Source organism: Flavobacteriaceae bacterium GSB9 (assembly GCA_022749295.1).
Taxonomy (GTDB): domain Bacteria; phylum Bacteroidota; class Bacteroidia; order Flavobacteriales; family Flavobacteriaceae; genus Flavisericum.
This window is the reverse complement of sequence record CP062007.1, coordinates 2422203-2537545: the sequence shown is the minus strand read 5'-3', so window position 1 is coordinate 2537545 and position 115343 is coordinate 2422203. Positions and strand designations below refer to the sequence as shown.

Below are 115343 nucleotides of genomic sequence, written 5' to 3'. Positions count from 1 at the left end.
ACGAAAAAATTTACCATATACCGAAACACAACGTAAGTGGCAGGAAATACGCCGAGGGCGTTATGTAGAATTCAATCTGGTGCACGATAAAGGCACACTCTTTGGATTAAAAACTAACGGCCGCATTGAAAGCATCTTAATGAGTTTACCGCCCCATGTGCAATGGGTTTATGACCACTACCCTGAAAGCGGTAGCGAGGAAGAAAAATTAATTAACGTTTTAAAAAACCCTATAGATTGGGTTAACAAATAAACATCTAAACATTTTTGATAATGTATCCATTAAGAAGAAACCGAAGATTACGCACAAACGAAGCTATTAGAAGCTTGGTTCGTGAAACCATTATATCGCCAAACGATTTTTTAGTACCGCTTTTTGTTGTTGAAGGTAAAGGCATAAAAGACGAAATTCCGTCTATGCCCAATTACTTTCGCTATAGCCTCGATTTATTGGAAGGCGAAGTAAAAGAACTTTGGAAATTAGGCCTAAAATCGGTATTGCTCTTTGTAAAAGTGCCCGATAGCTTAAAAGATAACAAAGGCACCGAAGCCCTTAACGCTAATGGTTTGATGCAACGTGCCATTAAAACGGTAAAAAATGCTTGTCCAGATATGCTGGTCATGACCGATGTTGCGCTCGACCCTTATTCTGCCTATGGCCACGACGGCATTATAGAAAACGGACAAATTTTAAATGACGAAACCGCCGACGTTTTAGCTGAAATGAGTGTTTCGCATGCTCAAGCGGGAGCCGATTTTGTAGCCCCAAGCGATATGATGGACGGCCGTATATTAACCATCCGTGAAGCTTTAGAAGACGAAGGTTTTATCAACACAGGCATAATGAGCTATTCAGCAAAGTATGCCTCGGCATTTTATGGGCCCTTCCGTGATGCGCTAGATTCTGCCCCCGTAGATACTGTAGACATTCCCAAAGACAAAAAAACATACCAAATGGATTATGCCAACCGTTTTGAAGCCATTAAAGAAACCGAAATGGACATTGATGAAGGTGCCGATATTGTTATGGTAAAACCTGGGCTGTGCTATTTGGATATTGTTCGTGAAATTAAAAACGAAGTAGAAGTGCCTTTAGCGGTATATCAGGTTTCAGGCGAATATGCCATGCTAAAAGCTGCCGCAGAAAAAGGCTGGCTAGAGCATGATGCCGTTATGATGGAACAAATTACCGCAATAAAACGTGCTGGAGCAGATATTATAGCAACCTACTTTGCTAAGGATGTTGTAAAATTGATTTCGTAAATTAGCACATCTAAAACCTATTTAATGAGCGCACTAATCTTTTGGGCAACCATCTCTATATTCTTTTCCTTTTTATGTTCTATACTTGAGGCTGTTTTGTTAAGCGTTACACCTACTTTTATAAAGGTTAAAAAACGTGAAAATAAAGACTATGCCGTAACGCTGGAACATCTAAAACAAGATGTAGATAAACCTTTAATCGCTATTTTAACCTTAAATACCATTGCCCACACCTTGGGTGCCATGATGGTAGGGATTGAAGCCGAAAAATTACCGTACAAAATAGAGTTTTTTGGTATTAATACGGTCGGTATTGTGTCGGCCATCATGACATTTTTAATATTAGTAGCTTCAGAAATTATACCTAAAACCATTGGTGCCACCTATTGGAAACAATTAGCAAATTTCGCAGCGAAGACATTAACAATAATGATTTTTCCATTGAAATGGACCGGTATTTTATGGCTGCTTCAGTTAACCACAAAACTTATTGGAGGCACAGGACACGGTAGTGTTTTAACACGTGAAAGCTTTATGATGATGACCGATATGGCTCACGAAGAAGGTGTGTTTCAAGAAAACGAAAGTAAGGTTATTAAAAACCTACTAACCTTTAAAGAAGTGTTTGCAAAAGATATCATGACCCCAAGAACTGTCATGAAAATAGAGGATGAAAACGCAACCGTTGAAGATTTTTTTAAAAAAAACCTCAACCTTCGTTTTTCCAGAATTCCCGTTTATGTGGATGATCCAGACAACATAAAAGGGCTTGTTTTAAAAGATGAGGTTTTTAGGGAAATGGCACTCGATAATGGCTCTAAAAAATTATCAGAACTCAAACGAAGTATTATAGTTGTTGGCCGTAGCATGCCTATCCCCAATCTATTTGAAAAACTCATTGAAAGCAGGAACCATATGGCTTTGGTTGTAGATGAATATGGCTCCGTAAGTGGATTGGTAACTATGGAAGATGTTATTGAAACGCTTCTTGGTCTAGAAATCATGGATGAGAGCGATAACGTTTCCGATTTACAGCTATTGGCACGAAAAAGTTGGGAAAGCCGCGCAAAAAAATTAGGTATTTTAGACGACAAAGACCTTTCTAACTAAACGTGGAATCCTGTACCGTTACATCGCCATTAGGGGCAATAAAAATAACAGGCGATGAAAATGGCATAACCGAGGTATCATTCCTAGATTCTGAAATGGAGTCTACTTTTATTCCAACAGTTCTAAAAAAATGTGTATTTCAGTTACAGCAATACTTTGATGGCAACCGAAAGGAATTCGATTTAAAGTTAAATCCTAAAGGCACCGAATTTCAAAAACGAGTTTGGAGCCAGTTACAGGCTATCCCTTATGGAAAAACAACATCGTACCTAGAATTTTCAAAACAATTAGGCGATGCCAAAGCAATACGAGCTGTGGCTAATGCTAACAGCAAAAACCCTATTGGTATCGTAATTCCATGTCACCGTGTTATTGGTAGTGATGGTCGCTTAACTGGATATGCTGGCGGACTTCACCGAAAAAAATGGCTTCTAGAGCACGAAAGTCAGTCGAAACAACAATCGCTCTTTTAAGGTTTAATGAGCATATCGTAATTTACGGCCGTAGTCATGACGTCGTTAATTATACTTTCACTAACTGATTTTTGTTGTGCCCCGTCTTCCTCCTCGGGAACACCCAGTTTTTCGAAAAACTTTCTGAAGCCTTTTGGACTGTGAATATTGACCCACTTACACACTGAATTGCTCTTATTACTAAATGTATGCAATGTGTTTTGTGGTAAATTAACACTCTCGCCAGCTTTAACAATTTTAACTGCTCCATTAACAACAAATTCCATTTCTCCTTCGGTAATCAAAAAGCTTTCCGTAAATTTTTCATGTAAATGCGGTGGTGGTCCTGGCACTCCTGCAGGGGTTTCTCCAAAGGCCAAATCATAATTTCCAGATGTGTCGTGAAGAGCAACTTTATGGCCCAAAACCCACTTGTTTTCAATTGTTTTCATGTTTATGAGATTTTAATCTCACTAATATAAAATTTAATTTTGTATCTTCAAATTTTTATAAGATAATTATCTCATGAGCAATATCTCCTTAAATACTGGCCGAACAAAACAAAAACAGAAAACTAGACGAAAAATACTCGATACCACTAAAGAACTACTTAAAAAAGGTGAAAAATTGAGTTTAGAAAAGGTGGCTAAAGCTTCATCTGTGTCAAGAGCAACGATTTATCGCTATTTTTCAAATATTGATATTTTATGCTCCGAAGCCGGTTTGGACATGTTTACCAGTTCAACCACAACTATTTTTCAAGACATTAAAGATTTACCCATCACTGAACGCATTTTATACATTCAAAACTATTTTAACGACCTAGCTATAGATAACGAACCTGCTTTCCGCAAATATTTAAGCATTTACTTAAACGAAGACGTATCAAACAAAAAAGAATCTTTACGAGGCTCACGACGAACCGCTGCACTAAAACTTGCTCTGGTGCCCTACAGAAACAAATTAGATGCCCAAACTTACAATAACCTTATTGCCACTGCTACCTCGTTAATGGGCATAGAATCTATTATTTGTGCAAAAGATGTTTGCAACTTAGACAACAGAACCTCAAAAGAAGCCCTATCGTGGGGCTTGAAAACCATACTGAAATCGGTTTTTTAAAAATGTCTCAAGCCAATTAATCGGTTCGGTTTTAATTGCTATATTTATTTGCACTAAACCATTTTATGATGAAAATTCTAAAGAAGACCCTTAAATGGGTTTTACTAACTGTTATATTTATCGTAATTCTACTTTATATTTTTGATTATGGGTACATTTTAAGAGGGGCTAAAATTGTTTATTTTACTGGGCACAATACCGCTTTTATTGACGACTACCCTTACTTTGTAAACGACACCATTGCAAATAGTGACCACATAGACCCTTGGCCTACCCATAAAAATTACAATACAGTAAATGAAACAAGGAAACTGATGCAAACCAACGATGATTTGGGCACTATTGCCTTTTTAATTATCAAAAACGATAGTATCTGGTTTGAAAATTATTACGATGGTTTTAACGATAACTCAAAAACCAATTCGTTTTCAATGGCCAAAAGTATTACCACATCGCTGCTCGGCAAAGCTATTATGGATGGCTATATAGAAAGTTTAGACCAACCTATAAGCGATTTTTATCCGCAGTACAACTATGCAAAAACCACGGTGGGTGACCTTGCCTCAATGGCGTCAGGATTAGATTGGGTCGAGCATTATACAAGTCCGTTTTCCGTTACCGCGCGTGCCAACTATGATGATGATTTGGCCGAAACCATTCTCAACCAAAAAGTAATTAAAACGCCAGGCGAAGAATTTGAATATTTAAGCGGAAACACCCAATTGCTCGGTATGATTATTCAAAAGGCAACCAGAGTTCCATTGGCAAAATACCTCTCCGATAGTTTCTGGAAACCCATGGGTGCCCGCCAAAATGCGCTTTGGCAATTGGACGATAGCGAACACCGTTTAGCCAAAGCTTTTTGCTGTATATCAAGCAATGCCCGCGATTTTGCCCGTTTTGGTAAATTGTATAAAGACGGCGGCAATTGGAAAGGCAAGCAATTGCTCGACTCTGCATTTGTTAAAAAATCAATTACGCCACGCTTTAAAAAAGACCCTATTTACGGTTACGGCTGGTGGCTTGGCGAATATGTTAATAAAAACTTTTTTATGATGCGTGGGCATCTTGGCCAATATGTTTTGGTACAACCAGAAGATAATATTATTATTGTGAGGCTGGGGCACCGTAAATCTCCCGATGCTGGCCATGGTGTTGGTAAATTTACAAATGACATTCAAATTTATATCGAAGAAGCCTATAAAATGTTAAAAAATGATAAGCAAGCTCAATCTTGAAGACATATTATTCCTAGATATTGAAACGGTTCCAGAAGTTCAAAATTTTTCAGATTTGGATGAAACGACGCAGGCGCTATGGGAACAAAAATCGCAATACCAAAGGAAGGACGATTTTACTGCCGAAGAATTTTACGAACGCGCCGGCATTTGGTCCGAATTTGGTAAAATAGTTTGTATCTCGGTAGGCTATTTCAATATTTTGAACGACTTGCGCACCTTTCGCGTTACCTCCTTTTATGGCGATGAAGTTAAAATTCTTAAAGACTTTAAAAATCTCCTCATATCACATTTCAGCCAAAGCAAACACTTGCTTTGTGCCCATAACGGCAAGGAATTTGACTTTCCATATATTGCGCGCCGCATGATTATTCACAATATTGAATTGCCATATAAACTGAATTTATTTGGCAAAAAACCTTGGGAGGTGCCTCATTTGGATACTTTGGAACTCTGGAAATTTGGCGATTACAAAACCTATACGTCACTAAAATTGCTTACCCATGTTTTGGGCATTCCCTCACCCAAAGACGATATTGATGGCAGCGAAGTATACCGTGTTTATTATGAGGACAAGGAAATAGACCGGATAATTACTTACTGCGAAAAAGACACTATTGCAGTTGCCCAAATATTTCTGCGCTTACGCGGAAATGAGCTGTTGCACAACAATGAAATTATTCATATTTAAATGACGGAAACCACAATTCTAAACATCAACAACCTATCTATTTCATTTGGCAACAATAAAGTCATTCACGACATTTCGTACCACCTAAATAAAAATGAAATTCTAGGCATTGTGGGCGAATCGGGTTCAGGAAAATCGGTGTCTTCATTGGCTATTCTTGGGTTGCTTCCAAAGAAAATAGCGACCATTTCCAATGGCGAAATCATTTACCAAAACCAAAATTTAGTTAGACTTTCAAACAAAGCGTTTCAAAATATAAGAGGCAACAAAATAGCTATGATTTTTCAAGAGCCTATGAGCTCTTTAAATCCATCAATGACTTGCGGAAAACAAGTTGAGGAAATTTTATTTCAGCATACCAATCTATCGAAAAGCGACGCCAAAACTGAAACGCTCCAACTTTTTGAAAGAGTTAAGCTACCCAACCCTAAACGCGTTTATAGCACTTACCCACATCAAATATCGGGCGGACAAAAACAACGGGTTATGATTGCCATGGCCATTGCCTGTAAACCCAACATTTTAATTGCGGACGAGCCCACTACCGCACTCGATGTAACAGTTCAAAAGGAGATTATTGCTCTGTTAAAAGCCCTGCAGAAAGCCACCAAAATGAGCATTATTTTTATCACTCACGATTTGGCACTAATTTCTGAAATTGCCAACCGGGTTTTGGTGATGTATAAAGGCGATATTGTTGAACAAGGCACAGTTTCTGAAATATTTAAAAACCCACAACACAACTACACCAAAGCATTGATTAATTCGCGACCATCATTAGATACGCGATTAAAAAGACTGCCTACCATTCAAGATTATTTAAAAGGTATTGTTTCCAACGACATTGTTACTAAAGAACAACGCCAAAAGAACCATAAAGCTATTTACAGCAAACCGCCGCTTTTGGAGGTTATAAACCTTGAAAAGGAATATATCTCAAAATCGGGCTTATTTTCAAAAGCTGTAGGTTTTAAAGCGGTAAACGATGTTAGCTTTAAGTTGTTTAAAGGAGAAACTTTAGGCTTAGTAGGCGAATCAGGCTGCGGAAAGTCAACCTTGGGCAATGCCATCCTTCAACTTGATAAAGCCACCGCTGGAAAAATTTTTTACAAAGGGAAAGACATTATAAATCTTTCAAAGACTGAAACACGAAAACTTCGTAAAGAAATTCAAATTGTTTTTCAAGATCCTTACTCATCATTAAATCCTCGAATACCCGTTGGCGAGGCCATTATGGAACCCATGAAAGTACACGGTCTTTATGGCTCTGATGCTGAGCGTAAAGAAAAAACCGTTGACATATTAAACCGCGTGGGCTTATCTGAAGCGTATTTTAACCGTTATCCTCATGAATTTTCCGGAGGACAACGTCAGCGCATTGGTATTGCCAGAACAATCGCTTTACAACCTAAACTAATTGTTTGCGACGAATCAGTTTCGGCGCTCGACATATCGGTTCAAGCACAAGTGTTGAATTTATTGAATGAGCTGAAAGAAGATTTCGGTTTTACCTATATTTTTATATCGCACGATTTGGCCGTAGTTAAGTATATGAGCGACCAACTATTGGTAATGAACCAAGGAAAAATTGAAGAATTGGACGATGCCGACGTAATTTACAGCACGCCCAAAAAAGAATATACCAAAAAGTTAATTCATGCTATTCCCAAAGGGTTATAGCATGAAAACCTTTTTGGTTAAATAAACTAAACTTTTAAAAAATTGCAAATTCTCTTTAAGAGTTTCTTTGAATTTGCTCTCATCATTAGTAGGTTGTTCAGGTAGATTTGTTGCAATATTCATAAGTTTAAATTTATGGTAGATTTGGTAAAATCTATTAATTTGACTTAGTATCTTTGGGGACTGCTAATATCAAACTTTTTTTTAAAAAATCAGTTCAAAAACATAAATAATCGATGAAATGCATTTTTATTTAACATTTCATCGGGTTTTTCCTAAATTTGAAAACCTTCATTTCGATTGAAAGCGATTTTGAAATGAACTAAAAATCCTTTTCATCTTTATAGATTACTTATCTTTATAACACTCTAAACTGAATAAGATGTCAGAAAAAAAACTTTGGGTAGGCTCAATAGCTTTTAAAGAAAATAGTCACTTATTTGATTACAAAAAATGGCTTATGGAACATCACCAACTCCATTTTGAGTCTTATGACGATTTATGGCAATGGTCTGTGAACCACATAGAGGCCTTTTGGGAAAGCATTTGGCAATATTTTAAAGTGATTTCACATAGCGATTACAACTCGGTATTAGAAATGACGACTATGCCCAATTTTAAATGGTTTGATGGCGCTAAACTAAACTATGCCGAACATGTTTTTAGACACAATTTAGCCCAAGAAACCGCTATTATTTTCAATAACGAACAAGACGAATATTCAGAACTATCCTGGCAAGACCTTAAACAAAAAGTAGCTGCCATGGCTGCTTATTTAAAATCAATTGGTGTTACTAAAGGCGATTGTGTTGTAGCTTTTTTACCAAACGTTCCGGAGGCTACCATTTCATTCCTGGCCGTTAATTCCATAGGAGCTATTTGGTCGAGCACCTCGCCAGATTTTGGCACCGAAAGCGTTATAGACCGCTTCGCACAAATAAAACCGAAAGTGTTCATTACAACAGACGGCTATTATTATAACGGCAAACCTTACGATAAAACAAACATCGCGAAAAGTATTGCCAAAGCCCTACCCACTTTGCAACAAGTCATCGTATTACCCTATTTAAAAAAGGATGATATATCGAATTTCCCAAAGGATTTTGTGAACATTAACCATGTATTCGAGACCAAAGCGCATTCTTTAGTTTTTGAGGCCGTAGATTTCAGTCACCCTATCTGGGTGTTATACTCATCTGGCACCACAGGTTTACCAAAAGCTATTGTACACTCTCATGGTGGCATATTGTTAGAGCACCTCAAATACATGGCTTTTCAAAACGATGTCCACGCTGGGGAACGCTATTTTTGGTACACTACAACGGGTTGGATGATGTGGAATTTTTTACAATCTGCCCTATTAATGGGTTCGGCCATTGTGCTATACGACGGCAGCCCTACCTACCCCAATTTTGATAAACTTTGGGCGTTTTCTGATGACACCGGAATTAACCATTTCGGGACGAGTGCACCATTTTTAGTAGCCAGCATGAAAAAGAAAATAGAACCCAAAAACAATTATAATCTTGGTACTATTCGCTCTATAAGCTCTACGGGTGCACCATTGCCTTTTGAAGCTTTTGACTACGTGTACAACAGCATAAAAGATGATGTTTGGTTATGCTCTATGGCTGGTGGTACTGATGTATGCACCGCTTTTGTTGGTGGTATGCCGTTTTATGCGGTCCATTCTGGCGAAATTCAATGCCGCGCTTTGGGCGTTTCGTTATATGCTTACGATGAAAATGGAAATTCAGTTGAAGACGATTTAGGCGAAATGGTTATCGACAAACCCATGCCCTCCATGCCCCTTTATTTCTGGAATGATGAAAACAAAAAACGTTACAAAGCCAGTTATTTTGAACATTATCCTGGCAAGTGGCGCCACGGCGATTTTATAAAAATCAATTCTAAAACTAAGGGTATTGTTATTTACGGACGCTCTGACGCCACTTTAAACCGACATGGTATACGTATTGGTACCAGTGAAATTTATAGAAGCATTAATAAAATCAAAACGATTGAAGATGCTTTAATTGTGAATTTGGAACTCGACGGCGGTAAACACTACATGCCCCTATTTATTAAAATGAAACCTGGGGTTGAATTGACCGATGCTATTAAAAACCAAATTAACACGCAATTAAAAACCGAATATTCGCCACGGCATGTACCCGACGAAATTATAGAGGTGCCAGACATCCCTTATACCATTAGCGGTAAAAAAATGGAAGCGCCCGTTAAAAAAATTTTAATGAAAAGGCCATTGGAAAAATCGATAAATGTTGACTCTATGAAAAACCCTGAGTCGGTAGAGTTTTTTGTGGCGTTTGCCGAACAGATTTGAGTATATCCCAAACTTTTTCTGCGAAAATTTAATTGTTTTTCAATACCGTCGCAACTTTATTTTGTTCAGTGTAATCATGCTCAATCAGTGTTAAATCATCAATAGCTTCGCTAACATGCAATTCGCTTTGTAAAAATAAATAGCTAGCATAATTTTTCTCAATGTTAAATTTAAAACTACCCCTTACAACCAAATCATAACTTGAGTTTTCAGACTGTTGCTTAGATGAAATTTTAAAATAAGCAATATCTTTTTTCACTTTAACTAATGTTGCTGTACAATTTGCACTATAAAAATCATCTCCCCGCATTGGAATACTATAATAAACAATGTGTTCAAAAGAAAAACTTTCTCCAATCCCAATTGTGTGTTTAGGAAAATCAAAACAGATTTCTCTATTCTCGATTTTTTTAATTGCTTCAGCCTGTTTATCACTTTGCTCATTATCGATTAAAAATTCATTAACAGTAAGTTTATTTTCAAAATCAACATAGCCTTTGGCTTGGATTGATTCGAAATTAAATGTTTCGTTTATCTTTTCTTTGTCTAGGTCTCCTTCAAACTTAAAATCATAAGCTAAAATCTCTATTGGAATGGTGTGATTTTTCTTTTGCTCTTTAGTTATTGTTAAGACTTTATATGTTTCTTTTTTATCACCTTTTCGTATCCTTTTTAAACCAATAGAATCAAAAACCCTCAGCATTTCTTTATCTGCCTCTTTTTTTGTTTTGAATTTTATCGATTTTTCGCATATAGAAAGATACTCAGAATTTGGCTGATGCCTAATTTCAAAAAAGAAATCTCTGTTTTGAGCAATGCTGAATACTGAAGAAAAAAATAGTAAACAAGACAGTAGTTTGTTCATTGGCAGTTATTGGAAACCAATCTATATTATAAATTAACAATTAACGCTCTTTACTACCCAAAATCCAAATCATCTGCGGTATCTTCTATGGTACTTGGGCCATCCTGATCATCCTCTTGAGTTGTTTCAGAACAATCCACCCGAATGGAAAGGTTTTCGGGCTCTGGAAATTCATCTTTTGAAACATTCAATTCTGGGTCGTCATAGCATTTTTTCATATACAAGCCCCAAATAGGCAAGGCCATAGTAGCACCTTGTCCGTAAGTTATGCTCGCAAAATGCGCTGCACGGTCTTCTGCACCAACCCAAACGCCTGTTACCAAATTAGGTACCATACCCATAAACCAGCCATCACTTTGATTTTGTGTGGTTCCTGTTTTTCCTGCTATGGGGTTTTCAAAGGCATATGGATAGCCGGTAATCACTTCCTTATAAACCGGAACGTTAACAGCCCATTTATGCCGTAAACGCGTACCAGACCCGCCTTGTGTAACACCTTCTAAAAGTTTAACCGTTACATACGCCGCTTCATCGCTCAAAACATCGCGGGTTTCAGGTTTAAACTGATATAGAATAGTTCCGTTTTTATCTTCAATATTGGTAACCATGACAGGCTTGGTGTAAACGCCTTGATTGGCAAATGCTGAATAGGCTCCAACCATTTCGTAAATACTGATATCGGGTGTTCCTAAGGCTATGGAAGGTACAGCCGGCACGGGAGAATCTACGCCTAATTTCTTAACCAAATCGGCTACCGTTTGCGGACCAACTTTATCCATTAACTGTGCTGTGATGGTATTAACCGAATTAGCCAAAGCACTTTTTAAAGTTCTAGTACCCCCATAATCGTTGGCGCCGCCAGAATTCTTGGGACACCATTCTTCTGGATTTCCATATTTGTTGGCCTCGATACAGAATGGTACGTCTGGAAATTCATCACAAGGCGAATAATGCAATTGGTCTATGGCCGATGCATATACAAACGGCTTAAAAGTGGAACCTACTTGGCGCCTACCTTGTTTAACCATATCGTACTGGAAATGCCTGTAATTAATACCGCCAACCCAAGCTTTTACATGTCCCGTTTGCGGATTCATGGACATCATACCCGTACGTAAGAACGATTTATAATAACGCATGGAATCGATGGGTTTCATAATAGTATCAATTTCTGAAGGCTGTCCTTCTTTCCATTGAAAAACCGTCATTTGAGTTGGTTTTTTGAATGATTCTATTATCTCTTTATTAGACTTTTTTAAATCGTATTTCATGTGTCTCCAACGTTCTGATTGCCTCATGGAACGGTTCATTAAATCATTGAGTTCTGTTTGATCTAACTCTAAAAATGGTGCTGTTGGATTTCTATCTGGCGTATTTTGATGAAAAAATTCAGTCTGCAACTTTGCCATGTGCTGCTGTACAGCATCTTCAGCGTATTGCTGCATCCGCGAATCGATGGTGGTGTAAATTTTTAATCCGTCGTTGTACAAATTCCATTTCGACCCATCGGGCTTTGGGTTGTTTGCAATCCATTCTTTCATAAAGCCATCCAAATACCCTCTAAAATAAGTTGCAATACCCTCGCGATGCGATTCTGGAGTATAATTTAGATCGAGTTCTGTTTGCTGAAGCGAATCTTTCACTTTTTCATTGATGTAGCCATATTTTTCCATTTGGCTCAACACCACATTACGCCTATTTTTTACGCCAACCGGATTTCTTCTGGGGTTGTATAAAGCTGAATTTTTAAACATGCCCACCAACATCGCCGATTCTTTAAGGTCTAGGTCTTTAGGTTCTTTTCCGAAGTAAATTCTTGATGCACTTCGAATGCCATCTGCATTATTTAAAAAATCATAAATATTGAAGTATTGCGCAATGATTTCTTCTTTAGTGTATTGGCGTTCCAAACGAATAGCTATAACCCATTCTTTTATTTTTTGAAGGATGCGTTCTAGAATATTCCTTGAGCCTTCACCATGGAACAACTGCTTGGCCAACTGTTGCGAAATGGTACTCGCTCCGCCGCCACTCCCAAGCTTGATAACAGCCCTTAAAGTACCCCGGGCATCAATACCTGAATGCTCGTGAAAACGTGCATCTTCGGTAGCAATTAAAGCGTTTACCAAATGCTCTGGCAAATCATTGTAGCTTACGGGTGTTCTATTGTCGTTGTAATAAAACTTACCTAGCGTTTGTCCATCTGAAGAGATAATTTCGGTCGCTAGATTGGTTCGAGGATTTTCGAGTTGTGTATGGTCTGGCATTTCGCCAAATACGCCCCAAGAGGCCAATAAAAATAATAATCCTACAGCAAATATACCTGCTAAAAAAAGCATCCAGAACAAACGAACATACTTTGAAAAATCTGGAGTTGCTTTTGTTTCTTTTTTTGCTTTCGCCATTTAATTTCTGAATATTAAATTACTTCCTCTTTTGCATCCACCAAAAACAAATCCTGGAGGATAGGAGTGATGATTTAGTTACGCGTTATATGTTCAATTCTAAAACCAACATCGGTAATACCTTCTAATTCCTTTACACCGTTTACCTTACCAGTTTCTCGCATAGCGTGTTGTATGTTAACGGTATATTCACCCAACTCATTAAAAACAACAGCCTCTTTATACCATAATTTATTCTCCTTAACATCGGTGTAACCCGTGCCCAAAAGTTTTCCGTCTGGTGCGGCCATTCGGTATTCTAAAGTGTCTTTTACGGTTTTACCGTGCGGAAATTCCATTTCTACAATTAAAAATAAATTGTTGTATTTATAAGCGTTGGTATTTCTTAAATTGACGAATAAATTATAAGGTTTAATGGAATCTGGCGGGTTAATTTTAAAGCTCACAATAGAGTCTTTGTTCCATTTATTTGGCACCGATTTATAAGTATCGAAAACCCGATTGGAATCGCAGCAAACAAACAAAGACGCTAATAGTACTAAAAATAAATAGGCTTTATTTTGAAGCATTTTTACTGTTTTGTGATGGTTTTCGTTTGTTGTTCTTTCTTCGTTTGTTTCTTTTCTGCCCTTGTTTTTTATTTTGGGGCTGGGTTTGCTTTTGACCATCGTTACTGCCCTGGGCATTTTTCTTATTTCTTTGATTACCCTTCCTTCTATTACTTCTACGTTTTTTATTCCGCTTTGGATTATCGAAACGTGTTAAACTATCTTGACCTACAACGTTTTCAAACTCGTTTTTAGTGTCTTCAACCACATCGGAAGCGTATTCTTCTAAACTGGCAATTTTTTTCTTTTGCCTGTTGAGTTCAATAATTTCATTGGCCTGGTCTATGGTTATTTTATGCCAGTTCATCCATTCGCCTTCGTAGGCGTACCACATGTGTCCTTTAAAAATATCGGTTTTTTGGCATACCGCTGTGCCTTTTTCTGTATAAAGTTTAGTATCAGTTTTTGGAAAATCTTTTAAAGCATCCAGATAAGTATCGAGCTCATAGTTTAAGCAGCATTTTAATTTACCGCACTGCCCCGCTAATTTTTGGGGATTAAGCGACAATTGCTGATAACGCGCCGCCGAGGTACTTACCGAACGGAAATCGGTTAGCCAAGTGGAGCAACATAACTCGCGTCCACAAGATCCAATACCGCCCAATCGGGCCGCTTCTTGACGGAAACCGACTTGCCTCATTTCTATTCTTGTGCGAAATTCTCGGGCAAAAACTTTAATAAGCTCTCTAAAATCTACGCGATCTTCTGCAGTGTAGTAAAAGGTTGCTTTGCTGGCATCGCCCTGAAATTCGATATCGGAAATTTTCATTTGCAACCTTAAATCGATAGCAAACTGGCGGGCTTTAACCTTCATGGACTCTTCCCTATCGCGTGCTTTTTGCCAAATATCAATATCTTTTTGGCTGGCTTTTCGGTATATTTTTAATCCTTCTTCAATGTTATTTGGTATGTTTTTGCGTTTCATTTGAACGCGCACCAATTCCCCTGTAAGAGTAACCATACCAATATCGTGCCCTGCTTTTGCTTGGGTAGCTACTATATCGCCAATACTTAAAGTGAGGTTTTCTGAATTGTGGTAATATTCTTTTCGGCCGTTTTTAAAACGCACCTCAACCCAATTATATGGTTTTTCACCACTGGGCAACGACATGTTTGCCAACCAGTCAAAAACGGTTAATTTATTACAACTATCTGTACCACAGGTACCATTGTTTTTGCAGCCCTTTGGGGAGCCGTCTTTGGTTGTGCAACTAGCGCAGGCCATATGTTTTATATATTGAATTCGCTAATAATTAGATTATTACGAATGATGGTTAACATTGTGTTTTAGATTTGTAAATATATGATTATTTGCAGTACTTAAAAAAGAAGCTGATAATAATCTGGATATCATTGACGCTTAGGGCTAGATTTAACAGTTTTAAGTTTGTTTAACCGAAATAATCTTAACCGGACAGGCTTTAGCAGCGTTATCGCAATCGTCAAAAATTAACGCGTCGTTAGATTTTAAAGTGAAAAAACCCTTTTTTTCCTTGGAATGCAGCAACACCGATTTCCCGTCCTTTTTAGACATTTGAAACTGGTTTGGAGCCAGTTCTACACAGTAATTACAACCAATGCACTTTTTTCGTTGCAATGTAATGATTACCATTAGGTTTCCACTTTATGTTCTACAATTTTATAAAGTTTATCGGATTGCCTAATCCTAAAGGGCAGCTTTAAGGTTACGGAATCACCTTTAACACCTTGGTTGTTTTTTTCGTCGTTCACCATCATAGCTTCCACCACGAGTTCTTTAGCTCCCGTTGTTGGCCCCGTAACTAAAACGGTATCGCCAACGTTAATATTATAGGCTTCAATTTTAAATTCGCCCACTTTTGCTTTCGGAAAAAAATGTACACCCTTACCTATATAGACTTTCTTTTGCGTGGCATGCGACCCCGAGCCTTTACTCCATTCGCCCAGTTTCTGACCTAAATAATACCCGCTCCAAAAGCCACGATTGTAAACGGTTTCCAAGGTTTGCATCCAAGTAATCACTTCGTCTTTGCTGTAAGTGCCATTTTCGAGACTGTTTATAGCTTCGCGGTAACATTTAATGACTTTAGCCACGTATTCTGGTGCTCGTCCACGACCTTCAATCTTCAAGACTTTAATTCCGGCATCGGCTACCTCATCTAAAAAATCGATGGTGCATAAATCTTTAGGAGACATAATGTACTCATTATCCAACTCCATTTCAAAACCCGTTTCTTGATCTATAACCGTATATTTTTTTCGACAGTTTTGTTTGCAAGCACCTCTGTTGGCCGACGAGTTTTGGGAATGCAAACTCAAATAACATTTTCCAGAAACCGCCATGCACAGCGCCCCATGCCCAAATATTTCAATTTCTACCAATTTACCCGAAGGCCCTTTAACCTGTTCCTTTTCTATTTGTTCGGTAATCTTTTTTACTTGGCGCAAACTCAACTCACGACTCAACACCATCGTATCGGCAAACATGGCATAAAACTTAACCGTTTCAATGTTTGTGATGTTAATTTGAGTAGAAATATGGACTTCCATGCCTGCTTCACGGGCCGCCATAATTACGGCTTGATCCATAGCAATAACTGCCGTTATATTGGCGTCTTTTGCTTTTTTAATCAAGGTTTTAACAATCGATAAATCGTGATCGTAAATAATAGTATTCAGTGTTAAATACGTTCTTACGTTTTTGGCTTGGCAGCGTTTAGCAATTTCGGACAAGTCTTCTAAAGTGAAATTGATAGAGGCCCTGGCTCGCATATTCAACTGTTCTACACCAAAATAAATGGAATCTGCACCATTGTCTAAAGCAGCCTGCAAAGATTCAAAATTACCAGCAGGCGCCATTAATTCTATCTTTTGCATGACTTAGGATTTGATTTTGTCGACTTTTAAGGTTTCAAAGATGTTTCTTAAATCCTTTTTGTAAGGCAAATGGTCTGCTCGGCCTTTTTTAAAGATATCGTTGCTATTGCCCTGGCCTTTTCTGAGGGCTTTTTGCTCTTCGAATGGTAAAGCGTGTATTTCTTTACAGTTGTTTGAACAGCAATTGTTCATTTCTTCCTTGCATTTATCGCACTGTATAAAAAGTAGGTGACACGCATCATTGGCACAATTGGTATGTACATCGAAAGGCGCACCACATTGGTGACATTGTGCAATAACATCATCACTAATCTTTTCGGCCCTACGCTCATCAAAAACAAAGTTCTTTCCTAGAAACTTGTTTTCAAGATTGCTTTCTTTTACCTGTCGTGTGTATTCAATAATACCGCCTTCTAACTGAAACACATTTTTAAAGCCCTTGTGTTTAAAATAGGCGCTCGCCTTTTCACAACGGATACCGCCGGTACAATACATGACCAGATTTTTGTCTTCTTTGTGTTCTTTTAAATCTTCTTCTATAATATCCAACGACTCGCGAAAGGTATCGACATCGGGCGTTACGGCATTTTTAAAATGCCCTATTTCACTTTCGTAGTGGTTGCGCATATCGACCAAAACCGTTTTTTCGTCATCAATAAGTTGGTTGAACTTTTCGGCACCAACGTGAATGCCCTTATTCGTCACATCAAAGGTGTCGTCGTTTAGACCATCGGCCACAATTTTGTTGCGCACCTTAACCTTCAATTTTAAAAACGACATGTTATCCTGCTCTACAGCAATATTTAATCGAATGTCCTTTAAAAAATCTATGGTATCTAAGTGTGCCTTAAATTCGTTAAACCTATCGGCAGGAAGCGATAACTGACCGTTAATACCTTCTGTGGCCACATAAATACGACCTAAAACGTCTAACTTATTCCAGACAACAAACAGCTGGTCTCTAAATTCTTGTGGATTTTTAATTTTTGCGTACTGATAGAAAGAAAGCGTTAATCGGTCTTTTCCAGCTTTTTCGATTAATTCTGCTCTCTCTTTAGCGCTTAACGTATTGTACAGTTGCATGCTATACTAATTTTAAGGTTAAAGCCGCATAATGCGGAACAAAGAAATATTTAGGGCGCAAAGGTACAATTTTAAGAAGAAGTATCTATTGTAATTAACAAAAAAGCACCTAAGCCTAGTGCTTAAGTGCCTTTAATTGAGTTTGAGTTAGTCTATCTTCAAAAACTCATTGGTAAATTTGATAGCAAAATTTTTCATCTTCAAGCATTAGATGCGATTCCCGAAAAAAGGTTGCGTAATAATATTCTCTTTTTTAAAAATTTATGTTGAAAACTATTATTGTGATATGCCAAAAGTTGTAGTACTTTAGCAAGCATAATTTCAGAAAAAATATTGACGATGAGCAGCGAAAAAGAAGCTAAATTAAAAGCATTAAAACTTACCCTAGATAAATTAGACAAAGCCTACGGAAAAGGCACCGTAATGAAAATGAGCGATGCCGCCGTACAAGATGTAGACGCTATCCCTTCGGGCTCGTTAGGCTTAGATATAGCCTTAGGCGTTGGTGGATATCCACGTGGCCGTGTTATTGAAATCTATGGTCCAGAATCTTCGGGTAAAACCACCTTAACATTGCATGCCATTGCAGAAGCTCAAAAAGCGGGAGGTATTGCCGCTTTCATTGATGCCGAGCATGCTTTCGATAGGTTTTATGCCGAAAAACTTGGTATCGATATAGAAAATCTAATTATTTCGCAACCCGATAACGGCGAGCAGGCTCTGGAAATTGCCGATAACCTTATTCGCTCAGGAGCTATTGATATTGTTGTAGTCGATTCTGTTGCCGCTTTAACACCAAAAAGTGAAATTGAAGGCGAAATGGGCGACTCAAAAATGGGGCTACACGCGCGACTCATGTCACAAGCCCTAAGAAAATTAACAGCCTCGATAAGCAAAACGCACTGCACCGTAATATTTATTAACCAATTACGTGAAAAAATAGGCGTTATGTTTGGTAACCCCGAGACAACAACTGGTGGTAATGCCTTAAAATTTTATGCTTCGGTACGTTTGGATATTCGTCGTTCAACACAAATTAAAGAAACCAGCGGCGATGTGGCAGGTAACAAAACCCGTGTAAAAGTGGTTAAGAATAAAGTGGCACCGCCTTTTAAAACAGCCGAGTTTGATATTATGTACGGTGAAGGTGTTAGCAAAGTGGGTGAAATTTTAGATCTTGCCGTAGATTACGACATTGTAAAGAAAAGCGGGTCTTGGTTTAGTTATGGCGAAACTAAATTGGGCCAAGGGCGCGATGCCGTAAAAGCTTTAATAAAAGACAATCCAGAACTTATGGACGAGCTGGAAGAAAAGGTTAGAAAAGCCGTTTCAGAAAAATAATATAAAAATCCCGCACTTGCGGGGTTTTTTATTTTTAAACCATTTTTTTTAAATAATCACAACAAAAAAGCATCATTTGTACGCAACCTTTTCATAAATTAGGTATCTACATGATATAAACATGTATTTAACCCTAAATTTATCCGCTATGAAAAAATTTGCTTTACTTTGTTTGGCACTGTTGCTTGTCTTTTCATGTAGTGTTGAAGACGACGGCACAAGTTATAGTTTTGAGGTTTTACCAGTTGAAATCGTAGACATTCCTGAAGAGTTTGTAATGGGCGAAACCTACCCCATTACAGTATCGTATTACAGACCATCTACCTGCCATGGTTTTAAGGAATTCTACTACCAAAAGGAAAACAATCAACGTACGGTAGCCCCTATAAACTATGTGTTTGACAGTAGCAACTGCGAAACCCTTGAAGACGCATTAACCGACGCCACTTTTAATTTTAAAGTAACCTGTAACGGTTCTTATATTTTTAAATTTTGGCAAGGCAAAAATGAAAATGATGAATCTCAATATTTAACTATTGAAGTTCCGGTTGTTGAGTAAAAAAACAAGTTTTAATTAATACATGTTTAATTTGAGTTTAGACCAACTCATAGAAAATTGTAAAATTGAAAGTACTCAAGCTCAAAGTGAATTATATAAGTTGTATTCCAACAAGTTGTTCGCGGTATGCCTGAAGTATTCGAGAAACTATGCCGAAGCTGAAGACAATTTGCAAGATGCCTTTTTAACAATTTTCGAAAAAATTGAACAGTACAAGCATAAAGGCTCTTTTGAAGGATGGATGAAGCGCATAACGGTAAATACCGTGTTGCAACGTTATAGAAACGAAAAGGTTTTTGACATCATTAACGAGGACAAAATTGAAGACACAGAAGTTGAAGTTGATGAAGACAGTGTCTCTATTGATTATTTATTAAAAATAATTCAAGAATTGCCAGACCGTTACCGGTTGGTTTTTAACCTTTACGTGTTAGATGGCTATTCACATAAAGATATAGCAAACATGCTGGAAATATCAGTAGGAACCTCAAAATCAAATTTGGCACGCGCCCGACAGATTTTGAAGCAAACTATAGAAGACAGCAAAACAATACATCGTTCACAATTATTGTAATGAGTGAAAAAAAACACATAGACCGATTATTTCAAGAAGGTTTCAAAGATTTTGAATCCCAGCCAAGCGATGCTGTTTGGAAAAACATCGAATCAAAGCTCAATCATAAAAAGAAAAAGCGACGTGTTATTCCATTGTGGTGGCGTTATGCCGGTGTAGCAGCACTACTTTTGCTCTTTTTAACGATTGGTGGATTGTATATAAACAACTCCAATAACGAAACTTCCAATCCACAGGTGGTCGACTCAGAAAGTACTAGAAAAACCAATCCTAACAACCCATCGAACACCTCAAACAACCAAAATATTGAAGCTGTAGCCGCTGAAAACACTGCAACTGATGACCATTTACATCAAAAGAAAAATAATAACGTAAATTTTACATCTTCTGAAGTGACTTCTATAGCTCAAACGCCGACTTCAGATTCAGATAAAACTAATAGCAATCATTCCCCAATCAATACTTATAAGGGAAGCAACACCACCAAGCCCTCTAATTCAGATGCGCACGTTGCATTGGCTAAACGTTCCAAAGAAAACAACAATAACGCAATTCATTACAACCAAAGTAATAGGCAAAACACTAAGGTTGCCGCAAATAACGAAACCGATAACACGAACAGCGCTGTATTAATCGACAAAGAAGAAACCCAAAAACTCATAAAGGCTTCAGGAAAACAACATACCGAATTGGTCAAAACCAAAGAGACATCAACTAGCGAAGAGGTTTCTGATAATCAAAACAGCAACCCTATAACTATCGAGGAAGCACTCGAAAACAACAAAGACCTCTTAAAAGAAGAAATAACCAACAAGCAAAACCGTTGGAGCATTGCACCCAATGCCGCTCCTGTTTATTTTAATACGCTCGGCGAAGGATCGTCGATAGACCCACAATTTAGCAGTAACTCTAAAACCGGTGAGGTTAATATGAGCTACGGTATTGCGGCCAGTTATGCCGTAAATAACAAAATCAAAATACGGTCGGGTATTAATAAGGTTAATTTAGGCTATAACACAAACGATATCATTTTGTACCAATCTGTTGGATTAAGCTCCAATAATAGTGCTTTGCAAAATATAAACTCTGGAAATACTTCAGGGTATTCGGTTGTAAGTTCAGAATCAATAGATGCTAAAGATTTACCTCAAACATTATTATCCTCAAACACCACCATAAATCAAGCCTTTGGTTACATTGAAGTGCCTTTGGAAATACAATATACACTATCGGACAAAAAATTTGGTGTTAACGTTATTGGCGGTTTTAGTTCGTTCTTTTTAGACAACAATGAAGTCTACTCAAAAGCAGAAAATGGACCACGCGTTTTTTTGGGCGAAGCCAATAACATTAATAAAATAAGCTATAGTGCTAACTTTGGGCTGGGTTTAAATTATGAAGTTTCTAAAACCTTCGATTTGAATTTAGAACCTATGTTTAAATACCAGTTTAACACATTTAACAATACGTCTGGTAATTTTACACCGTTCTTTATTGGTGTTTATACTGGTTTCGCGATAAAATTTTAGGTTAGGTTATATACCTTGTTGATTTCGTATTTTAGAAAGTAAAAACTGCTCTTTATCCTGAGCAGTTTTTTTTATTGCACCCCATTAAATTTTTGAAGCTGATTTAAAATAATGTTTCTTGACTTGTCATTCAAAAACTTAGTACGTTCGATAGATAGACCATCGGTTTTTAAAAATTCATGTATTTTAACACGCATTCTTCCTGGCCCACCGCTAAAAAACGTATAGGAAAAGCGTTTTTTATTGTCTGCAAATGTGATGGGCACTACCGGAATTTGATGGTTTATGGCCAACCTAAAAGCTCCGTCTTTAAATGTGTCGAGCATAATATGTTCTTCGGGTACACCACCTTCAGGAAAAATGCAAATGCTCAACCCAGACTTTAATCGGCGTTGAGCGCGCAAAAAAACAGCTTGCCTGCTTTTGGCAGAAGAACGGTCGACCATTATACAAGTACGCTTGTAAAAAAAACCGAACAACGGAATTTTAGCAAGCTCCTTTTTACCCACAAAAACAAATGGGTTTTTAACCGAAACGAGCATAAGCATGATATCGGCCATCGAGGTGTGGTTGGCAATAAACATATAGCTTTTGCCCATTTCAGGGGTTTGATTCCGTTCAATACGGTACATAAAACCCATACCTATTAAAATAAATTTTGCCCAAAATCGCGCTAGCCTAAAAAAGAACGAATACCAGGACTCACGAGAGATCGATATCAATAGCACAGGAAACAAAACAATAATGGGTAGGGCTACCAAAACGTAAAACCAAATACGGTAAAGCGTATAGAAAATGTTTTTAAAAATTTTCATCGAATCCAAAAATACATAATTGTATTGAGCATTTCTATTAAAAAAATTACCTTTGCCCGAACATCAAGTAAAAGATTAACTTTAATGGGATTTCCGCTTCTGCGGAAATGGAACTATGGCAAGAATACTAACAGGAATACAAAGTACAGGAACACCGCATTTGGGTAATATTTTAGGCGCCATAATGCCGGCTATTGAAATGGCAAACAGCCCCCAAAACGATTCGTATTTGTTTATCGCTAATCTGCATACATTAACACAAATTAAAGATGCCGAAACCTTGCGTGCCAACACCTATTCTACCGCAGCTACCTGGTTGGCATTTGGTTTGGATATTGAAAAAACAGTGTTTTATAGACAAAGCGATATTCCTCAAGTCACAGAATTGTCTTGGTACTTAAGCTGTTTTTTTCCCTACCAAAGGCTAACTTTGGCACACAGCTTTAAAGATAAAGCCGATAGATTGGAAGATGTCAATTCTGGACTTTTTACGTATCCCATGCTTATGGCGGCCGATATTTTACTTTATGATGCCGAAATTATCCCTGTGGGTAAAGATCAATTACAACACATTGAAATGACCCGAGATGTGGCCTCGCGCTTCCACACCAAAATGGGTGAAACTTTTGTAATGCCAGATGGAAAGATTCAGGAAAACACCAAGCTTATTCCGGGTACCGATGGACACAAAATGAGCAAAAGCCGTAATAACACCATTAATATTTTCTTGGCCGATAAAAAGCTAAGAAAACAAATCATGGGCATTCAAACCGATAGTACACCGCTTGAAGAACCCAAAGACTGGAAAACCTGTAATTGTTTTGCACTTTACAGTTTGTTGGCTAATGAAGCACAAATTGAAACCATGAAGGCCAATTACGAAAATGGCGGTTATGGTTATGGCCATGCCAAACAGGCTCTATTTGAATTGATTATTGAAAAGTTTGCTGCCGAACGTGAACGCTATAATCATTACATGAACAACCTTAATGAAATTGACAACGCTTTGGCTATAGGTGCAAAAAAAGCTAAATTAGTGGCTAACGACGTGTTGAAACGTGTCCGGGAAAAGGTTGGGTATTAAAAGGGCTAAAACCAAACACGTACATTCTTTGTCAAACTGAACATGTTTCTGGTTCTTATCACAACTAAAAAAATAAAAAGGATGTGATTCTGGAATCAATTCAGAATAAGGTGTATTGAAAGGTTGCTTCCTTTGCATAAACTTTAAACCACCTCAAACATTTTTCCAGGTAGTGGGCGCACAACACCTTTGAGTTCCATATTCAATAACACACTGGCCACTTTAAAAATAGGAATTTGGCAACTAATGGCAATTAAGTCCAATTGCTCTTTCTCATGCTCCTTTAAGAAATTATAGATTGCTTTTTCAGTATCGTCCAGCTCAACAAACAGTTGTTTTTGTACTACAGGTTTTTCTTTATCCTCCAGTTCCCAATTTAAAATATACGGAATATCGGCTGGCACGGTTAACATGTGCGCCTTTTGATGCTTAATCAAATTGTTACAGCCTACACTTTGGCTATCGTTGGTTCTACCTGGCACGGCAAAAACGTCTCTGTTGTAGGAATTGGCAATATCGGCAGTTACCAGACTGCCACCTTTTTCGGCAGATTCAATGACGATGGTCGCCTCGCTCAACCCTGCAATAACGCGGTTCCTTTTTAAAAAATTATTCCTGTCAAAAGTATCAGAACTCCAAAAATCGGTAAAAAAACCACCGTTTTTCTCAACATCAACCATGTACTTTTTATGTGCTTTAGGATAAACTTGATTCAGCCCATGGGCCAAACAAGCAATGGTTTGTAAATTGTTTTTTATCGCAGCCTTGTGGGCTGTAATGTCGGTTCCGTAGGCAAAACCCGAAACTATTACAGGGTTGTAAGGGGCCAATTGTTCAACCAAACGTTCACAAAATGCTACACCGCTTGTTGTAATTTTTCGCGTTCCCACAATACTGATGATGTGTTGCTTGTGAATATTAAAATCACCAACTTGAAACAATAATATAGGGCCATCTATGCAGTGTTTAAGGCTTTCTGGGTATTCGGCATCTTGAAAATAAGATACTTCAACATCATTCTGGTTTATAAACTCGATTTCCTTTTCAGCTTCCTTTAAGTGGTGAGCCTTAAACAAATCGCTTAAAGTCACGCTACCAATACCGTCAATTTTTAGAAGGTTTTGCTTTTTTTCCTTCAAAACGGCTTCGGCCGAACCGCAATGTCCAATCAATTTTTTGGCAGTAATATCGCCAATATTAGGCACATGTTGCAAGGCCAAGGTATAAAGCAAATCGGTTTCCGTCATTCTATATTATTGATTTATAACCTACAATAAAAGAATTTTTGTGCTGTTAATAAATACTTCAAGGTAAATTTTATCCAAAAGCTTATTTTTTTAACTTTGTTTACATGCAACTAGAGACCTACATAAGCGATTTACTATATAGATATGAATGTGTCACCATACCAGAATTTGGTTCGTTTTTAACGCAACGTGTTTCGGCTACAGTCGATGACGCTTCAAATACATTTTATGCTCCCAAAAAAGTATTGTCTTTTAATGAGCAAATTCAAAAAAACGATGGGCTTTTGGCCAACTATATAGCTGATGTAGAAAAAATACCTTTTGAGGTTGCCAAGAAAAAAATAGAAAAGCGAGTAAGGCTTTTAAAATCTTATTTAACACAAGGAGAAACCTTAACTTTTAAAAATATTGGAGACCTTGTTTTTAACAACGAAGGTAAAATTTTATTTGAGCCTAACTACGATTTAAACTACCTTACCGATGCATTTGGGCTATCGCAAATTGAATTACCTTTAATAGCGAGAGAAGAACACAAAGAAATTGTTGAAGACCTTGAAAAAGTTGTGCCAATTGCCATAACCCCTGAGAAACGTAAATCAAGGCCATTTTTAAAATATGCAGCTGTAGCTTTAATAGCTTTAACACTAGGTGGTGTTGTAGCTTCAAATTATTATGTAAACCAAATTGAAACCCATAATCAATTGGCTCAAGAAGAAGCTACCAAGCAACTGGAGGCCAAGATACAACAAGCTACATTTAATTTAAATCCTTTACCAGCCGTTACACTAAATGTTACCAAACAAACTGGCAATTACCATATTGTTGCCGGGGCATTTAGAGTTGAAGAAAACTGCTATAAAAAAATAGCCCAACTAAAAGCCAATGGTTTTAGCGCTCGAAAAATTAGGGTAAATAAGTACGGTTTGCATGAAGTAGCCTATGCTAGTTACGAAGACCGCTTGGAAGCCTTAAAAGCATTACGCGACATTAAGAACAATCACAATAAAGATGCATGGCTGCTTGTAAAGCAAGTAGACTAAAACCCTTTAAATTCTCAGGTCCATCCTAAAAATCGTTTTTATACCTTTGCACATCTTCTAAAACAATAAAAGATGCAAACAAAAACACCCAAAGAGTCGCTTACGATACTTACCGATATGGTATTGCCAGGAGAAACCAATCCGTTAAACAACTTATTTGGTGGCGAATTATTGGCTAGAATGGACCGTGCCGCAAGTATTGCTGCCCGCCGACACTCCAGACGCATTGTAGTTACCGCCTCGGTAAACCACGTTGCCTTTACCAGAGCCGTTCCGTTAGGAAGCGTGGTAACTGTTGAAGCCAAAGTATCTCGGGCGTTTAAAACTTCTATTGAAGTGTTTATCGATGTTTGGATAGAAGACCGCGAATCAGGCAAAAAAACAAAAGCCAACGAAGCTATTTATACCTTTGTTGCTGTAGATGAAACTGGAAGGCCTATTGCCGTGCCTGAAGTAATCCCTGAAACCGATTTAGAAAAAGAACGTTATGCCGCTGCTTTGCGCAGAAAACAATTAAGTTTATTGCTTGCAGGGAAAATTAAGCCTAATGAGGCAACTGAACTAAAGGCTTTATTTGTGTAGTTTTATGAGATGCTGAAACAAGTTCAGCATGACAAAAAAGGTTACATTTTATAAATCCAACTGCTTGGGTTTTCGGTAACAAAGCCTTTTGAAATCGTGAAGCTTAAAATCGTTTCGCCATTACTTGGGTTAGTAAATACTTTACCTATTTCCTGTTTTGTAGTAACCTTATCGCCCTTTTCCACATAAACTTCCGATAGGTTTTTATAAATGGTGAGGTAGTTTCCGTGTCGAATCATCACAATGGGGTTTACGTTTTTCATGATTAGTATCTCACTTACTTCACCATCAAAAACGGCACGGGCTTTTGCTCCTTTTTCGGTTGCTATTCGCACACCATTACTTTTAATGGTTAAGGATTTATTAATAGGATGGGGCTGGGTACCATAGCCTAACCGCACAAACCCTTTTTCAACAGGCCAAGGTAATTTTCCTCTATTCGACACAAAATTTGATGCGAGCACCTTTTCTTCTGCCGTAAGCGAAAAACTCTTTGAAGCGGTCGATTTACCTGCTTTAGCATTAGACTTTGCAATAGCGGCCTTTATAAGTCGGTCTATTTCCCTGTCTATTCTATTGGCCTCTCGCTGCTTTTGTTTTATTTGCGCCGTATAACGGCTTAAATTCTTTTTTATGGATGCCATAAGGGTCTGGTGAGCGGCACGCTCCTTTTCCAAAGACTTTTGAACTTCCCTATTTTCGGCAATGAGTTTATTTTTTTCTTCCTTTTGTTTACCTAAAGCGATATTTGTTTGCTGTAATTCCTCGGTTTTAGCCTTTATGGTTTCGCCTTGCTGCTTTTGATGGTCTGAGTATTGCTTCATATATTGCAAACGTTTGTAGGCCTGCTTAAAATTATCTGAAGACAACAAAAACATTATCCTACTTTGTTGGTTTTTGCTTTTATAAGACTTAACAATCATGGCAGCATAATCGGCTTTTAAAGCTTTTAATTCATCTCTTAAGTCAGTGATTTTATTTTGGTTTGCGTTTATTTCCCTAGTTAATAAATTGGCTTGCTGGTTAGTAACCTTTATTAAATTTGAAAGCACGTTGATTTTATAATTGAAATCCTCAATTAACGACAATTCCGATTTTGCTTTAGATTGATTTTCGTTACGTAACTCGTTTATTTTATTAATTTCCTTTCGTAATTCCTGCCTACGGCTTTCCAGTTGTTTTTGCTTGTTATTTTGCGCAAAGAATGCACCACTACAAAGCATTAAAGCAACCAAGAAGAGTGTTTTTTTTCTAAAAATTTGTTTAGCCATTAGAGTTCTATTGCTTTAAATCCTGAAGGTATTTTAAATGGAAACCTTAAATTTTCGTTTAATTTAACATTTTTAAACTCCAAGTTTACAGACACTTCTTCATTTGCTTCAACCGCAATTACTTTTATTTGTTCTGGCAGAATCTGGTTTTCTACATCTTGATATGACAAATAATCGATTTGAAGGTGTCGTTGTTCTTGTGGTTGTGTTATTTGCTGCGACTTTATTTTAAAGTTTTTAGGGCTCAGTAAAAAGAAAATCTCAAACAAATCGCGTTGCATTTTGGGCTGAACTACATAAAATCCATCACTAACAGACGCTTTGTAATTGCCATCCTTTAAACTATAAATCGTCTCGCCCAACAACAAATTCTGAACTTTTTCAAAATCTAATTCAGTACCCAATAAATCACTTAAATATTTATAATCACCATCAAAGTAGGTATTGTCCAATTTATTATAAAAACTTACTTTTTCCGGGGTAACCATCGCTCTTAAAAGGGAAAATGAAGCATTAATCCACAATACTTCGTCTTTTTTTGCCCTAAAATTAACAGAATGTGTTTGCGATTTGCCACCTTCGGTATAGGTTATTTTTAATCGAGATTGAACCGTTTTAAATTGCGCCGTTTGTTTGGTATTGGCCTTAATTAACTGTTTGGTAGATAAATTGTAATTGGCTTCACCCGTTGCAACCGTTTTGGTTGATTTACAGCTAAAAAAGAATAAAACTACTAGGGAGAAAATTAAATAACTGTGTTTGTACATTAGTTTTGGGGTTGTAGTTGTTTTGCCTTATCACTAAACGTTTTTGCCTTAACCGTATTGCCCAAAAGGTTGTATGCTTTGCTTAATTGGATGTTGAAATCGGCTTCCATTTTTGGGTCATCAATAATAAAATCCAACCCTAATTCCAGGGTTTCAATAGCCTTTTTGGGATGGTTCAATTCGTTTTGTGCTACACCATTTATTAGGTAAAATAAGGGTTGTGCAGGAAACTTACCAAGCGATTCGTTACTTTTTTCTAAAGCCAAATCGAATTTTTTTAAATCGAGGTACAATAGCATAACGTTTCTTAAAATACCAAAGTTATTAGGCTCTAATTTAAGTGCAGCTTCAAAATTTACCAAGGCTTTTGGCTTGTTATTCTTAGATAAATAATATTGGCCCAATTCCATCAAGGTATTACTATTATTGGCATCGCTTACCATAGCCGTGGCCTCAACCAAATCGTTTTCGTAATCGGGGTTGTCCCTAACAAATTTTACAAAATCGGTTAGTACCTTAAGCTTAGCCTCTGATTTTATTTCGCTACTTTTCATTACAATTTTCATAGACTCGATAGCTTTGTCGGGTTCATTGTCATCTAAATAAAATTTATAAAGTGCCAAATGCACCAATTGCGAATTTGGATTTATTTTTAAAAGCTCCTTGGCTGTTTCAAAAGCCTTATCTTTTTCATTGTTTTCGCTATAACGGAAAATTAATGCCAAGTAATTCGACTCTTTTTCTGGGTTACTTTCAACGCGCTCTTGTAAATTCTTTATTTGCTCTTTTTTACGTCCTGTTGCTTCATAAATGCGGTTTCGCATAATATCTCGGCTCACGGAAATACCAAACTCGGCATCAAGTTCATCCAGAATTTCTAGAGCATCATCATAATCTTCGCTACGAACGTACAAAGCTGCCAAATCCTCCTTATAATCTGGATGGTATTCAACAAGCTGTTTAACGGTTTTTATGGCGCGCTTATAGTCGTTTTGCGACACGTAATACCCATACAATTCATCTAAATACCATTCGTTATCGGGATCTAAGTCTACGGCCTCTTTTAGTGTATCTTCGGCTTCTCCAAAGTTTTTTAAACTCATGTAGCATTTTCCCAATTCAAAATACACAACAGGGACAGATTTGTCGATTTCTATACACTGCAAAAAAGCCTTGGCAGCCCTATCGTAGTTTTCTATGGCTTTTTGCTTTAAACCTTCATAAAATAGCTCCTGAAACTGATCTTCGTTATTACCCAAATCATCATTGGGCCTGTTATTGAAATCGACTTGGGCAAAGAGTACCTGCGAAATCAATACGAATCCGATGGCAAAAAATGATATGTAATTACTTGTTTTCATTGATTATGCGATGTCTCACTGTGTTCGACATGACAAAATGTTTCAAATAGTGTTCCGTTTTTTTATTTATGACACCCTGTTTTCTCTTGAATATTATTCCAGAACAGAATAATCACCTATACTTACACTTTTAAAATTACCATCGTACTTTACGTTATTACCAATCATAGCGTCGTTTAATTTGGCGTTTTTAATTACAGTATGGGTTTGAATAAGGCTGTTCTTTATCGTTGAATTTTCTACGGTACAATCATTTCCTATGGATACAAAGGGACCTATTGTTGCATTTTTCAATACTACATTTTCACCAATAAAACAGGGCTCTATAATTTTAGCTTTTTCTAATGTCACAGAATCTGCAACCAATTGCTCATCACCATCGGCTTTCAAAAAACCAAGCATGCGCTGATTGGTTTCGATGGTTATGTTTTTGTTACCACAGTCCATCCATTCATCAACAGTTCCTGTTTTAAACACCTTTCCATCTGCCATCATACGTTTTATGCCGTCGTTAATTTGGTATTCACCACCATTCATAACGTTTTCATCCAAGATTTCTTGTAGCTTGGCTTTTAAAACACCAACATCTTTAAAATAATAAATACCGATTACAGCTTGGTCACTAACAAACGCTTTGGGCTTTTCAACTAACTCTACAATTTTATCATTTTCATTTAATTTAACCACACCATAAGCTTCAGGATTCTCCACTTGTTTGGTCCAGATAACACTATCGGCTTGGGGGTCTAAATCAAATTCTGCACGAATTAGGGTATCGGCATAAGCGATTACCGCAGGGCCAGAAAGTGATGGCTGGGCACACATAATGGCATGACCGGTTCCTAAGGGTTTATCTTGACGGTAAATAGAGGCTTTGGCACCTAAACTTTTAGCCAAATCTTGAAGGCTGGACACAACATCGTCTCCAAACCATGCGGGGTCTCCCAATACAAAAGCGATTTCATCAATAGGCTGCTTTAATACTTTGGCAATGTCTTTTACCAAGCGGTGCACTATAGGTTGCCCAGCCACTGGGATTAATGGTTTTGGAACAGTTAAACTATGTGGTCGAAGTCGAGACCCTCGACCTGCCATGGGTACTATTATTTTCATAATAAATGCCTGCGAAAGCAGGTATCTTTTAAATTAAACTTTTATTAGGTTATTTAACTCTTTCTTCAATATTGTCGGTTACTCCAATATACAGAACGCCATTGGGCTTATTTGTCATGTTATAAACATACCAGAATTTCTCTTTATTAGATTTTTGAGATTCCTGCCTTCGCAGTAATTTATTTTACTCCAGTACTCCCAAAACCACCTTCGCCTCTATCGGTTTCAGAAAGCGCATCTACTTCCTTCCATTCGGCACGGTGGTGCTTTGCTATAACGAGTTGCGCAATGCGTTCGCCGTTTTGAATGGTAAATTCTTCGTTTGAAAGGTTTACTAAAATCACACCTATTTCCCCTCGATAATCGGCATCTATGGTTCCTGGTGCATTTAAAACGGTAATCCCTTTTTTTGCAGCCAATCCGCTTCGTGGTCGTACTTGGGCTTCAAATCCTACCGGTAATTCGATAAACAGACCTGTACCAACAATACTTCGTTCCAAAGGCTTTAAAACTCTTGGCTCTGATAAATTGGCCCGCAAATCCATTCCTGCAGATGCTTGAGTTTCGTAATGTGGTAAATCGTGACTGGATTTATTGATTATTTTTATTTTCATCTTTATTTCATTTTAAACAGATGCTTCGACTCCGCTCAGCATGACGTTATTGTTTTTTACTTAGTATCTGTTTCAATTCCTCTTTTTCTAAAAGGTAAACGATTCCCAAAAATACAATTAACATCGAAATACCTATAACATAATTGCCTCTAAATTGATAAAACGATATTAAGGACAACGCTATGGATAAGAACAAGTAAACCCCTATTTTTTTTAGGTTATACGGAATGGGATAATATTTGCGCCCATAATAATAAGAAAGTAGCATCATGGTAGCATATGCTGCCAATGTAGCAATAGCCGAACCTTTATAACCAATGAAAGGAATGAGCCAAAAGTTTATAGCCAATGTTATCATAGCCCCAAAGACAGAAATATAAGCGCCAAATTTAGTCCTGTCGGTTATTTTGTACCAAACCGAAAGGTTATGATAAATACCCAAACAGAAATTGGCTATGAGTATGATAGGGACAACCCACATGGCTTCCCAATAATTTTCACTCCTTACGATGAAGGGTTTCAACACATCAGCAAAAACAACGACACTAAGCAATATTATAGATCCAAAGGCCACAAAAAACTCTAAAATCTTGGCATAGTTCTTTTGAGGGTTTTGGGTTTTAGCATGACTGAAAAAAAACGGTTCGATACCTAAACGGTAAGCCGTAGCAAAGAGTGTCATGAACAGCGCTAACTTGTAACATGCCGAATACATGCCTATTTGGGTTAAAGCTACATCATCGGGCAGTAGATAGTCCAACAAAATTCTATCGAAAGTTTCATTAATTGAAAAGGCTACACCAGCCACTAAAACAGGCAAACCATAAGTCATCATCCTTTTCCATAAACTTAAACTGAATTTATAATTAACCTTAATATAAAAAGGCACCATAAGCAAAAGGGTGATGCCGCTGGCAATTAAATTCGCTATGAAGATGTAATTAATTTCAAAATTAGGAACGTAAATACTTTGAAAAGTAGCATGCGTTCCTGCCAGATTCTTTAAAACCAAAAGGAAGAATAAATTTAACCCGATATTAACCACCACGTTTAATATCTTGATTACGGCGTAGCGCATGGGTTTTTCGGTGGCCCTTAGCCATGCAAACGGGATGATAACCAAGGCGTCTAAAAGTAAAATCCAAATAACCAACGTGATGTATTTCGCGTCTATATTTATAAAATGTGATATTTGTTCTTTTAAAACCAGAGCCACAACAAAGAATCCAAGCGAAGTTACAATCAAAGAAATTGATGCTGTACTGGTAACCGTTTTTCTATCGGTTTCCTTATTAAAAAACCTAAAAAAGGCCGTTTCCATGCCATAGGCAAGAACTACATTAAAGAGCACAAAATAAGAGAAAATAACCGATATTTCTCCGTATTCGGCAACAGAGGAAAGTACACCTTTTGTAGTATAGAGCGGCACCAGCAAAAAGCTTAGCATTCGCGGTAAAACCGTGGCTAAACCATAGATAAATGTTTGCTTGAAAAGGGTTTTAAATGCGCTCAAATATACCTTTTTGTTTGTGCTAAAAATACATTTTTAAGCAACGAAAAGCAAAGATTATATATTGCTTATCTGAATTAACCTATAGGTTTTAGCCAAAAAAAAGCCTCGCATGGTATGCGAGGCTTTTTTTATAAATTTACTTGAATTAATTATTCAATGCTTCAGCTCCACCTACAATCTCAAGGATTTCATTGGTAATAGCTGCTTGACGTGCTTTGTTGTATGTTAACTTAAGTTGGTCTCTAAGTTCTTTTGCGTTATCGGTTGCTTTGTGCATTGCCGTCATTCGGGCACCGTGTTCTGCAGCAAATGAATCTCTAATCGCCTTATACAATTGCGTTTTTAACGACTTTGGAATCAACTGCTCAACGATTTCAATTTTTGAAGGTTCAAAAATATAGTCGGCGTTTGCATTGGCTTCTTCCTCAACAGGTACAATAGGCAAAAATTGTTCTTTGGTCACAATTTGCGTAGCTGCATTTTTAAACCTATTGTAAACAATTTCAATCTTATCGTACTCGCCAACAACAAATTTATCCATTAAAAGCTGAGCGATTTCTGCAACATTGTCAAAGGTTAAATCATCAAAAACTTCGCTTTTGTTAGCTATAACGTTACCTGTTTTTTTGAAAGCGTCGTCGGCTTTTTTTCCAATGGCCAAGTACGATACTTCTTGATTAGCATAAGTTGTTGAGGCTAGTTGCTTAACTTCTTTAATGATATTGGAGTTGAACGCCCCTGCCAAACCTCTGTTAGAGGTAACAGCCACTATAAGTACCTTTTTTACTTTGCGTTGGGCAGAAAATTTACTTCCAGAATCATCATCTAAAGTGGCACTTAAACTTTGTAAAAGCTCAGTTAACTTATCTGCATAAGGCCGCATTGCCGTAATAGCATCTTGTGCCTTCTTTAACTTTGCAGCCGATACCATTTTCATGGCACTGGTAATCTGCATGGTTGAGGACACCGATGATATTCTGTTACGTATTTCTTTTAGATTTGCCATTTGTAGTCTTTAGTTATTAGTGGTTAGTCTATAGTCTTACTGACTAACGACTAAAGCCTATTTAAGCTCTATATTTTCCTGATAAATCTTTTGCTACAGCTGTTAATGTATCTGTAACTTCATCTGTTAATTTTCCTGATTTTAAAGTATCTAAAACATCTCTATGCTTAGCGTTCAAGAACTCGATATAATCTCTTTCAAATTCTTTTACTTTTTCAACAGGAACATCTCTCAACAAGTTTTTAGATCCAGCGTAAATAATTGCAATTTGATCTTCAACTGTATAAGGATCATTTTGGGCTTGTTTTAAAATCTCTACGTTACGTTTACCTTTTTCAATAACGTTTAAGGTAGAAGCATCTAGATCTGAACCAAATTTAGCAAAGGCCTCAAGTTCACGAAACTGTGCTTGGTCTAATTTTAAAGTACCAGATACCTTTTTCATTGATTTTATCTGAGCGTTACCACCAACACGCGATACCGAAATACCAACGTTAATTGCTGGACGTACACCAGAGTTGAATAAATCACCATCTAAGAATATCTGTCCATCGGTAATCGAAATTACGTTTGTTGGGATATATGCCGATACATCTCCCGCTTGTGTCTCAATAATTGGCAATGCTGTTAATGATCCACCACCTTTAACCATTGGCTTTAGGTTTTCTGGCAAGTCGTTCATTTCTTTGGCAAGAGCGTCATCGTTAATCACTTTCGCAGAACGCTCCAATAAACGTGAGTGTAAGTAGAAAACGTCTCCTGGGTAGGCCTCACGTCCTGGTGGACGACGTAATAATAACGATACCTCACGGTAGGCTACCGCTTGCTTTGACAAATCATCATAAATAATTAAAGCTGGGCGACCCGTATCTCTAAAATACTCACCAATTGCAGCACCTGCCATTGGAGCGTAAACCTGCATTGGAGCAGGGTCTGATGCATTTGCAGCAACAATAGTAGTATAAGCTAAAGCTCCTTTTTCTTCTAATGTTTTAGCAATTAAAGCCACTGTTGATGCTTTTTGGCCCACAGCAACATATATACAATATACAGGCTCACCTGCATCGTAAAATTCTTTTTGATTTAAGATGGTATCGATACAAACGGCTGTTTTTCCAGTTTGACGGTCACCAATAACCAACTCACGTTGTCCACGACCTACTGGAATCATAGCATCGATAGACTTAATACCTGTTTGAAGAGGCTCGGTTACCGGCTCACGGAAAATAACACCAGGTGCTTTACGCTCTAGTGGCATTTCGTAAGTATCGCCAGAAATAGCACCTTTCCCATCAATCGGATTACCTAACGTGTCAACCACACGGCCTACAATACCTTCACCAACATTAATAGATGCAATTCGTCCTGTGCGCTTAACTGTAGAACCTTCACTAACACCCACTGATGCACCTAATAATACAATACCTACATTATCTTCCTCTAGGTTAAGTACGATTCCCTCTAGGCCTCCATCAAATTCTACTAATTCGCCGTATTGCGCGTTAGACAATCCGTAAGCACGAACAATACCATCACCTACAGTTAATACAGTTCCTACTTCATCCAATGAAGCACTAGCTTCAAAACCTGAAAGTTGTTTTTTTAAGATTGCTGATATTTCAGCCGGTTTTACTTCTGCCATCTTTATTTAGATATTAGACGTTAGACGTTAGATGTTAGACATCTTTTCTAACTCATTTTTAATTTAATGTAAATTCTCTTTTTAACTTGTTTAGTTGGTTCGATACACTTGCGTTATATTGTACATCACCAACTCGTAATATGAAACCACCTAAAATGCTTTCGTCAATTATGTTTTCTATTTCAACATCTCTACCTGTAAGCGCTTTGGCTTTGGCCAACACCTTTTTTTCAAGATTTGGTGTTAGAGCAACCGCTGAAGTTACCTTAGCCACTTGAATGCCTTTAGCCTCATCGAATAACTGATTAAATTTTAAAGCTACATCACCCAAAATATCGATTCTGTTATTCTCTACCAGAACATCAATTAAATTGTGGGTGCTTTTGTCGGTTTTTTTAAACACCTCAAGTAACACTGCTTTTTTTTCTGAAGCAGGGGTTACCGGACTTTGCAGCATGTTGCTTAAATCTTGGCTTTCTGAAATAGTGTTGGCAATAAGCGCCATATCACCATTAACAGTTTCAGCTGTTTTTTGGTCTAATGATAAGCTTAACAATGCTTTTGCGTAACGTACTGCTGCTCTCGCCATTATTCGATTAGTTTAAAGATTTTTCGGTTAACATGGTTTCTACCAACTCCAACTGTTCGTTTTTGTTTGATAGCTCTTTGCGCACTACTTTTTCGGCAATTTCCAATGCTAAGCCAGACACTTGATTTTTAAGTTCTGCCATGGCAGCTTTCTTTTCGCTATCAATAGCAACTTGAGCTTGCTCGATTAATTTATTGGCTTGCTGTTGTGCTTCGCCTTTGGCGTCTTCAATCATTTTATTCTTAAGGTCGCGTGCCTCTTTTAACATCGCTTCGCGCTCTGCCCTAGCTTCTTTTAATAATCTTTCGTTGTCGGCCTGAAGGTTTTGCATTTCGAGTTTTGCGTTTTCAGCAGATTTCAATGCATCTTCTATTCCGCTTTCTCTTTTTTCTACAGCGTCTAGAATAGGTTTCCAAGCAAACTTTCTTAAAAGCAATACTAAGGCAACAAACAAAACCAATTGCCAAAAAAACAACCCTATTGAGAACTCATTGATTAACTTTTCCATGTATATCTATAGTTTTTTAATAAATATTAATTTTAAAAAAACAGCTTTAACCAACCGTTAAAGCTGTTTTAGTCTTTTTATGCCGCGAATAAAGCAGCAAATCCAATACCTTCAATAAGTGCAGCTGCAATAAGCATAGCTGTTTGGATTTTTCCAGAAGCTTCTGGTTGACGAGCAATAGCGTCCATTGCTTGACCACCAATTCTACCGATACCTAAACCAGCACCGATAACGATCAAACCAGCTCCTACGAAATTTAAACCTGTCATAATATATATATTAAAAATTAAACATTCATTTTTTAGTGGTCGTCGTGGTGCTCTTCAACGGCCATTCCGAAATACAATGCCGACAGCATTGTAAAGATATACGCCTGTAAAGCGGCCACTAATAGCTCTAACAACGATAAAGCAAATGCCAAACCGAATGATAGTGAGCTACCCAACCAGTTTTTAAATATAAACATCAAACCAATAATACTCATAAGTACGATGTGCCCTGCTGTGATGTTGGCATACAAACGAATCATAAGCGAGAATGGTTTAATAAAAGTTCCTAGCAACTCAATTGGCGCTAAGATAATTTTCATTGGAACAGGCACATTTGGCATCCAAAAAATATGCCCCCAGTAGTTTTTGTTGGCCGTAAAGGTTGTCAACAAATAGGTTATTAAAGCTAAGGCAAACGTAACAGCAATATTATTGGTCACATTAACACCAAGCGGTGTAAGCCCAAGCAGGTTAATAATCCAAACAAAGAAAAACACCGTTAACAAATAAGGCATGTAACGCTTATAGTGTTTTTCTCCAATATTAGGTCGTGCAATATCGTCTCTTACATATAATACGATAGGCTCTAAAAATCTGCCCATCCCTTTTGGCATGCTACCTTTCTTGTACTTTTTAGCCATTCTACTGAACATCACCAACATTAACAAACCGACCAAAAAGATGGTAAATACGTTTTTTGTAATCGAGAAGTCTAATGGTTTTTTATTGGTAGGGTGATGGTCTTCATCGTAATTTATAGTTCCGGAAGCATCCGTTTTATAAATTTTTCCGTGGTAAGACTTGTAATAGTTACCATCTACCTCTGCTACAGATTCACCGTGATGTAACTTTGAAGAAGAAAATACTTTTAACCCATTATCCCATAAAATAACTGGTAACGGAAACCCTATGTATTTATGCTCACCATCCTCGGTTGTATAAGAGGTTAGACTAAAATCGTACGAGTCTAGTAAGTGATGGTCTATGTATTCTTTTATTTCGGTTTTTACGCTTTTATCTACATGCTCCTCAGTATATTCCTGGGCAAAAGAAAAAGATGACACAAAAAGAAAAAGCAGACAAATTGTTTTTTTAGAAAAAATATTTTGCATATCACTTATTATAAATAGTGGCTAAAAAATCGCTGCAAAGGTATGCTTTTATCTCAAAAGCCAAAAACAAAATTTAATAATATTTACAAGCTTGTATTTTAACTGTTTAAATCATCCAAACTGTTTAGGAATCTTGACAATATAACGCACTCTACAATTAGGCACACCACATAAGGCACGAAGAATGTGAGAAACTCTAATCTTGTTAGGTCGCCATCGGCATTGTATTTCGGATAAAAGAGCATAAAAAAGATAGCAAACTTGACCAAACTTGATGCCATGAAAATAAAGCCCAATTGGTCTTTTAATTTTTTTTTCAGAAGAAAAAGAAGCACAATCACCCCATTTGCCATTAAAATATTTACGGTGTATGAGTAAAGCAGTTGCCCTGTAGTAAGCTGGAGGTTAAAAACCCTAACAACTGCCCAATGAAAAACAAAAGCTACTATGGCTGCAGCGCCTACAATACTGCAGTTTAAAATAAGGGATTTAAAATTCAAGGATTTAACTTCTTTATTTGTCTGAGTACGGCATACAGCGAAATACCTACTCCTAAAAGCGTGAAAATAATTAAAAATGTTTTTGAAGATTCGTTAACTTTAGAATCTAACCATTTACCAAGCAATACAAAAAGATATATGGTTATGCCCATTTGTATGGCAATACCGGTAAGCGCCGCTATTTGCTTAAGCTGGTTTTTCTGCTCCTTGTTGTCTTTTTGTTGTTGGTTGTCCGCCATTGTTCATTTCTTTTACGGCGCCTTTCATGGCACATGTAACATTAAACGTTGCCCCTGGTTCAACTGATAGTTTTCCGGCAACCACTTCGCCCTCAATGTGTGCAGACGACTTTAAATTGAGTGTGCCAGACAAGGTGAGTTTTCCAGAAAACTTACCCTCAAAATGGGCATCGGTTCCATTTAAGGTACCCTTTATAAAACCCGCTTTACCTACGGCTACTTTACCCGAAGTTTTTATGTTTCCTTCAATAGTACCATCAATTCTTAAATCACCTTCACTGGTAATATCGCCTACAATTTTTGTGCCTTGTGCAATTGCGTTCTGACCTGAGCCACTTTCTGCCATTGGTTTACCTTTTTTACTTTCCGAGAACATAATGTGTTAAGTTTAATTATTAAAGATGTTTAAATATGCATCTAAATTTTTATGGATTTGGATAATTTGATAGTTTGCGGAAGATACCACAAAATATGGGGCTTTTATTTTCTTTCGGTCGTCTTTAGTCAATAGCTGATCAAAAGTTATAGCTACCTGCTCTGTTTTTAGCCCATGAACAAGCACAAGTTTTGTGTTTGGGTCATAGACATCAATCGACGATTTTAACTTATAATATCTAATGTTTTCGAGCACCTCATCTAATGTTTTCTTAAACGCAGAAACTTGCTCGTTTTCAACATTTTCAAACTTAAAAATCACTTTGTAATTTCCTGAAATACTATCGTTTGTTACAAAATCGGTACTGGCTAAGTTAGGTAAAATTTTAGACTCTATTTCTTGGGCCTCTTTCCCCTCGGGCGTATTGGCATAGGTAACAGCCAAATTATTTATCGCCTTTTTATAAGCCTCGTAACCGTGTAAACGTCCTGTAGCAGTTGCCTTTAAAAGTACAAATTTTGGCACAATAGGCTCGCCATCAAACTTATTTATGTAATCTTCACTTTTTGAAATTACCTCGGCATATTCTTGGCTTAAATGTTGCTCGTAAAGCGCTTCGTATAAACTGCGCGGACTGTTTTCATCTTTTTCAGACACCAACTCTGGGTTAGTTAAAATCAATGCGTATCTCGACTTAGGATATTCTGATATTATATTTTGCTTCGCTATTGCGGCTTCATCACTCTCGCCCAAAGCTTCATAAAGCTTAAATAAGTTATATTTTGAAGGCAATACCAAACGCTCTTCCGGATTACTATTTAACAAATCTTGAAGTTTGGTTTTTGCTAATTCGTACTCCTTGAACTTTTCTTTATAAATCAATCCCAATTGATAATAGGCATAATTGCGCTCTCGAGAAATACTATCAATTTCTTTTTCTTCCGAAGGGATTTTTGACATATAAAACTGCGGATCGAAACGCTCATCTTCTGAAGCTGATGCCAGCACATCACCACTTAAAGCGCTTGCATTCCCTGAACTAGAAATGGCTTTGCTCGACCACCTCCAATTATCCTCCAGTTTTCGGTCACCCCAAACTTTAACAAATTCGTTCTTACCATATGCCACAGTTGTAGAGTTGTAAAAATAGAATGTATTTGCCTGCTGCTTGTTACCGGGGGGACCTATGCGAGGGCCTCCAAATTGATTGTTAGTCGTAACTAAACCGCTATTATGCTCGGCAGCTTCCTGGGCCTTTTTTTCTTCTTCAGCTTTTGCCTTCAAATCTTCTACAACGCCTTCGAAATATGACAACCTTTCGGCTTCGGACATGTTCACCAACTTCAATATGCTATCGTCCACTTTAGCAACGGTTTCATAATGGATTACATCTTCCAAATTATCGCGCTTACGCCTTATGATGCGGTAAGGTTTAGAATTTTCAACCAAACTTCCCATGGTGCTGTCGTAATATTTTCCGGCTTTGGCATAAATAGAAGCATCAAAATTCATGTCTCCAAGGGTTTCGTAGTTCTTAGCGACCAAGATATTGTCTTGCGAGTCGGTACGTAACGATTTGTTGTAATAATCAACCGCTAGAGAATCTGAACCATTTTTAAGGTGGTATTCGGCAATTTGATAGTAAATACGGTCTAAAAATGGGCGGTTCTCTCTGTTTTCCTCAAGTTCAGTAAGGAGCTCGGTAAGCTCTAGTTTATTTCCATTTTCAAAATCAAAATTCTTAACCTTTTCCAAATAGGCACTAATCATGTAGATTCTTGGAATCTTTCTGTTGAGATCAATAACCCTATCGAAAGCGATATTAGCACTATCTTTATGCCCTAATTCGTTATAAAGCTGACCTTGAATGAAACGGTAGCGTCCACGCTCTTCATTTCTTTTTGTGGCTTGCGAAGCAGTTTCTAAAAGTGTTATGGCGGTATCGATTACCTTAACGTTAAGGTATGCTTGTGCTAAAATTGACGAAGCATCAGCCAAATCTTGCCCCTCCAACTCTTCTTGTTTTAGCAAACGCTTTAGGTTTTCAATGGCCAACTTATTGTTATCTAATCTGATATTGGCCTTTTCGCGCCATACCTTGGCTTGGTTTATTTTATCGCTTGCTGGGTATTTATAAAGAATATAGTTGAAAGCTTCTAAAGCTGGTACAAAGCGCTGATCGAAATAACGCGCTTTTCCCAACAGCAAATAGGCTTCATCCATCTGCGGATTTTTTTCCTTACCGTCAATATTCATACTGTGCTTTTGAATCGCTTTTGCAGCTTTCTCTTCTGCACGGGTAAAATTTTCGTTTTTTGATTGCCCCGGCAACACGAACTCATCTGAAACCTGCATCCGCTCGATGGGCAAAACCTCCCAATAGTTATCGAAATATGCTTCGTTTAGCGATTGCCTACCTTCTTCCAAGGAATTGTAGCCATTAAAAAGCGCGTTAAACTCAGCCGTTACGGCATGGTAATTACGACTTATAAATTTGTCCTTTTTTCTAGAGCAACTTAATGCCAAAGTTGTAAAAAGCAGAACGACAAATATGGATTTATAGGATGTTTTCAATGCTGGTATTTTTAGTCTAAATAATAACTGTAAACTCGCGTTATTATTATATATAGCGTGGTAAAAATAAGCATCTTTTTGAATTTAGCTAAAAAATGCAACGACTTTTAAATAAAACGGTTAATTGCTAAAATGTTGCTCGAGTTCTTTGAGCGTGGCTTGGTTGGTGGCCAAATCTTTTACAATTTCGCCTTTTTCTAAAACTACAATGCGCTCGCAAACATCAGTAACATGCAACAAATCGTGGCTGGACACCAAAACAGTAACACCACGTTTTTCGGCCAAATCTTTAATAATGGATTTTAATCGAATTTGGGTTGTAGGATCTAGGTTTGCAAAAGGTTCATCTAAAACCACCAGCTCTGGATTTCCAATCAATGCACCAACAATACCTGTCTTTTTTTGGTTGCCCTTACTCAAATCTCGTAAATATTTTTTTCGACCCAAAATTTCACCATGAAAAAAGTCTTCAAACTGAGCCACAAAATTATCAACATCGGCTTTATTCTGCCCGCGCAACGCCCCAATGAAATAAAAATACTCCTCGGCAGTTAGGTAACCTATTAAAAAACTTTCGTCTATAAATGCTGAGGTGAACGGTTTCCATTCTTCGCTTTCGTTAACTTGAATTTGGTTGTTTTGAATATGTCCTGTTGTTGGCTGAATCAAATCTAACAACAGACTAAAATAGGTGGTTTTACCTGCACCGTTGTTACCCACCAAACCAAAACTTTGTCCTTTTGGGATTTCTAAAAAAGGGATGTTCAAAACGTCCTTACTACCATATTTTTTGGTGAGATTATTGGTAACTATCATAAGTTGTTGGATTTAAGTGTTTTGATCAAAGGCATCAATCATTTTATATTTAGACTTGCAGTATTTAGCGGTTATTTTTTGCATCAATTTTTGGTGGAACACAATACCAATAATACCTAAAACGGATAAAACTAAACAGGCTATTTCAAAATTCACAAAAAAATAAACTAAGGCAAAAATCCCCATTGGAATTAGCAACAGCGGAATACCAATAAGCCACTGAACAGCACCTGTTCCCTGGTAGTTAAAGGCTGCTTTTTGACTCAAATCGATTTTCTTTCTATTAAATGAACCGCCGTACAAAATGACATGTGTGTTGACCCCAACGTTATAAATGGCGGCTACAAAATGTGCCAAAAGGATTTTCCAACCAAAAAACAAATACGGAATACCCAGTACAAACAAAATCAAAACACTCGTCGCCATTAAGGTGAATTTAGATTTTAAATATTCCTCGTATTTAATGTTTTGACTCATTAAAAGTTTGTAATAGCCGCTATCCCACGCTGGGATAAATTGCCCAAAATTAATTAAGAATATACCTGTTGAAAAGACACCAATAAAAACAAAAAACCACGGCAAATTTTGATATTGTTCCTGCGGATAGAAAAACAGACCGTATAGCAAGCCGATAGCAAGAATCCAAACTGAAGATTTTGTGCGTTTGTTGCGCCAAATCAGTTTTAAATCGAGCTGTAAAAATGGGGCTATATCGCCAAAACTTTTTGTCCATTCTAAATTTGAAGCGTTCACTTCCTTAACAACCGTTTTCATCCCACTATCCAAAAACATTTTTTGTTTTAGCAGTTTAAAATTAAGCATATATGAAATCACCAATATAAGCAACGGAACAAGACAGTAAACGGGCTTTTCGTAAACCAAAAGAAAAGCGCTACCAAACCAACTACTTAAGTTTAAAATATGAAAGTGGTTGAGCACAAACAAACCTCCGGTTAACAGGATGATGGGCAAAATAGACAGTTCTGTTTCCACCGAAAGGCTTTCAATTAAAAAGTTTACAAAATTCAATATTAAAACCGTCAACATCAGGGTTACCATCCATGAAAACACAGCGTTTAAAGGGTAACCGTTAATTACTAAAATAACACCAAATGGTATGATGGCAAAAAGTGGCAGGACATTAAAAAACGACATAACCGATTTGCCCAAAACATAGTTTACCATTTGGTTGCGCTTTATGGGTAGTGTAAGCATAGACTTTACGTTCATTATCGGTAGTTTCTGAAAGAAAAAACGAAAAATTAAATCGAATAAAAACCAATAGAAAAGCACATTGTTTACAATAACTAGAGGGTTTTGTTCCGGAAACATCTTTTCTAAGGCAGGGTATAGCGCAATACCAACACCTAAAAACACCAACAAAAAATAAAGCCCTAAAAAGCCTAAAAGTATTTTTATGGCAACGCCCTTGCCAAAACTTGCCGACCGGTAAAACGATTTCCACTCTAAACTTATAAAACGCCCAATCATAAATTAATTATTGATGTTTTTGAGCAATACTTTGCACTTCCAACCCCCAATTTTGACCAAATGCCATGGCTTTTTGGGTTAATCCAAGTTGCTTTTGGGCTAATTTTTTACCCAAGTCCGTCTTATAAAAAGCCGTAAGCTCTTTTATTTCCTTTCTGGCAAACTCGGCCATATAAAGGTCGGCGATTTTTGCATAAAGCCCCTGCAATGTGCCTTTTGCTTCAGCGACATATGCTTCTTTATTATCGGCAGGAACCATGGTTCCTATTTGATCTATAGCATTTGTAAAAGCATCGCCAGCTCCTGTTAGTTTTAAAAACGCAATGGTTTCTTTTTTGTAATCTGAACTATCTTGGGCTTGTGAGCAGTACACAAATGCAACAGAAAAACAACATGCTAACAATAATTTTTTCATGCTTTTAGGTTTTCTAATTTCAAGTTATTTGTTTAAATTCAATGTATTGGTGAAGTTTTTAAACCATTTGTTACAATCAAAGTTAAAATTTACACCTCAACTTCACTATTTTTGCTAAAAATTATTTTTACACATGTCATCATTTCACAAACTTTCAATTAAAAATATAAACAGAGAAACTGATAAATCTATAAGTATTTCATTCAATGTCCCCGACAATTTAAAAGACACGTTTTCTTTTCAGGCGGGGCAATATATCACGTTAAAAACCGAAATTGAAGGCAACGAAGTGCGCCGCGATTACTCATTGTGTGCTTCGCCAAAAAGTGGCGAGCTAAAAGTAGCCGTAAAAGAAGTGAAAGATGGCACGTTTTCATGGTACGCTAACAACTCCTTAAAAGTTGGTGATACGCTTGATGTAGCCTCACCCAAAGGACGTTTTGTTTTTACACCAAACGATTCTAAAACAAAAAATATAGCTTTGTTTGCTGCGGGCAGTGGCATTACGCCTATTTTAAGCATTATAAAATGCGCCTTAGAAGAAGAGGTACACAGCAAGATTATCTTGGTTTACGGCAATAAAACCACCGAAGAAACCATGTTTTTGAGCGAACTGTTGGAACTTCAGCATCAATACAGCGAACGTTTTTCCATTCAGTTTGTGTTTAGTCAACGCGATGAGGACGACGATTCTATATTCGGCAGAATTGAAAAAAGTACCGTTAACTACGTGATGAAAAATAAGCACAAACACATTGATGTTGATGCTTACTATCTGTGCGGTCCTGAAGCCATGATTCACACCGTTAAGGATGTGTTGACGGGACATGATGTTGACCCCAACAGAATTCATTTTGAATTGTTTAAAGCAGCAAAACCGGCCGATGTTAAAGATGATGCTAGTACAGTTACCACTGGAAAAACCAAAATCACCATTACCGTTGATGACGAAACCACCACCTTTGAAATGGCCCAAAAACAAACCATTTTAGAAGCCGCTATTGACGAAGATTTAGATGCCCCCTACTCTTGCCAAGGTGGTATTTGCAGTAGTTGTTTGGCTCGCGTTACAGAAGGAGCGGCCACTATGCGTCAAAATAATATTTTAACCGAAAGCGAGGTTGCCGAAGGTTTAATTTTAACCTGCCAGGCTCAACCTACAACGCCTACCATTTCGGTTGATTATGATGATGTGTGATTTTTGTCATTCCTGCGTAGGCAGGAATCCCATTCTTCAAACCTTTATATGCTAAGTGGACTTGGCATTAGCAAGAATGACAACCACTTAAGCAATAGACTTGATTTTTTCAACTACTATTTCAGGAGAAATACTTCCTGCTGCTTCTTTGTAGTTTTCAGGATACTTGTTGCCATAAACAGAAGTGGGTATTTTAGGAAATTCGGTTCTATCGGCCAATAGCGCATAATCTTCAGGCTGGTTAAACGGTGCAAAACCAGCATACGGATGCGTAACCCCCCAAATGGTTATGGTTTTTACACCCAACATGGCAGCCATATGTGCATTTCCAGAATCCATGGACAGCATAACGTTTAAATTCGAAATTAAATCCAACTCTTCATCAAGGCTCAGTTTTCCGGCAACACTTACCGTATTTTCAAAAGTGCTTTCTAATCGGTTTAAAACGGGAATTTCTTTGTGTCCACCACCAAAAAGAACAATTTTAAAGTCCTTACTTAATTTCTCTATTACCTGCGTTGTCAATTCCAAAGGGTACATTTTACCTTCGTGTGCGGCAAAAGGCGCTATGCCAATTCGTTTTTTAGAGGTTTCGCCAATAATGCTTTTGATTTTTTTACTAAATGCAGCCTTTTCAGGAAAAGTAGGATTAGTTAAATTTATAGGGTAACCCAAAGCCTCAAACACTTCGGTGTAGCGTTGATGAGTTGTTTTTAAAGGTTCAAAACACTTTCCTGAGATTAATCTTTTTTTATCTTTTCGACCCTTGTCAATTGAAATAAAGCGTTTACTGATTAAAAAATTTTTTAAAATTTTGGTTCGTAGCACATTGTGCAAATCGGCGATAACGTAAAATCTCTTTTTATTAAGCTCGTGTGCCAATTTATAGAGTCCAAAAACACCTTTATGTTGCCCTTTTAAATCGGCTGAAAACACTGTAACGCCATTAATATCCCTAAAAAAAGGCGCAAAAAAAGCCCGAGTTAAAACGGTAATGTTTAACTCGGGATATTGTTGTGTTAAAGCCCTTAAAACCGGTACTGTCATGGCCACATCTCCCATAGCAGAAAAACGAATGACTAGGATATTTTTAGACGGTTTAGGCATTTTTGGTTTAGAAAATTAATAGACTATATAAAAAGTCGTCATTCTTTCTCCCGATAGCTATCGGGAGAAAGAATCTTTAAAAACCACGTTTTTTATTATCAGATTGCTTTGAAATAAAATTTCTCGCAATGACGTTTATTTGTTACTTTTTAGACACTCTTATTTCTGTGAACGAAGCACAGGATTCAATTCGTCGTCGTTGTACATTTTCATTTGTTTGTAAACTTTCATGTACTTGTCACCATTTTCAATATCGTTTAAAAGTGTATCGATAGCGGTTGAAAGATCTACACGTTGCTCCAACAAAACATCTAATTTCTTTTGGCAAGCAGCACGGTGTTCGTTTGATGCGTCCTCGCGTGTCGCCTCTTCGTTCATATGGTAAATTTTTAAGGCTAAAATAGACAAACGGTCTATGCCCCACGCCGGACTTTCGGTGTTGATCGTAGCATCGGCCTTTGGATTAACATCTTTGTACTTATCCAAAAAATAGCTATCAATATACTCTACCATATCGGTTCGGTCTTGGTTAGAAGCATCTATTTGTCGCTTTAGTTTTAAAGCCGCAACGGGGTCGATTTTCGGATCACGAATGATATCTTCGTAGTGCCATTGCACTGTATCAATCCAACATTTTCTATACAACAAATGCTCAATTAAATCGCTTTCTGGATACGCATTTTCAAACGGTTGGTCCACGGTATTCACAATGTGGTATTTTTTGATGACGTCTTGGAATATTTTATTAGCCTTATCTGTAAACATGTTATTGGTTTTTTAAAAGCACAAAACTACGTAATTTATACAAGATTATTTTGAAATTGCTTTGCATTGGGATTGTTTTAACTATTCTGGGGAATTTGTGATTGGGTTTTATTAACTTTATCGTTATTCATTTTGAATATAAAGCTTAGTCCAACCGTCAGTTCGAGTGATTTTGAGGTACGAAAAATTGTATCGAGAACTTTTTGGTTTCCAAAACCTTAATTATCGATACAAATTTTTCTCATTTCAATCGAAAAATCCACTCGAATTGACGTTTTTTTTCACAGTGTACAACGAGCATAAAATATTTTCAAGCAAATGAACATTCATAATTTATCGCTTCAAAATTCAGTATTGAACACATTTATTGCTGAAATTAGAAACATAACCATTCAAAACGACCGTATGCGCTTTAGGAGGAACATTGAACGCATTGGTGAAATTTTAGGTTACGAGATGAGCAAAAGCCTAAACTATACCTCAAAAATGATTGAAACGCCTCTTGGATCTTCAAATATCAATGTACCAAAAGACGACATCGTTTTGTGCTCCATTTTAAGAGCAGGTGTGCCGTTACACAACGGGCTATTGAATTATTTTGATATGGCCGACAATGCTTTTATTTCGGCCTACAGACACCACAAGGAGAACACCAAAAGTTTTGAAATAATCGTAGAATATTTGGCTTGCCCCGATTTGGAAGGAAAAACTTTGGTGCTGGCCGATCCGATGTTGGCCACAGGCCAATCTATTCTGGCCACTTTTGAAGCCCTAAAACCATTTGGAACCCCAAAAAACATCCACTTGATTAGCATAATTGGTGCCCAACCAGGTGTAGATTTCGTTACCAAACATTTCGACGAAAATACAAATCTGTGGATTGCCACCGTTGACGAAACACTTAACGATAAAGGTTATATTGTTCCCGGGCTTGGTGATGCGGGCGATTTGGCTTTTGGAGAAAAACTACAACATTAAAAGCGCAAAAGGGACAATAAAAAGTACGGCCACAAAAATTTCTTTAAACCATTTGTCCTGTAAAATTTCAATGTAATTTGAAATCACAATAGCCAAAGGGGCAAACACAAACAGAAATTCACTTCCGTTTTTGTCTGGAGCTAAAACCACAATTGCAAAACCAATAAGTAAAGCGGCAACCACGGTTTTTAAGGAAGCTTTGTTGACTTTCTTTTTTGTTTTGATGTTTTGTATATAAAAAATCAAGGACCATAAGCCAAAAGAAATGAGCATTGTAATGCCTACTAAAAACCTGGTTGAGTTATAATTTGAAAAATCATAACTTATTTTAAACGATAAATCAAACACCTCAAAATAACTGTTGAGGAATACTATGGAGGCAGAAACCGAAATCACAAAAACAGTGGCTACTCCTAAAAATGGAATAACCCAGTGCCTAATACTGTTATCGGTATATAAAATGAGGGAAACAAAAATGAGCACAAAAAATAGAATGGCCCAAATGTAGAACAGACTAGCAATAGCAACCCAGAATGCCGCATCAAAATACTTTTTGTTCAATTCACGTTGCGAGCGCACGCTCAATATTCTTCTTAAAGCTAAAAGCACAAAAAAATTGGACAACAGCACTTCGGCACTTTTTGTGGTTTCAACTATAGTGAGGAAAAACAAACTGAACAGTAGTATTTCGTAATTGTTTTTTTTGGTTAAACTATTTTTACCTACTATAAAATTTAAAAGTAAAATAGACACGTAAGCAATAAATAAAAGCTGTGCTTGCTTAAATAGATAGCCTCCAGAAACCATGTGAATATCTACACCAGCTCTAGCTACAATAAAAGCCAGTACTGTTATAAAAAACACAATAAAAAAATTTACAGGTTTAGATTTATTAAAAAAACTTGTTATCATTATTGGTTTTTGTATTTTTGCGTAGTAAATATACTAACTAAAAAATGGTTGGTTCACAATAAACAAACACAAAATGAAAGACTTCTTTTACGCGATACAGGATTTATTTGTAAATGTACTGTTTGCACCTTACGATGCTTTAAAAGCCCTTGAGTTGGAAAACTGGTTTGCTGCCAATACCATTTCTTGGATTTTCATGATTATTGGTTTTGTAGCCATGGTTTACTGGATGAAACAGCTAAAGGTATTTAACGATAACAACGAGGAAGACAAAAGCATTTCTTCGCACTCGTTCCTATAAATCGAATCCTATATCTTTACGATAATTCATCTTATCAAAATGTAGTTTTTCTATATTTTGGTAAGATTTTTTTATGGCCTCCTGGTACGTATCGCCGTAAGACGTTATCGCCATAACACGACCACCAGAGGTTACTATTTTACCATCTTTAAGCTGTGCTCCAGCATGAAACGGAATGGAATCTTTAATAGTTTCAACACCTGTTATTTCCTTTCCTTTTTCATAAGCCTCTGGATAACCACCAGACACCAACATAATGGTTGTAGCAGCGCGATTGTCTATTTCAATATCTATCTCGTTTAAAGTGCCGTTCCCCATAGCTTGAAGCACCTCAACCAAATCATTTTTTAATCTGGGAAACACGACTTCAGTTTCTGGGTCGCCCATACGCACGTTATACTCAATCACTTTTGGGTCGTCATTCTCAACCTTAATCAAGCCAATGAATACAAAACCAACATAAGGTAAGTTATCTTTTTTAAATCCACTTATGGTTGGTTTTACGATACGTTCTTCAATTTTATTCAAAAACTCATCCGTTGCAAAAGGCACGGGTGAGACAGCGCCCATACCACCAGTATTTAAACCGGTATCGCCTTCACCAATGCGTTTGTAATCTTTTGCAGTTGGTAAAATTTTGTAGTTTTCACCATCTGTAAGCACAAAACAGCTCAACTCAATACCATCTAAAAACTCTTCGATAACCACTTTGGTACTGGCTTGACCAAATTTAGCATCCACCAACATACTTTTCAGTTCGGCTTTAGCTTCATCTAAATCATTTAAAATCACCACGCCTTTTCCTGCAGCCAATCCGTCTGCTTTTAACACATAGGGTGGTTTTAAGGTTTCTAAAAATGTGTAACCTTTTTCAACAGTTTCGGCGGTAAAGCTCTCGTAAGCTGCCGTTGGAATGTTGTGGCGCATCATAAATTCTTTGGCGAATTCTTTACTGCCTTCCAACTCGGCCGCTACTTTTTGTGGACCAATGACCTTAATGTGCTTTATGGCTTCATCATTTAAAAAATAATCATGAACACCGGCCACTAATGGCGCCTCTGGACCAACAACCACCAATTCTATATTTTCATTTAACACCAATTCTTTTATAGCCTCAAAATCAGTTTCACCAATATTTACGTTAGTTGCCACTTCAGCCGTTCCAGAATTACCAGGAGCCACGAAAAGTTGTTCGCATTTTGGACTTTGCGCTATTTTCCATGCAAATGTGTGTTCTCTTCCGCCCGAGCCAAGTATTAAGATATTCATTTTGTGATGTTTTTTGATAAGGACAAAAATAATTGCTTTTATGTTAAGCTACTAATAGATTGGGGTGTTTTTTTGGCTTTTCGGAAATGCCCATTTCGATTAACTTTTTAATTTTATAAACACGTTGCAAGTTAGATAATATGCAGATTTTAAAACTGAAAACTGCTCAATTTCCCTAAATAACTTCCAGTTCCATTTAATTAAATTGATTTTATTTCTGGACATAGACTGCTCGGTTTTTCGGTATTGCGCCAACACTTCGGGTAAAGCATAAGCATTTACGCCCGTTTTTAAAATTTTTAACCAAAGCCCGTAATCTTGCCGTTTTCGGATTTGTGGCATATAAACTTTTCCTAATTTACCTCGGTCATAAATAGCCGTTAAACACCCTATTTTATTGGAAAACAACATGTTGTTGTAGGTTAAAACTGGTTTGGATCTTATAGTTTTATTGGTTGCTTTTCCGTTGTTTTCAATAATTTCGTATGCGGTGTGCGTTAAACTGTAGCCGTTTTTCAACATAAAACCGATTTGCTTTTCAAGCTTTTGTGGCAACCACAAATCGTCACTGTCCAAAAAAGCAATAAATCGTCCTTTGGCTTCTTTTATAGCTTTGTTTCGGGTTACAGCAGCACCTGAATTTTGTCTTTGGCGGAACAGTTTTATACGTGTATCTTTTTTTTGAAAGGGCTCAATAACAGAAATGGTATTGTCAGTGGAACAGTCATCAACCAACAGCAACTCCCAATTTTTATAGGTTTGATTAAGCACACTGTTAATGGTTTCCGAAAGGTGTTTTTCAGAATTGTAACAGGCGATGATAATCGAAACAAGTTGCTCGTTATTGTTCATTTATGGTTGAAATAAAACTTTTCTTTTTTCCGTTTGGAATCACAAAATTGGCTTCCGAATTAATGCTGTATGTAATATCGTCTTTAAAATAATTTTCAATTTCCATGGTCAAGAATTGCTTTTCGGCATCCGATAATACTGAAGCAATATTAAAAACCAACTGTCCTTTTTGGTGCTGCAAAACTTGATATTCTAAATTTAGTTGATGCTTTTCCGAAAGGTTTTTAAAAATATAATAAAAATACAAGCTCGGGTATTTGCTTTCAAATCCATAAACAGGTTCGCCAATACGGCCCAAAACATCTTCAATAATCAGATGATTTTTTCCACATGGACATTTTTCATCTCGTTGAGCCAGTTTTATATAATCGCCCAATTTATAACGTATTACGGGAAAAGATAGCATATGCAAGTTGGTCACCAATATCTCGTTATCCACTTCCTCAACAATCACGCCTTCCATGTTAATGTGCATATTGCCGTGCGGACATTCGAAAGCAATAATACCAGCCTCAGCCGCTCCGTACTCGCTAATCATTTTGGTGCCGAAAGCTTTTTTAATTTCGGGTTGGTAGTAATCGAAAATCTTCTCCGAAGTGCCCTTAACCATTTTTATTTGGGTTGGTTTTTTAATTTCGGAATTATTTATCGCCTTGGCCGTTTCGTAAATACTCGACGAGTAACCATGCACATAGCGTGCGCACTTTAGTTTCTCTATAAAATTAGACAGTTCGGTTTTTGAGTACGAAAACACTCTAAACCGATTTTGAAGCGCATCTAAAATTCGAGTTTTCAACCTATAAAAAAACGATGTATTAAATCCCCAAAAATAGCCGTTTCGATTCCACGGGTTAACTCCATAGTTGTTATAATTATGATTGATTACCACCCGGTTGAACGCATCGGCAAACTCATTCCTTTTAAAAACCAACGATTCGCCAGAAGTTCCCGATGTTTTAGACTTAAAAGCCTTTTTGAATTTATAATTAGTATGGATTTCTGAATTATACTGAATAAGCTCCTTTTTGGTAATTATGGGTAGTTTTTTTATATCAGAAAGCGTATTTATATCTGATGGTTTTACATAGTTCTCAATGAAAATTTTACGATAATAACCGGAATATTGATACGCAAAATCAACCAGTTCCTTTAATTTTTTCAGCTGAAAGGACTCCAATTCTTCTAAAGAAAAATTATTGGATTCACCCAAAAATTGATGAATTTGCTTTGAGGATGGATTCCTAAAATTTCTACCAACAATATAGAGCCATTTATACATCATACTTGAGATAATAGTTGATTCCATTGGAGTTTAACCACTTCCCACTGATAGCTTTCTACTTGTTTTCTAGCGTTTTGGGTCATTTCTCCCGAGCCATTTTCAATTAAATTTTTAATTGAGTTTACCATGTCACTGACGTCAATTGGATTTACTAATAGCCCCGTAATTTTATCTTCCACTAAGTACGGTATTCCACCAACGTTGGTGGTCACCACGGGCAAGCCCAGAGCCATGGCTTCAATAATACTAACCGGCATATTATCGACGTTACTGGTATTTATAAAAACATCGAATGCTTCAGATTTTTTGTGCCAAGCTGGTTTGGGCAACACTCCAGTGAATTCAACCGATGTTTTTAAATTCAATTCGTTTACCAAATTTTTTACACTTACTAAGGTTCCATCGCGGTCTGGACCTACCATACAAAGTTCGGCATTCGGGTAATCTTTTTTAAGTTCGAATAGTACTTTTATGGCCATTTCCGGGTTATAAATGCTGGAAAATGCCCTAACGTAGAATAACTTTGGGGTTATGCTTTTTCTGGGCTTAAACACATATTGCTCGATGTTTAATGTATTAGGAATACAGGTAGTTTTATATCCTGCTTGTTGGAAAATTTCTGTTAAATATCTAGAAGGCGCCACGTTTATAAATGCATTTGAAAAAACTGCTTTTGATAGTTTTGGCGATGTTTTTAATCTTTCCGGTAAGTTTCCACCATGGAGAATAGGAATATATGACTTATCAAAATACTTTAACAAAAGGGCACAGCAATAAGCGAAGTAAAAATTTAAAGTGCTGTAGGTATCTATTAAAACCACATCTGTGGTTCTTCGGTGTTTTAAAATACTATAACCCATATCGAGCATTCTTAATACTATATTTTGTTTACTCGATGCTGTTTTTACTGAGCAACCTTCTTTTTGAAGTAAGCTACTAAGGGTTTGTAACGTTGAAGGGTAGCCTGTTTTACTTAACAAGTTATTGCCTATATATAAAACGTTTAGGTTTTTCATCGTGCTTATTTTGTTTAATAAGCTTTATCTTCTCCTTTTAAGGCATTGACTAATGTTTGAATTATAATTTTAACATCCAGCAACAAAGACCAGTTTTCAATGTAAAAAATATCGTATTTAACACGATTAATAATGTCTTTATCGGTTTCTACCTCGCCTCTAAATCCACTAGTTTGAGCCAACCCCGTAATACCGGGTTTTACAAAGTGCCGCACCATAAATTTATCGATTCGCTGTGCATACATATTAGTATGACTTACCATATGCGGCCTTGGGCCTACAACAGACATATCTCCAAAGAGCACGTTAAAAAACTGTGGAAGTTCGTCTATACTCGTTCTTCGAATAAAAGCACCTACTTTGGTCACCCTTTGGTCACCCTTAGTAGCTTGATACAAATGAGCGTCTTTATTAGGCGTCATGGAACGGAATTTATAACAATCAAATTCTTGATAGTTAAACCCATTTCGAGACTGCTTGAAAAATACTGGTCCTTTAGATTCTAGTTTTATTATAATAGCCAAAATTGGCGTAAGCCAAGATAGGATGAATATGATAATAAAAAGTGCAAAGACGATATCGAAAATGCGTTTTGTTAATTGGTTTACAGTATCTTGTATTGGAATGGTCCTTAATGACAATATCGGAACATAGTCGTAATATTCGTACTTCAGTTTTTTAGTATAGATGTCTTTATTATCGGGAATAAACTTTAACTCCCTTAAATTATTATCGGCAAAATCAATAAGGCTATTTATTTGTTTATTCGACAAATTGGCTACCGAAAAATAAATTTCGTTTATTTCATTTTCTATAATGTACTTAAAGCACTTTTGAAGGGAAAAATCGTCATTTTTAACAGCAAATTGTTTTTTAAACTTATAGCCAAAGTCTTGTCGTGTATTAAAAATATGAATAAGCTGCCTAGTTTTTTCGGTATCACCAATAACAATCACATTTCTTAAGTTTCCCCCTAATATCGACCTGTATTTGCTCAACAAAACGAAGAACAAAAATTTAAAAGAGGTGATTAAAATAGAAACTGTAACCAAATAATTCCCTAAGGCTAAGCGACTAATATTGGGTTGCTTAAAAAAGCCAATAAAAGCATATAAAACAACAGAAAACAGTACAATTTGCCTTAAAACAAGCGTTATAATTTGGATAACTTTAGTGTATCTGTTAACCTCATAAAATTGGTTTTTAAACGCTATGACGAACCAAAGTACCGAAGCATACGTTAAAAACAGATAAATATTGTTCAAATTAATTTCAAACAGGAAAATGGAAGCCGTTATGATACTTAAATCAACTAAGTACAGAATAGGTTTTATGTAACCCGAATATCGACCTTGTTTAAAAGTATTCAATTTTATTGTTTTATATGTTTCGTAAAATCTTTGTGCTCACTTTTAAACAATTCTTCTTTAGATAGTGTTTTGAAATAATTGTAGGTGGTATTCATGCCTTTGGCTCTATCGATTTTAGGCTCCCAATTTAGTATTTTTTTTGCTAACGTAATATCGGGCTGGCGTTGTAACGGGTCGTTTTCTGGAAGCTCTTTATAAATTATTTTTTGTGATGTGCCGGTAAGTTTAATGATTTCTTCGGCAAACGCCTTAATGGTAATTTCGTGCGGGTTACCTATATTGACTGGATAGACATAATCACTCAACAATAGTCTGTAAATGCCTTCTACTTGATCATCAACATAACAAAATGAGCGCGTTTGCGAGCCATCACCAAAAACAGTTAAGTCTTCACCTCTTAAAGCCTGACCTATAAAGGCTGGAATTACACGGCCATCGTTGAGGCGCATACGAGGCCCATACGTGTTAAAAATCCTGACTATTCGAGTTTCTAACCCATGAAACCTATGGTAGGCCATGGTGATGGATTCTTGAAAACGCTTGGCTTCATCATACACCCCTCTTGGCCCAATAGTGTTTACATTTCCGTAGTAGTTTTCGGTTTGCGGATGTACCAAAGGGTCGCCATACACTTCGGAAGTTGAGGCGATTAAAATCCTGGCGTTTTTGGCCTTTGCCAAACCCAATAAATTATGAGTTCCTAACGATCCTACTTTTAAAGTTTGAATAGGTATTTTTAGATAATCTATTGGACTTGCCGGAGATGCAAAGTGAAGTATGTAATCTAATTTCCCTTCTATTCTAACAAACTCGGTAATATCGTGTTCAATAAATTCAAAATGAGGATGGTTTACTAAGTGCTCAAGGTTCTTTTTATCACCTGTAATGAAGTTATCCATGCCGATAACATAATAACCTTCATTTATAAATCGATCACTTAAATGCGATCCTAAAAAACCAGCAGCTCCCGTTATTAAAACACGTTTCAAATTCTCCTTTTTTGTTATCTCTAATTGGAAACAAATTTAAAAGAATAAGTTTAAATAGTGGATGATTTTTAAAATAATCAAATGTTATTATTGATTGACACTAATTTCTTAAACATGACCTTTTCCAATACTATAACACACAAAACCAATATCTTCTAAAGCTTTGGTATCTAAAATACCTCGTCCATCGAAAACAAAGGCCGGCTTTAACATGTTATGGTAAATTTTATTCCAGTCGTAGGTTTTAAATTCATCCCATTCTGTTAACACAGCAATAGCATGCGAATCTTTACAGGCGTCATACGCATTTTGCTTTACCGTTAGCAAGACTCTATTTTCTTCTTCTGCTCTAGTATTTAAATAATCTAAATCGGCGTATATACGTTCTGAAGTTACTTTAGGATCGTACACCGAAATGTGAGCTTGTTCATTTAATAAGTTGTCGGCTACCTGTATTGCTGCTGATTCTCTCGTATCGTTGGTATCCTTCTTAAAGGCCCAACCAAAAAAGGTGATTTTCTTACCTGACACTGTATTATATAAGGTACTGACAATATAATCCGAAAAGCGATTCTTTTGGTAATCGTTCATTAAAATGACCTGCTCCCAATAATCGGCCACTTCGTTAAGTCCGTAGCTCTTTGCTATATAAACCAAATTGAGAATATCCTTTTGAAAACAAGACCCTCCAAAACCCACAGAGGCTTTTAAAAACTTTGGGCCAATTCTTGAGTCCATGCCAATGGCCTTAGCGACTTCATTAACATCAGCACCCGTTTTTTCGCATATTACAGACAGTGCATTGATGGACGACACACGTTGCGCCAAAAAGGCATTGGCCGTAAGCTTTGAAAGTTCAGAAGACCATACATTAGTGGTTAAAATGCGCTCTTGAGGCACCCAATTTGCGTAAATATTCACTAATGCCCCTATGGCTTGTTGCCCTGCTTCATCAGCATCTCCTCCTATCAATACACGATCGGGGTTTAGCAAATCGGAAACGGCAGTGCCTTCGGCTAAAAATTCGGGGTTTGAGAGTATTTGGAACTTTACGCCATTACCGGTATTATCTAAAATACTCTTTATTGCTGAAGCTGTACGAACTGGAAGGGTAGATTTCTCGACTACTATTTTATTTTCTTTAGCGACTTTGGCTATTTGACGGGCACAAAGCTCGATATATTTTAAATCGGCCGCCATGCCTTTTCCTTTACCGTAGGTCTTGGTTGGGGTGTTTACCGAAATAAAAATCATATCGGCCTCATCAATAGCCGCATCTACATCGGTTGAAAAAAAGAGGTTTCTACCTCTCGCTTCCTCAACGATACTATCTAAACCAGGTTCAAAAACGGGGAGTTTAGTTAAATCGTTGTCGTTCCATGCTGCGATTCGCGATTTGTTAATATCGACGACGGTTACTTTTATGTTGGGGCATTTTTGTGCAATAACGGCCATGGTTGGCCCGCCAACGTAGCCAGCTCCGATGCAACAGATGTTATTGATTTTCATTTTATAAACCTATTTTACTAATTCTTTTACAAACTTATCTAAAACCTCGCTTTGAGAAAATTTTTCTTTTACATACTTTTTGGCATTCACACCAATAGACTCCCTTAATTTTTCATTTCCTTTGATGTCTTTTAAACAACTAACCACTTCATCTATTGAGGTACCATCGAAATAATATCCTCCTTCAGACTCTTCTAGAACGGTAGCCACTTCACTTTTCTTATTTCCGGTCACAATAGAGGGTTTTCCGCTAGCCATCATACCCAATAATTTTGAGGGCATTACTGTGTCTATGACATCTGGCTTTTGAAACAACACATGTAAATCTGCGCTAGATAATAAAACAGGAAGTTCTTTAAATGGCACTAGATTATAATGCTTAACAAAGGGGTATTGCTTTAGCATGGCCACCACTTTTTCTTTTTCTGCACCCTCCCCAACAACAATAACTTCTATATTTTCTAGGTTACTTAATTTTTCTACAAAATTGATAAAAAAAGCCCAATCTTGTTTGGCTCCTATATTGCCCGAATAGAGTACTTTAAAGCTATTTGAAGCTAAATAAGGGTGCCGTTTATTTTTTAAACCATCAAACAAAGCGACGTCTATCCAGTTGGTTAGATAATAAGACTGGACATTTGTTTTTGATTTCAGTTTATCTATCATACCGTAACTAATGGTAGAGACCACATCGGCCTTAGAGAGTACTTTTTTCTCAATCCAGAGTAGCCCTTTTACAATGAATTTTTTATTGCCACTTAATAATCCAGAATCTATAGCCGCATCAAATTCAAAATCCTGTATATGTACCCACAGCTTAGATTTATACCGTAATTTTAGAAACCAACCCAAAAGCGCAGATGTTGTAAACGGCACAATAGAAATAACAACATCTGGTTTGTTAACTTTAAATAAGTTGATGAAATTTCCAAAAGTAAAGCTAATTAAATGAAGTATTCTTTTTGTGAAAGTTGGGTCTTTAGGCACATATTGCCTACTTCTATAAACTTTAACACCATTAATATGTTCTGATACCAAATATTTCTTACCCTTATAATCAGCACCTATTTCCCATTGCGGGTAATATGGAAATCCAGTTATTACAGAAACATCGTATCCTTTTGAAATTAAGTATTCTGCTTTCTGGGTGGTGTATAACCCTATGGCACTATCTTCGGGGTAATAGTTAATGCCTACAATTACAATTTTTTTACTCAATTTTTCTTTTCTTTATAAACCTTACCGGCGTTCCTGCGTAAACAGAATTAGCCTCCAAATCTTTTACAACGGTACTTCTTGCTCCTACAACAGTTCCGCTTTTAATGGTTATGCCTGGAGATACAAAAACATCTGTAGCCAACCAGCATTCATCTTCTACAGTAATCTTGTTTGAGTAAATAGGAAAATCTATTTTGGTATAATCGTGTGAACCTGTGCAAAGATAACTTTTTTGAGAAATCACTGTGTTTTTGCCAATCTCTATTTCACCTAGGCTGTAAAGCACAACATCATCACCAATCCAGCTGTAATCTCCAATTGTAACCTTCCATGGGTAAGTAATCTTTGCAGATGGCCTGATTATTACCTTTTTTCCAATTTTAGCACCGAAACATCTTAACAAGAAACGTCGCCAACCATATAAAACCTGTGGTGAAGGCCTGAAAAATAAGGCGTCGACTAACCACCATAACTGAACGGTAATTTTTGATTTGCCCCGAAAATTATCTGGGGTTTGATATAAACTTAAATTCTGCATTTTATTTATAGAATAGTTAAGACCTTAAGATTTTCAACAGCTTACCAATAAAGTTTTCAACCCTATAAAACTTACTAGCGATAAGATAATTATTTTCCATGATTTCATTAGAGTTGGACATGGTCGCAATTTCTTTTATCGTAGAAACTATGCTCATCGGATTTCTTTTTTCTATATAAAACCCATTTATTCCTTCCTCAAAAACATCTGGTATTCCAGCATGTTTAGTAGTTAGTATAATATTTCTTGTAGCCATTGCTTCTAATATAGAGATTGGTTGCCCTTCCATTTCATAATAAGTTGGAAGAATAAACGCATTTCCCCAATTTAATAAGTCCTTTTTTTCCTTTCCTGAAACAACACCACAATATTCAATATTCTTTAAAGTTTTAAAATACTGATTTATTTCTTGCTTATTTTGGGCATCAATATTACCAGCTATTTTTGCTTCATATTCAAACCCTTCAGCTTCTAATATTTTCAGAGCTTCTAAAAAGTCAATAATACCCTTCTCTTTCATTAAATTGCTTAGAAAAACTATTTTGGGCTTATTAGTTAAATCTTTATTATCACATTTTTTTTCTGAAAACAAGTAATCTTCAACAAAATTATATAATACATATATTTTCTCATCTTCAATAAAAGGAGACATATTATCGGCCAAAGACTCTGACAAAACAATGCCTTTTGTTGTTTTACTTAGAAGCCATTTAAAAACTCGTTTCTTTACCCCCTTTAATTGCTGGAACTCTTTTCCAAGGTAATTACCATGTACATGAACAATAAGCTCTTTGCCCAGCACCCAGCTTAATGAAATAAAAAGTCCGTATTTAACCACGCCTAAAAAAGTTTGCCCTGGAGTTATATAAACAATATTGGCCTTGAAAATTTTGTATGCAAAAAGATTTAACTTTAGAAAATATAAGGCCTTGGATATAGAAAATCCGCCTAACTTTTCTTCAAATTTACTGTATGATGTATTGATAAAATCGATACCAACGCTTTTATCTTTGTTAAGGCCTTCTACTACAGTTTTGTTAGCCAATGAAACACCCGTTGTAGGTTCTGGTAGCGGGCCTATTAATAACAACCTATCTCTTTTCATTATAATATATTCTACTGTAATAATTAATAAAAAACGAAAAAACCAATACACCAGCCTCCCTCTCTAAGATATTTTCAATAAGCATATTTCCACAAAAAATGATAAACATACAAATGAAAACAATGTCCTTTGATTTTAAAGCTATTTTCAACAGAATGCAACAATAAAACAAAAATACACATAGACCAAACGCACCTGTTTTAATCAAATAACTACTAAATTGATTATGAGAATTGTAGTTTTTAATAACTCCGTCGGATAATTTAGCCGTAAACTCTGATAATATTTCCCTATCATCTCCTGAACCCACACCGAAAAAGGGGTTGCTTTTAAAAATCTCTAAAGTAGCCTTGTTCAAAACAACTCTTGTCCCTATCGAAGTTTTGGGGTCATTGATTGATTGTTCTATTTTTTTAAACTCTAAAAAACTATTCCCATTAAATCTTGGTAGATAGACTACTAAACCTAAGAGTAACGCTATTGCCCCAAAAGCAAAAAGAATTGCAACTTTTTTTATTTTCTTGTTTAAAGTAAACAAAAACAATAAACTTGTTATAATTATTAAAATTACAGATGCTCTTTTGTTCATTATTGCCAATAATGACAAACAATAAAATACATTCACAACATATAAAAATATAGTATATTTATTCTTAGTTTTTGTAGCCATTCTTAAGCTTAAAATGATGCTTATCGTTAATAATAAGGCCAGATATAATGAATGTATTTGATACTTGTCGTATATAAGTTTGTCTATTAATGTTATGTAGTGATGCACCAAAAACACCCAAGACTCCCCCTTTATTATCAGATAATACAAAAAAACGACTGCAGTGAAAATAAATATTGAAACTATAAATGCATTATTAATTTTGTTTATTTTTATTTTCCTTAATGATTTTGCCGGTATCATAGAAAAACATAAAGGGTATAAAAACAGTGAAGCTCCCGTTTGAATTTGCGAAAAAGCTCTCTCTAAATTAGAAGAATGAAGAACTCCCAATAATATTATCAAATAAGGGATAGACATTAAAACCAAATAGTTCCAATTTATTTGTTTATAATTCTTCAGAACTACCAATCCTAAAAATGCAACAGGAAAAAACTTAAAATTGCTAGGAAACAATAAAATACTAGCGTTTAAAAATAAAGCTAAAGTTAAATGCTTCTGGTTCATTTTGTTTTTTTAAGACTAAAAAAAATGATTCGTTCTAAAAGTTTTGGTATAAAATAAACACCTATAAAGGTACCAACGAAATATGCAAACCCATTAGCAAAATCTCCTCTAAGCAAAAATATTAAATGAACTGAAAAATAAAATGCGATAACTTCCTTTAAAGTATCATTAGATTTGAGCCAAGATATAAATATGGCGACTACATAAGAAAGTAAAATAGACATTAAAACCACTCCTAATATACCGAAATTTACATATCCTTCAGAAACTAACGGGTTTGATAAATTATTATATGTAAATTCGTGGTTTTCCATTAAAAAATTTCCTATAAATTCACCAGTAGATAAGGGCTTAGTTGACCATAAGCTTCTTGGTATAAAAAACAGTAAACCACTTAACAATTGATATCCAAGCGAGAGGCCTTCTTTACCTACATAGCTTACTGTTGCTACAATATTAGGAAAGGCATCATAGTGCAAAGTGCTAAAGGCATTTACTATACCTCCATGATTAGTGAAGTCTTCAACTATAATGTTTGGTCGTTGTATAATTTCACTAAGGTTAGCATCGACATGGGTTAGCGCTGATACCAACGGGAAGAAAATAATCATAGACACAAATGAAAACAGAAAAAATTTAGAATTTGTATTGATTAATTTTGGATAAAATAGATAAATCAAAGTAATATAAATTGGCCCCAGTGCATTTCTTTTCTCGGTTAATGGGTTTTTAAAAAAAAGTAAAAATGAGAGTAAAATAATCAACATTAAATATGAGATAAATGTATTTGTAGTAATTTTACGATTTTTCTTTAGGTACCTAAATATAAGCGCAATAGCTCCGAGCGGAATTAAAAAAAGCACCTTTTTTCTAATTAAAAGAATGGAAATACTTTCAGCTTCTTTTGAATATATAGACTTTGATATCTCATCGATAATGTAACTATAATTAATTGCCCAAATCACGAAGCAAACCATGAAAAGAACTAACATCACTAAGGGTCGAGAGAATGTGTTTGTTTGAGGCTTTTGTACAAAATTTTGTTCCTTTCTCTTTTTGTAAAATAAATAGCTAATAAAAAAAATCAAGTTAAAAATCAAAATCAAAAAATTTGAGAAAATGACCTCATTCACATTATACGGATAATTATTGGGAAATGTTGATCCCATAGACTCTATTGCTCCTATTTGAATTATTGGAGCTACAATAAAAAATAAAAAAACGAAAACTATATATGACGTTAAAAATGGAGAGAAAATTCTTTCTTTGTTAAGGTGGAAATATGATATGTAAGTAATTAAACAGTAATTAATAAAAAACGAAAACCAAACAAATACATTCGCTTTAAAAAATAAAAATAAAGGAATACTAACCATTAAATATAAGAAGATTGTAAGTGTTTTAAGCTTCATAAATGAATTATTTCATGTTAATAGTCATTAGCTTCCTTTTTGCGTAAAGATAAGTCATAGCTCCTTTCATAAAATGAATAAGCATTAAAAATGCTATAAAATCACTGTAGCCATAATACAAGCCGACAATCATTGTTAAAACCCAAAAAACATAAGAAAGTATATTTAAATAGTTGTAACTATTAAACTTATTGTTGACCATGTAAAAGGGCTGCGAAATCCAATGGAAAATATTAAAGACAAACAATAAAATCGCAAAAGGAAGTATTGACAAAACTTGTTCAATTTTATGATTGAATTGAAAACCTAAATTTATTACTAAAATATATAATACAATTACAAGCAGGACAATTAACAAATAAATCATTAATGTTTGATTTTTTATTTTTATTACTTTCTCCCGTTCATTTTTAATTACGTGTTTTTTTATTAAAGGGCCATACACTGAATTAACGCCAATACTTACAAGTAAAAATACATTGAAAATATTCAAAATATAACCAACCTCAACTAGCTCTTCAGCTGTAGAATACATTTTAGCTAGGTTCATAAAACCTAACCCAGAACCCCAACCTAATGCACTAACAGAAAATAAATTTAAAACCAGTTTAAGCTCACTTAAGCTTAAAAAAACTATCTTAAATTTAAACTTAGTTAATCCCAAAAATTTAACCAATGTCAAAACTAACAATAAACCAAGAGCTTTTCCCCAAAAAAAAGCAACCACTTTATCTTCAACAATTAAAATATGAATTAATATAGATCCAAAAGAAATCATTAATAATCCTTGAATTAATAATGCCTTTCCATGCTCTTCAATCATTTTATAATAATTGGTTAAGTAATTCAAGTAAGCGTTGATTGTCATGCTCAAAAATAAGCTGAAAAAAATTATTGCTTTATGAACGTCAAAATAACTAAAAATGTATTTTTTTAAAGCAAAAAAAACAAGCACACAAGTCACTGAAACTATTACCGAACTAGATATCAGCTTATTAGTTATTTGTTTATAACTTAGAATGGATTTTGAGTAAATTAAGCTTGATTGGTTCAATGGCAATAACAAACTTAAAATTTGTTCCAAAGAAAATAGCAGCAAAATAGCCACATACTGCTCTGAGTATGAACCAACTGCCAAAAATAATAATATAATATAATTGAGCCCCTTAGAGGCTCCTGAAACTAAAATATAGGATAATGATTTTAAAAGATTATTATCTATTCCACCTTTTATCATTGTTGGTTAGTGACAATATTCACAATTTTAGCAATAGATTTTCCATCAACCTTCCCAACAGACCTTAAAAGATAGGTTTTTATTAATTGCTTATCAATGGCTGTATTGAGTAAATTCTTTTCAAAATCTATCCTATTATAATAATAAGTTACCACCCCTTTTGGGTATTTTTCCTCTAACCCCTCTGAGACACCCCACCTTGGCGACTTCACTTTTTTATTTAATAAAAGAGCATAAATAATTACAGATGAAAAATGGCTGATTACAAACGAGGAATGTTCAATTAAATTTTTAAAATCAACATCATAAAAGCACCTTATTTTATGCTCTTCAAAAAATGAAAGGCAGTTGGTTATATCTCTTCTCGGATGCAATTTGACAATTAATTTTAAATCTGCCTTCTTCAAAATATTATTAAGGTCTTTTAAAAAACCCAGCCACTTCTTTGTATCCCATCCATAAATTAAAGCTAATCCATCATCAAAATAGGCTACATATTTATTAGATTTAATCTCTAAGTGATTTTTCAAAAATATATCCCTACTTAACAATTTTGAATTATAAAAAATATCTAATTCCGGATTTCCTACAACTTCAACCATATCTTCAGGAAAACCAAATTCCTTTACCATTATTTCAAAATCTGAAGGATAGTACACTAATGATTTATTAACCGCAAGCTCCCTTGAGTATTTTGGAAACAACGTATACTCCATAGGGTTTTTATAGGCTCTTATAATAAACCTAAAAAAGGTCAAAATACTTGGGTATTCAATAAAATAATTATACGCCGAAAAAATATTCTTTTTGGTGATTTTTGAAAACAATCCTCCTTTACTCTCATTTTGAACGGTAGTCCTAACAACGTCAATGCTCTCCTTTGGTATTAACTTACCATGTGATAAATGAAAAATCTTAATATTTAAATCTTTACAAATTTTAACGATTGCCCTATCTATTAAAAATGATAGATTCAGAATTATAATAATATCTGGGTTTTCCCGCTCTATAATTTTTCTTAGTCTATTAGTCTTATAAAAAGAAATATCTTTTAATTCTAAACCGTCTATTTGCTTTTCTTTCTCTATTCCATCAAGCATAAAAGAAGAAGTGTGCAACAAGAATGTTTCATAGCCCTTATCTTTAAAATCTTGATCTAATCTTAAAAAGTTTCTATACCCTTTATCCCAGTTATCAAAATAAAGTATTTTCTTCATAAATTTTAATTAAAAAGAATTTCTTCTACAAATTCTCTTACTACTCCTTCTCCCCCCTTTTTTTCTAAGTGAATCATATTCGGTATAGCTTTTATTTTCTTAAGAGCATTTTTAGGACAAGCAGCAATACCAACATTAGATAACAACTCAAAACAATTAATATCATCGCCTATATAAGCAACTTGAGACAAAGTTATTTTTTCCTTTTTACAAATATCCATAACAACTTCTAATTTTCCTCCATATTTTTTGCCCTGGCACAGATAATCAACCTTTAATTTCTTAGCTCTGTTTTCAACAATTTTAGTATTCTCTGAAGTAACAATTGCTGTTTTTATACCTTGCTCACACAAAAGTTGAAAAGCCATACCATCATGCGTATTAAATTTCTTTAATTCATCTCCAGATTCGCTATAATACATTCCCGCATCGGTTAAGACACCATCAACATCTGTCACAAAAAGCTTAATATCACATTTTAAAGGTTTGTTTTCTTTCAAAACAAAACGTTTCATAAGCGATTCTGCCATTAACCAATCTTCTTCTTCATCAATTTCAACGGCTGTATATTCAGGCATTTCGACTATACCAATATCACCAGATAATCTATTCTTGTATTCCAAAATATTACTGACAGAATTAATATAAAAAGCACCATTTTCCATTAATAAACCTTCAAAATCTTGTCTTCTTGGCCTATTTTTATAATTATAGTTTAAAGCTTCCCTTCTTTCAGTCCAAAAAAAACGCTTTGATCTAACACACGAAAGAATAGAATCATGGCTTTTAAATGCCTCTAAACCTATATCCAAATCTAAAGTTGTTAATAAAGGAGACGTTGCTTGTATTAATAAAAAAGTATAACTTTTATCAATTTCTTCCCTTTCTAAAAACTCTAACATAACACTTTCTGTTGAAGAACTGTCTTGGGCATTTTCATCACTCCTTCTATATACAGAAACCTTAGAAAAACTAAAACCAAGAACTGTTTCCTCTATTTTAGCATCATCTGTAGCCACAACTATTTTAGAAATTATTTTAGAATCATGAGCCGCTTTAAGCGTCCAATATATTAAAGGTTTTCCACAAAAGTATTTGATATTCTTTAATGGTATTGATTTGCTTCCCCCTCTTGCAGGAATAAAAGCTATAACACTCATTATTTTCTGTATTTCAATTTATCCCTTTGAACTTGCTCTATTTCTAGAATTTCAGAGTCCTTGTAACCTAAAGCCTCATATGTTGCTTTTAAATCACGACATAATTTTCTCATTCCTGTAGGCTCTAAAGAAGCTGCATGATCCGTACCTTTCCAAGTTCTGTCTTTTGTAAAATGTCTTTCAACCCAATTAGCACCCAAAGCAAAAGCCGCATTATCTATTGCTATACCTAAATGATGCCCAGAAAAACCAACGTGTTTTACTCTTTCTCCATACTCCTTGATAAGTCTAGTAATTTCTAATAAACAAACATCTTTGAAAGGGACAGGATACCCTGATGTACATGAATATATTACTAATCTGTCTTTGGCTTGATTTGTTTCCTCGAAAAACTCAATAATTTCCTTTTCTTCTTCTAAACTTGTCATTCCAAAAGAAAGATGCACATCTCCTTCAAAATCGTCTCTTAATACCTTTAACATGTCAAAATTGTTATTACAGGCTGAAGGAACCTTTAACAATGACGGCTTAAAAGTTATCATTTCCTCAGCTGAAGTAACATCCCAAACAGATGTGGAATATTCTAGTCCAATTTGATCGCAATGCTCTTTCAGTTTTTTATGTTGATCTACTGAAAATTCTAAATACTCTCGATGAGCACCGTAAGTATCTCCATAAGAGTTAGAAGGATTAGGGTGAGGAGCATTATATTGCTCTTCCGTTAATAATTCCCTATTATTTCTTTTTTGAAATTTAGCCACATCTGCCCCACACTCTTTAGCTAAATTTAATAATTCTATAGCAATATCAAAATCACCTTTATGATTACATCCTATTTCTGCTATTACTTTAGGTTGTTTATATTTCATTTTTTTTATTTAAATACCATTTATAAATTTGTTCAATTCCCTCTACTAATTCAACACTGTGTTTCCACCCCAAACCATTTAATTTAGAAACGTCCGTAAGTTTCCTGAAGGTGCCATCTGGTTTTTTGGTGTTAAAAACCAAATCGCCATCAAAACCAACAACCTCTTTTATGATTTCTGCGAGTTCTTTAATAGATATGTCTTTACCTGTACCGATGTTAATATGTGTATTTCTAACTTCCTTTTCGCCAGCTGTATAAGTGTCTGAAAAATCTCGATTTTCCATTAAAAACACACAGGCATCGGCCATATCTTCACTCCATAAAAACTCGCGTTTTGGTTTTCCAGAACCCCATATTTCTACGCTATCTTTATTAACTCCAAACTGTTTCAAATAGTTTTTAGCGTCTTCTAAAGTCTCCATTTCCAAATCTTCCAACACCTCCCCTACTTGATCTTCTGAAAGAAGTTTTGCTAAATGTATTTTACGGATTAATGCTGGCAGCACATGCGATTTTTCTAAATCAAAATTATCGTTTGGACCATATAAGTTTGTGGGCATTACCGAAATAAAATTAGTGCCGTATTGTAAATTATAACTTTCGCACATTTTAATGCCCGCTATTTTCGCTATGGCGTAGGGTTCATTGGTATATTCCAAAGTATCTGTTAACAGGTACTCTTCTTTCATGGGTTGATGTGCATTTTTTGGATAAATACAAGTACTTCCCAAAAACAATAATTTTTTAACACCGTGTACATAACTTTGATGAATCACGTTGTTTTGAATCATCATGTTTTCATAAATAAAGTCTGCACGATACACGTTATTAGCAACAATACCACCAACTTTAGCAGCCGCTAAAAAAACATACTCGGGCTTTTCATCTTTAAAAAAAGAAGCAACATCAACCTGATTGGTTAAGTCCAGTTCTTTATGCGTTCTGGTAATAATATTGCTATAGCCTTTATTTTGAAGGTTTTTTAAAATTGCACTCCCAACCAAACCACGATGACCAGCGATATAAATTTTAGCGTTTTTTTGCATAATCAGGCTATTCAAAATAATTCATAATCTCGTAACCGCCTTCTTTGAGAAACTGCTCTTTTTTCATAAGCTTGACATCACTCTGCATCATATCTTTTACTAAAGCTGGTAAATCGTATTCTGGCACCCAACCCAGTTTTTCCTTCGCCTTAGTAGCATCGCCTATTAACAAATCAACTTCTGTTGGTCTAAAATATTTGGGATCTACCGAAAGTACTTCTTTTCCAACGGGCAATTGATATTCAGCATGGCGACATGATTTTACAAAGGCTTTTTCATCGACACCCGTTCCTTTAAACTCCAATTCAATGCCAACTTCGGCAAAACTCATCTTAACAAAATCGCGAACGGTAGTCGTTTTATTGGTTGCTATAACCCAATCTTCGGCTTCTTCAGCTTGAAGAATCATCCACATCATACGCACATAATCTTTGGCATGTCCCCAATCGCGCTGAGCATCGAGATTTCCTAAATAGAATTTATCTTGTAACCCTAATGCAATTCTAGAGGTTGCCCTTGTAATTTTACGGGTTACAAAGGTTTCACCTCGTATAGGCGACTCATGATTAAACAAAATACCATTACAAGCGTATATACCATAAGCTTCGCGGTAATTTACCGTTATCCAGTAGGCATACATCTTAGCCACAGCATAAGGACTTCGTGGATAGAAGGGTGTTGTTTCCGTTTGCGGCACTTCTTGTACCTTACCATATAACTCTGAAGTTGAAGCTTGATAAATTCGTGTTTTCTTTTCAAGACCTAAAAAGCGGATGGCCTCCAATAAACGTAATGTACCAATACCATCGGCATTTGCTGTGTATTCGGGCATCTCGAAAGACACGTGTACATGGCTCATAGCCGCCAAGTTATAAATTTCATCTGGTTGTACCTCCTGAATAATTCGGGTTAAATTGGTACTATCTGTTAAGTCTCCATAATGGAGGTAAAAATCTCTATTCTCAACATGAGGGTCTTGGTATAGGTGGTCTATTCTATCTGTATTGAAAAGGGATGAACGCCTTTTTATTCCATGAACCTCATACCCTTTTTTTAGTAGAAACTCACTTAAATAAGCGCCATCTTGGCCGGTAACTCCGGTAATTAATGCTACTTTTTTTGACATGTACTTAATTTTAGGTGGCTATTGTTTACTTACTTTTAAAACCGAATACTTAGGCCGCTTTGCAAAAGTAACATAATTGGATGTTTTGACAAGATTGGTGCTGTTAATTAAATTGTTTTCTGACAGAACTTTTCGAGCAAAATCATACCAAGTCATTACCTTATCATCCGAAAAGTGTTTTATCCCATATTTCTTTTCTCTTTTGGCTATTAAACCAACGATAAAGTTGGCCAAATTAACCGTATCGGTTGGACATCCTGTTTGGTCTGTGGTTATCGACAATTCATCCTTTTCTTCTGCTAAGGCCACAATAGTTCTATAAAAATTCTTTCCGTATTTTTTACTGTATAACCACGATGTTCTTACTATAAAGTAATCTGATAAAGCATTTTGAATATATTGTTCTCCTAGTAATTTTGATTTACCATATGCGTTTATAGGGTTAGTTGCATCATCTATGGTATAAGGGGTTGTTTTTTCTCCATCAAAAACATAATCTGTTGAAATATGGATTAAAACTACTTTTCTTTTTATACATACATTAGCCAAGTTCTTAACGCCCTCGGCATTGATTTTATTGGCTTCATCTGGTGTTTTTTCTGCTTGTTCTACGTTGGTATATGCTGCACAGTTTATGCAATAGTCAAAATCATGCTTTAAAAAAAAATCTTCAACTTTTAACTTATCGGTAATATCTAAATCTGCCTTTGTTGCAAAAGCAAAATCAATGTTTAGCTTGTTTTGAGCATATAATTCTTCTATGGTTTTGCCTAATTGACCATTAGCTCCAGTAACTAAAACCTTTACACTCATAAAATTTATGATTTAAATGTTGGCAGGCACTTGTCCTTCTCAGAAACAATTAAGTTTTCTTCAGGCACTCCCCAATCAATATTTAAAGTTTTATCGTTATAGATTATCCCAGATTCTGATGATTTATTGTAAAAATTATCACATTTGTATGAAAAAACTGTGTCATCTTCCAAAACCACAAAACCATGGGCAAACCCTCTGGGAACGTACAGCTGTTGGTGTTTTTTGTCGTCTAAAATTAACGAAAAGTGCTTGCCGTAAGTTGAAGAGTTTTCCCTAACATCAACGCAGACGTCTAAAACGCTTCCCTTTACAACACGAACCAACTTGGCTTGTGCATATTTACCTGTTTGAAAATGAAGCCCTCTTAAAACCCCCTTATTGGATTTTGATTGGTTATCTTGAACAAAATTTGGTATTATGCCTGTTTTTTCTTTAAAAATTTTCTCATTAAAAGCTTCAAAAAAATAACCCCTTTCGTCTTCAAAAATTTTTGGGGTTATAACGTAGCACCCTTTTAGATATGTTTCTTCTACCGTCATAAATTATTCTAACAAGTGTTGAAGGTACTTCCCATAACCGCTTTTTAATAAAGGCTTGGCTAACTCGTTAAGCTGTATTTTATTTATATACCCCATATTATAGGCCACCTCTTCTATACAACCTATTTTTTGGCCTTGGCGTTCTTCTATAACCTCTACAAATTGAGACGCCTGCATTAGTGAAGTAAACGTGCCTGTATCTAACCAAGCTGTTCCTTTATCTAATATTTGAACATTCAAATTTCCTTGATTGAGATATGTTTTATTAACATCAGTTATCTCTAATTCTCCTCTTTTACTCGGTTTAATATTTTTGGCTATTTGAACTACAGAATTATCGTAAAAATAGATGCCTGGCACAGCAAAACTAGACTTGGGGTTTTCGGGTTTCTCTTCTATGGAAATGGCTTTGTTATTGTCGTTGAATTCAACAACACCATAACGCTGTGGATCTTGAACATGATAGGCAAAAATAACACCGCCTTTAGGGTCTATATTGTTTTGCAAGGTTTTTTCTAGACCCGAACCATAAAAAATATTATCACCTAAAATTAGCGCTACACTATCGTTTCCAATAAACTCTTCTCCAATAATAAAAGCTTCTGCCAAGCCGTTTGGTGCTTCCTGAACGGCATACTCAAAACGGCAACCATAATTAGCTCCATCACCCAATAATTCTTTAAAATTTTGTAAATCTTGGGGGGTTGTTATGATTAAAATTTCTCGAATCCCTGCAGAAAGTAACGTAGAAACCGGATAATAAATCATAGGCTTGTCGTAAACCGGCATAAGCTGCTTACTTACCACTTTGGTAAGAGGATATAAGCGCGTTCCTGATCCGCCTGCCAAAATAATGCCTTTCATCTATTTATATTTTTCTAGATACCATTTAATGGTTTTCTTAATGCCTGTTTCAAAGTTTTCTTTTGCTTGCCAACCTAACTCATTTTCAATTTTAGAAGCATCAATAGCGTACCTAAAATCATGTCCTGGTCTATCTTTTACAAATGTAATTTGCTCTTTATACGATTTTTCTTTTGGCTTAACTTCGTCTAAAACCTCACAAACAGTGTTGGCAATGTACAGATTGTCTCGTTCATTTCGGCCTCCAATGTTATAGGTTTCGCCAGGTTTTCCTTTGTAAAAAGCCAATTCAATTCCGCAACAATGATCTTCTACATAAAGCCAATCTCTCACATTTTTACCATCTCCGTAAATTGGTATGTGCTCATTATGTATCGCTTTCCTGATAATGGTTGGAATAAGCTTCTCGTCATGTTGTTTTGGACCGTAGTTATTTGAACAGTTGGTCGTAACCACATTCATGCCATAGGTATGGTAATAACTTCTAACTATAAAATCGGAAGATGCTTTTGAAGCACTATAGGGACTATTGGGCGCATATGGGGTTTGCTCGGTAAAAAGCCCTTCGTTGCCTAATGTTCCATAAACTTCATCGGTTGAAATATGGAGAAAACGTGAGTTTTTATGAATGGCTTTTGAGCTATGGGGCGCCTCCATCCAATGGTTTTTGGCCACATCAATCAAATTGAAAGTCCCAAGCACATTGGTGTTTATAAAAGCGCTTGGCGCGTTTATCGAATTATCTACATGTGATTCTGCTGCAAAGTGGATAACCCCACTAAAATCATGTTCTTCAAAGAGTCTTTCTATTAAAGCCCTATCACAAATGTCGCCTTCTATAAAGGTATAATTAAGATGGTCTTCAACTTCTTTTAAATTGGAAACATCCCCTGCGTAGGTAAGGCTATCCAAATTAACCACCTTAACTTTTGGATTATTTTCAAAAAAATAAGTGATAAAATTTGAGCCAATAAAACCCGCACCACCTGTGATTAGAAAAGTCATTATAATTTTGTTTTGATAAGCCTTAATAGTGCATTAAAATCACCGCTACGCTTCCTTCTTATAATTTTTTAAATATTTATTTAAAGATAGCAACCCTAGAATTAAAAAGGTAATCCCTAACAGCAAACAAGGTAGAATAAATTTATAGGAATTGAGTATACCCTTTAACCTAACTCCCTTTACAGGGAATTCAGATATTACATTCAATATGCTCTCCTTGTTACCACGCTCTTCATTAAGCTCAACCAAACTGGTTTGTAATTGATTCATTTTATTTATCAAAGCCAACTCTTTGAAATCTTTAGAGCCTTCTTCTGCCATATTGATGTTGGTTCCGTTCATGTCCTTTTCGGCCTCCTTCAACATCACCTTTTTGTATAATGCCTGTAAAGAATCAATCTCCCTAATTTGCTTTTTGTATAAGCTATCCTGAAGACTTATATTCATCTCACTAATGCTTTTCTGAAGCTTAAAGTAATCGTTTCTGGAAATAGAGTTTATTATAGAAGGTTGGATTCTCTTTGCCACAGTATTGTTGGCGGTAATAATCGAAACCGTGTGGAAACGGGCGTCCAAAGAGTTAAAGTTTTCAAGATACTCCTTAATATCTATGGCTTTTTGGGTTGTTGTATCCAAGCTAGTTAAAAACTCATCAAACAGTTTAATTTTTTGGTTTTCATCTGAATAGGATTCCACACTAAACTCTCTTATAGCCGAGGCTTCTTTCTTACTAATATCCAAAACTTCGGCTAAAACCGTTGAATCTTTGGCCGTCGCTAATTCATTATAAAAACCAATGTTGTTATATAGCTGCTGAACACTATTGAAGTTGGGCTCTACAACCATTGTAGAAATATATAAAGGTTCTTTCTTATAATCAAGGTAGACTCCAACAGCCAAGCCCACAACAACAACTACCGCTAATTTAATAAAATGTTTCTGTACAAAAATTAAAAATAGGATAATGACTTCAAAAAGGGTTTTAAAAATATTTCCAATAAACTGGAAGAAATTCTTAAATCCATTTCCAATTATTTTAAACAACTGGCCTAAATCTACTTCTTCAGATTGCTGTGGTTGTGGCAAATCTTTACTCATAATTATAATTTGTTAATTTAGTATTTGTTCTAAAATGGTTCGTGTAATTAAATATGTTGGTTTAACCCCTGAGGTCCCCAATCCCCCTGAGGCCAATGTTGCACCAGTTTCCAAAGGGTTATCGCTAGCGTAATAGGCATACCTTACTTTCACATTGGATTTGATGCTGCCTCGCACTTTTGATGCTGCCTGAATAGCTTTTTGGTAATGCGCCCCCTCCATTTCAAGCCCAATAACCTTCCATGTAGAATTATGGAAAAACTTTAAAATATCTTTGTTTTGTAATGAGGTTCCTAAAACGGTTATCATAGCGCCTTCATAAACGGCTACACCTTGATTTTCTAAAAGTTCCTTTTTCAATTCGTTTTTAAACGGATAATTATCTGCGGTACCCTCAAAGATATGGGCCGACGGAATCATAATATCGCCCTTTCCACCTTCCAAAATCCCTGCTTTACCCATTATGGAAACCGAATCGACATTCATATGGATTCTATTACCTTTTGCTTTATAGGGTTTCAATAACTCATCTATGGTTTCATAAGCCTGTTCTCCAAAGGCATAGTCCATAACCAATATTACTGGCTTTTCCTTTTCTATTTTGGAAGCATCGGCATTAATATTCAACTTCGACGGTTCTATTTTTGATGTATCGAATATTTGAACATCAATATTTGCCCCCGATGTATCGTTTAAATAGGTCATTCCCTTGCTCAACGCTTCTTTTGTTACTTTATTACGCAAAGCTTGATTTTCATTATTGCTCAAGGCCTCATATAAACCAAAAATATCTTTATCGCTGGTGTTTTTAGGCCTTAATGAAGGGTAAGCATAAAGCGTATTCATTACACTGTGCATATTCGCACTAATAATGTGTAAGGGCCTTTCCTGTAAATTATTTTTAAAAAGAAAGTCCTTTATGTTGTCTGCCCAGATTTCACCATGAATGTGGTGTCCTATTCGCTCTCTCAGTACGGGGCTAAACGTTATGGTTCGTTTGTTAAAATTAACTTGCTCGTCTATTGCTAATTTGCCCAACCAATAAACAATGTGTAAAAAACGCTCTGGTTGGCCAGGTGCAGCAAACTTATGGTAAATATTCATTAGCTCTTTAAAAGTCCTACCTAAAATCGACGCCACATGCGTTACGGCTATTTCTCGTTCTTCTTGCGATAATTCATTGTTAGTAAGTACTACTTTTTCTAATTTTTGCCAATCTCTAGTAGTGGCGCCATCTTCGTTTATAAGTACTTTGGAACTAATCTTATGGGATTCTACGAATAAAAAGGTTAAGTGCGTTAAAATATCGTAAATATCCGAACGGCCGCGGGTAATCTCAATATTCATTTGCTCGGCATCAATCCTGTAGCAGTTTCTTCGGCGTTTTTCAGGAATTATAGGCTTAAAATGCGAATTACCATAACCTTCATCACTAGTTAGATTGATAAAAGAACACTGTTCAATACCCATTGGGAGCCTATCGATAACATAAAGCAAACCTTCAAGTTCGGCTTTTTCTTCGGCTATTGAACCATAAATTTCAGGACGTAAAGTTAGCAGAGCCTCCCTTAAGGTTTCGCCCGAAATACCCATGGGCTTGTAAAACCCACGATTGAATAAATGGCGCATCGTAATATACATACGCTCTATAGCGTTCGAACTCTCTTGAGCTCGGGTACGTGCGTGATGTTTTTTATTACTCATTGTTGTCATTAAATCCGGGCCAAAGATACTATTATTTGTGCGATTTCACACCTGCAAAAGCGTCAACAATTTTTCGGTCGTTGGCCAATCGCGGTATTTTGTTTTGACCTCCCAGTTTCCCAACAGATTTCATGTATTCTTGAAAACCGCCCTTTTTAACTGGTGTGATTTTTAATTGCTGCAAAACCTTCCCTTCAATTAAATCAAAGTAATAAGAGTTTTGCTTCTGAAGCGATTCATCCAGTTTTTGCGCTAAAGCGGAAAGGTCTTCCGGTTCGTTTTCAAACTCGATAAACCATTCGTGGTACGGCAAACCTTCCTCTGGATTAATTTGGGGTGCTACCGTAAACTCTGAAACCCTAATATTGGTGTTTTCAGTAGCCTCCTGCATGGCCTGTTCTACCTCTTTTCCTATAACGTGTTCGCCAAAGGCCGAAATAAAATGCTTAATCCGCCCAGAAACAATAACACGATACGGCTGGGTTGAAGTAAACTCAACCGTATCACCAATATTATACCCCCACAAACCAGCATTTGTTGAAATAATCATCACATAATTCACGCCTACTTCAACATCTTTAATAGTGATACGTTTGGGGTTTTCGTTAAAAAACTCATCGGCTTTTATAAACTCGTAAAATATGCCCGAATTGAGCTGAAGCAGCATCCCTTTTTCATTTTGTTTGTCCTGAAATGCAAAAAAACCTTCGCTGGCCGGATAGAGTTCAATGCTATCAACTTTTCTGCCAATTAAATTCTCAAACTTGGCACGATAGGGCTCGTAATTAACGCCACCAAAAATGAACAGATTGAAGTTTTTAAATACCTCACCCACTTTTTTACCTGTTTTTTGCTGGATTTTTTCAAAATACATTTGCACCCAAGACGGAATGCCCGAAATAACCGTCATGTTTTGTGGTAAGGTTTCATCAACAATGGCATCTACTTTGGTTTCCCAATCTTCAATACAGTTGGTTTCCCACGACGGTAATCTGTTTTTCTGGAGATATTTGGGAACGTAATGGGCCACAATGCCGGATAATCGACCTAATTGAATACCGTTTTGTTCTTTTAATATGGGGCTTCCTTGTAAAAAAATCATTTTTCCATCAACAAAACTGATTTTACCTGTTTCATGAATGTACATTAAAATAGCATTACGTGCCGCCTCAACATGGCTAGGCATGCTTTCCTTTGTAATAGGAATGTATTTAGCCCCCGATGTAGTACCCGATGTTTTTGCAAAATAAATTGGCTTACCCTTCCAAAGTACATTTTCTTCGCCAGAAACAACACGCTCCACATAGGGTTTCAGGGCTTCATAATCTCTAACTGGTACACGCTTCACAAAATCGACATAACTGTTTATGCTAACAAAGTCATGGTCTTTTCCAAAATGGGTGCCTGTAGCTTCAGAAATTAAGGCTTCAAACACCTTTTTTTGGACTTCAATGGGATTGTCGGCCCATTTTTTTATGCGCTTGTACACAAGTTTTGCAAAGGGTTTTGCTAAAAACGATTTTACTGATGCCATTTAGTTGAAATCTATAAAGTTTGTTGGATTTATGGGATAGCCGTCGTTCCAAAGTTCGAAATGCAAGTGCGGGCCAGTAGATAGTTCGCCAGCGTTTCCAGCCGTAGCAATTACTTCGCCCGATTTAACCAAATCGCCCTGTGCTTTAGTGACATAAGCGTTGTGCTTATAAACCGATATTAACCCATAACTGTGCTCTAAAATAACGACGTAACCCGTACTGGCCGTCCATTCGGCAAAAATAACAATACCATCGGCAGCGGCCTTTACCGGTGTACCTTTGGCAACCACAATATCTACCGCATAATGCTTTTCTTTAGCATTATAAGGTTCTGTAATTTCGCCGCTCACAGGCGGAAATAACACAAAATTTGTAGCAGACGTTGCCGACTCAAACAAATTATATTTATCTTCCTTATCGACTTTTTCGCGTAAAATAGAATCTTCTGCAATGGGCTCTAAATCAACTTCACTAGCTTCCAATTTTACAGCCTCTACAATGGAATCTTTATTAAAATCAATACCAATTACATCGCCCGTCAACACTTTTTTTATGGATTGGTAATAACGCTCGTTCATCACCAGAGCTTGCTGCAACGAATCGGTTTTATAATTGAGTTCTGTGGCCTTCTTTTTTAGAGCTGTTGATGAATACCCTGGAATATACTCCCTTAGCGGCGTAAAGGCTATAATTAAGTAAGTTAGAGCGATTAAAAAAATAGCCAATAACGAGCCCATTACAAAAACGTTTAAACGCGTTAACTTGAATGATAAACGTTCTTCAAAGGTATTTTCATTAAGGACAACCAACCGATACTTATCAAGTAGTTTCCTTTTTATTTTTTTTTGATTCCTTTTTTCCTCTTTCATCTTAAACAAAAATAATAGATTTTATTCAATACTACTGCTATAAAACGAGTAAAGCATTGTTAATCTCTAGCCTTTAGAAATACTAAAGTTATGGTGAAAACGTTTTTATTTAACTTTAATTATTAACTTTGCCGTTAAAATAGAGATTATGAGCTTATATATGTTACCATTAGCGATAGGACCATGGCAAATTGCACTGATTGTAGTAGTGGTTTTGCTGTTATTTGGAGGTAAAAAAATACCCGAATTAATGCGCGGATTAGGTAGTGGCATTAAAGAATTTAAAGACGCCAGTAAGGAAGAAGAAGCCAATGGCGATAAAAAGGAATAAAATTATACTAGAATAACTTAAACCTATAAAAAGACCAACATGAATTCATGTTGGTCTTTTTTATTTTGATGAGTTTTGCTCTATTTTAATTTTACCGTTTTGATAATAGCCTCGAGCTCTAACATATAATTTCGTTTTTCAACAGAAGGTGCGAATGCAAAACCCTCTAAAACGACCCAACGCTTGTTAATTTTATCTTCAATAGCATAATTGATAAATGGGCCGCCCATAAAGGCATTTTTAACATCCCAAACGCCTTTGGTTTCCAATGTGGGTTTATTATCTAAAATGGTTTCGCCATGAAACGGCATGTAGGCATCTTCAGTGGCTAAATACGACCCTTCAACGGGACCTTCAATATATTGTTTCCCTACCGAATCGCGTATTTTGATAATTTGGTTCACCACGCTATCGTTCCTAATAATAGCTGAGTGCGGTAACGTATAAATCATTAGGTTATTGGTTCCTGTGGTAATGTTTTTTCTAATCCAGAAAAAATCGTCGGTCGACTTGGCTATGCGGTAAATTGAAGGGAAATCTAATGTTAAATTCAACTTTTCTTCAATCGATTCAAAACTATGGGGCGATTTTGACATTTGGCGCTGCCTTTCGGCGATTTCGGCATTACGAAAGGTTTCAATAATTTTCGATTCGTTTTCTTGCAAGACATTGATAACATCTGCTCTTGTTTTTCCGGAAACGGTAATTACTTTTTGTGGTTTGGCATATACATCTTCAGAAAAATCAATGCCAGATTCAGCATTCAATTTCACCATTAAAATCGTTCTATTTTTGGTAACAAACCCTGAAAATACAGCCGGTGGAATTTGGCTAATGGTAAACATAGGTTCGTCTTGCGGAAGCCCATAAATGGGTTTTGCCAGCACCGCCCTAATGGCTTCTCCAACACGTCCATCCCAAATATCGTTTTCGGTGACTACCGAAACATTATTGATGGCTCCTGAAGAATCTTGAATGTAGCGTTGTTCCTTAGACTTTTTTTTGTCACCACATGACAACAAAAACAGCATGAACATTAATGAAAAGAGAATATGTCGCATAATTTGAACTGGTTTATAAAGGAATTAACCTTTTGCTATTTTAAGTTTCATTCCTGGTTTTAGTCTATTGCCACTAATACCGTTCCAATCTTTAATATTTTGAACAGAAACTCCAGGAAATTTTTGCGAAATACTCCATAAGGAATCTCCAGACTGGACAGTGTAGGTTAAAACATCACCCGATATGGGTTTTGGCTTTTTGGTCACGACCTTTGATGGGGCAACTGAAACATTGGGTCTTCGTGGAAAAATAGTTAACCGTTGCCCTATTTTTAAATTGTTGCTGCGTAAGCCATTCCAACGTTTTATATCACTAACACGCACGCCATACATTCTTGATATTTTCCCGAGATAATCACCAGATTTTACACGGTACCTTAAACGCTGGTTTGCTTCGATGAGTTGTGGCATAGGTTTTTCGCGCTTATCGAACTCTGCTTTGGCAAAGGCATATATGTCATCTTCATTGGTTACAAATTCGCCAATAACCTCACGAGGTAAACGCAAGGTATAGTTTTCGTCTTTTATAAACGGAATAATATCGAGTTTATATGAAGGGTTTAAAAATTGAAGTTCCTCAATTGGGGTTCCAGTAACTTCAGAAACTTGATCTAAAGTAATCATTTGTTTAACTCTTACCGTATCGGTTTCAAAATAAGCCATTTGAGGTTTATACTTTTTAAAACCATGCGCTTCGGCGTACTCAAAAATATACATATTGGCCAAAAAAGCGGGCAAATATCCTGCCGTTTCCCTTGGTAAATTATGGCGGATATTCCAATAGTTTTTATACCCTCCTGAACGACGAATGGCTTTGGTTACATTGCCTGGTCCAGAATTATAGGCTGCCAGTGCCAAATCCCAATCGCCAAAAATCTCGTAGAGTTTGGCCAGATATTTGGCTGCGGCTTCAGTTGATTTTATAGGGTCGCTGCGTTCGTCAACATAACTGCTAACATCCAATCCGTACATTTTACCTGTACTGAACATAAATTGCCATAAACCCGTAGCCCCAACCCGAGACTTGGCTCGAGGTTTTAAAGCCGACTCTACAATGGCCAAATACTTAACTTCCAACGGAATATCGTATAAATCCAACTCACGCTCGAACATGGGAAAGTAAAACGTACTTAAAACCATGAGTTTTTGGAGATGTTCCCGTCTGTGCTTTAAATACGATTTTATAACGCTTTCTAAAGATGGGTTATACTCTACGTTAAAAGGCGTTCGTGCATCAAGTTCTTTTAGGCGGGCCTTGAGTGTGTCGGTAGGCAATTCTGGGTAATCAACTTCCTCGAATGTTAACTCAGTTACCGATTTGTATATCGTATCGTAAAGGGCATTACTGTAAAGCTCTTCAAACCATTTTTCATCCAACTCTGCAGCAAAAGCATCGTCTTTTAAGTTTTTAATATCAACACTATCTTTTTGGGCTGCAATAGCTTTAACATTTTTAGGCCGCCCATCAATAACAGAATCTCGCAAGAGTTTTTGGGTTTGCGATAAAACCGTATCTATTTTTTTATTGGACAATTGAAGCGCAACGGTATCTTTTATCTGAGCACTAGCAGATACGACATTAAAAATAAAGAGTATAACTAAAAAACGAAAAGCCATATAATACATTCAGTTTATAGAACGTTAATATGGCTAAAATCGTGTTTTTTCAGGTAATTTAAAAATTTCTTGAAAACTATCCTGAAATAAGTATGTGTTACTTTTAGTAATGCTGTTTGTAAAGACTTTGTTCTTTAAGAAAATTGACTGAAAACAGCGATATAAGTGTTTTTTATTCTAAAATTGCGGCTATTCCAGGAAGCGTTTTACCTTCTAAGCTTTCTAACATAGCACCGCCACCTGTACTCACGTAACTTACTTTGTCTTCGAACCCAAATTGTTTTACGGCTGCAACAGAATCGCCACCCCCTACTAATGAAAATGCTCCATTTTTGGTCGCTTCAGCAATAGAATTTCCTAGTTCAATAGTTCCTTTTGCAAAGCTTTCCATTTCAAAAACACCTAAAGGACCGTTCCAAAGAATGGTTTTAGATTTCATAACGGCTTCGTGGAAAATTTCAACAGATTTTGGCCCGGCATCAACACCCTCCCAGCCTTCAGGAATAGCATTAATATCAACAATTTGCGTGTTGGCATCATTACTAAAAGCATCTGCAGCAACAGTATCTACCGGTATGTAAACCCTAACATTTTTCTCTTCGGCATGCTTGAGGATTTCTAGAGCCAAGCCCATTTTATCATCTTCGCATATAGAATTACCAATTTTCCCGCCTTGCGCTTTAACAAAAGTAAATGCCATACCACCACCAATAATTAGGTGGTCTACTTTATCTAAAATATTTTCAATAATCGTGATTTTTGAAGACACTTTAGCACCACCAAGTATAGCTAATACAGGCTTTTCACCAGTTTTCATCACCTTGTTTATACTTTCTATTTCTTGAGCTAAAAGGCTACCAAAACACTTTTTGCCATCAAAAAATTGAGCAACGATAGTGGTCGATGCGTGCGCCCTGTGCGCCGTACCAAACGCATCGTTTACGTAAATATCGCCTAACTTTGACAATTGCTTTGCAAAACCTTCATCACCTGCTGTTTCTTCGGCATGGAAACGTAAGTTTTCCAAAAGTAAAATTTGGCCGGGCTCTAAGGCTTCAACGGCAGCTTCGGCTTTTTCACCAACGCAAGCATCAACAAATTTTACCTCAACGCCCAAGATGTCTTCCACTTTGGCCACAATATGGCGAAGGGAAAATTCGTCTTGAACCCCTTTGGGGCGCCCCAAGTGCGACATTAAAACACAGCTTCCGCCATCTTCTAAAATTTTGATGATTGTTGGTTTTGCCGACACAATTCTTGTGGCATCGGTTACCTCAAAATCTTCATTTAATGGCACATTGAAATCTACACGAATCAATGCTTTTTTGTTCTCAAAGTTAAAATCGTTAAGCGTCTTCATATATAAATTTATTTGTCTTTTTTAAGTATTTGCTTCACAAATGTAAGTAATTAAAAAGCTATATAAAACGTGTTTTTGAACGAAAACGATGTAGAATGACAAGTTTTTTTAAAAACTCTAAAATTTCATGCTTTTAGGGCACTTTTTAAGTTTCAGCTCCCTTAAATACGGAAAAATCAAATAGTTTTCTTTGGTTATCGATAGGTCGGCAAATAAATTTATTGAATATCCGTAATCAATAATAAGGTTCGGGTTCGATGTCAACCTGAACTCGTTTCAGGTTCTCATCATAAAACATCAATATTTAAAGTTGTTATGGGATGCTGAAAACGAGTTCAGATTGACAGAACAAATAACATTATGACACAAAACGGACAACCAGTACATTTTTTTTTTACGTTTTGTGCTATACAATTTCAAAACGGAAAAATTCGTTTACTTTTGTTTCATGCTTTTTAAAGATGTTTTAGGTCAAGAACACATAAAAACCCACTTAACCAAAAGTGTTGATAATGGTCGGATTCCGCACGCCCAATTATTTGTCGGGAATGAGGGTTGTGGTACACTGCCAATGGCTTTGGCTTATGCGCAGTACATATTATGTTCTAATTCTGGTGCCGAAAACAATACAGGTAATGCGGCTTGTAATTTAAAATTTAAGAACTTTTCGCATCCCGATTTACACTTTGCGTTTCCAGTTACCACTAGCGATAAAGTTAAAAATAAACCTGTGTCAAGTTTTTATCTGGAAGAATGGCGCCAACTATTAGAGCAGCAACCTTATGGTAATCTATTTGATTGGTACAAACTACTGGGCGTGGATAACAAACAGGGCTTAATTAGTGTTGAAGAAGCTGGAGACATTGTAAAATCGCTTTCACTAAAATCTTACGAAGGCGGTTATAAAGTCATGTTAATTTGGATGGCCGAAAAAATGAACACCCAAGCTGCCAATAAACTTCTAAAACTTATTGAAGAACCGCCCAGCAAAACTATTTTTATATTGATTGCTGAAGACGAAGAGCAGATTATAAACACCATCCGTTCGCGTTGCCAAATATTGCACTTTCCGCCTTTAGCCGAAGATGTTATTAAAGAGGCTTTGATCAAGGACTACCATTTAGAGGCGACGGTAGCTACTAAAATTGCACACCAATCGAACGGTAATTACAATAAGGCTTGCGATTTGGTGTATCAGGATTCTGAAGATATTCAGTTTGAAACTTGGTTTATTTTCTGGATACGGAGCGCCTTTAAAGCTAAGGGCAACAAAGCTGCTATTCACGACTTAATTTCATGGAGTGAGGACATTGCCAAAACGGGACGCGAAACCCAAAAGCAGTTTCTTAATTTTTGCTTAGATTTTTTCAGGCAAGCATTGCTTTTAAATTACAACGCTACCGATTTGGTCTTTTTAGAACCCAAAACCGAAAAATTCAAACTCGAAAACTTTGCACCTTTTGTTCACGGAAACAATATCATGGAAATAAGCGACGAACTCCAAGATGCCATTTACCATATAGAACGCAATGGTAACTCGAAAATTATTTTAACCGATTTGTCTATAAAGTTAACTCGGTTACTTCATAAAAAAGAACAATAAAAAACCCCATCAATCCATATTGACAGGGTTTAAATTATTGATTGTCAGTATTTTAACCTATTTTTTATCTTTGTATTTAGCATTTAGTGCATCTAAGATAGTTTGCGTTAAATCGTTCTGCTCGGTACCGTAAAGCACTGTTGAAGCGGCATCGCTAGTTCCTAAAATATAGGTGTAACCGTTAGCTTTTCCGTATTCTTTAACGAAGTCTTTTACTGTAGCAATTGCTGAATCAATTTCGGCTTGAAATTCTTGGGTTAGTTGTTGTTGCTCTCCTTGCATTTGCTGTTGAAGCTGTTGCTGTTTTTTCTGTAGCCCTGCCATCAACTCTTGTTGTTTTTGTTGCGACGCTCTTTGTGCTGTTTTTTGAGTTTCTTGAACTTCTGCCTGAAAAGCTTGACCAATACTATCTGCTCGTTTTCTAAAAACCTCATCTTTGGTTTGGTACTTTGCTTCGATATCTATCTTTTCTTGATAATCGTTTATTACTGTTCCGTTATCAATAAATCCAATTTTGTTCGGTTTTTGGCAAGACGCCATTACCAACATAGCGATAGATAAATAAATTAAATTCTTCATGTTTTTATTATCTGGTTTAGTTTATTTTTTTAATTCGCACAAATGTAAGAAAGTAAAGTATAATTCGATGTCGAATTGGTGCCATTTTAACTTATAATCAAAAACTATCGTTAATTAATTAAAAATAATTTTTGGCTATTAAAATCAACTTAAAATAAAGCGATTTAAGGACAGCTGCCAAACCAAGAAGGGTTTAGGTTGTTCTAAGGCAAATTAACACCGTAGCAATCCTAAAAAACAAAATTTACATCTTATTTAAGATATAAATCAACGATGATGCCTCTTTTGTCGTCAACGCCTTAAAATTTGAAAGCAGTCCAATCCAAATTCCTTTAATCGGGTTCATCTTTCCAGTTTTGTATTTTTCCGAAAGCAGGCTCACATAAAACGCATCAAACCACATAGGCTTCACTTTTTTTAATTTCATTGAAACACTCCGCATTAATTTCATCATGGCATTTTTATCAAAATGCCATAAATGTCTCGGCACATCAAAAGCAGCCCAAAAGTTTTTGTAGTGTTTGGCATCATAGCTTTGATAATTGGGCACAGCAATTATTAAAGTACCGTTTGGCTTTAATAGTTTTTGAAATGCCCAAAGGTCTTCTTCTAAATTTGGCAAATGCTCCAAAACATGCCAAAGTGTAATCACATCAAAACTTTGTTCTTCTAATTTTGAAAGTTCATCAACATCAAAAACAGAATTATTGGTTTTTTTATTGGCAATTGTTCTTGCTTGTTGATTGGGTTCAATTCCAGTTACTTGCCAATTATTCTTTTGTGCTGTTTGTAAAAAATCGCCCGTTCCGCATCCAAAATCTAAAAGCCTCTTCTCTCCCACGGAAACTGTATCGATTAACTTTAACTTACTTTTTAGCGAAATAGAGCGCACCAAATGATACACTTTTTCAAACATATTTCTTTTAGAATCGGTATGCGAAATATAATCCTCACTTTGATAATACTCCGGTAATTTATCAGAAGAAGGTTTCGGATGGGTTTCTAAAAAACCAAATTCGGTATTTTCTAAAAGCTGAAACTCTTCCCCCGAAACGGAAAAATCTTTTACGGTTAAATAAAAATTTTGTTGGTTTTCTTTTGTCACGAATTCATGAAAATTTATGCTAATATTGACCTTCTATTTATAAAATATCGCAAGTTAATATTTCTGTATAAAACAAATGTTCCACGTGGAACTATTTTAATGCGTTGTACAACTCTATTTCAAATAGATTTGACAATCCTTCACCAATACGCAACACCGCTTCTGAATTATTAGACTTATAAACAATTATATTTTGGTTTCCCTGAAACAACTTTACAACATAAGATTTATACTTAGATGTTCCAAACTCCAGAAACCCTAAGACGGATGTTTGCTTAAAGCTCTGATTAAAAACAGAAACATAATCTGGTTTTAAAAATTGACGATTAAATTCAATAACTGTAAACCCAAAGGTCTTGTACTTAACTTTGTGACATCCATCAGCCTTAAACACGTATGAATAACCACTGAACATAAATAAAACCCCAAACAATAGCAAAGGAAGAAAAAAGACATTAATATAAGTCAGACACAAGAATAAAACCGTTAGCGGGAAACCGAATTGAGCTTTAACAGCAAAAGGGACTTCTTGATTTAAATCAATCTGGCATATCATCACCTCCCCATATAAACCAATAAAACAGAAATATCGTTTGGCGAAACACCACTAATTCGTGACGCTTGAGAAACAGTTGCTGGTTGAATTTTTTTCAACTTTTCACGAGCCTCAAAACTCATAGATTTAATTTTTGAGTAATCGAAATTCTCAGGGATTTTTACATACTCCAGACGGCTCAGTTTATCGGCATTGTTTTTTTCCTTTGCGATATAGCCAGAATATTTAACCTGAATTTCGGTCTGCTCAATCACTTCTCTATCCAAATTATGGTCATGAATATAACTCTCGACCTCTGTAATTTTTCTAACGTCTTCCATTTCAATATTTGGCCGGGCAAATATCTTGAAAAGTTTTCCTGATTGTTTCACGGGAGCCGATTTCTTTTCTTCAAGAATCGGATTTATGTCTTCTGGTTTAACACTAAGGTTTCTAAAAAAATCAACAAATTTTTCGGCAGCTTCATGCTTATTTTCCATACGTTTTAAACGCTTTTCGGAAGCCAAACCAATCTCATAACCTTTTGGCGTTAACCTTAAATCTGCATTATCCTGTCTTAAAAGCGTACGATATTCTGCTCGTGATGTAAACATTCTATAAGGTTCTTCGGTACCTTTGGTTATTAAATCATCAATCAAAACACCTATATAAGCTTCATCACGTTTTAAAGTAAAAGCATCCCGTTCTTGCACCTTTAAACCAGCATTTATTCCCGCCATTAATCCCTGCGAGGCCGCTTCTTCATATCCCGTAGTTCCATTTATTTGTCCAGCAAAATACAAACCATTAATTAATTTGGTTTCTAGCGTATGCCTCAATTGTGTAGGCGGAAAATAATCATATTCAATAGCATAACCCGGTCTAAAAAACTTAACGTTTTCAAAACCCTTTACAGAACGCAAGGCTTTAAATTGTACGTCTTCAGGAAGTGAAGTAGAGAATCCATTAACATAAACTTCTACCGTATTCCAACCTTCTGGTTCTATAAATAATTGATGCCTGTCTTTATCAGTAAATCGATTTATTTTATCTTCAATAGAGGGGCAATATCTTGGGCCTAAACTTTTAATTCTTCCATTAAACATTGGTGACCTATCGAAACCTTCACGCAATAAATCGTGTACCAATTCACTGGTGTAAGTCATATGGCAAGATCGTTGCTTAGTCAATGGCTTTGTAACGTCGAGATATGAGAATTTTTCAGGGTTATCATCTCCTGGTTGCTCAGTCATTTTTGAATAATCTAAACTCCTTCCATCAACACGAGGCGGTGTTCCGGTTTTCATTCTTCCCGATTCAAAACCCAAATCGACTAATTGTTCGGTAATGCCTTTGGCGGCTTTTTCACCAGCCCGGCCGCCTCCAAAATTTTTATCGCCAATGTGAATCAAACCATTCAAGAAAGTTCCGTTGGTCAGAACAACCGTTTTAGCTTTAATTTCAATACCCAAAGACGTTTTTACCCCAACCACATTATTACCATCAATTAAAAGCCCAGAAACCATTTCCTGATAGAAATCTAAATTAGGTGTCTGCTCTAAAAGCATTCGCCAGTCTTCGGCAAAACGCATTCTATCACTCTGAACTCTTGGACTCCACATAGCAGGTCCTTTTGATTTATTGAGCATTTTAAACTGAATAGCAGACGTATCGGAAACAATACCACTATAACCACCCAAAGCATCGATTTCTCGAACAATTTGCCCTTTGGCAATTCCACCCATAGCAGGATTACAAGACATCTGCGCAATGTTTTGTAAGTTCATGGTAACTAACAAGGTTTTACTACCCATGTTGGCAGCAGCGGCTGCAGCTTCACTTCCTGCATGGCCTGCACCAACAACTACAACATCATAAACTTCGTTAAACATAATTCCTTAGTTTATTTTCTTTAATGTTCCACGTGGAACAATCTATTAGTTTTGGGTTGCAAATATACGCTGTAATAATTAATTTTCAGCAAGTTGCGCTAAATAGAAATTCTCTTTTTTACGCATCACGGCAGCATCATCCTCTGATTTATCTTTGTATCCACAATAATGAAGTACACCATGAATAATAACGCGATGCAATTCTTCATTAAAAGAAACATTAAAATCATTGGCATTATCTGCTACTCTTTCAACAGAAATAAATATATCGCCTTGTATAATTTTTCCGACCGAGTAATCAAAACTGATAATATCAGTAAGTGTATCGTGATTTAAAAATTCTATATTTAATTTATGTAAATATTCATCATCACAAAACACATAGTTAATCTCTTCAACTTTGTGTTTCTCCTTTGCAATGGTCTCTAAAATCCACTTTGATATTTTTGATTCCGATTCTAACATAAAATCGGTCTCATAATTGAAATTAATCATTGCTTGTTTTAAAATACTTTAGAACCTTTTTCTTATAAACTGGCTGCAAAGGTAAGGCTTGTTTATCCAATATTTCAGTAGTTTGAAAATATTGTTTGGCTGTCGGGATTTGATTGTTTACAAGACCATTAAACTGCTTATTATTGGTCTGTGATTTACGCTTATTATCCTGACCTTGCTGGAACGTAGCATTTTCCATCTTTAGAAGTTGATATTTTAGGTCCATCATTTTTTTCAAAGTTTGGTTTGTAAATCCCTTATTGAGCAAATCCAACTCAATGTCTTCCATTTTCTTAACCAAAGCATCGCCTTTAGCTCCAAGGCCTTCTTTCTGTAACTTATCTTGCAAAGCTTGTCGCAACTGCTGCTGCTGCTGATAAATTTCATACAGCAATCCATTTAAATCTTCGTTATTACCTTCGCCCTCTCCATTAGCACCTTGACCGTTTTTTCCATTTTTTTGTTTTCCATCTTCTCCCTGCTGGCCATCTTGGCTCTTTTGTTCGCCCTTTCCTTCCTTGCCATTTTCACCATCCTTTGGTTTACCACTTTTATCCTTTTTCATGCCATCGCCCATCATTTTGTTGAGCTCCTCCTGCCCCATTATAATATCTGGTAATTGCATTTCGCCCTGTCCACCTTTTCCAGCGGACATACTTAAACTCTCTTGCATATTGTCGAGCGTGTTGCTTAAAATATCAGCTAGATTATTCGTAGCAGTAATCGCAAATTGTTGATTGGATACACCTTGATACAGTTGGTTTTCAGCAAGCAAACCCAAAGCTTTATCTATATTATAATACACATCGCTGATTTGTTTGTTAACTTCCTCAGACAATTTAGGTTGACGTAACGAAAGGGTAAACAAGCTATCGTCTATATGCTCGAAATGCTCTTTAAGATTATTTTGTTTGATTAAATATGATGCGTACTTATTGTGTTTGGATTCGATAGCTTTAAATTGATCCATTAAATCTTCTTGATCAAACGAAAACAACACCAAATTATCTAAAATTTGCCGTAGCGCTTCGGCATCTTCTTGCATTTGCTCTCCACCATTGGCCTGCATAGCGCTTTGCATTTGCTCGCTCATTTGTTGCATTTTTTTTGCAGCGTTTTTCTGGTTTTTACGTGCCTTCTTCAACTGTTCTTGTTTGTTACTTTGAAGGTCTTTTTTCGCATTTGGTTGAGCTTTTTTCTGAGCATTTTCTAGCTGCTCGGTAGCCTTTTCTTGTTCGGTATCAACTTCTTGTTCATCCAGCTTATCTCTCGGAATGTCAATTGGCTTCTTTAATTCTTTACTTTCCTTTTCTAATTCGTTGAGTTCTTTTTTATAATTATCGAATTTGTCATTGAGCTCTTCTTGGTTTTCTTTGGTGTTTTTTTCATCAGGTTCGTTAGATAAATGTTCTTGTTCCTCAGCCAATTTTTCTAAATCATCTTTTAGCTTTTCCAACTTCTTTTCAACGTAAAATCGCTTGGTCAATTCCAACAACTGTTCTAAGCTTCGCTTTTTATTTTTGTTTTGCTTGGCTAATTCATCGAGCTTTTGAATTAAATCCTCTTTGTTCATTTTATCTTGAAGCTTTTCTATTTCTTCTAGTAGCTTTTCATCTTTTTGGAGCTTCTCTTCATTTTCTTTCAAACGCTTTTTAAGATCTTCTTTAAATGCATCTTCCTCTAGCTCTTCTTTTTGGAATTGATCTAAATTATCTTTCAGTTTTTTGTTGAAGTTTTTCATCATTTCGTCCTGTTGCTTTTGACGTTTGAAAAATGATTCCAACTTCTTTCGGTCATTAAAATTTAAAAAAGACTTTTCTTTTTGGGTTCTGGTCAGTTCCTCTAATTCCTTTTCTTGCTCATCAAACTTTTCCAATGATTTGTTTAAATCTTTAATCGTTTCGCTCTGTTCTTCAAGGCGCTTTTGTTCTTCCTCTTCTTGAGTTCGTTTCCTATAAGTAAAAACACTACTTTTTACACTCTTATAGCGGTTATAGATATCATTATCAAACACTTGGAAGTACAGTTCGTAAGCAACACCTGCTGAAATATTTAAATTATTTGGGAAAGCCGTAATAAATTCTGAAATATTTGAATTTGATACGGAAATTGTTTCCTTTAGTTTTCTGCTCTCGTCATGAATTGGGTAGTAAACCAATTGCAGCTTGCTAAAACCATAATCGTCGCTTACCTGACCATGGAAATACAAGGTTTGCAAATCTAAGCTATCACGTTGCATTTCAATAGTAATTTCAGGGTATTGATCTTTTACTACCCCGATATTGAAGGCCAAGTTTTCATAATTCTTTAGATTCTTGTTACTTGTACTGAGGGTATAGTTATAAGTATTGAATACCTGCTTTTGGGTTTCGAAAACATCCTTCTTTATAGATTGTAACTTCACCGTGTCTTGTGCATATAAAAAAACATCATCTGTTGATTTTGTTTGCAAACGCCATGTTATTTTTGTGCCCTCAGGAACCAAAGCGTTGCCAGTACTTTTTAAAACTTCATCTTTTTTCTTGGTATAACTAGGGTAATCCAAATCCATTTCAAAATCCAACAACGATGGCGTTTCAACAACATTTATCATGTAAGGCTTTGATGTAACCTTATTTGCGAACAGTCGAAAGGTTATCGGTGCACTAATTTGAGAAAAAACATGCTCAAAAGTCCCTAAAACCTTTTGTTGTAAAAAATAAGTTTCTTCGTTGTACGTAATCTGAGCGCTCTCAGGCACCATGTCCCCTGCAGTTTTCACAACCAATTTAAAGTCTTTGTTTTCTATGGCGTTTAAGTTTTCGTTGACAACAAAAAACTGAAACGGCGCAGGTGGCTCGTAAGCCGTTTTATAATGCACAACACGCTTATAGCTATCGCTAAACCAATTGAAATTTCCAGAGAAAAAAGTTAGCAATAGAATAACAACAGGTATGGCCGCGTACTTTAAATAGCCTAAATTCTTTTTGAAGTTTATGGCCAACTTAAAAGGAATAGGCGTTAACTCGACTGATTTTTGCTCGATACTGGCTAATAACAACTCCGATTTTGATTGGTTTTGATGCAGTTGCAAGACATTTAAAAGTTTGTCGTTTACCTCCGGAAAATGCTTACCGATAATTTTTGAAGCTGCTTCATAGTTAATTCCCTTTTGAAGCTTGAACAACTTAGCTAAGGGTATAAAAATAAACTTAAGAAGTAAACCAAATTCAACCGCTATAAACAACCAAAATAAAATGGTTCTGGCAGTTGTGTTAAGCCACAATACATACTCTATAAATAGAGTAAATAGAAAATAAAGTAATCCTATGGCGAAAAACAGAATAGCCCCCTTAAGCAATTCGTTAATATAATAACGCCTAATAAATGCCTCTAGTTTATCTTGTATAACTTTAAAATTACCCATCAATTTTTTAAAAATTGGTTTGTTATAACCAAATCAAACCATTTCAACTTACTAAACTACAATTTTATTTTTTACAAGGTTCATAATTAGCTGTTAATTGTATCTTTGCCACAATCTTGAATTAAGTTCAGGATAACAATTTTTAATCGATACTTAAATAGGCTTTTTTAAGTGTAAAATTTAAAATAAAAATGACCAAAAACGTTCGTGTGCGTTTTGCACCAAGCCCAACCGGACCATTACATATTGGCGGTGTTCGTACCGCACTTTTCAACTATTTATTTGCCAAAAAACACAATGGAAAATTCATTTTGCGTATTGAAGATACCGACCAAAAACGTTACGTTGAAGGTGCCGAACAATACATTATTGATGCCCTAAATTGGTGCGGTATACCTTATGATGAAGGGCCAAACCTAGAAGGTAATTATGGTCCATACCGCCAAAGTGAGCGTAAAAAGCTATACAAACAATATGCCGACCAACTTATTGCATCCGGTAATGCTTATTATGCATTTGATTCGGCCGAAGAACTCGATTTCCACAGAAAAGACCATGAAGGAAAAGGAAAAACGTTTATTTACAATTGGCATAACCGTTTAAAACTAAAAAACTCCTTATCGCTTAGCGCAGAAGATGTTCAAACAAGAATTGATGCTGGTGAAGACTACGTCATCCGATTTAAAAGTCCGCAAGATGAAACGCTTCATTTAAAAGATATTATCCGTGGCGATATTAAAATCGATACCAATATTTTAGACGATAAAGTATTGTTTAAAAGTGATGGCATGCCCACTTACCATTTGGCCAATATTGTAGACGACCATTTAATGGAAATAAGTCATGTAATTCGTGGCGAAGAGTGGTTGCCATCACTGGCACTACACTACCAATTGTACCAAGCTTTAGGATGGGAAACACCAGAATTTGCACATTTGCCGCTTATATTAAAACCTACTGGAAAAGGAAAATTAAGCAAGCGCGATGGTGATAAAATGGGCTTTCCGGTATTTCCATTAGAGTGGACCGACCCTAAAACAAATGAAGTTTCAAAAGGCTATAAAGAAGAGGGTTATTTCCCCGAAGCTATGGTGAACTTTTTGGCCTTTTTGGGCTGGAACCCCGGCACGGAACAAGAGATTTTCTCAATGGACGAATTGATTGAAGCTTTCGATTTAAAGAAAGTAAATAAGTCGGGTGCGCGTTTCGACCCCGACAAAACCAAATGGTTTAACCACCATTACATGCAAGAGCAGAATAATGATATACTGGCTGAACAATTTAAATCAATAAAACCTGAACTATCTGAAATTGATGTGAACTACATCGCCATGGTTATTGGTTTAATAAAAGAACGCGCCACTTTTGTTTCCAATTTCTGGGAACTGAGCCACTTCTTTTTTACGGCCCCAACCTCATACGACGAAAAAGCATCCAAAAAAGCTTTTAAAGAAGGTACTGCCGAAATATTAACCAAGGTGAAAAGCATTATCACCCATATCGACGATTTTACGGTTACCGCCCTACAAAACGATATTAAAGGCTGGATTACAGAAAACAATATTGGCTTTGGCAAAGTTATGATGCCTTTACGATTGGCTTTAGTTGGCGCATTACAAGGGCCAGACGTGTTCGATATCATGTTTCTGATTGGGAAAAATGAAACGGTTAAGCGAATTGAAAACGTTATAAAAACGTTGTAAGCAGCTCTTATGAAGCTTTATAGTAAACACCTCATAACCTTTATCTTTTTAATTCAATTTGCTAGTTTATTTGCGATAAACCCAAATAACTTGTTTTCTAATCATATGGTATTACAACAAAAAGTTAAGATACCTGTATGGGGAACTGGCAGAAATGGGGAGAATGTTAAAGTTGAATTTAACGGTAAGACTGTTACGACAGTAGTTGAAAAAAACCATTGGCACATAGTTTTACCTGAGATGGATGCTGGCGGACCTCATGTTATGAAAATAACGGGCAACAATTCTGTTGTTATTAAAGATATATACATAGGAGAAGTTTGGGTTTGTAGTGGTCAATCTAATATGGAAAGAAAAATGTCTCCACATTGGAAGTATCAAACCATATCCAATTACGAAAAAGAAAAAAAAGCAGCCAACTATCCATTAATTCGGCAATATAATGTTCCACATAAAAAATCTAACATTCCACTCGAAAACACTAAAGGTGAATGGACTGTCTGTTCTCCTGAAACTATTGAATCCTTTTCGGCAGTGGGATATTTCTTTTCTAGAGATTTGTTTGAAGCCAAAAAAGTGCCCATTGGAATTATATTAAGTACTGTAGGAGGCACACAGGCAAAATATTGGATAAGTCAATCGAGCCTTTCCAATAAACCAGAACTTGAGGCTTTAGTTAAAGCCTATGACGAATCTATAAAAAAATTCACTAAAAAATTAGCAGCCTATAACTCTCGAAAAAAAGCTTTATTAGTTCAATATGAGCATGGTAAAAAAAAGGCTAAGAAAAAAGGTAAAACTCAACCGCTTAACCCAAAACCACCACAAGATCCTACTAAAAGACGGTTTATAAGTTGTTATTTTAATGGTATGATAGCGCCTCTTTTAAAATACCCTATCGCGGGCGTTGCTTGGTACCAAGGTGAATCGGACCGCGATTTTGCAAAGCAATACCAAATTCTATTTCCTACCTTAATATCCGACTGGCGTAAACATTGGAAAACAGATAACTTACCATTTTTATTTGTGCAAATTGCTCCATTTAAGGAAAATAATCCAGAAATTAGAGAAGCTCAATTACTCACCTTACAGAATACAGAAAACACAGCAATGATAGTTACCATAGATTGTGGCGATGCAACAGATATTCACCCGCCATTAAAACAACCTATTGGTTACCGCTTATCATTAGCGGCAAGAGCCTTGGCATATCATGAAAATATTGCCTATTCAGGTCCTATCATAGATGATTACAGTATCAAGAACGATAAAATTGAAATTTCCTTCAAACACATTTATGGTGGTCTAAAACACAAAGGGAAAACGCTTACTGGTTTTACTATCGCTGATAGTTCTGAAAACTTTGTTCCTGCCAAAGCTGAGATAAAAGGCAATAAAATTATTGTATACAACAAAAACATAACCAATCCTGTCGCGGTGAGGTATGGTTGGGCCAATATACCAAAAGGAAACTTATATAATGCTGCTAACCTCCCTGCTTCCCCCTTTAGGACAGATATAGATAACTAAAAGGTTAGTACTAAATTTTAAGCCTTTAAAAAAAATTAATTGTCTGATTTAAAAGCTATTTAAAAAAATAGGCTTACAGTCATTACGAGGAGGCAAGACGAAGTAATCTGTTTATTAAGGTTTCATTCACGAGATTGCCACGTCATTCGTTCCTCATTCTTCGCAATGACAAAACTATCTAAAAAAACACCGTAGCCCCTAAAACCAGCATACTTTGATTGCCTTTAAAACGGGCATCTCCTCCACTGGTATTGAAATCTTGTTTTTCCAGTTTTTTCAGCATATTGGTAAAACCATAAATGTATTGGGCTTTCAGCTTGAAGTTTTTAATACCCGCCGATGCACCAATAGCGCCATTGAAATGAAACTGAGAAATATTTGTAATATCCTCGGCTGTTAAGTTTGCGTAGTTATTTATAAAATAGCCTTCTTGGTTTTTGTCGTCAAACTCCAATTTACTGTTGTACTGTAACATTGGACCTAAATCTATCGTAAAATGTTTAGGCACCACTTTAATGTGCATCAGCATGGCCACCTGTGCAGCGAAGATTTTGTAATCTATAAATTCTTCTTCTGTACTTACCAGCGATGGACGACCTAAAACCTCAACGTGATTTTCAGAAAGTTGCATGCCGAAACTTATATTGTACCAACGCACCGGAATATCTACCGTGGCCATAACGCCGCCTGCAAATCCATCGGATTCTTTAGTTTCAAAATTATCGGTCAAAATGTTAAATTTAGAAATACCACCCGTTACACCAAACCCATTGGTAATGCGGTAATTTCCTTTTTGGGCAAAACTATTTGTAACAAAACATAGGGTAATTGTTACTAATAAGAAAAGTCTGTTGTAATTCATTTGTACGGATTATTAGCAATCAAATATAGTGTATTTTTGTATCTTACTTTTCTTAAACCTTAAACTAAACATTATGAACTTCTTTTACGTCCCCTTTATTGTTTTAGGCCTTTTAATTCTAATTGCCTCTTTCTTTATTGTAAAACAACAAACCGCCGCGATTATTGAGCGTTTTGGTAAATTCCACAGTATTCGCCAATCAGGGCTTCAACTTAAAATTCCAATAATAGATAAGGTAGCGGGGCGTTTGAGTTTAAAAATCCAACAACTGGATGTTATTGTTGAAACCAAAACATTAGACGATGTATTCGTGCGTTTAAAAGTATCGGTTCAGTACCGCGTTTTAACTCAAAAAGTTTACGATGCTTTTTATAAACTAGATTATCCTCACGATCAAATTACAAGTTATGTATTTGATGTGGTACGTGCCGAAGTCCCTAAAATGAAATTAGATGATGTTTTCGTTAAAAAAGACGATATCGCTTTGGCGGTAAAAGCTGAATTGAATGATGCTATGCTCGATTATGGTTTTGATATCATTAAAACCTTGGTTACCGATATTGACCCCGATGCCCAGGTAAAAGCTGCCATGAACCGTATTAACGCCTCAGAACGCGAAAAAATAGCTGCACAGTTTGAAGGTGATGCCCAACGTATATTGATTGTTGAAAAAGCTAAAGCGGAAGCTGAAAGCAAACGTTTACAAGGACAAGGTATTGCCGACCAACGTCGTGAAATTGCCCGAGGTTTGGAGGAATCGGTTGAAGTATTGAACCGAGTGGGCATTAACAGTCAAGAAGCCTCGGCATTAATTGTTGTAACGCAACATTACGACACTTTACAATCTTTGGGCGAAGAAACTAACAGTAACCTCATTTTATTACCAAATGCCCCACAGGCGGGCAGTAATATGCTTAACGATATGGTAGCCAGCTTTACCGCCAGTAACCAAATTGGAGAGGCCATGAAAAACGCCAAGAAAAAGAAAGAAGAATAATCGGCAGCTTTCTTAAAGAAAATAGCCTATTGAAATGGTTTCCAATAGGCTATTTTTTTATTTATTTTTCTTTTTATAACCCTGAATAAGCTCTTTTAAGGTGTCTCTGTAATCTTCCAGTTCTTTTCTATCTAAAGCGTGGCTTACTTCGCCTTGCGGGAGTGTTCCTCGGCTTTCACCCAAGTACTTTTGCAATTCTGGGTATTGTTCTTCAATAGTTCGGGTTAATGAAGAAATTTCACTTAAAATATCTGTTTTTGCTGATTCCATATAAAATACTTTCTAAGAAAAATACAAAAAAGAAAGGAAACAACATCTTAAAGAACTACTAATTTCGGTTATTTAAGTCAAAAATTCAAATCTACACCTGTACAAGCTACTTTTAGATTGAGTCGTTCTTAGCAATATAAGTCTCAGAGTTATCTTTTTCATCATTCTTTCTCCATGGCTTAAAGTTTTTATAAGCTGGCCCTTGTAAATTGGAACGCTCAGAACCAAAGTTAACAGCTGTATAATTTGCTTTTGAGGGCTTTTTCTCCCAAACTTTTTGGTTTTTAAAAGCGGGTCCTTGTAACTGTTCTTTTTTGGCTACAGAATAAACAGGCGCTGGTTTACTATCGTTTTGCCATGGCCTGTAGTTTTTGTAAGCTGGCCCAGTTAAATCGCTTCTTTTTTGCGCAAAAGCCATTGAAGATGAAATAAATATAAAAGCTAGAATAAAAGCTGTCCTTTTCATAACGTTTTGTTTTTTTAAGTTTATTACAAAATTAAATACAAAACGATGCTTTTGGAGTTACCTGAAACCACGTATTTTATATCCGTATAAATACGGATAAAACGTTAAATTAAATTGATTTGGGCAGCTTTTTTTATTAATTCGGCAGTATTTTTTACTTCGAGCTTTTTTAAAATGTTGGCGCGGTGGGTTTCAATGGTTCGGGTGCTTACAAATAATTTCGCGGCTATCTCTTTGGTTGTATACCCTTCTGAAATTAGGTTAAGCACTTCTTTTTCCTTTTTTGAAAGGATGTTTTCACTAACCTTTTGTTCAGACATAAAGTTTATCATCTTTTCTGCAATCTCTGAATTAAAGTATTTTTGTCCTTTGTTAACCATTCGAATCGCTTTAACGAGTTCGTCTTCATCTGCATTTTTAAGCAGATATCCGTAAGCGCCACTTTTGGCACATTTTGCGATGTAATTACCATCATTGTGCATGGAAATTATTATCGGCTTAATTGAAGCGTTTAGATTTTTGAGCGCTTTTAAAACCTGAAAGCCATCCATGTTTGGCATAGTAATATCAAGCAAAACGATATTGATATCCTTAATTTCTTTAACCACTTCCATAAACTGCTCACCATCGCCAACGGTTGCTACCACGTTTATGTCGTCTTGCTTAATTAAAAGCTCTTTAAGGCCGTTTCTAAACAGCTCATGGTCGTCTGCTATTATAACTTTTATTTTGCTCATAAATCTATTGGTAATTCAATTTCAAAAGTAGTACTTCCTTGTTTAGATTTCATTAAAATTTGTCCGTTGCAAATTTCAACACGTTCTTTAATGTTAACTATTCCTGAACCTAATTTTACGCGTTTAAGGTCGAAACCAACACCGTCGTCAAAATAAAAAAGCGACACAAAATCATCAAATTCCGAAAGGGAAATTCTAATATTTCTTGATTTTGAATGTTTTAAAGCATTATTTATCAGCTCTTGTGCTATCCTGAAAAGATTAATGGCTTGGGTTTTAGTTATTTTACTATCGGTTTCTTTGGTTAAATCTTCGAATTCAATAGAAATGCCCGATGTCTTTTTAATGTGGTCAACAAAATTGGTTATGGCTACGCCCACGCCAAAATCATCTAAGGTAGACGGCATTAGCGCATTGGACATCAATCGGATTTCAGAAATGGTACCGTCTAATATCTTTATCATTTCCTGCTTTTGCTGTTTATTGTCAATTCTATTTTCAATATAAAATTTTAATGACGTTAATAGCGGTCCTATGCCATCATGGAGTTCGCGGGACAAACGGCGCCTTTCGTTCTCCAAACCATCAACTAACTGGCGCTTTGTGCTAATACGGTTTTTGTTTTCGTTATTTCTAAACTCAATGAGCTTGTCGCGCATTTTTATTAAACTTTTGCCCAATGAATCGTTATCGCTTTTTGGAACATAATGTGAATTGAGGTTCATTTTACCTATTTCATTGGAAAACCTTACAGCACCTTGCAAGGACTTTTTTAAATTGTCTAGGGCTTCAAACATCTCCTCTATTTCGTTCGAGTTTTTAGCAAATTCATTGGTTTGGTTGTAATCACCCGCAGCCATTACCTTTAAACTTTTTTTCATGTTGGTAATGGGATTGGTAATAATTCTGGTAAGAAAAAGCGATAAAACAATGGCTATTACCATGATTATTGAAATTAAACCCAGCAATCTCAACTTTAGTTGTTCTAGTGGGGCTTTTACCTCACTGGTATCGATTTCTGAAAGAATTACCAATTTAAGTCCCGACATTTTAATTGGGCTATAAACACTGTACACATCAACACCTCGATAATCTTTAAAAACCCCTCTTCCTATTTTTCCGGATAGTGCTGCAACAACCCCTTCTGTTTTAACCAAAATAGTTGAGGGTGTTTTTTCGGGCAAAAACCGCGATTGCGACCGCATATAAAAATCGTCGCCCACCAAATACGATTCGCCACTATTGCCCATTCCGGCTCTTTCCAACAATATTTCTTTGATTTTGTTGTATGGTATAATTTTTACCTGTGTTTGTTTACCTTCAACAGAAACTAAACCTATTGAGGTCAACCCCTTATTATTATACTTTGTAAAATCGTAAATACCAGAAGTCTTTATTGATGTTGGAGGCAATTTCATGTTAAGGCTATCAACGGGAAATGTATTCGGTTTAGCTTTTAAAAACGCATTCCATTCACTCTTTATTAAGTTTTCAATCTGTATCTGTTTTAAGGTTTTTATTGAATTTAACTGAAGTAATATTCTATCATCAAGTACTTTTGAGAATTGGTTATAAAACGTGACAGACAACATAAGAATGACCAAAAAAATCAAACTGTTTATTATGATGAGTATGAGGTTTCTTAGACTCAGTTGCATACTTTGTAGTTAATAGGCTAATTAAAACGTTGTTGCGAATATTGAAATGCAATTTGATGCTTAAAATGATGAACTTCTTCTTTGTCACCTACTCGTAATAATGTCACCCTTTATTGAACAAATATTTCTAATCCTTTATTGACTAATTTACTAAAACAAATCTATTTAAACGGATGCCTTTCTTCCCAATCTTCAGACGGATTCATAAGTTCAAAAATTAACTTTAACACCGTATTTAAAAAGCCATTGGTATGTTTTAAATACACCACCATAGGTTTGGCTTCTGCTCCTACCGAACTTTTAATTGCCATAGCCGTACGGGCATAAACTACAGTTTTAAATTGGTTTTCAATACCAAATTTCAACATATCGTAGAGCATATTCAAATACAACTGATTGGAATATTGGTGATCTTTGTCGTATCCCAAAAAATAGGTTTCCAAATCTTGATTGTTCAAAATAAGGGTATAAAAACCAATCAATTCATCCTTTAGATAATACCCATAAACTTTAAAGTTTTCTTTAAGTTGGGTTTTTAAACTATAAAAATGGTTTTCGGGCAACAAAAATGTGTTAAACTTAGCATTATTAGAAACATTCTTGTAAAGTTTATGAAGCTCAGGAGTATGTGCTTTTATGTCTTCTAAACTCAGTTCAACAGGCGTTATGCCGTTTCTTTTTTTTCTGGCGCGCTTGTAACGGTCTCGGTACTTTTTGTTTAGGCTTGAAAGATAATCCTGAAAAGTTATCCAATCTGGCCTGACGTAAAGCAACATATTGGGCTGCACATAAACTCGATGAAGTTTTGCAACCGTAAAAACCGTTTTGGCTTTATGGATATCTTCATCTCTAAAGAAATCTTTCAATGCAATAGCCCTAATTGTTTTATTATTGCTTTGCTTGATGTTTGATTTTATGGTGTTTAGTGCCAAAAAAACTTCCCTAAAAAACTCAGGTTGCGAAACGGTCTCTTTGTCAAAAAAAATACCGTGTTGCCCCGTGTGGGTAAGATTGCCAACAACTAAAATATTTCCTTTTAATAAACGGGACACCAAATCTTTAAAAAACGTTTTTAAACACGATACTTGGTTGTCTCTAAACATATCCTTTAAATATAGCTGCACACGCTGCACAATGGCGATTCCAATTAAATCATCATTTTTAAAAACACCAATGTAAAACCAATGGATATTTTTTGGAGACGCTTCTTCCATGGCTTGTAAATAATGGCTTTGCAGGAAAACGTCGTGTTTTACCAAAGCATTCCACCCAGCCGGAATTTCATTAAATGCGGTATAAATTTTATGGTGTATCAATACAAAAAGAAAAGACTGAAAATTACAATTCTCAGTCTTTGTTTATGTTAAAAGTTTACAAAAAATTATTTCCAAGCACAGATAATACCGCCCATTATACCAAGTGTAACAATCCAATACCCTGCATTAATAAAAATATATTTAGCACCTTTTCGTTCGAATAACGCATTGGTGCCCAAAATAGGCAATGCGATAAAAACCCCCGTTAAAACCCCGTGTAACACACCGTGCTTAAACGATCTGAAGGCATTGGAATAATCATTCATAAAAGCTTCATAGGAAGGTAGTGCCGTTGAAGGCTCTCCACCCACCAAACTGATGGCTCCCATTTGATGAATAACAATTCCTGGAAGTGCCATTGATAGCATAAAGGCAAACAATAGGGCTAAAGCGAAAATCTTGCCCATGTTGGCCCCTTTCATTTTTTCTTCGGTCATGTCGGCCGCCTTCATCCAGGCCGTACCAAACGTCTTTGGGTTGTACCAAATAAAACCCACAACCAATGCTGAAACCGCAGCAACCAGCATTGCTAAAAAATTGAATTCCATAGTTTTTATTAATTGATTAGTATGTTTAAAGATAGCTAAAAAAATAATAGAGTCTACCCGTTGTGCATTTAGGCAATATTGATTTTTAGGTTATTGATATTTCTGTTGAATTCAAACATGTTTATATATTGAATGACCGTCATAGCTGTAATCTTAGACAATATTCGGTTTTTGAACCCCTCAAAAGATTTAGCATAATTCCTTCGAATCATAAATTGGTCACAAAGTTGGGAGAACAAAGTTTCAATACGTTTTCTGGATTTCTTGAAGATATACGGCTGCTCCCTATAGTTATGTTGATTTTTTCTCATAGGGGTTTCTAGCCTAATATTATGGGATTCAAACAAATTTAATTGATGTTCCGCTGACAAATAACCTCTGTCGCCAAGCAATACACAATCACTTAATTGGTGCCTTATATCCTTTAAATAGTTGATATCGTGTACAGAAGCAGGACTAATGTCCATGCTTTCTATAACACCCTGCGCAGAACAGACAGCATGCAGCTTATACCCATAATAATGGCTTGATTGACTCGCACAGTATCCTTTTTCGGGCAGACTGTATCCCTGTTCTTTACATATCTTGCTCCTAGAGCTTCTTGATAATTTACAGACCTCTAAAGGCATGCTGTCAACGATATAACAATACTCGGATGTATTCAGCTTCTTTACCAATGCTTTTCGAAGTGATTCTCTAAATGGAAACAACTTACGCTTTCTTCTGTTGTAGACACTGCGCTCTATTTTTCTGGATAAACCAGCAGGTAGAATTCGAAAAAGTTGGCATTCACTATCAACACCCATATACTCTGATGTTAAATCTACAGCAATGAGTTCTTTATCTCTCAATTTAGGTTTGCGTATTTGACGTAAATAATCCATTTTACAATCTAATTCTTTTAAAACCTTGAGTATTTTGTCGTAATTTGTTTGAAAGTTGTGCATATAAATTATAGTGTGGTTACTACAATTTACTGCCTTTTAGCAGTTTGCACAACTTTTTCTAAATGCACAACGGGTTAGAGTCTTATTTTTTAAGTACAAACACCTTGGCTGAAAACGCTGAAACTGTTACAGAAAGCACAACATGATAATGTTTTAATGAGATGCTTAAACAAGTTCAGCATAACACATCTTATATAGCCTTTGCCTCGGCTACTAGCAATTCATTTTTATCTTCCAAAGCCTTGGCTAAAAACGCATTGATTTCATCGTTTCTTTCCAATCCGTTTTCCAATAAAACGCCCAAAACCAAAGTTACGGCAATACGCGTACCAGCCTTTTTTACGGCTGTGTTGAATAAAGGTGCTAGCTCATCGTAGCTTACATTTTTAGCCAGTTCTTTTATTTCAGCTTTTACTTTAGCCTGTTTATCTTCTGGATAATTGGTGTATTTCTTTCCTAATTGTTGAACAACACTTATCGCCTTACGCTTGGGCTGTTGCGGATTTTTATTATACTGTTTTGGTTGCTGAGCTTTAGGCTTTTGTTTAGCCCAAGAATCTCTTAAACCAACCGTTTTATTGAAAACCAATTGTGCCGCAGAGGTGTCTTGATCGACATTAAAATACCCCAATCGTTGAAACTGAAACCTATCCCCTATTTCGGCCTTTTTTAAGCTTGGTTCAACAAAAGCTTCAATAGTTTTTAAAGAGTTCGGGTTAAGGAATTCCATAAAATCTTTGTCTTGGTGACCATCGGGCGCTTCGTCCATAAACAACCTGTCATACTCCCTAACTTCAGCTTTTATGGCATGTTGAATGGATACCCAGTGCAATGTGCCTTTTACTTTTTTCGAGGTGTCTTCAGAATACGTACAGTGAATTTCAGTTATATTTCCTTTGGCATCTTTTACTACGCTTTCGGCTTTAATGATGTAGGCATTTTTTAGTCGTACTTCACCACCCATTTTAAGTCTGAAAAATTTATTGCCCGCCTGTTCTTTAAAATCTTCTTTTTCGATATAAAGTTCTTTGGAAAACGGCACTTTTCTAAATCCGGCACTTTCATCTTCTTGATTATTTTCGGCATCAAGCCACTCTACCTTATCCTCAGGATAATTAGTTATTACCAATTTCACAGGGTCTAAAACTGCCATAACACGTGGTGCTGTTTTATTTAAATCTTCACGAATACAAAACTCCAAAAGCGACACATCTATAACATTATCGCGTTTAGCCACACCAACGGTTTCTACAAACTTTCTTAAGGCAGCTGGCGTATAACCCCTGCGGCGCAACCCAGAAATGGTTGGCATACGTGGATCATCCCAACCTAAAACAATGCCCTCTTCTACTAATTTGAGCAATTTACGCTTGCTCATAATGGTGTAACTTAGGTTTAAACGGGCAAATTCGCGTTGTTTAGGTCTTAATTTATTGGGGTCGACTACTTGGTCTAAAAACCAATTGTAAAGCTCTCTGTGCGGCTTAAATTCCAATGAACACAAACTGTGCGAAACTTGCTCGATGTAGTCGCTCTCACCGTGTGTCCAATCGTACATCGGGTAAATGCACCAATCACTTCCTGTGCGGTGGTGCGATTTCTTTAAAATACGATACATTAGTGGGTCGCGCATAAGCATGTTGGGATGCTGCATGTCTATTTTGGCACGCAATACGTGTTCGCCTTCTTCAAACTCACCGTTCTTCATGCGCTCGAACAAATCGAGGTTTTCCTCTACGCTTCTATCTCTGTAAGGGCCATCAACACCAGGTTGAGTAGGCGTTCCTTTTTGTTCGGCCATAGCCTCACTGCTTTGTGAATCTACATAGGCTTTATCGTCCTTAATGAGTTGAACGGCCCAATCGTAAAGTTGCTGAAAATAATCGGAAGAGAATAATTCTTTATCCCATTGGTAGCCCAACCAAGCTACATCTTTCTTAATGGCATCTACATATTCCTGTTCTTCTTTGGCGGGATTGGTATCGTCAAAACGAAGGTTTACAGGTGCATTGTAATATTCGCCCAAACCAAAACTAATGCCAATGGCTTTGGTGTGCCCAATATGCAAATACCCATTGGGTTCTGGTGGAAAACGAAAACGCAAATGGCTTTTTGGCATGCCATTGGCTAAATCTTCCTCTATAATTTGCTCGATAAAGTTGAGCGATTTTCTTTCTTCAGACATAAATTTTTAATCCTATTACAGAAACTAATCGGGTTAGTTCAAAATTCTGTGTAAAATTAGGTAATTTTGCTCGATAATCGAGATTTTAATACGCTAACATGGGAATTATTAAAGTTGAAAACATACGGATATTTGCTTACCACGGCTGCCTTAAGGAAGAAACCAAAATAGGAAGCGACTATCGTGTAGATCTGGAGGTGGAAGCCAATCTACAAACCTCGGCCAATACCGATAAGTTAAGTGACACGGTTGACTATGTGTTTCTCAATAGGGTTATTAAAGAAGAAATGAGCACAGCTTCGCACTTATTGGAAACTGTAGCAAAGCGCATTTTAACCCGTATTTTTAATGAAGATAATCTAGTAACCAAAGCTACGGTTTGGGTAAGCAAACTCAATCCGCCCATTGGTGGTGATGTAGAGCGCGTAACGATTAAAATGACCGAAGAGCGTAAAAATTAATTTTAACTATTGATAAGTGTTATTTTTTTTTACATTTGCAGCAGATTCCCGACGCCTCGGGAATGACCATTTCAAAGGTTTATCAAAATATGTTTTGATAGCCATATAAAAACTGGCGTCGTGGCCGAGTGGCTAGGCAGAGGTCTGCAAAACCTTTTACAGCGGTTCGAATCCGCTCGACGCCTCAACAAAAGCTTCCAGTTGGTTCTGGGAGCTTTTTTTATGTTTCATATTTGACTTTGTAAAAAATTTCGACTAATTTCGTTTAACCTCGGATACGAGTCATTAAGAGGACGCATATCCTTAAAGTTGTGTGTAATTTAAAAAATGACAAATAAAAAGCATAAAATAGACATTGAATTTTTAGATCATGTAGCAATTAGAGTCGCTAATATGGACGCTTCTGCAAAATGGTATGAAAAAGTATTGGGACTGAAACGATATCAATTGCCCGAATGGGGAGACTTTCCAATCTTTTTACTTTCAGGAAAGTCAGGAATCGCATTGTTTCCAGCAAATACAACTGACACTAAACTTGAACCAACTTCAAAAAATGTAAAAATTGACCATTTCGCATTTAATGTGACAAATGATAATTTTGAAAAAGCTAAAAAAAGATATACAGAATTGAATCTGGAATTTAATATCCAAGACCATTATTATTTTGATTCAATATACACAAAAGACCTCGATGGACATACGGTTGAATTAACCACAATTAAAGTTAATGAACAAGAATTTTATAAATAAAAAAACTACACACAACAAGCCGTATAAAATTAATTGTTAGTTTTAGTTTGCCTACGAAAATCCTCGCGGATTTTCTATTCAGTTTGCAGTTGCTGATAGAAGCAACTAATCTTATTCATCAACGTTAAACGAACCCTTGACAAAAAACTTATCAATTTATCGGGCTAATCTGTTCCAATTTTTCTTTGTTCTTCTCATAAGTTTTAGGGAATACACCTTGTAAAAACAATAATACCCCAAAGCCTAAAATAACAAGGGCTATTATTTTTTTAGTTTTAAAAATGAGCCGTGGTGTAAGTTTTGCCTTGAGCTTTTTTGCAATTAAAATCTTGATAATATCGCAAATAAAATAGGAGATTAGCATACCCAAAATAAAAATAAAACTACCATGCTCTGAACTGGTTAACGAATCGCCCAACACAATAAACCCAAGCCAACCCAAAAGCACACCAATATTGATAAAATTGAGCAAAAAACCCTTAACGAAAAGTTTTCCATAACCTTTTTTTATTTCTACTTTATGGTATTCTTTTACAATAGCCCGGAATGATTTGGACGTTTTCATAAATGAAATAATGCCGTAAACTACCAACAAAACACCGCCAAATATTAAAAAACTAGGGTCGTTACTTATTTTTCCACGCAGATTATTGGTACTGTAAAACGCGATTATAATGAAAATGATATCGGCCAATATAACGCCCAAATCAAAAATTAAGGCACTTCTAAACCCCTTTGTGGCACTCGTTTCAAGCAGCACAAAAAATACTGGCCCAATGGTAAAAGCAAGTATAATTCCGAAGGGGATAGCCGTTAAAATATCATCAATCATAGAAAATGAGAGGGTTTCTATACAAAGTAAAGAAATATTTTAAAACTAACGTCCTGATGAAGATTCGATTTAACATTAATGCATAAAAAAGGGCATGATAATTAAAACCATACCCTTTGCTTAAAAAAGCTACTAAACTAAACAAATTAATTCTTAATAAGCTTTATGCTTGCCAAACCACTTGTTGTTTTTATTTGAGCAAAATATAAACCAGACCTTAAGCCAGATGCATCAATTGTAGTTTCTCTACTATTTGGATTAAGTGATAAAACTGTTTTTCCTAAGGCATCGTATACACAAATGGACTGCATTTCAATATCTGCTGTTTTAATAGTCCAATTTCCTTTTGTAGGATTAGGATATGTTTTTAATTGAGCCAAAATATGATCTTCAACACCTAAAGTAGTGTTTTTGTGTAAATAAAGGTTATCGTAATAAACTGTTCCTAAATTGGATGAGATTACAAATTGTACAATATCATTAATATCGCCGTTGGTTATTGGTGTAAACTCACTTAAAGGGATGTCTAATGAAATCCATGTTCCCGGATTTGGGCTAGTTAAAAAGTTTACGTTAGTAACCGAGAACTCTAATGCATTGGCTTCTCCACTACCGCCATTCCAGTTAGAGAATTTTACGTTAAAACTTTTATCTAGGGTTTCAGCTTCGGTGAAAATATCCATATGAAAATGTGTAAATCCGGTAGCATCAAATCTACCTGTAATAAATTCCACACCTTCGCAACCTAAACCAGTAACTTTTTTGGTAGCATTTCCTTCAACCATAACCTCTTGGGTTGTACCTGGGCACCATGGCGTATCGAACGTATCAACCGAAATATTTGAATAGGCATCACTGAAAATAGATATAACTTCCTCAGCGGCTCTAGCTGGCGGTGTTGGAGCAGCCGCAGACGGACCTTCTTCAATAATCGACACTATATATGTTGTGGTGTCTATACCATTTTGGGCTGTTACCACAACTGTAGCATCACCTGGAATACTAGAGGCTTGGGTTATTTCAGTGCTTGCCGAAGCATTGTTTGTTGTGGCAGAAGTAATTTGAGGTACGTCGGTTGTTCCTGTAGGCACTGTATAGGTGTATCCTGTTGTTCCAGGACCAAAACCAGGAATAGTTGCCCCATCTATTTGTAAATCACTTAAAGTGGCATCGGTAGCAGGGTCTGCAGCGTCTTTCCAGAAGTATAAGTTATCTACATAAATACCATCTGTTGTTCCATTTCCACCATCAAATTTAAATTGGATACAATTCGATAGGTCGCCTGTAATGCCAGGAACGGGGATATCAACACTTGTCCATGTGCCTGAACCAGAATTTGTAATAGGGTGGGCAATTTCGGCTCCCGAACTAATGACATAAACATTAGGATTGAAAGAGCCATCAATCCAAATATCAACGTGTAAATATTCCATAGCTGAAATATTTTGGGTACTACCAAACTGAACACCTTGATAATTAAAATTAGGGTAGGCTAACACAATATTTCCTGTGCCCGGGTCAAAACTTGTGTTGGCCGTTCCGAAACCACTTTGCCCCCAATTAGGATTAAAGTCTGATCCTTCAACATCGGTATACGCTCCACTAAATATAGATATAACATCTCCTGTGTTTCTAGCCGGCGGTTCTGTGGCATTATCGGTTGGTCCCTGCGCAAAGGCAAGAGACGCCGTGATTAATAACACAAACATCAAAGTAAATTTTTTCATAATAATATAGTTTTAGATTTATAATTTAGTTTTTTGGTTATTGTAAACTTAACTAAATCAAGCCCTTATAAAGAAAATGTAACCACTACAAAAAACATACATTGTTTAAAAAAACTGTGGTTTTCAATAAAACCACTAAAATAGAGGGTTTACAGCGGAAAATTCAACACAAAAACGGTGGCTAAATTCATCATGTTGTGGTCATGTTGAGGTAAAACAATGAGATGTATTGAAGCCTATTTTAATTCAAACTAACTTACGGTTAGCTACAAGAGCTTTTTTGTAGTTATCCTAAGTGGAAAGGGTAAAAATTTTGATTTTTCATCTTTATCCCACAATCCCCAAAAAGCACCAACATCGCCTTCGGCACCAACTTTCCAAGATTCATCAAACGATGAAAAATAGAACATTTCGATATCGTCTTCCTGTGACCAATACTGAGCGTTTACAAAGTACTTTATAGCGTTTTGGCAGGAAGGAAGTGCCCCTTCCAAGCCTTTGCCTTGGCTAGGCCATCCGGTTTCGGTTATGATCACTCTTTTACCATTACCAGCCTTTACTGCTTGTCGAAACATATCTTTCATGTACAATAACGCATAATCGTTATGGCAACCCTCCCAATACGGATAGCAATTGGCCAAAATAACATCACAAGCTTCAGAAATTTTAGGTCTTTGCGTAAACTCATAGTAGGCATCTACATATCCTATTGGGATATCTGAAGGGATAGCTTCTCTAACTTGTTGCATAAAACTTAAAAGTTTAGATTCTGTTAAATCGCCCCTGTACATTACTTCATTTCCAACTGCGGCGATATCCACATAACCTTCATTAGTTAGTTTTATAAGGCCTTCAACTTCTTTTTTATTTATTTCGGGTTCATCGCCCAACCATGCACCAACTAAAGTTTTAATTCCGTATTCTTTGGCTATAACAGGTATCAATTCATTTCCTTCTGTACAGGAAAAAGAGCGTATCCATTTCGTGTAAGGCTTAATGATTTTCATACGCCTTCTAATCTGCTTCTCTGTAATTTGATCGCCAGGCTGCTGGCCTTCTTCATAAGGGCTAAAGCACAACCCATGCATTCCTCCTTTTAGAACGCGCTTAAAAACATTTTGTAAGCCTTTGGTGGTTTTTTTATCTAGGTTTACTCCTGCTAACGACCCTATTTTACCTGCTCTGTACGACATCCTTTAAATAATTTTATGATTACAATTCCCCGCGTCTTGCTACTAATTCTTCTTTTATTTTTCTAGCTCGGTCTTCATTTAAACTGTACCTCCACATCACAACCATGGCCAAAGCCGCTGTTGTAGCAGGCACCACGATATCTGCAACTCTAAGTTGTGTCATGGTTTCTGCCGCTTGATTGGTTATATTTTGATCGAAGCCTACAATTTTTAAAATCACACCGCTTAAAATAATGGCTAAGGCTTGACCCAATTTTACCATCCACCAATAAATTGCACCGAAAGTTCCTTCTTTACGAGGCATACCATTCTCCAATTCGTCTAAATCACAAACATCAGCGGTCATACTCATCATCAATGTAAACAGCCCTCCCATACCAAAAGCAAATAAAGGAATTGGTAAAAATATAAGCCACGGTATGCCATTACTGGCGTCAATACTAAACCACGACATGCCCATATTTTCAAGATATGGATTCAAAATATCAAAAATTGAGGCCACACCTTGATTTAAACTATGCCCTAGAGCTGTTTTATTGAAACTATCGTTAAGCTGCACATCAAAACCCCACCATTTAAGTATATAGCCTACTATAGATAAGAATGTTGAAATTAGAAAGGCATTTCGCTTCCCCCATTTGGTGGCCATTTTAGATACAATTGGAATGACTAAAAAAGCTGTAATCATCGCGTTTAAGGTATTAAACCAAGCGGGCCAAGTGCCTGCTTGTTCCCAACTTCCTTGATTCATGTAGAAAACAATAATAAATACCGAAAAAGCAGCTACTAACTGAAACCCATTAAACACCAAAAAAGTAGCACCACAAAGTTTCATAAAAGGCTTGTTTTTGGAGACTTGTTTTATTCCATTTATAAGTTCTTTCATGTTTGCCGCCAGGGTTTTAAAATTGATTTCTTTTCGGTTTTCCATATTAGCCGAGTCGATACCTTTGCAAAATAAAGCAGGAAGAATACCAAATAAAATACAAACGGCCCCCACAATAACCGCCATGGTTCTCACCCCTTGTGCTGGATTATCAAAGGTGTTTACATCTGGTATAATAACATATAACCAGGGCACAATCATCCAAGCAATTTGCCCCATAGAATTGGCCAAGCTCATTAACCTGGTACGCTCGTTGTAATCTGAACTCATTTCGTAGCCCAAACCCACAAGAGGTGTTGCAAACATGGTATTACCAACAAGAAACAATATTTGCAAAATCATAACGTACCAAAAATTGAAGGTTTGCGATGCATTTTCGTCCAACTGCCACATCAATATGAAAAGTATACCGCTAATTACTGCACCTCCAAAAATATAAGGTCGTCTTCGGCCCCAACGCGATTTTGTGTTATCTGATATAAAACCCATTATTGGGTCGGTTAAGGCATCAAAAATTCTTGGTAAACCTCCTAAAAGACCGGCCCAAACCGGATCCATGCCAAATGCCGTTAAAATGAATACTTGAAGATAAACCCCCAATACGCCCGGTAATAGATTGAGCACAAAATGGCCTGCACCAAATGCTGCCTTTTGCCCAACCGGGACTTTATCTTTTGCTGCTGTTTCTATTTTTGACATATCTTTTCGGTTTAGTTGTTTGTTGGTTTTTTTTATTACTTGGTAACAATGATGGTTTGCAAGGCTTTAGCGTTTATAGTGAAACGTTTAGTTTGGTTTTTTAAAGTCAGGTTAATGCTTTTTGGAGTTTCTGTTTCATTAAAAATAACTGCCACTATGGAACCGTCTGGGTTTTTTGCAGCTGTGACCATAAGTTCTTGATCAGGGTTTTCTACAGCAATTATTTGGGCTTGCGGCCTAATGAATTTGCTAAAATGTGCCATGGTGTAATAAAGCGGTGTGAAGTAAACCTCATCGGCGTCCGGGTCAACAATAACAGGTGCGACGCACCAATTTTTAAACCAGTTTGGCCCACCTTGTCGGTTTAAAACCATATTCCAATCTACCCAGCCATCTACCCAATTGTTGAGACAACCAATAATATCTCTGGCATAGCGATTAACTGGCGCATATTTTGGGTGTAAATGTTTGTCTTCTTCCGATGCCCAATCCCAACCCCAATCGGTGGCCTCTTTTTTCCAATACCAAGAATCGTCTTTCCATTTTGGCACTTCAGCATCTACACAACCTTCGGTTTCAATTAAAAACTTATTTGGAGCTTTGTGGTGTGCATATTGTAAGGCATCTGGAAAATAATCATAAGTGCTTTCATACCAATGAATTGCCGTACCGTCAAAGTATTTGGATGACGCTTCATCTCTGTACATTTCATCTACCCACTCCTTTAAACCGGCACGGTTTTGGTCATAACCCAATATAATTTTATCGCCATAGCCATCGGCTTCCAATTTTGGACCTAAATGAAATTGAACGAAATCGGTCATTTCTTTGGGTGAAAAGTGCATGCTCTCCCAATTATTTCCATTGCCATGCGGTTCGTTTTCTACGGTAAAGCCCCAAATATCTATACCTTCGGCTTTATAGGCATCCAAATATTTTGAAAAAAACAAGGCCCAAGTGTCGTAGTATTCAGGAAGCAATTTACCGCCAACCCAGCTATTGTTATCCTTCATCCATGGTGCTGCCGTCCACGGTGAGGCGAAAATTTTAAAGCCATCGTCTGATATAGCCATCGCATCTTTTATCATGGGAATTAAATCGTCATGATCTTCTTCGATTGTAAAATGCTCTAAGTTTTTGTCACCTTCAACTGGAGTATATGAATAATTGCTGAGTGAGAAATCGCAAGAATTCATATGGGTTCTCGTCAGCGAATATCTGGCTCCATCTTTAGCAAAATAAGCACGCAAAATGGTATCTCTGTTTGCCTGACTAAGCTGGTTTAATAAATAGGCTGATGACTCGGTAAAAGCACCACCAAATCCCGTTATGGTTTGAAAGGTTTTTTCAGGCATCAAAACCACATTCACCACAGTATCGGCAGGTTGAAATTCATTAATTTCAGTCAGTTTATTCCCTGACCACGAGGTTTCAAATACTTGAATATCTAATTCTTTATGAGTTTCAGTACACCCCATAATGGTTAATATTAATCCGAATAAAAATATATTGAGTCGTTTCATAAATATTCTATTTGCTATTAGTGCGAAACACGTTCTACCGTCTTTGATGGCGGTACCAAAACATCGTTCATCAAGGCCGCTCTGTTTCCGTTGTATGTTTTTGTAATGGGATTTCCATCTCTGGTTAAGCCTTTAAAAATACCTTTGTCCACCAAGTCCCAAATCGCATATTTGGCTTGCCCTTTTAAATTGATAAGACCGAAATGATTCTCTGAGCCTAATTGGTTTGCGGCGTCTTTCCATCGTTCATCAAAAGCTTCAAAATAAAAACAGGAGATATTGTTTTTGTTGGTCCACTCCCTCATTAAGGTATGGTAGCGCCCCGATTTGTATTCGTCGCAGGCCCTTGAACCATCAGGCCCGTAATGCTCATTCGAAACCGTTGCCCATCCCGTTTCGCCTATATGAATAGGCTTTTTTACACCTAAGCTCTTTACGTAATTGCACACGCTGTCGTATTGCTTTTGGGCAAATTCTAAAGAACGCTGCATGGCAGCTTCTATTTTGACCTCATCAGAAAGTTGACTTTCGTCTTCTGGAACTAACCAAAAGGCAGGATTATAGTGAGAGTTATGCATCGGGTATGTATGCATTGAAATATAATCGACTGCCTTGATTAGCTCTTCTAAATCTTTGGTATGGTAACTGGAATCGCCGCCACCCCAAGATGAAAAATCATCGGAGCTGGTTATCCATAAATCCTTTGGTAAGTCGCCAGATTGCTTCAAATTTTGTAAATGGTTAACCCATTTTAAGATTACATTGGGCTGCACATAATAGCTAGTTGCCCAACGTACCATCGCCTCATTTCCAACAGCAATTATTTTTACAATGTCTGGATATTGTTTTGCCAAATTCACGGCACGTTCAATTTCAACTGCATTTTGCTCGCTTTCAATATTATGGTCGGGCTCTTGGCCTGTCCATGCATTTTTGCAATCTATCCAAGCGCCAAGCATTACATACATTTCAAAACTGGAATCCTGTTCCTTTAATTCCTTTATGGCTTTTAGAAGATTAGCAGCTTTTTGCAGTTGAACATTATAGGTGCGCAATACTTTTATGTCCATAGCTGCTAAAATGTTCATGTCTTCTTTTAGCTGGGCTATGGTTGGTTGACTATCCCTTGATACTTCACGATAACCACCATAAGAAATGGCTAGGTATTCTGGATTTCCTAAAATATCTGCTGCTGAAATATGCATGGTTGTTGTCACGTTTTTAATGTCTTTTTTTGAATTATGCCTGCACCCAAAAACACAAATTATAAGCGCAACTACCACTAAATTGTTTTGTAGGCGATTCATAATGTTTTTA

At 36.2% G+C, this 115343-nt stretch carries 109 protein-coding genes and 1 tRNA gene (2 of these 110 cut by a window edge); 27 read left to right on the top strand and 83 right to left on the bottom strand.

Going from position 1 to position 115343, the window contains the following annotated elements:
* The 4 genes in view from hemF to GSB9_02223 are tightly spaced (at most 24 nt apart) and all read left to right on the top strand, a layout consistent with a single transcriptional unit that may run on beyond the window.
* A protein-coding gene (hemF, locus tag GSB9_02226) for an oxygen-dependent coproporphyrinogen oxidase (protein UKM65655.1) crosses the window boundary here: on the top strand, positions 1-253 show its final stretch. 656 nt of this gene lie to the left of the window's left edge; 253 of the gene's 909 nt are visible here — the last part of the coding sequence; its start codon lies beyond the left edge, outside the window; it ends in the stop codon at positions 251-253.
* Positions 254-273: 20 nt separating this feature from the next.
* Positions 274-1263, top strand: coding sequence for a porphobilinogen synthase (gene hemB, locus GSB9_02225; GenBank protein UKM65654.1), 990 nt, complete (start codon positions 274-276; stop codon positions 1261-1263).
* A 24-nt stretch (positions 1264-1287) separates the two neighbouring features.
* Complete coding sequence (locus tag GSB9_02224; GenBank protein ID UKM65653.1) at positions 1288-2373, top strand: hemolysin family protein; 1086 nt, start codon at positions 1288-1290, stop codon at positions 2371-2373.
* A 2-nt stretch (positions 2374-2375) separates the two neighbouring features.
* Entirely contained in the window at positions 2376-2846 is a 471-nt protein-coding gene (locus tag GSB9_02223) for a methylated-DNA--[protein]-cysteine S-methyltransferase (GenBank protein ID UKM65652.1), read from the top strand.
* On the opposite strand, the gene GSB9_02222 is transcribed toward GSB9_02223, so the two are convergent.
* Positions 2843-3277 carry a cupin domain-containing protein gene (locus GSB9_02222; GenBank protein ID UKM65651.1) on the bottom strand — a complete coding sequence of 145 codons (435 nt, stop codon included), beginning with the start codon at positions 3275-3277 and terminating at the stop codon, positions 2843-2845. The genes GSB9_02223 and GSB9_02222 overlap by 4 nt on opposite strands.
* A gap of 73 nt (positions 3278-3350) precedes the next feature.
* On the opposite strand from GSB9_02222, the gene GSB9_02221 reads away from it, so the two are divergent.
* From GSB9_02221 to GSB9_02216, 5 genes are all read left to right on the top strand, one after another.
* Positions 3351-3947 carry a TetR/AcrR family transcriptional regulator gene (locus GSB9_02221; protein ID UKM65650.1) on the top strand — a complete coding sequence of 199 codons (597 nt, stop codon included), beginning with the start codon at positions 3351-3353 and terminating at the stop codon, positions 3945-3947.
* Between the two features lie 68 nt (positions 3948-4015).
* Positions 4016-5185, top strand: a complete 1170-nt coding sequence (locus GSB9_02220; protein ID UKM65649.1) for a beta-lactamase family protein — start codon at positions 4016-4018, stop codon at positions 5183-5185.
* Complete coding sequence (locus tag GSB9_02219) at positions 5163-5876, top strand: 3'-5' exonuclease (GenBank protein UKM65648.1); 714 nt, start codon at positions 5163-5165, stop codon at positions 5874-5876. Before GSB9_02220 ends, GSB9_02219 begins: the two co-directional genes overlap by 23 nt.
* Positions 5877-7556, top strand: coding sequence for an ABC transporter ATP-binding protein (locus tag GSB9_02218; protein UKM65647.1), 1680 nt, complete (start codon positions 5877-5879; stop codon positions 7554-7556). It begins immediately after the preceding gene.
* Between the two features lie 382 nt (positions 7557-7938).
* Complete coding sequence (locus GSB9_02216; GenBank protein UKM65645.1) at positions 7939-9903, top strand: acetoacetate--CoA ligase; 1965 nt, start codon at positions 7939-7941, stop codon at positions 9901-9903.
* A 28-nt stretch (positions 9904-9931) separates the two neighbouring features.
* Here the strand turns inward: GSB9_02216 and GSB9_02215 are convergent, their stop codons facing one another.
* From GSB9_02215 to GSB9_02209, 7 genes are all read right to left on the bottom strand, one after another.
* Positions 9932-10768 carry a hypothetical protein gene (locus GSB9_02215; GenBank protein ID UKM65644.1) on the bottom strand — a complete coding sequence of 279 codons (837 nt, stop codon included), beginning with the start codon at positions 10766-10768 and terminating at the stop codon, positions 9932-9934.
* Positions 10769-10821: 53 nt separating this feature from the next.
* Positions 10822-13173: a transglycosylase domain-containing protein gene (locus tag GSB9_02214; protein ID UKM65643.1), complete on the bottom strand. Its 2352-nt coding sequence runs from the start codon at positions 13171-13173 to the stop codon at positions 10822-10824.
* 74 nt (positions 13174-13247) lie between these two features.
* Positions 13248-13742: a gliding motility lipoprotein GldH gene (locus GSB9_02213; GenBank protein ID UKM65642.1), complete on the bottom strand. Its 495-nt coding sequence runs from the start codon at positions 13740-13742 to the stop codon at positions 13248-13250.
* Positions 13729-15006: a hypothetical protein gene (locus GSB9_02212; GenBank protein ID UKM65641.1), complete on the bottom strand. Its 1278-nt coding sequence runs from the start codon at positions 15004-15006 to the stop codon at positions 13729-13731. The genes GSB9_02213 and GSB9_02212 overlap by 14 nt, the downstream gene beginning before the upstream one ends.
* Positions 15007-15162: 156 nt before the next feature.
* Complete coding sequence (locus GSB9_02211; GenBank protein UKM65640.1) at positions 15163-15393, bottom strand: ferredoxin; 231 nt, start codon at positions 15391-15393, stop codon at positions 15163-15165.
* On the bottom strand, positions 15393-16637 hold the full coding sequence (locus tag GSB9_02210; protein ID UKM65639.1) for a U32 family peptidase: 1245 nt from the start codon (positions 16635-16637) through the stop codon (positions 15393-15395). Before GSB9_02210 ends, GSB9_02211 begins: the two co-directional genes overlap by 1 nt.
* Before the next feature lie 3 nt (positions 16638-16640).
* Entirely contained in the window at positions 16641-17720 is a 1080-nt protein-coding gene (locus GSB9_02209) for a rhodanese-related sulfurtransferase (GenBank protein UKM65638.1), read from the bottom strand.
* A gap of 333 nt (positions 17721-18053) precedes the next feature.
* On the opposite strand from GSB9_02209, the gene recA reads away from it, so the two are divergent.
* The 4 genes from recA to GSB9_02205 all read left to right on the top strand — a co-directional run bounded on the left by recA (position 18054) and on the right by GSB9_02205 (position 21723).
* Positions 18054-19061 carry a recombinase RecA gene (recA, locus tag GSB9_02208; GenBank protein UKM65637.2) on the top strand — a complete coding sequence of 336 codons (1008 nt, stop codon included), beginning with the start codon at positions 18054-18056 and terminating at the stop codon, positions 19059-19061.
* Between the two features lie 148 nt (positions 19062-19209).
* Positions 19210-19620: a hypothetical protein gene (locus GSB9_02207; protein ID UKM65636.1), complete on the top strand. Its 411-nt coding sequence runs from the start codon at positions 19210-19212 to the stop codon at positions 19618-19620.
* A 31-nt stretch (positions 19621-19651) separates the two neighbouring features.
* Entirely contained in the window at positions 19652-20194 is a 543-nt protein-coding gene (locus GSB9_02206; GenBank protein UKM65635.2) for a sigma-70 family RNA polymerase sigma factor, read from the top strand.
* Positions 20194-21723, top strand: coding sequence for a hypothetical protein (locus GSB9_02205; protein UKM65634.1), 1530 nt, complete (start codon positions 20194-20196; stop codon positions 21721-21723). Before GSB9_02206 ends, GSB9_02205 begins: the two co-directional genes overlap by 1 nt.
* A gap of 71 nt (positions 21724-21794) precedes the next feature.
* Here GSB9_02205 and GSB9_02204 read toward each other — a convergent pair whose 3' ends face one another.
* The gene (locus tag GSB9_02204) at positions 21795-22538 is read right to left on the bottom strand and encodes a 1-acyl-sn-glycerol-3-phosphate acyltransferase (GenBank protein ID UKM65633.2); all 744 of its coding nucleotides are present in this window, start codon (positions 22536-22538) and stop codon (positions 21795-21797) included.
* A 115-nt stretch (positions 22539-22653) separates the two neighbouring features.
* On the opposite strand from GSB9_02204, the gene trpS reads away from it, so the two are divergent.
* Positions 22654-23622: a tryptophan--tRNA ligase gene (trpS, locus tag GSB9_02203; GenBank protein UKM65632.1), complete on the top strand. Its 969-nt coding sequence runs from the start codon at positions 22654-22656 to the stop codon at positions 23620-23622.
* Between the two features lie 143 nt (positions 23623-23765).
* Here the strand turns inward: trpS and dprA are convergent, their stop codons facing one another.
* Entirely contained in the window at positions 23766-24869 is a 1104-nt protein-coding gene (dprA, locus tag GSB9_02202) for a DNA-processing protein DprA (protein UKM65631.1), read from the bottom strand.
* Between the two features lie 104 nt (positions 24870-24973).
* Between dprA and GSB9_02201 the strand changes: the two genes are divergently transcribed.
* Both GSB9_02201 and GSB9_02200 read left to right on the top strand, forming a co-directional pair.
* On the top strand, positions 24974-25909 hold the full coding sequence (locus GSB9_02201) for an SPOR domain-containing protein (GenBank protein ID UKM65630.1): 936 nt from the start codon (positions 24974-24976) through the stop codon (positions 25907-25909).
* Between the two features lie 72 nt (positions 25910-25981).
* Positions 25982-26491, top strand: coding sequence for an acyl-CoA thioesterase (locus tag GSB9_02200; GenBank protein ID UKM65629.1), 510 nt, complete (start codon positions 25982-25984; stop codon positions 26489-26491).
* A 41-nt stretch (positions 26492-26532) separates the two neighbouring features.
* Here GSB9_02200 and GSB9_02199 read toward each other — a convergent pair whose 3' ends face one another.
* The 19 genes from GSB9_02199 to GSB9_02181 all read right to left on the bottom strand — a co-directional run bounded on the left by GSB9_02199 (position 26533) and on the right by GSB9_02181 (position 44667).
* Positions 26533-27762 (bottom strand): peptidoglycan DD-metalloendopeptidase family protein, encoded by a 1230-nt coding sequence (locus GSB9_02199; GenBank protein UKM65628.1) that lies wholly within the window; start codon positions 27760-27762, stop codon positions 26533-26535.
* Positions 27762-28529: a DUF4292 domain-containing protein gene (locus GSB9_02198; GenBank protein ID UKM65627.1), complete on the bottom strand. Its 768-nt coding sequence runs from the start codon at positions 28527-28529 to the stop codon at positions 27762-27764. The genes GSB9_02199 and GSB9_02198 overlap by 1 nt, the downstream gene beginning before the upstream one ends.
* Complete coding sequence (locus GSB9_02197) at positions 28529-29890, bottom strand: tetratricopeptide repeat protein (GenBank protein UKM65626.1); 1362 nt, start codon at positions 29888-29890, stop codon at positions 28529-28531. Before GSB9_02197 ends, GSB9_02198 begins: the two co-directional genes overlap by 1 nt.
* A 93-nt stretch (positions 29891-29983) precedes the next feature.
* The gene (locus GSB9_02196; GenBank protein UKM65625.2) at positions 29984-31003 is read right to left on the bottom strand and encodes a sugar phosphate nucleotidyltransferase; all 1020 of its coding nucleotides are present in this window, start codon (positions 31001-31003) and stop codon (positions 29984-29986) included.
* 179 nt (positions 31004-31182) lie between these two features.
* The gene (dut, locus tag GSB9_02195) at positions 31183-31617 is read right to left on the bottom strand and encodes a dUTP diphosphatase (protein UKM65624.1); all 435 of its coding nucleotides are present in this window, start codon (positions 31615-31617) and stop codon (positions 31183-31185) included.
* Positions 31618-31663: 46 nt separating this feature from the next.
* A complete protein-coding gene (locus GSB9_02194; GenBank protein ID UKM65623.1) occupies positions 31664-33130 on the bottom strand; it encodes an oligosaccharide flippase family protein in 1467 nt (488 codons plus the stop codon).
* Between the two features lie 145 nt (positions 33131-33275).
* Entirely contained in the window at positions 33276-34136 is an 861-nt protein-coding gene (gene atpG, locus GSB9_02193; protein UKM65622.1) for an ATP synthase F1 subunit gamma, read from the bottom strand.
* A 61-nt stretch (positions 34137-34197) separates the two neighbouring features.
* Positions 34198-35778, bottom strand: a complete 1581-nt coding sequence (gene atpA, locus GSB9_02192; GenBank protein UKM65621.1) for a F0F1 ATP synthase subunit alpha — start codon at positions 35776-35778, stop codon at positions 34198-34200.
* 58 nt (positions 35779-35836) lie between these two features.
* Positions 35837-36367: an ATP synthase F1 subunit delta gene (atpH, locus tag GSB9_02191; protein UKM65620.1), complete on the bottom strand. Its 531-nt coding sequence runs from the start codon at positions 36365-36367 to the stop codon at positions 35837-35839.
* 7 nt (positions 36368-36374) lie between these two features.
* Positions 36375-36875, bottom strand: coding sequence for a F0F1 ATP synthase subunit B (locus tag GSB9_02190; GenBank protein ID UKM65619.1), 501 nt, complete (start codon positions 36873-36875; stop codon positions 36375-36377).
* Between the two features lie 77 nt (positions 36876-36952).
* Complete coding sequence (gene atpE / locus GSB9_02189) at positions 36953-37144, bottom strand: ATP synthase F0 subunit C (GenBank protein ID UKM65618.1); 192 nt, start codon at positions 37142-37144, stop codon at positions 36953-36955.
* A 32-nt stretch (positions 37145-37176) separates the two neighbouring features.
* Positions 37177-38256, bottom strand: coding sequence for a F0F1 ATP synthase subunit A (gene atpB, locus GSB9_02188; GenBank protein ID UKM65617.1), 1080 nt, complete (start codon positions 38254-38256; stop codon positions 37177-37179).
* 98 nt (positions 38257-38354) lie between these two features.
* A complete protein-coding gene (locus GSB9_02187; protein ID UKM65616.1) occupies positions 38355-38756 on the bottom strand; it encodes a DUF6168 family protein in 402 nt (133 codons plus the stop codon).
* Complete coding sequence (locus GSB9_02186) at positions 38753-38995, bottom strand: AtpZ/AtpI family protein (protein ID UKM65615.1); 243 nt, start codon at positions 38993-38995, stop codon at positions 38753-38755. Before GSB9_02186 ends, GSB9_02187 begins: the two co-directional genes overlap by 4 nt.
* A complete protein-coding gene (locus tag GSB9_02185) occupies positions 38943-39371 on the bottom strand; it encodes a polymer-forming cytoskeletal protein (GenBank protein UKM65614.1) in 429 nt (142 codons plus the stop codon). Before GSB9_02185 ends, GSB9_02186 begins: the two co-directional genes overlap by 53 nt.
* A gap of 12 nt (positions 39372-39383) precedes the next feature.
* On the bottom strand, positions 39384-41945 hold the full coding sequence (locus GSB9_02184) for a tetratricopeptide repeat protein (GenBank protein UKM65613.1): 2562 nt from the start codon (positions 41943-41945) through the stop codon (positions 39384-39386).
* Positions 41946-42065: 120 nt separating this feature from the next.
* The gene (locus tag GSB9_02183; protein UKM65612.1) at positions 42066-42761 is read right to left on the bottom strand and encodes an ABC transporter ATP-binding protein; all 696 of its coding nucleotides are present in this window, start codon (positions 42759-42761) and stop codon (positions 42066-42068) included.
* Positions 42762-42773: 12 nt separating this feature from the next.
* On the bottom strand, positions 42774-44252 hold the full coding sequence (locus GSB9_02182; protein UKM65611.1) for a DUF5687 family protein: 1479 nt from the start codon (positions 44250-44252) through the stop codon (positions 42774-42776).
* Positions 44253-44259: 7 nt separating this feature from the next.
* Complete coding sequence (locus GSB9_02181) at positions 44260-44667, bottom strand: DUF2059 domain-containing protein (GenBank protein ID UKM65610.1); 408 nt, start codon at positions 44665-44667, stop codon at positions 44260-44262.
* A gap of 133 nt (positions 44668-44800) precedes the next feature.
* Here GSB9_02181 and GSB9_02180 point away from each other — a divergent pair, with 133 nt between their 5' ends.
* Positions 44801-45865: a ferredoxin--NADP reductase gene (locus GSB9_02180; GenBank protein ID UKM65609.1), complete on the top strand. Its 1065-nt coding sequence runs from the start codon at positions 44801-44803 to the stop codon at positions 45863-45865.
* Positions 45866-45952: 87 nt separating this feature from the next.
* Here GSB9_02180 and GSB9_02179 read toward each other — a convergent pair whose 3' ends face one another.
* Both GSB9_02179 and GSB9_02178 read right to left on the bottom strand, forming a co-directional pair.
* On the bottom strand, positions 45953-46972 hold the full coding sequence (locus tag GSB9_02179; protein UKM65608.1) for a glycosyltransferase family 9 protein: 1020 nt from the start codon (positions 46970-46972) through the stop codon (positions 45953-45955).
* Positions 46973-47131: 159 nt separating this feature from the next.
* Entirely contained in the window at positions 47132-47737 is a 606-nt protein-coding gene (locus GSB9_02178) for a DUF4254 domain-containing protein (GenBank protein UKM65607.1), read from the bottom strand.
* 318 nt (positions 47738-48055) lie between these two features.
* On the opposite strand from GSB9_02178, the gene upp reads away from it, so the two are divergent.
* The gene (gene upp / locus GSB9_02177) at positions 48056-48715 is read left to right on the top strand and encodes a uracil phosphoribosyltransferase (GenBank protein UKM65606.1); all 660 of its coding nucleotides are present in this window, start codon (positions 48056-48058) and stop codon (positions 48713-48715) included.
* On the opposite strand, the gene GSB9_02176 is transcribed toward upp, so the two are convergent.
* Complete coding sequence (locus tag GSB9_02176; GenBank protein UKM65605.2) at positions 48704-49579, bottom strand: DUF6427 family protein; 876 nt, start codon at positions 49577-49579, stop codon at positions 48704-48706. The two genes, upp and GSB9_02176, sit on opposite strands and share 12 nt — an antisense overlap.
* Positions 49580-49700: 121 nt before the next feature.
* Here GSB9_02176 and GSB9_02175 point away from each other — a divergent pair, with 121 nt between their 5' ends.
* Positions 49701-49928 carry a uracil phosphoribosyltransferase gene (locus GSB9_02175; GenBank protein UKM65604.1) on the top strand — a complete coding sequence of 76 codons (228 nt, stop codon included), beginning with the start codon at positions 49701-49703 and terminating at the stop codon, positions 49926-49928.
* On the opposite strand, the gene purD is transcribed toward GSB9_02175, so the two are convergent.
* The 26 genes from purD to GSB9_02149 form a co-directional block, all read right to left on the bottom strand.
* Positions 49923-51197: a phosphoribosylamine--glycine ligase gene (gene purD / locus GSB9_02174; GenBank protein ID UKM65603.1), complete on the bottom strand. Its 1275-nt coding sequence runs from the start codon at positions 51195-51197 to the stop codon at positions 49923-49925. The genes GSB9_02175 and purD overlap by 6 nt on opposite strands.
* A 99-nt stretch (positions 51198-51296) precedes the next feature.
* Positions 51297-52049, bottom strand: coding sequence for a glycosyltransferase family 2 protein (locus GSB9_02173; GenBank protein ID UKM65602.1), 753 nt, complete (start codon positions 52047-52049; stop codon positions 51297-51299).
* Entirely contained in the window at positions 52039-53355 is a 1317-nt protein-coding gene (locus GSB9_02172; protein UKM65601.1) for a phenylacetate--CoA ligase family protein, read from the bottom strand. The genes GSB9_02173 and GSB9_02172 overlap by 11 nt, the downstream gene beginning before the upstream one ends.
* A complete protein-coding gene (locus GSB9_02171) occupies positions 53328-54347 on the bottom strand; it encodes a glycosyltransferase family 4 protein (GenBank protein ID UKM65600.1) in 1020 nt (339 codons plus the stop codon). Before GSB9_02171 ends, GSB9_02172 begins: the two co-directional genes overlap by 28 nt.
* Positions 54348-54361: 14 nt before the next feature.
* The gene (locus GSB9_02170) at positions 54362-55717 is read right to left on the bottom strand and encodes an undecaprenyl-phosphate glucose phosphotransferase (protein ID UKM65599.1); all 1356 of its coding nucleotides are present in this window, start codon (positions 55715-55717) and stop codon (positions 54362-54364) included.
* Between the two features lie 2 nt (positions 55718-55719).
* On the bottom strand, positions 55720-56706 hold the full coding sequence (locus GSB9_02169) for an SDR family oxidoreductase (GenBank protein ID UKM65598.1): 987 nt from the start codon (positions 56704-56706) through the stop codon (positions 55720-55722).
* Between the two features lie 108 nt (positions 56707-56814).
* Positions 56815-58215, bottom strand: a complete 1401-nt coding sequence (locus tag GSB9_02168) for a UDP-glucose 6-dehydrogenase (GenBank protein ID UKM65597.1) — start codon at positions 58213-58215, stop codon at positions 56815-56817.
* A 9-nt stretch (positions 58216-58224) separates the two neighbouring features.
* Positions 58225-59433: a WcaI family glycosyltransferase gene (locus tag GSB9_02167; GenBank protein ID UKM65596.1), complete on the bottom strand. Its 1209-nt coding sequence runs from the start codon at positions 59431-59433 to the stop codon at positions 58225-58227.
* Positions 59426-59971, bottom strand: coding sequence for a putative colanic acid biosynthesis acetyltransferase (locus tag GSB9_02166; GenBank protein UKM65595.1), 546 nt, complete (start codon positions 59969-59971; stop codon positions 59426-59428). Before GSB9_02166 ends, GSB9_02167 begins: the two co-directional genes overlap by 8 nt.
* Positions 59972-59987: 16 nt before the next feature.
* Positions 59988-61076 carry a glycosyltransferase family 4 protein gene (locus GSB9_02165; GenBank protein ID UKM65594.1) on the bottom strand — a complete coding sequence of 363 codons (1089 nt, stop codon included), beginning with the start codon at positions 61074-61076 and terminating at the stop codon, positions 59988-59990.
* On the bottom strand, positions 61063-62253 hold the full coding sequence (locus tag GSB9_02164; GenBank protein UKM65593.1) for an O-antigen ligase family protein: 1191 nt from the start codon (positions 62251-62253) through the stop codon (positions 61063-61065). The genes GSB9_02165 and GSB9_02164 overlap by 14 nt, the downstream gene beginning before the upstream one ends.
* Positions 62250-63665, bottom strand: coding sequence for an O-antigen polysaccharide polymerase Wzy (locus GSB9_02163; protein ID UKM65592.1), 1416 nt, complete (start codon positions 63663-63665; stop codon positions 62250-62252). Before GSB9_02163 ends, GSB9_02164 begins: the two co-directional genes overlap by 4 nt.
* A gap of 7 nt (positions 63666-63672) precedes the next feature.
* The gene (locus GSB9_02162; GenBank protein UKM65591.1) at positions 63673-64902 is read right to left on the bottom strand and encodes a hypothetical protein; all 1230 of its coding nucleotides are present in this window, start codon (positions 64900-64902) and stop codon (positions 63673-63675) included.
* Positions 64899-66119: a hypothetical protein gene (locus tag GSB9_02161; GenBank protein UKM65590.1), complete on the bottom strand. Its 1221-nt coding sequence runs from the start codon at positions 66117-66119 to the stop codon at positions 64899-64901. The genes GSB9_02162 and GSB9_02161 overlap by 4 nt, the downstream gene beginning before the upstream one ends.
* A gap of 5 nt (positions 66120-66124) precedes the next feature.
* Complete coding sequence (locus tag GSB9_02160; GenBank protein UKM65589.1) at positions 66125-67279, bottom strand: acylneuraminate cytidylyltransferase; 1155 nt, start codon at positions 67277-67279, stop codon at positions 66125-66127.
* Positions 67279-68148 (bottom strand): N-acetylneuraminate synthase family protein, encoded by an 870-nt coding sequence (locus GSB9_02159; protein ID UKM65588.1) that lies wholly within the window; start codon positions 68146-68148, stop codon positions 67279-67281. Before GSB9_02159 ends, GSB9_02160 begins: the two co-directional genes overlap by 1 nt.
* On the bottom strand, positions 68138-69196 hold the full coding sequence (locus GSB9_02158) for a GDP-L-fucose synthase (protein ID UKM65587.1): 1059 nt from the start codon (positions 69194-69196) through the stop codon (positions 68138-68140). Before GSB9_02158 ends, GSB9_02159 begins: the two co-directional genes overlap by 11 nt.
* A 7-nt stretch (positions 69197-69203) precedes the next feature.
* Positions 69204-70322 carry a GDP-mannose 4,6-dehydratase gene (gene gmd, locus GSB9_02157; GenBank protein UKM65586.1) on the bottom strand — a complete coding sequence of 373 codons (1119 nt, stop codon included), beginning with the start codon at positions 70320-70322 and terminating at the stop codon, positions 69204-69206.
* Positions 70323-70340: 18 nt separating this feature from the next.
* The gene (gene rfbD / locus GSB9_02156) at positions 70341-71135 is read right to left on the bottom strand and encodes a dTDP-4-dehydrorhamnose reductase (protein UKM65585.1); all 795 of its coding nucleotides are present in this window, start codon (positions 71133-71135) and stop codon (positions 70341-70343) included.
* Between the two features lie 5 nt (positions 71136-71140).
* Complete coding sequence (gene rfbC / locus GSB9_02155) at positions 71141-71677, bottom strand: dTDP-4-dehydrorhamnose 3,5-epimerase (GenBank protein ID UKM65584.1); 537 nt, start codon at positions 71675-71677, stop codon at positions 71141-71143.
* A gap of 3 nt (positions 71678-71680) precedes the next feature.
* Positions 71681-72541 (bottom strand): glucose-1-phosphate thymidylyltransferase RfbA, encoded by an 861-nt coding sequence (gene rfbA / locus GSB9_02154; protein ID UKM65583.1) that lies wholly within the window; start codon positions 72539-72541, stop codon positions 71681-71683.
* A complete protein-coding gene (gene rfbB, locus GSB9_02153) occupies positions 72542-73549 on the bottom strand; it encodes a dTDP-glucose 4,6-dehydratase (protein ID UKM65582.2) in 1008 nt (335 codons plus the stop codon).
* A 42-nt stretch (positions 73550-73591) separates the two neighbouring features.
* A complete protein-coding gene (locus GSB9_02152; protein ID UKM65581.1) occupies positions 73592-74644 on the bottom strand; it encodes a hypothetical protein in 1053 nt (350 codons plus the stop codon).
* A gap of 12 nt (positions 74645-74656) precedes the next feature.
* Positions 74657-76348 (bottom strand): hypothetical protein, encoded by a 1692-nt coding sequence (locus tag GSB9_02151; protein ID UKM65580.1) that lies wholly within the window; start codon positions 76346-76348, stop codon positions 74657-74659.
* Positions 76349-76379: 31 nt separating this feature from the next.
* Positions 76380-77882, bottom strand: coding sequence for a GH3 auxin-responsive promoter family protein (locus GSB9_02150; protein ID UKM65579.1), 1503 nt, complete (start codon positions 77880-77882; stop codon positions 76380-76382).
* Entirely contained in the window at positions 77883-78752 is an 870-nt protein-coding gene (locus tag GSB9_02149) for a M23 family metallopeptidase (GenBank protein UKM65578.1), read from the bottom strand.
* A gap of 148 nt (positions 78753-78900) precedes the next feature.
* Here GSB9_02149 and GSB9_02148 point away from each other — a divergent pair, with 148 nt between their 5' ends.
* Positions 78901-79083, top strand: coding sequence for a twin-arginine translocase TatA/TatE family subunit (locus tag GSB9_02148; GenBank protein ID UKM65577.1), 183 nt, complete (start codon positions 78901-78903; stop codon positions 79081-79083).
* A gap of 80 nt (positions 79084-79163) precedes the next feature.
* On the opposite strand, the gene GSB9_02147 is transcribed toward GSB9_02148, so the two are convergent.
* The 3 genes from GSB9_02147 to GSB9_02145 form a co-directional block, all read right to left on the bottom strand.
* Complete coding sequence (locus GSB9_02147; GenBank protein ID UKM65576.1) at positions 79164-80144, bottom strand: DUF4837 family protein; 981 nt, start codon at positions 80142-80144, stop codon at positions 79164-79166.
* A 24-nt stretch (positions 80145-80168) separates the two neighbouring features.
* Positions 80169-81761 (bottom strand): LysM peptidoglycan-binding domain-containing protein, encoded by a 1593-nt coding sequence (locus GSB9_02146; protein UKM65575.1) that lies wholly within the window; start codon positions 81759-81761, stop codon positions 80169-80171.
* A 172-nt stretch (positions 81762-81933) separates the two neighbouring features.
* The gene (locus GSB9_02145; GenBank protein UKM65574.1) at positions 81934-83121 is read right to left on the bottom strand and encodes a phosphoglycerate kinase; all 1188 of its coding nucleotides are present in this window, start codon (positions 83119-83121) and stop codon (positions 81934-81936) included.
* A 448-nt stretch (positions 83122-83569) separates the two neighbouring features.
* Between GSB9_02145 and GSB9_02144 the strand changes: the two genes are divergently transcribed.
* The gene (locus tag GSB9_02144; GenBank protein UKM65573.1) at positions 83570-84724 is read left to right on the top strand and encodes a DNA polymerase III subunit delta'; all 1155 of its coding nucleotides are present in this window, start codon (positions 83570-83572) and stop codon (positions 84722-84724) included.
* Positions 84725-84781: 57 nt separating this feature from the next.
* Here GSB9_02144 and GSB9_02143 read toward each other — a convergent pair whose 3' ends face one another.
* From GSB9_02143 to GSB9_02138, 6 genes are all read right to left on the bottom strand, one after another.
* The gene (locus GSB9_02143) at positions 84782-85303 is read right to left on the bottom strand and encodes an OmpH family outer membrane protein (protein UKM65572.1); all 522 of its coding nucleotides are present in this window, start codon (positions 85301-85303) and stop codon (positions 84782-84784) included.
* Positions 85304-85547: 244 nt separating this feature from the next.
* On the bottom strand, positions 85548-86408 hold the full coding sequence (locus tag GSB9_02142; protein ID UKM65571.1) for a class I SAM-dependent methyltransferase: 861 nt from the start codon (positions 86406-86408) through the stop codon (positions 85548-85550).
* Positions 86409-86499: 91 nt separating this feature from the next.
* Positions 86500-86964 (bottom strand): hypothetical protein, encoded by a 465-nt coding sequence (locus GSB9_02141; GenBank protein UKM65570.1) that lies wholly within the window; start codon positions 86962-86964, stop codon positions 86500-86502.
* Positions 86964-88835 (bottom strand): tRNA uridine-5-carboxymethylaminomethyl(34) synthesis enzyme MnmG, encoded by a 1872-nt coding sequence (gene mnmG, locus GSB9_02140; protein ID UKM65569.1) that lies wholly within the window; start codon positions 88833-88835, stop codon positions 86964-86966. Before mnmG ends, GSB9_02141 begins: the two co-directional genes overlap by 1 nt.
* 78 nt (positions 88836-88913) lie before the next feature.
* Positions 88914-89330, bottom strand: a complete 417-nt coding sequence (gene ybeY, locus GSB9_02139; protein UKM65568.1) for an rRNA maturation RNase YbeY — start codon at positions 89328-89330, stop codon at positions 88914-88916.
* Positions 89323-92736, bottom strand: coding sequence for a hypothetical protein (locus GSB9_02138; protein UKM65567.1), 3414 nt, complete (start codon positions 92734-92736; stop codon positions 89323-89325). The genes ybeY and GSB9_02138 overlap by 8 nt, the downstream gene beginning before the upstream one ends.
* A gap of 191 nt (positions 92737-92927) precedes the next feature.
* Between GSB9_02138 and gltX the strand changes: the two genes are divergently transcribed.
* Both gltX and GSB9_02136 read left to right on the top strand, forming a co-directional pair.
* Positions 92928-94439, top strand: coding sequence for a glutamate--tRNA ligase (gene gltX, locus GSB9_02137; protein ID UKM65566.1), 1512 nt, complete (start codon positions 92928-92930; stop codon positions 94437-94439).
* Positions 94440-94544: 105 nt separating this feature from the next.
* Positions 94545-95969 (top strand): sialate O-acetylesterase, encoded by a 1425-nt coding sequence (locus tag GSB9_02136; GenBank protein UKM65565.2) that lies wholly within the window; start codon positions 94545-94547, stop codon positions 95967-95969.
* 178 nt (positions 95970-96147) lie between these two features.
* Here GSB9_02136 and GSB9_02135 read toward each other — a convergent pair whose 3' ends face one another.
* Entirely contained in the window at positions 96148-96831 is a 684-nt protein-coding gene (locus GSB9_02135) for a hypothetical protein (protein UKM65564.1), read from the bottom strand.
* A gap of 73 nt (positions 96832-96904) precedes the next feature.
* On the opposite strand from GSB9_02135, the gene GSB9_02134 reads away from it, so the two are divergent.
* Positions 96905-97828, top strand: a complete 924-nt coding sequence (locus GSB9_02134) for an SPFH domain-containing protein (GenBank protein UKM65563.1) — start codon at positions 96905-96907, stop codon at positions 97826-97828.
* Between the two features lie 57 nt (positions 97829-97885).
* Here the strand turns inward: GSB9_02134 and GSB9_02133 are convergent, their stop codons facing one another.
* The 8 genes from GSB9_02133 to GSB9_02126 all read right to left on the bottom strand — a co-directional run bounded on the left by GSB9_02133 (position 97886) and on the right by GSB9_02126 (position 105955).
* Positions 97886-98098, bottom strand: coding sequence for a hypothetical protein (locus GSB9_02133; protein UKM65562.1), 213 nt, complete (start codon positions 98096-98098; stop codon positions 97886-97888).
* A gap of 112 nt (positions 98099-98210) precedes the next feature.
* The gene (locus GSB9_02132; GenBank protein ID UKM65561.1) at positions 98211-98564 is read right to left on the bottom strand and encodes a hypothetical protein; all 354 of its coding nucleotides are present in this window, start codon (positions 98562-98564) and stop codon (positions 98211-98213) included.
* A 104-nt stretch (positions 98565-98668) separates the two neighbouring features.
* Positions 98669-99301, bottom strand: a complete 633-nt coding sequence (locus GSB9_02131) for a response regulator transcription factor (GenBank protein ID UKM65560.1) — start codon at positions 99299-99301, stop codon at positions 98669-98671.
* Positions 99298-100959, bottom strand: a complete 1662-nt coding sequence (locus GSB9_02130; protein ID UKM65559.1) for a histidine kinase — start codon at positions 100957-100959, stop codon at positions 99298-99300. The genes GSB9_02131 and GSB9_02130 overlap by 4 nt, the downstream gene beginning before the upstream one ends.
* Positions 100960-101120: 161 nt before the next feature.
* A complete protein-coding gene (locus tag GSB9_02129; protein UKM65558.1) occupies positions 101121-102275 on the bottom strand; it encodes a GNAT family N-acetyltransferase in 1155 nt (384 codons plus the stop codon).
* 65 nt (positions 102276-102340) lie between these two features.
* Positions 102341-102823 (bottom strand): DUF1761 domain-containing protein, encoded by a 483-nt coding sequence (locus GSB9_02128; GenBank protein UKM65557.1) that lies wholly within the window; start codon positions 102821-102823, stop codon positions 102341-102343.
* A gap of 68 nt (positions 102824-102891) precedes the next feature.
* Positions 102892-103770 (bottom strand): IS982 family transposase, encoded by an 879-nt coding sequence (locus tag GSB9_02127; GenBank protein UKM65556.1) that lies wholly within the window; start codon positions 103768-103770, stop codon positions 102892-102894.
* 190 nt (positions 103771-103960) lie between these two features.
* A complete protein-coding gene (locus GSB9_02126; protein UKM65555.1) occupies positions 103961-105955 on the bottom strand; it encodes a glutamine--tRNA ligase/YqeY domain fusion protein in 1995 nt (664 codons plus the stop codon).
* A gap of 98 nt (positions 105956-106053) precedes the next feature.
* On the opposite strand from GSB9_02126, the gene folB reads away from it, so the two are divergent.
* From folB to GSB9_02123, 3 genes are all read left to right on the top strand, one after another.
* Entirely contained in the window at positions 106054-106416 is a 363-nt protein-coding gene (gene folB / locus GSB9_02125) for a dihydroneopterin aldolase (protein ID UKM65554.1), read from the top strand.
* Between the two features lie 114 nt (positions 106417-106530).
* Positions 106531-106601 (top strand) — tRNA-Cys (locus GSB9_02124).
* A gap of 142 nt (positions 106602-106743) precedes the next feature.
* On the top strand, positions 106744-107166 hold the full coding sequence (locus GSB9_02123; GenBank protein ID UKM65553.1) for a VOC family protein: 423 nt from the start codon (positions 106744-106746) through the stop codon (positions 107164-107166).
* Positions 107167-107317: 151 nt separating this feature from the next.
* Here the strand turns inward: GSB9_02123 and GSB9_02122 are convergent, their stop codons facing one another.
* From GSB9_02122 to GSB9_02116, 7 genes are all read right to left on the bottom strand, one after another.
* On the bottom strand, positions 107318-107998 hold the full coding sequence (locus GSB9_02122) for a LysE family translocator (GenBank protein ID UKM65552.1): 681 nt from the start codon (positions 107996-107998) through the stop codon (positions 107318-107320).
* A 146-nt stretch (positions 107999-108144) separates the two neighbouring features.
* Entirely contained in the window at positions 108145-109725 is a 1581-nt protein-coding gene (locus tag GSB9_02121) for a T9SS type A sorting domain-containing protein (protein UKM65551.1), read from the bottom strand.
* Positions 109726-109991: 266 nt separating this feature from the next.
* A complete protein-coding gene (locus tag GSB9_02120) occupies positions 109992-110918 on the bottom strand; it encodes a glycosyl hydrolase family 17 protein (GenBank protein UKM65550.1) in 927 nt (308 codons plus the stop codon).
* A 19-nt stretch (positions 110919-110937) separates the two neighbouring features.
* A complete protein-coding gene (locus tag GSB9_02119; GenBank protein ID UKM65549.1) occupies positions 110938-112503 on the bottom strand; it encodes an MFS transporter in 1566 nt (521 codons plus the stop codon).
* 35 nt (positions 112504-112538) lie between these two features.
* Positions 112539-114026 carry a glycosyl hydrolase family 30 gene (locus GSB9_02118; protein ID UKM65548.2) on the bottom strand — a complete coding sequence of 496 codons (1488 nt, stop codon included), beginning with the start codon at positions 114024-114026 and terminating at the stop codon, positions 112539-112541.
* Positions 114027-114043: 17 nt separating this feature from the next.
* On the bottom strand, positions 114044-115333 hold the full coding sequence (locus GSB9_02117; protein UKM65547.1) for a glycosyl hydrolase family 17: 1290 nt from the start codon (positions 115331-115333) through the stop codon (positions 114044-114046).
* A gap of 7 nt (positions 115334-115340) precedes the next feature.
* Positions 115341-115343, bottom strand: partial view of a hypothetical protein gene (locus GSB9_02116; protein UKM65546.1) — the final stretch only. 3450 nt of this gene lie beyond the right edge of the window; only the last 3 of its 3453 coding nucleotides appear in the window; its start codon lies off the right edge, out of view — the gene reads right to left on this strand; it ends in the stop codon at positions 115341-115343.

Excerpts from the sequence above, each read along its gene's own strand:
- GSB9_02164 (UKM65593.1), bottom strand. The coding sequence starts at position 62,253 with ATGAACCAGAAGCATTTAACTTTAGCTTTATTTTTAAACGCTAGTATT.
- GSB9_02171 (UKM65600.1), bottom strand. The coding sequence starts at position 54,347 with ATGAAAAACCTAAACGTTTTATATATAGGCAATAACTTGTTAAGTAAA.
- GSB9_02216 (UKM65645.1), top strand. The coding sequence starts at position 7,939 with ATGTCAGAAAAAAAACTTTGGGTAGGCTCAATAGCTTTTAAAGAAAAT.
- hemB (UKM65654.1), top strand. The coding sequence starts at position 274 with ATGTATCCATTAAGAAGAAACCGAAGATTACGCACAAACGAAGCTATT.
- GSB9_02175 (UKM65604.1), top strand. The coding sequence starts at position 49,701 with ATGAAAGACTTCTTTTACGCGATACAGGATTTATTTGTAAATGTACTG.
- GSB9_02214 (UKM65643.1), bottom strand. The coding sequence starts at position 13,173 with ATGGCGAAAGCAAAAAAAGAAACAAAAGCAACTCCAGATTTTTCAAAG.
- mnmG (UKM65569.1), bottom strand. The coding sequence starts at position 88,835 with ATGTTTAACGAAGTTTATGATGTTGTAGTTGTTGGTGCAGGCCATGCA.
- GSB9_02183 (UKM65612.1), bottom strand. The coding sequence starts at position 42,761 with ATGATAGTTACCAATAATCTCACCAAAAAATATGGTAGTAAGGACGTT.
- GSB9_02197 (UKM65626.1), bottom strand. The coding sequence starts at position 29,890 with ATGAAAACAAGTAATTACATATCATTTTTTGCCATCGGATTCGTATTG.
- GSB9_02219 (UKM65648.1), top strand. The coding sequence starts at position 5,163 with ATGATAAGCAAGCTCAATCTTGAAGACATATTATTCCTAGATATTGAA.
- GSB9_02133 (UKM65562.1), bottom strand. The coding sequence starts at position 98,098 with ATGGAATCAGCAAAAACAGATATTTTAAGTGAAATTTCTTCATTAACC.
- rfbA (UKM65583.1), bottom strand. The coding sequence starts at position 72,541 with ATGAAAGGCATTATTTTGGCAGGCGGATCAGGAACGCGCTTATATCCT.
- GSB9_02196 (UKM65625.2), bottom strand. The coding sequence starts at position 31,003 with ATGAAAATAATAGTACCCATGGCAGGTCGAGGGTCTCGACTTCGACCA.
- gltX (UKM65566.1), top strand. The coding sequence starts at position 92,928 with ATGACCAAAAACGTTCGTGTGCGTTTTGCACCAAGCCCAACCGGACCA.
- atpH (UKM65620.1), bottom strand. The coding sequence starts at position 36,367 with ATGGCGAGAGCAGCAGTACGTTACGCAAAAGCATTGTTAAGCTTATCA.
- GSB9_02185 (UKM65614.1), bottom strand. The coding sequence starts at position 39,371 with ATGTTCTCGGAAAGTAAAAAAGGTAAACCAATGGCAGAAAGTGGCTCA.
- GSB9_02149 (UKM65578.1), bottom strand. The coding sequence starts at position 78,752 with ATGAAAGAGGAAAAAAGGAATCAAAAAAAAATAAAAAGGAAACTACTT.
- GSB9_02121 (UKM65551.1), bottom strand. The coding sequence starts at position 109,725 with ATGAAAAAATTTACTTTGATGTTTGTGTTATTAATCACGGCGTCTCTT.
- GSB9_02136 (UKM65565.2), top strand. The coding sequence starts at position 94,545 with ATGGTATTACAACAAAAAGTTAAGATACCTGTATGGGGAACTGGCAGA.
- GSB9_02131 (UKM65560.1), bottom strand. The coding sequence starts at position 99,301 with ATGAGCAAAATAAAAGTTATAATAGCAGACGACCATGAGCTGTTTAGA.
- GSB9_02130 (UKM65559.1), bottom strand. The coding sequence starts at position 100,959 with ATGCAACTGAGTCTAAGAAACCTCATACTCATCATAATAAACAGTTTG.
- GSB9_02165 (UKM65594.1), bottom strand. The coding sequence starts at position 61,076 with ATGAAAAGAGATAGGTTGTTATTAATAGGCCCGCTACCAGAACCTACA.
- GSB9_02221 (UKM65650.1), top strand. The coding sequence starts at position 3,351 with ATGAGCAATATCTCCTTAAATACTGGCCGAACAAAACAAAAACAGAAA.
- ybeY (UKM65568.1), bottom strand. The coding sequence starts at position 89,330 with ATGATTAATTTCAATTATGAGACCGATTTTATGTTAGAATCGGAATCA.
- GSB9_02126 (UKM65555.1), bottom strand. The coding sequence starts at position 105,955 with ATGTCTGAAGAAAGAAAATCGCTCAACTTTATCGAGCAAATTATAGAG.
- GSB9_02151 (UKM65580.1), bottom strand. The coding sequence starts at position 76,348 with ATGAGTAATAAAAAACATCACGCACGTACCCGAGCTCAAGAGAGTTCG.
- GSB9_02222 (UKM65651.1), bottom strand. The coding sequence starts at position 3,277 with ATGAAAACAATTGAAAACAAGTGGGTTTTGGGCCATAAAGTTGCTCTT.
- GSB9_02209 (UKM65638.1), bottom strand. The coding sequence starts at position 17,720 with ATGCAACTGTACAATACGTTAAGCGCTAAAGAGAGAGCAGAATTAATC.
- GSB9_02162 (UKM65591.1), bottom strand. The coding sequence starts at position 64,902 with ATGATAAAAGGTGGAATAGATAATAATCTTTTAAAATCATTATCCTAT.
- GSB9_02123 (UKM65553.1), top strand. The coding sequence starts at position 106,744 with ATGACAAATAAAAAGCATAAAATAGACATTGAATTTTTAGATCATGTA.
- GSB9_02200 (UKM65629.1), top strand. The coding sequence starts at position 25,982 with ATGCAAACAAAAACACCCAAAGAGTCGCTTACGATACTTACCGATATG.
- atpB (UKM65617.1), bottom strand. The coding sequence starts at position 38,256 with ATGCAAAATATTTTTTCTAAAAAAACAATTTGTCTGCTTTTTCTTTTT.
- GSB9_02146 (UKM65575.1), bottom strand. The coding sequence starts at position 81,761 with ATGGCTTTTCGTTTTTTAGTTATACTCTTTATTTTTAATGTCGTATCT.
- GSB9_02224 (UKM65653.1), top strand. The coding sequence starts at position 1,288 with ATGAGCGCACTAATCTTTTGGGCAACCATCTCTATATTCTTTTCCTTT.
- folB (UKM65554.1), top strand. The coding sequence starts at position 106,054 with ATGGGAATTATTAAAGTTGAAAACATACGGATATTTGCTTACCACGGC.
- GSB9_02199 (UKM65628.1), bottom strand. The coding sequence starts at position 27,762 with ATGGCTAAACAAATTTTTAGAAAAAAAACACTCTTCTTGGTTGCTTTA.
- GSB9_02152 (UKM65581.1), bottom strand. The coding sequence starts at position 74,644 with ATGAGTAAAGATTTGCCACAACCACAGCAATCTGAAGAAGTAGATTTA.
- GSB9_02148 (UKM65577.1), top strand. The coding sequence starts at position 78,901 with ATGAGCTTATATATGTTACCATTAGCGATAGGACCATGGCAAATTGCA.
- GSB9_02143 (UKM65572.1), bottom strand. The coding sequence starts at position 85,303 with ATGAAGAATTTAATTTATTTATCTATCGCTATGTTGGTAATGGCGTCT.
- GSB9_02207 (UKM65636.1), top strand. The coding sequence starts at position 19,210 with ATGAAAAAATTTGCTTTACTTTGTTTGGCACTGTTGCTTGTCTTTTCA.
- GSB9_02128 (UKM65557.1), bottom strand. The coding sequence starts at position 102,823 with ATGGAATTCAATTTTTTAGCAATGCTGGTTGCTGCGGTTTCAGCATTG.
- GSB9_02178 (UKM65607.1), bottom strand. The coding sequence starts at position 47,737 with ATGTTTACAGATAAGGCTAATAAAATATTCCAAGACGTCATCAAAAAA.
- GSB9_02166 (UKM65595.1), bottom strand. The coding sequence starts at position 59,971 with ATGCAGAATTTAAGTTTATATCAAACCCCAGATAATTTTCGGGGCAAA.
- GSB9_02145 (UKM65574.1), bottom strand. The coding sequence starts at position 83,121 with ATGAAGACGCTTAACGATTTTAACTTTGAGAACAAAAAAGCATTGATT.
- GSB9_02119 (UKM65549.1), bottom strand. The coding sequence starts at position 112,503 with ATGTCAAAAATAGAAACAGCAGCAAAAGATAAAGTCCCGGTTGGGCAA.
- GSB9_02198 (UKM65627.1), bottom strand. The coding sequence starts at position 28,529 with ATGTACAAACACAGTTATTTAATTTTCTCCCTAGTAGTTTTATTCTTT.
- upp (UKM65606.1), top strand. The coding sequence starts at position 48,056 with ATGAACATTCATAATTTATCGCTTCAAAATTCAGTATTGAACACATTT.
- atpA (UKM65621.1), bottom strand. The coding sequence starts at position 35,778 with ATGGCAGAAGTAAAACCGGCTGAAATATCAGCAATCTTAAAAAAACAA.
- GSB9_02150 (UKM65579.1), bottom strand. The coding sequence starts at position 77,882 with ATGGCATCAGTAAAATCGTTTTTAGCAAAACCCTTTGCAAAACTTGTG.
- GSB9_02180 (UKM65609.1), top strand. The coding sequence starts at position 44,801 with ATGTCATCATTTCACAAACTTTCAATTAAAAATATAAACAGAGAAACT.
- GSB9_02118 (UKM65548.2), bottom strand. The coding sequence starts at position 114,026 with ATGAAACGACTCAATATATTTTTATTCGGATTAATATTAACCATTATG.
- GSB9_02205 (UKM65634.1), top strand. The coding sequence starts at position 20,194 with ATGAGTGAAAAAAAACACATAGACCGATTATTTCAAGAAGGTTTCAAA.
- GSB9_02158 (UKM65587.1), bottom strand. The coding sequence starts at position 69,196 with ATGCAAAAAAACGCTAAAATTTATATCGCTGGTCATCGTGGTTTGGTT.
- dprA (UKM65631.1), bottom strand. The coding sequence starts at position 24,869 with ATGACGGAAACCGATTTGCTTTATACCTTGGCCTTGCAACATGTGCCT.
- GSB9_02186 (UKM65615.1), bottom strand. The coding sequence starts at position 38,995 with ATGGCGGACAACCAACAACAAAAAGACAACAAGGAGCAGAAAAACCAG.
- GSB9_02127 (UKM65556.1), bottom strand. The coding sequence starts at position 103,770 with ATGCACAACTTTCAAACAAATTACGACAAAATACTCAAGGTTTTAAAA.
- rfbC (UKM65584.1), bottom strand. The coding sequence starts at position 71,677 with ATGACGGTAGAAGAAACATATCTAAAAGGGTGCTACGTTATAACCCCA.
- GSB9_02134 (UKM65563.1), top strand. The coding sequence starts at position 96,905 with ATGAACTTCTTTTACGTCCCCTTTATTGTTTTAGGCCTTTTAATTCTA.
- GSB9_02190 (UKM65619.1), bottom strand. The coding sequence starts at position 36,875 with ATGGAAAAGTTAATCAATGAGTTCTCAATAGGGTTGTTTTTTTGGCAA.
- GSB9_02132 (UKM65561.1), bottom strand. The coding sequence starts at position 98,564 with ATGAAAAGGACAGCTTTTATTCTAGCTTTTATATTTATTTCATCTTCA.
- GSB9_02147 (UKM65576.1), bottom strand. The coding sequence starts at position 80,144 with ATGCGACATATTCTCTTTTCATTAATGTTCATGCTGTTTTTGTTGTCA.
- GSB9_02120 (UKM65550.1), bottom strand. The coding sequence starts at position 110,918 with ATGTCGTACAGAGCAGGTAAAATAGGGTCGTTAGCAGGAGTAAACCTA.
- atpE (UKM65618.1), bottom strand. The coding sequence starts at position 37,144 with ATGACAGGTTTAAATTTCGTAGGAGCTGGTTTGATCGTTATCGGTGCT.
- GSB9_02161 (UKM65590.1), bottom strand. The coding sequence starts at position 66,119 with ATGAAGAAAATACTTTATTTTGATAACTGGGATAAAGGGTATAGAAAC.
- GSB9_02201 (UKM65630.1), top strand. The coding sequence starts at position 24,974 with ATGCAACTAGAGACCTACATAAGCGATTTACTATATAGATATGAATGT.
- GSB9_02168 (UKM65597.1), bottom strand. The coding sequence starts at position 58,215 with ATGAAAATCAATAACATCTGTTGCATCGGAGCTGGCTACGTTGGCGGG.
- GSB9_02220 (UKM65649.1), top strand. The coding sequence starts at position 4,016 with ATGAAAATTCTAAAGAAGACCCTTAAATGGGTTTTACTAACTGTTATA.
- GSB9_02159 (UKM65588.1), bottom strand. The coding sequence starts at position 68,148 with ATGAAATATAAACAACCTAAAGTAATAGCAGAAATAGGATGTAATCAT.
- GSB9_02160 (UKM65589.1), bottom strand. The coding sequence starts at position 67,279 with ATGAGTGTTATAGCTTTTATTCCTGCAAGAGGGGGAAGCAAATCAATA.
- GSB9_02181 (UKM65610.1), bottom strand. The coding sequence starts at position 44,667 with ATGAAAAAATTATTGTTAGCATGTTGTTTTTCTGTTGCATTTGTGTAC.
- GSB9_02215 (UKM65644.1), bottom strand. The coding sequence starts at position 10,768 with ATGAACAAACTACTGTCTTGTTTACTATTTTTTTCTTCAGTATTCAGC.
- rfbD (UKM65585.1), bottom strand. The coding sequence starts at position 71,135 with ATGAGTGTAAAGGTTTTAGTTACTGGAGCTAATGGTCAATTAGGCAAA.
- dut (UKM65624.1), bottom strand. The coding sequence starts at position 31,617 with ATGAAAATAAAAATAATCAATAAATCCAGTCACGATTTACCACATTAC.
- GSB9_02179 (UKM65608.1), bottom strand. The coding sequence starts at position 46,972 with ATGCCTAAACCGTCTAAAAATATCCTAGTCATTCGTTTTTCTGCTATG.
- GSB9_02172 (UKM65601.1), bottom strand. The coding sequence starts at position 53,355 with ATGGAATCAACTATTATCTCAAGTATGATGTATAAATGGCTCTATATT.
- GSB9_02182 (UKM65611.1), bottom strand. The coding sequence starts at position 44,252 with ATGATTGGGCGTTTTATAAGTTTAGAGTGGAAATCGTTTTACCGGTCG.
- GSB9_02138 (UKM65567.1), bottom strand. The coding sequence starts at position 92,736 with ATGGGTAATTTTAAAGTTATACAAGATAAACTAGAGGCATTTATTAGG.
- GSB9_02204 (UKM65633.2), bottom strand. The coding sequence starts at position 22,538 with ATGAAAATTTTTAAAAACATTTTCTATACGCTTTACCGTATTTGGTTT.
- trpS (UKM65632.1), top strand. The coding sequence starts at position 22,654 with ATGGCAAGAATACTAACAGGAATACAAAGTACAGGAACACCGCATTTG.
- GSB9_02117 (UKM65547.1), bottom strand. The coding sequence starts at position 115,333 with ATGAATCGCCTACAAAACAATTTAGTGGTAGTTGCGCTTATAATTTGT.
- GSB9_02144 (UKM65573.1), top strand. The coding sequence starts at position 83,570 with ATGCTTTTTAAAGATGTTTTAGGTCAAGAACACATAAAAACCCACTTA.
- GSB9_02141 (UKM65570.1), bottom strand. The coding sequence starts at position 86,964 with ATGATATGCCAGATTGATTTAAATCAAGAAGTCCCTTTTGCTGTTAAA.
- GSB9_02122 (UKM65552.1), bottom strand. The coding sequence starts at position 107,998 with ATGATTGATGATATTTTAACGGCTATCCCCTTCGGAATTATACTTGCT.
- GSB9_02212 (UKM65641.1), bottom strand. The coding sequence starts at position 15,006 with ATGGCCTGCGCTAGTTGCACAACCAAAGACGGCTCCCCAAAGGGCTGC.
- atpG (UKM65622.1), bottom strand. The coding sequence starts at position 34,136 with ATGGCAAATCTAAAAGAAATACGTAACAGAATATCATCGGTGTCCTCA.
- GSB9_02218 (UKM65647.1), top strand. The coding sequence starts at position 5,877 with ATGACGGAAACCACAATTCTAAACATCAACAACCTATCTATTTCATTT.
- GSB9_02163 (UKM65592.1), bottom strand. The coding sequence starts at position 63,665 with ATGAAGCTTAAAACACTTACAATCTTCTTATATTTAATGGTTAGTATT.
- GSB9_02135 (UKM65564.1), bottom strand. The coding sequence starts at position 96,831 with ATGAATTACAACAGACTTTTCTTATTAGTAACAATTACCCTATGTTTT.
- gmd (UKM65586.1), bottom strand. The coding sequence starts at position 70,322 with ATGTCAAAAAAAGTAGCATTAATTACCGGAGTTACCGGCCAAGATGGC.
- GSB9_02173 (UKM65602.1), bottom strand. The coding sequence starts at position 52,049 with ATGAACAATAACGAGCAACTTGTTTCGATTATCATCGCCTGTTACAAT.
- GSB9_02211 (UKM65640.1), bottom strand. The coding sequence starts at position 15,393 with ATGGTAATCATTACATTGCAACGAAAAAAGTGCATTGGTTGTAATTAC.
- GSB9_02213 (UKM65642.1), bottom strand. The coding sequence starts at position 13,742 with ATGCTTCAAAATAAAGCCTATTTATTTTTAGTACTATTAGCGTCTTTG.
- purD (UKM65603.1), bottom strand. The coding sequence starts at position 51,197 with ATGAATATCTTAATACTTGGCTCGGGCGGAAGAGAACACACATTTGCA.
- GSB9_02210 (UKM65639.1), bottom strand. The coding sequence starts at position 16,637 with ATGCAAAAGATAGAATTAATGGCGCCTGCTGGTAATTTTGAATCTTTG.